The organism is Pseudomonas phoenicis, assembly GCF_047302395.1.
Taxonomy (GTDB): Bacteria; Pseudomonadota; Gammaproteobacteria; order Pseudomonadales; family Pseudomonadaceae; genus Aquipseudomonas.
Genome location: NZ_CP154852.1, coordinates 223800 through 336799 on the forward strand (window position 1 = coordinate 223800; position 113000 = coordinate 336799).

At 64.3% G+C, this 113000-nt stretch carries 106 protein-coding genes and 5 tRNA genes (2 of these 111 cut by a window edge); 20 read left to right on the plus strand and 91 right to left on the minus strand.

The annotated features are described in order from the left end of the window. From motD to AA0Z93_RS01310, 36 genes are all read right to left on the minus strand, one after another. Positions 1–236, minus strand: partial view of a flagellar motor protein MotD gene (gene motD, locus AA0Z93_RS01135; RefSeq protein WP_413046766.1) — the 5' end (the start) only. The gene continues 622 nt to the left of window position 1, outside the view; only the first 236 of its 858 coding nucleotides appear in the window; its start codon is at positions 234–236; the stop codon falls past the left edge of the window. A 2-nt stretch (positions 237–238) separates the two neighbouring features. Further along, complete coding sequence (locus AA0Z93_RS01140) at positions 239–979, minus strand: flagellar motor protein (protein WP_413046765.1); 741 nt, start codon at positions 977–979, stop codon at positions 239–241. Beyond that, positions 979–2130, minus strand: a complete 1152-nt coding sequence (locus AA0Z93_RS01145) for a protein-glutamate methylesterase/protein-glutamine glutaminase (protein WP_413046764.1) — start codon at positions 2128–2130, stop codon at positions 979–981. Before AA0Z93_RS01145 ends, AA0Z93_RS01140 begins: the two co-directional genes overlap by 1 nt. Positions 2131–2175: 45 nt before the next feature. Continuing rightward, entirely contained in the window at positions 2176–4521 is a 2346-nt protein-coding gene (locus AA0Z93_RS01150; RefSeq protein ID WP_413046763.1) for a chemotaxis protein CheA, read from the minus strand. Between the two features lie 12 nt (positions 4522–4533). Continuing rightward, the gene (locus AA0Z93_RS01155) at positions 4534–5322 is read right to left on the minus strand and encodes a protein phosphatase CheZ (protein WP_296264267.1); all 789 of its coding nucleotides are present in this window, start codon (positions 5320–5322) and stop codon (positions 4534–4536) included. Between the two features lie 16 nt (positions 5323–5338). Beyond that, entirely contained in the window at positions 5339–5713 is a 375-nt protein-coding gene (locus tag AA0Z93_RS01160; RefSeq protein WP_413046762.1) for a chemotaxis response regulator CheY, read from the minus strand. 204 nt (positions 5714–5917) lie between these two features. Beyond that, positions 5918–6658 (minus strand): RNA polymerase sigma factor FliA, encoded by a 741-nt coding sequence (gene fliA / locus AA0Z93_RS01165; protein WP_413046761.1) that lies wholly within the window; start codon positions 6656–6658, stop codon positions 5918–5920. After that, complete coding sequence (gene fleN, locus AA0Z93_RS01170; RefSeq protein ID WP_413048372.1) at positions 6655–7497, minus strand: flagellar synthesis regulator FleN; 843 nt, start codon at positions 7495–7497, stop codon at positions 6655–6657. The genes fliA and fleN overlap by 4 nt, the downstream gene beginning before the upstream one ends. A gap of 82 nt (positions 7498–7579) precedes the next feature. After that, complete coding sequence (flhF, locus tag AA0Z93_RS01175; RefSeq protein ID WP_413046760.1) at positions 7580–8887, minus strand: flagellar biosynthesis protein FlhF; 1308 nt, start codon at positions 8885–8887, stop codon at positions 7580–7582. 11 nt (positions 8888–8898) lie between these two features. Next, positions 8899–11028: a flagellar biosynthesis protein FlhA gene (gene flhA / locus AA0Z93_RS01180; RefSeq protein WP_314489431.1), complete on the minus strand. Its 2130-nt coding sequence runs from the start codon at positions 11026–11028 to the stop codon at positions 8899–8901. A gap of 375 nt (positions 11029–11403) precedes the next feature. Continuing rightward, on the minus strand, positions 11404–12546 hold the full coding sequence (gene flhB / locus AA0Z93_RS01185) for a flagellar biosynthesis protein FlhB (RefSeq protein ID WP_413046759.1): 1143 nt from the start codon (positions 12544–12546) through the stop codon (positions 11404–11406). Further along, positions 12546–13322 carry a flagellar biosynthetic protein FliR gene (gene fliR / locus AA0Z93_RS01190; RefSeq protein ID WP_413046758.1) on the minus strand — a complete coding sequence of 259 codons (777 nt, stop codon included), beginning with the start codon at positions 13320–13322 and terminating at the stop codon, positions 12546–12548. The genes flhB and fliR overlap by 1 nt, the downstream gene beginning before the upstream one ends. Before the next feature lie 7 nt (positions 13323–13329). Beyond that, positions 13330–13599: a flagellar biosynthesis protein FliQ gene (fliQ, locus tag AA0Z93_RS01195; protein WP_413046757.1), complete on the minus strand. Its 270-nt coding sequence runs from the start codon at positions 13597–13599 to the stop codon at positions 13330–13332. Between the two features lie 18 nt (positions 13600–13617). Then, entirely contained in the window at positions 13618–14373 is a 756-nt protein-coding gene (gene fliP, locus AA0Z93_RS01200; protein ID WP_413046756.1) for a flagellar type III secretion system pore protein FliP, read from the minus strand. Beyond that, complete coding sequence (gene fliO / locus AA0Z93_RS01205) at positions 14370–14885, minus strand: flagellar biosynthetic protein FliO (RefSeq protein ID WP_413046755.1); 516 nt, start codon at positions 14883–14885, stop codon at positions 14370–14372. The genes fliP and fliO overlap by 4 nt, the downstream gene beginning before the upstream one ends. Then, positions 14886–15344 carry a flagellar motor switch protein FliN gene (gene fliN / locus AA0Z93_RS01210; RefSeq protein ID WP_313731845.1) on the minus strand — a complete coding sequence of 153 codons (459 nt, stop codon included), beginning with the start codon at positions 15342–15344 and terminating at the stop codon, positions 14886–14888. It abuts the gene before it with no gap. Between the two features lie 48 nt (positions 15345–15392). Continuing rightward, on the minus strand, positions 15393–16361 hold the full coding sequence (gene fliM / locus AA0Z93_RS01215; protein ID WP_413046754.1) for a flagellar motor switch protein FliM: 969 nt from the start codon (positions 16359–16361) through the stop codon (positions 15393–15395). A 9-nt stretch (positions 16362–16370) separates the two neighbouring features. Continuing rightward, positions 16371–16871 carry a flagellar basal body-associated protein FliL gene (fliL, locus tag AA0Z93_RS01220; RefSeq protein ID WP_413046753.1) on the minus strand — a complete coding sequence of 167 codons (501 nt, stop codon included), beginning with the start codon at positions 16869–16871 and terminating at the stop codon, positions 16371–16373. An 85-nt stretch (positions 16872–16956) separates the two neighbouring features. Continuing rightward, positions 16957–18201, minus strand: a complete 1245-nt coding sequence (locus tag AA0Z93_RS01225; protein WP_413046752.1) for a flagellar hook-length control protein FliK — start codon at positions 18199–18201, stop codon at positions 16957–16959. Positions 18202–18268: 67 nt separating this feature from the next. Further along, positions 18269–18616 (minus strand): Hpt domain-containing protein, encoded by a 348-nt coding sequence (locus AA0Z93_RS01230; RefSeq protein ID WP_413046751.1) that lies wholly within the window; start codon positions 18614–18616, stop codon positions 18269–18271. Next, entirely contained in the window at positions 18613–18747 is a 135-nt protein-coding gene (locus AA0Z93_RS01235) for a hypothetical protein (RefSeq protein ID WP_413046750.1), read from the minus strand. The genes AA0Z93_RS01230 and AA0Z93_RS01235 overlap by 4 nt, the downstream gene beginning before the upstream one ends. Positions 18748–18839: 92 nt before the next feature. Continuing rightward, on the minus strand, positions 18840–19292 hold the full coding sequence (fliJ, locus tag AA0Z93_RS01240; RefSeq protein ID WP_413046749.1) for a flagellar export protein FliJ: 453 nt from the start codon (positions 19290–19292) through the stop codon (positions 18840–18842). A gap of 3 nt (positions 19293–19295) precedes the next feature. Next, positions 19296–20657 (minus strand): flagellar protein export ATPase FliI, encoded by a 1362-nt coding sequence (gene fliI, locus AA0Z93_RS01245; protein ID WP_413046748.1) that lies wholly within the window; start codon positions 20655–20657, stop codon positions 19296–19298. 177 nt (positions 20658–20834) lie between these two features. After that, a complete protein-coding gene (gene fliH / locus AA0Z93_RS01250) occupies positions 20835–21623 on the minus strand; it encodes a flagellar assembly protein FliH (protein ID WP_413046747.1) in 789 nt (262 codons plus the stop codon). Positions 21624–21994: 371 nt separating this feature from the next. Continuing rightward, a complete protein-coding gene (gene fliG, locus AA0Z93_RS01255; RefSeq protein ID WP_313741195.1) occupies positions 21995–23014 on the minus strand; it encodes a flagellar motor switch protein FliG in 1020 nt (339 codons plus the stop codon). Next, on the minus strand, positions 23007–24785 hold the full coding sequence (gene fliF / locus AA0Z93_RS01260; RefSeq protein WP_413046746.1) for a flagellar basal-body MS-ring/collar protein FliF: 1779 nt from the start codon (positions 24783–24785) through the stop codon (positions 23007–23009). Before fliF ends, fliG begins: the two co-directional genes overlap by 8 nt. An 11-nt stretch (positions 24786–24796) precedes the next feature. Next, entirely contained in the window at positions 24797–25123 is a 327-nt protein-coding gene (gene fliE, locus AA0Z93_RS01265) for a flagellar hook-basal body complex protein FliE (RefSeq protein ID WP_296264311.1), read from the minus strand. Between the two features lie 529 nt (positions 25124–25652). Continuing rightward, a complete protein-coding gene (locus tag AA0Z93_RS01270) occupies positions 25653–26582 on the minus strand; it encodes an IS110 family transposase (protein WP_413045967.1) in 930 nt (309 codons plus the stop codon). A 304-nt stretch (positions 26583–26886) separates the two neighbouring features. Next, the gene (locus AA0Z93_RS01275) at positions 26887–28248 is read right to left on the minus strand and encodes a sigma-54-dependent transcriptional regulator (protein ID WP_413046745.1); all 1362 of its coding nucleotides are present in this window, start codon (positions 28246–28248) and stop codon (positions 26887–26889) included. Beyond that, on the minus strand, positions 28245–29465 hold the full coding sequence (locus tag AA0Z93_RS01280) for a sensor histidine kinase (RefSeq protein WP_413046744.1): 1221 nt from the start codon (positions 29463–29465) through the stop codon (positions 28245–28247). Before AA0Z93_RS01280 ends, AA0Z93_RS01275 begins: the two co-directional genes overlap by 4 nt. 214 nt (positions 29466–29679) lie before the next feature. Further along, complete coding sequence (locus AA0Z93_RS01285; protein ID WP_413046743.1) at positions 29680–31155, minus strand: sigma-54 dependent transcriptional regulator; 1476 nt, start codon at positions 31153–31155, stop codon at positions 29680–29682. 166 nt (positions 31156–31321) lie between these two features. Continuing rightward, the gene (locus tag AA0Z93_RS01290) at positions 31322–31618 is read right to left on the minus strand and encodes a flagellar protein FliT (protein WP_413046742.1); all 297 of its coding nucleotides are present in this window, start codon (positions 31616–31618) and stop codon (positions 31322–31324) included. A gap of 18 nt (positions 31619–31636) precedes the next feature. Then, positions 31637–32038 (minus strand): flagellar export chaperone FliS, encoded by a 402-nt coding sequence (gene fliS / locus AA0Z93_RS01295; protein ID WP_413046741.1) that lies wholly within the window; start codon positions 32036–32038, stop codon positions 31637–31639. Positions 32039–32117: 79 nt separating this feature from the next. Next, complete coding sequence (gene fliD, locus AA0Z93_RS01300; RefSeq protein WP_413046740.1) at positions 32118–33506, minus strand: flagellar filament capping protein FliD; 1389 nt, start codon at positions 33504–33506, stop codon at positions 32118–32120. 84 nt (positions 33507–33590) lie between these two features. Then, complete coding sequence (locus tag AA0Z93_RS01305; RefSeq protein ID WP_413046739.1) at positions 33591–33953, minus strand: flagellar protein FlaG; 363 nt, start codon at positions 33951–33953, stop codon at positions 33591–33593. Between the two features lie 75 nt (positions 33954–34028). Further along, a complete protein-coding gene (locus AA0Z93_RS01310; protein ID WP_413046738.1) occupies positions 34029–35471 on the minus strand; it encodes a flagellin in 1443 nt (480 codons plus the stop codon). On the opposite strand from AA0Z93_RS01310, the gene AA0Z93_RS01315 reads away from it, so the two are divergent. Then, positions 35470–35658 (plus strand): hypothetical protein, encoded by a 189-nt coding sequence (locus tag AA0Z93_RS01315; RefSeq protein ID WP_413046737.1) that lies wholly within the window; start codon positions 35470–35472, stop codon positions 35656–35658. The genes AA0Z93_RS01310 and AA0Z93_RS01315 overlap by 2 nt on opposite strands. A gap of 279 nt (positions 35659–35937) precedes the next feature. On the opposite strand, the gene AA0Z93_RS01320 is transcribed toward AA0Z93_RS01315, so the two are convergent. The 13 genes from AA0Z93_RS01320 to flgB form a co-directional block, all read right to left on the minus strand. Further along, positions 35938–36879, minus strand: coding sequence for a ketoacyl-ACP synthase III (locus tag AA0Z93_RS01320; protein ID WP_413046736.1), 942 nt, complete (start codon positions 36877–36879; stop codon positions 35938–35940). Positions 36880–37422: 543 nt separating this feature from the next. Continuing rightward, positions 37423–38985, minus strand: coding sequence for a flagellar hook-associated protein 3 (locus AA0Z93_RS01325; protein WP_413046735.1), 1563 nt, complete (start codon positions 38983–38985; stop codon positions 37423–37425). 13 nt (positions 38986–38998) lie between these two features. Further along, positions 38999–41041 carry a flagellar hook-associated protein FlgK gene (flgK, locus tag AA0Z93_RS01330; protein WP_413046734.1) on the minus strand — a complete coding sequence of 681 codons (2043 nt, stop codon included), beginning with the start codon at positions 41039–41041 and terminating at the stop codon, positions 38999–39001. Between the two features lie 10 nt (positions 41042–41051). Then, on the minus strand, positions 41052–42269 hold the full coding sequence (gene flgJ, locus AA0Z93_RS01335) for a flagellar assembly peptidoglycan hydrolase FlgJ (protein ID WP_413046733.1): 1218 nt from the start codon (positions 42267–42269) through the stop codon (positions 41052–41054). Between the two features lie 10 nt (positions 42270–42279). Next, entirely contained in the window at positions 42280–43389 is a 1110-nt protein-coding gene (locus tag AA0Z93_RS01340; RefSeq protein WP_413046732.1) for a flagellar basal body P-ring protein FlgI, read from the minus strand. Positions 43390–43400: 11 nt separating this feature from the next. Continuing rightward, positions 43401–44096, minus strand: a complete 696-nt coding sequence (flgH, locus tag AA0Z93_RS01345; RefSeq protein WP_296264338.1) for a flagellar basal body L-ring protein FlgH — start codon at positions 44094–44096, stop codon at positions 43401–43403. Between the two features lie 44 nt (positions 44097–44140). Next, positions 44141–44926 (minus strand): flagellar basal-body rod protein FlgG, encoded by a 786-nt coding sequence (flgG, locus tag AA0Z93_RS01350; RefSeq protein WP_413046731.1) that lies wholly within the window; start codon positions 44924–44926, stop codon positions 44141–44143. A gap of 46 nt (positions 44927–44972) precedes the next feature. Continuing rightward, the gene (locus AA0Z93_RS01355) at positions 44973–45713 is read right to left on the minus strand and encodes a flagellar basal body rod protein FlgF (RefSeq protein ID WP_413046730.1); all 741 of its coding nucleotides are present in this window, start codon (positions 45711–45713) and stop codon (positions 44973–44975) included. Between the two features lie 334 nt (positions 45714–46047). Next, positions 46048–46239: a hypothetical protein gene (locus tag AA0Z93_RS01360; RefSeq protein ID WP_413046729.1), complete on the minus strand. Its 192-nt coding sequence runs from the start codon at positions 46237–46239 to the stop codon at positions 46048–46050. A 376-nt stretch (positions 46240–46615) separates the two neighbouring features. Beyond that, positions 46616–47935: a flagellar hook protein FlgE gene (flgE, locus tag AA0Z93_RS01365; RefSeq protein WP_413046728.1), complete on the minus strand. Its 1320-nt coding sequence runs from the start codon at positions 47933–47935 to the stop codon at positions 46616–46618. Between the two features lie 29 nt (positions 47936–47964). Further along, positions 47965–48660: a flagellar hook assembly protein FlgD gene (locus AA0Z93_RS01370; protein WP_413046727.1), complete on the minus strand. Its 696-nt coding sequence runs from the start codon at positions 48658–48660 to the stop codon at positions 47965–47967. A gap of 13 nt (positions 48661–48673) precedes the next feature. Further along, entirely contained in the window at positions 48674–49117 is a 444-nt protein-coding gene (gene flgC / locus AA0Z93_RS01375; protein WP_296264351.1) for a flagellar basal body rod protein FlgC, read from the minus strand. A 2-nt stretch (positions 49118–49119) separates the two neighbouring features. Further along, complete coding sequence (flgB, locus tag AA0Z93_RS01380) at positions 49120–49527, minus strand: flagellar basal body rod protein FlgB (RefSeq protein ID WP_413046726.1); 408 nt, start codon at positions 49525–49527, stop codon at positions 49120–49122. A gap of 76 nt (positions 49528–49603) precedes the next feature. Here flgB and AA0Z93_RS01385 point away from each other — a divergent pair, with 76 nt between their 5' ends. Beyond that, positions 49604–49756: a hypothetical protein gene (locus AA0Z93_RS01385; RefSeq protein ID WP_413046725.1), complete on the plus strand. Its 153-nt coding sequence runs from the start codon at positions 49604–49606 to the stop codon at positions 49754–49756. 67 nt (positions 49757–49823) lie between these two features. Here the strand turns inward: AA0Z93_RS01385 and cheR are convergent, their stop codons facing one another. Both cheR and AA0Z93_RS01395 read right to left on the minus strand, forming a co-directional pair. After that, positions 49824–50651 (minus strand): protein-glutamate O-methyltransferase CheR, encoded by an 828-nt coding sequence (cheR, locus tag AA0Z93_RS01390; RefSeq protein WP_413046723.1) that lies wholly within the window; start codon positions 50649–50651, stop codon positions 49824–49826. 53 nt (positions 50652–50704) lie between these two features. Then, on the minus strand, positions 50705–51634 hold the full coding sequence (locus AA0Z93_RS01395; RefSeq protein WP_413046722.1) for a chemotaxis protein CheV: 930 nt from the start codon (positions 51632–51634) through the stop codon (positions 50705–50707). A 65-nt stretch (positions 51635–51699) separates the two neighbouring features. Between AA0Z93_RS01395 and flgA the strand changes: the two genes are divergently transcribed. From flgA to AA0Z93_RS01415, 4 genes are all read left to right on the plus strand, one after another. Next, positions 51700–52452 (plus strand): flagellar basal body P-ring formation chaperone FlgA, encoded by a 753-nt coding sequence (flgA, locus tag AA0Z93_RS01400; protein WP_413046721.1) that lies wholly within the window; start codon positions 51700–51702, stop codon positions 52450–52452. Positions 52453–52651: 199 nt separating this feature from the next. After that, complete coding sequence (gene flgM / locus AA0Z93_RS01405) at positions 52652–52963, plus strand: flagellar biosynthesis anti-sigma factor FlgM (RefSeq protein WP_413046720.1); 312 nt, start codon at positions 52652–52654, stop codon at positions 52961–52963. 170 nt (positions 52964–53133) lie between these two features. Continuing rightward, a complete protein-coding gene (locus AA0Z93_RS01410) occupies positions 53134–53601 on the plus strand; it encodes a flagella synthesis protein FlgN (RefSeq protein ID WP_413046719.1) in 468 nt (155 codons plus the stop codon). A gap of 83 nt (positions 53602–53684) precedes the next feature. Beyond that, on the plus strand, positions 53685–54428 hold the full coding sequence (locus AA0Z93_RS01415) for a flagellar brake protein (RefSeq protein ID WP_413046718.1): 744 nt from the start codon (positions 53685–53687) through the stop codon (positions 54426–54428). A gap of 619 nt (positions 54429–55047) precedes the next feature. On the opposite strand, the gene AA0Z93_RS01420 is transcribed toward AA0Z93_RS01415, so the two are convergent. Both AA0Z93_RS01420 and bkdR read right to left on the minus strand, forming a co-directional pair. Further along, positions 55048–56394, minus strand: a complete 1347-nt coding sequence (locus AA0Z93_RS01420) for an MFS transporter (RefSeq protein ID WP_413046717.1) — start codon at positions 56392–56394, stop codon at positions 55048–55050. A gap of 357 nt (positions 56395–56751) precedes the next feature. Then, complete coding sequence (gene bkdR / locus AA0Z93_RS01425) at positions 56752–57237, minus strand: Bkd operon transcriptional regulator BkdR (RefSeq protein ID WP_413046716.1); 486 nt, start codon at positions 57235–57237, stop codon at positions 56752–56754. Positions 57238–57527: 290 nt separating this feature from the next. On the opposite strand from bkdR, the gene AA0Z93_RS01430 reads away from it, so the two are divergent. The 4 genes from AA0Z93_RS01430 to lpdA are packed head-to-tail and all read left to right on the plus strand — an operon-like array spanning position 57528 to position 62543. Then, positions 57528–58760, plus strand: a complete 1233-nt coding sequence (locus tag AA0Z93_RS01430) for a 3-methyl-2-oxobutanoate dehydrogenase (2-methylpropanoyl-transferring) subunit alpha (RefSeq protein ID WP_413046715.1) — start codon at positions 57528–57530, stop codon at positions 58758–58760. A gap of 22 nt (positions 58761–58782) precedes the next feature. Then, positions 58783–59820 carry an alpha-ketoacid dehydrogenase subunit beta gene (locus AA0Z93_RS01435; protein ID WP_413048371.1) on the plus strand — a complete coding sequence of 346 codons (1038 nt, stop codon included), beginning with the start codon at positions 58783–58785 and terminating at the stop codon, positions 59818–59820. Further along, positions 59821–61161 (plus strand): dihydrolipoamide acetyltransferase family protein, encoded by a 1341-nt coding sequence (locus AA0Z93_RS01440; protein ID WP_413046714.1) that lies wholly within the window; start codon positions 59821–59823, stop codon positions 61159–61161. Between the two features lie 2 nt (positions 61162–61163). Further along, the gene (gene lpdA, locus AA0Z93_RS01445; protein ID WP_413046713.1) at positions 61164–62543 is read left to right on the plus strand and encodes a dihydrolipoyl dehydrogenase; all 1380 of its coding nucleotides are present in this window, start codon (positions 61164–61166) and stop codon (positions 62541–62543) included. Positions 62544–62726: 183 nt separating this feature from the next. On the opposite strand, the gene AA0Z93_RS01450 is transcribed toward lpdA, so the two are convergent. Continuing rightward, positions 62727–63035, minus strand: a complete 309-nt coding sequence (locus AA0Z93_RS01450; RefSeq protein ID WP_296264376.1) for a DUF6555 family protein — start codon at positions 63033–63035, stop codon at positions 62727–62729. Positions 63036–63246: 211 nt separating this feature from the next. On the opposite strand from AA0Z93_RS01450, the gene AA0Z93_RS01455 reads away from it, so the two are divergent. Continuing rightward, complete coding sequence (locus AA0Z93_RS01455) at positions 63247–63951, plus strand: GNAT family N-acetyltransferase (protein ID WP_413046712.1); 705 nt, start codon at positions 63247–63249, stop codon at positions 63949–63951. 9 nt (positions 63952–63960) lie between these two features. Here the strand turns inward: AA0Z93_RS01455 and AA0Z93_RS01460 are convergent, their stop codons facing one another. Together AA0Z93_RS01460 and AA0Z93_RS01465 are read right to left on the minus strand one after the other, a co-directional pair. After that, entirely contained in the window at positions 63961–64965 is a 1005-nt protein-coding gene (locus AA0Z93_RS01460) for a bile acid:sodium symporter family protein (protein WP_413046711.1), read from the minus strand. 136 nt (positions 64966–65101) lie between these two features. After that, complete coding sequence (locus tag AA0Z93_RS01465) at positions 65102–66289, minus strand: MFS transporter (RefSeq protein ID WP_413046710.1); 1188 nt, start codon at positions 66287–66289, stop codon at positions 65102–65104. A gap of 195 nt (positions 66290–66484) precedes the next feature. On the opposite strand from AA0Z93_RS01465, the gene AA0Z93_RS01470 reads away from it, so the two are divergent. Next, positions 66485–67177, plus strand: coding sequence for a DUF421 domain-containing protein (locus tag AA0Z93_RS01470; protein ID WP_413046709.1), 693 nt, complete (start codon positions 66485–66487; stop codon positions 67175–67177). Between the two features lie 44 nt (positions 67178–67221). On the opposite strand, the gene AA0Z93_RS01475 is transcribed toward AA0Z93_RS01470, so the two are convergent. Then, positions 67222–67752, minus strand: coding sequence for a hypothetical protein (locus AA0Z93_RS01475; RefSeq protein ID WP_413046708.1), 531 nt, complete (start codon positions 67750–67752; stop codon positions 67222–67224). A gap of 347 nt (positions 67753–68099) precedes the next feature. On the opposite strand from AA0Z93_RS01475, the gene AA0Z93_RS01480 reads away from it, so the two are divergent. Beyond that, entirely contained in the window at positions 68100–69074 is a 975-nt protein-coding gene (locus AA0Z93_RS01480; RefSeq protein WP_413046707.1) for a LysR substrate-binding domain-containing protein, read from the plus strand. Between the two features lie 31 nt (positions 69075–69105). Here AA0Z93_RS01480 and AA0Z93_RS01485 read toward each other — a convergent pair whose 3' ends face one another. Further along, positions 69106–70341, minus strand: coding sequence for an aromatic ring-hydroxylating oxygenase subunit alpha (locus AA0Z93_RS01485; RefSeq protein WP_413046706.1), 1236 nt, complete (start codon positions 70339–70341; stop codon positions 69106–69108). 422 nt (positions 70342–70763) lie between these two features. On the opposite strand from AA0Z93_RS01485, the gene AA0Z93_RS01490 reads away from it, so the two are divergent. Continuing rightward, entirely contained in the window at positions 70764–71198 is a 435-nt protein-coding gene (locus AA0Z93_RS01490) for a DUF2846 domain-containing protein (protein WP_413046705.1), read from the plus strand. Between the two features lie 137 nt (positions 71199–71335). Here AA0Z93_RS01490 and AA0Z93_RS01495 read toward each other — a convergent pair. Both AA0Z93_RS01495 and phnN read right to left on the minus strand, forming a co-directional pair. Beyond that, a tRNA-Arg gene (locus AA0Z93_RS01495) sits at positions 71336–71412 on the minus strand. Positions 71413–71515: 103 nt separating this feature from the next. Further along, positions 71516–72124, minus strand: coding sequence for a phosphonate metabolism protein/1,5-bisphosphokinase (PRPP-forming) PhnN (phnN, locus tag AA0Z93_RS01500; RefSeq protein WP_413046704.1), 609 nt, complete (start codon positions 72122–72124; stop codon positions 71516–71518). 339 nt (positions 72125–72463) lie between these two features. Here phnN and AA0Z93_RS01505 point away from each other — a divergent pair, with 339 nt between their 5' ends. Continuing rightward, positions 72464–72790, plus strand: coding sequence for an Arc family DNA-binding protein (locus AA0Z93_RS01505; RefSeq protein ID WP_413046703.1), 327 nt, complete (start codon positions 72464–72466; stop codon positions 72788–72790). Positions 72791–73013: 223 nt separating this feature from the next. On the opposite strand, the gene mgtE is transcribed toward AA0Z93_RS01505, so the two are convergent. From mgtE to acs, 21 genes are all read right to left on the minus strand, one after another. Further along, positions 73014–74456 (minus strand): magnesium transporter, encoded by a 1443-nt coding sequence (gene mgtE, locus AA0Z93_RS01510; RefSeq protein ID WP_413046702.1) that lies wholly within the window; start codon positions 74454–74456, stop codon positions 73014–73016. A gap of 349 nt (positions 74457–74805) precedes the next feature. Continuing rightward, positions 74806–74882 (minus strand) — tRNA-Arg (locus tag AA0Z93_RS01515). Between the two features lie 71 nt (positions 74883–74953). Further along, positions 74954–75030 (minus strand) — tRNA-Arg (locus AA0Z93_RS01520). A gap of 71 nt (positions 75031–75101) precedes the next feature. Then, positions 75102–75178: transfer RNA gene (locus tag AA0Z93_RS01525), tRNA-Arg, on the minus strand. 107 nt (positions 75179–75285) lie between these two features. Next, positions 75286–75376: transfer RNA gene (locus AA0Z93_RS01530), tRNA-Ser, on the minus strand. A 72-nt stretch (positions 75377–75448) separates the two neighbouring features. Beyond that, positions 75449–75637: a carbon storage regulator CsrA gene (csrA, locus tag AA0Z93_RS01535; RefSeq protein ID WP_313741099.1), complete on the minus strand. Its 189-nt coding sequence runs from the start codon at positions 75635–75637 to the stop codon at positions 75449–75451. Between the two features lie 146 nt (positions 75638–75783). Continuing rightward, on the minus strand, positions 75784–77019 hold the full coding sequence (locus tag AA0Z93_RS01540; protein WP_413046701.1) for an aspartate kinase: 1236 nt from the start codon (positions 77017–77019) through the stop codon (positions 75784–75786). A 128-nt stretch (positions 77020–77147) separates the two neighbouring features. Continuing rightward, positions 77148–79772, minus strand: coding sequence for an alanine--tRNA ligase (alaS, locus tag AA0Z93_RS01545; protein WP_413046700.1), 2625 nt, complete (start codon positions 79770–79772; stop codon positions 77148–77150). A 319-nt stretch (positions 79773–80091) separates the two neighbouring features. Then, a complete protein-coding gene (gene astE, locus AA0Z93_RS01550; RefSeq protein WP_413046699.1) occupies positions 80092–81099 on the minus strand; it encodes a succinylglutamate desuccinylase in 1008 nt (335 codons plus the stop codon). A gap of 12 nt (positions 81100–81111) precedes the next feature. Further along, on the minus strand, positions 81112–81402 hold the full coding sequence (locus AA0Z93_RS01555; protein WP_296264411.1) for a topoisomerase II: 291 nt from the start codon (positions 81400–81402) through the stop codon (positions 81112–81114). A gap of 15 nt (positions 81403–81417) precedes the next feature. After that, positions 81418–82767 carry an N-succinylarginine dihydrolase gene (gene astB, locus AA0Z93_RS01560; protein WP_413046698.1) on the minus strand — a complete coding sequence of 450 codons (1350 nt, stop codon included), beginning with the start codon at positions 82765–82767 and terminating at the stop codon, positions 81418–81420. Between the two features lie 22 nt (positions 82768–82789). Beyond that, positions 82790–84253, minus strand: coding sequence for a succinylglutamate-semialdehyde dehydrogenase (gene astD / locus AA0Z93_RS01565; RefSeq protein ID WP_413046697.1), 1464 nt, complete (start codon positions 84251–84253; stop codon positions 82790–82792). Further along, positions 84250–85281, minus strand: coding sequence for an arginine N-succinyltransferase (gene astA / locus AA0Z93_RS01570; protein ID WP_413046696.1), 1032 nt, complete (start codon positions 85279–85281; stop codon positions 84250–84252). Before astA ends, astD begins: the two co-directional genes overlap by 4 nt. An 87-nt stretch (positions 85282–85368) precedes the next feature. Beyond that, positions 85369–86388 carry an arginine/ornithine succinyltransferase subunit alpha gene (gene aruF, locus AA0Z93_RS01575; protein ID WP_413046695.1) on the minus strand — a complete coding sequence of 340 codons (1020 nt, stop codon included), beginning with the start codon at positions 86386–86388 and terminating at the stop codon, positions 85369–85371. Between the two features lie 136 nt (positions 86389–86524). Then, positions 86525–87745, minus strand: a complete 1221-nt coding sequence (locus tag AA0Z93_RS01580) for an aspartate aminotransferase family protein (protein ID WP_413046694.1) — start codon at positions 87743–87745, stop codon at positions 86525–86527. Between the two features lie 413 nt (positions 87746–88158). Further along, a complete protein-coding gene (locus AA0Z93_RS01585) occupies positions 88159–89142 on the minus strand; it encodes a GlxA family transcriptional regulator (RefSeq protein ID WP_413046693.1) in 984 nt (327 codons plus the stop codon). 100 nt (positions 89143–89242) lie between these two features. Then, positions 89243–90007, minus strand: coding sequence for an ABC transporter ATP-binding protein (locus AA0Z93_RS01590; RefSeq protein WP_413046692.1), 765 nt, complete (start codon positions 90005–90007; stop codon positions 89243–89245). Between the two features lie 22 nt (positions 90008–90029). Further along, the gene (locus AA0Z93_RS01595) at positions 90030–90728 is read right to left on the minus strand and encodes an ABC transporter permease (RefSeq protein ID WP_413046691.1); all 699 of its coding nucleotides are present in this window, start codon (positions 90726–90728) and stop codon (positions 90030–90032) included. Then, positions 90725–91414, minus strand: a complete 690-nt coding sequence (locus AA0Z93_RS01600; protein WP_413046690.1) for an ABC transporter permease — start codon at positions 91412–91414, stop codon at positions 90725–90727. Before AA0Z93_RS01600 ends, AA0Z93_RS01595 begins: the two co-directional genes overlap by 4 nt. Positions 91415–91506: 92 nt before the next feature. After that, a complete protein-coding gene (locus AA0Z93_RS01605; RefSeq protein WP_413046689.1) occupies positions 91507–92292 on the minus strand; it encodes an ABC transporter substrate-binding protein in 786 nt (261 codons plus the stop codon). A gap of 687 nt (positions 92293–92979) precedes the next feature. After that, entirely contained in the window at positions 92980–94941 is a 1962-nt protein-coding gene (gene acs / locus AA0Z93_RS01610) for an acetate--CoA ligase (protein ID WP_413046688.1), read from the minus strand. Between the two features lie 439 nt (positions 94942–95380). Here acs and AA0Z93_RS01615 point away from each other — a divergent pair, with 439 nt between their 5' ends. Further along, positions 95381–95635: a DUF2790 domain-containing protein gene (locus AA0Z93_RS01615; protein WP_413046687.1), complete on the plus strand. Its 255-nt coding sequence runs from the start codon at positions 95381–95383 to the stop codon at positions 95633–95635. Between the two features lie 48 nt (positions 95636–95683). Here AA0Z93_RS01615 and AA0Z93_RS01620 read toward each other — a convergent pair whose 3' ends face one another. Continuing rightward, positions 95684–97237, minus strand: a complete 1554-nt coding sequence (locus AA0Z93_RS01620) for a sigma-54-dependent transcriptional regulator (protein ID WP_314490151.1) — start codon at positions 97235–97237, stop codon at positions 95684–95686. Between the two features lie 257 nt (positions 97238–97494). Between AA0Z93_RS01620 and phhA the strand changes: the two genes are divergently transcribed. The 4 genes from phhA (at position 97495) to AA0Z93_RS01640 (ending at position 101607) form a co-directional block, all read left to right on the plus strand. After that, on the plus strand, positions 97495–98280 hold the full coding sequence (gene phhA, locus AA0Z93_RS01625) for a phenylalanine 4-monooxygenase (protein WP_413046686.1): 786 nt from the start codon (positions 97495–97497) through the stop codon (positions 98278–98280). A gap of 40 nt (positions 98281–98320) precedes the next feature. Beyond that, entirely contained in the window at positions 98321–98677 is a 357-nt protein-coding gene (locus AA0Z93_RS01630; protein ID WP_296264439.1) for a 4a-hydroxytetrahydrobiopterin dehydratase, read from the plus strand. Between the two features lie 171 nt (positions 98678–98848). Continuing rightward, complete coding sequence (locus AA0Z93_RS01635; RefSeq protein WP_413046685.1) at positions 98849–98977, plus strand: hypothetical protein; 129 nt, start codon at positions 98849–98851, stop codon at positions 98975–98977. Between the two features lie 473 nt (positions 98978–99450). Next, positions 99451–101607 (plus strand): TonB-dependent siderophore receptor, encoded by a 2157-nt coding sequence (locus tag AA0Z93_RS01640; protein WP_413046684.1) that lies wholly within the window; start codon positions 99451–99453, stop codon positions 101605–101607. 100 nt (positions 101608–101707) lie between these two features. Here AA0Z93_RS01640 and AA0Z93_RS01645 read toward each other — a convergent pair whose 3' ends face one another. From AA0Z93_RS01645 to AA0Z93_RS01685, 9 genes are all read right to left on the minus strand, one after another. Further along, positions 101708–103198: an aldehyde dehydrogenase gene (locus AA0Z93_RS01645; RefSeq protein ID WP_413046683.1), complete on the minus strand. Its 1491-nt coding sequence runs from the start codon at positions 103196–103198 to the stop codon at positions 101708–101710. Positions 103199–103210: 12 nt separating this feature from the next. Further along, positions 103211–104104, minus strand: coding sequence for a dihydrodipicolinate synthase family protein (locus AA0Z93_RS01650; RefSeq protein ID WP_413046682.1), 894 nt, complete (start codon positions 104102–104104; stop codon positions 103211–103213). A gap of 75 nt (positions 104105–104179) precedes the next feature. Further along, positions 104180–105508 carry an MFS transporter gene (locus AA0Z93_RS01655; RefSeq protein ID WP_413046681.1) on the minus strand — a complete coding sequence of 443 codons (1329 nt, stop codon included), beginning with the start codon at positions 105506–105508 and terminating at the stop codon, positions 104180–104182. A gap of 141 nt (positions 105509–105649) precedes the next feature. Then, entirely contained in the window at positions 105650–106969 is a 1320-nt protein-coding gene (locus AA0Z93_RS01660; RefSeq protein ID WP_413048370.1) for an NAD(P)/FAD-dependent oxidoreductase, read from the minus strand. A gap of 60 nt (positions 106970–107029) precedes the next feature. Then, on the minus strand, positions 107030–107974 hold the full coding sequence (locus tag AA0Z93_RS01665) for a GlxA family transcriptional regulator (protein ID WP_413046680.1): 945 nt from the start codon (positions 107972–107974) through the stop codon (positions 107030–107032). A gap of 321 nt (positions 107975–108295) precedes the next feature. Then, positions 108296–109639: a dimethylsulfonioproprionate lyase DddP gene (dddP, locus tag AA0Z93_RS01670; protein WP_413046679.1), complete on the minus strand. Its 1344-nt coding sequence runs from the start codon at positions 109637–109639 to the stop codon at positions 108296–108298. A gap of 294 nt (positions 109640–109933) precedes the next feature. Beyond that, a complete protein-coding gene (gene proX / locus AA0Z93_RS01675; RefSeq protein WP_413046678.1) occupies positions 109934–110959 on the minus strand; it encodes a glycine betaine/L-proline ABC transporter substrate-binding protein ProX in 1026 nt (341 codons plus the stop codon). A gap of 51 nt (positions 110960–111010) precedes the next feature. Then, positions 111011–111970 (minus strand): glycine betaine/L-proline ABC transporter permease ProW, encoded by a 960-nt coding sequence (proW, locus tag AA0Z93_RS01680; RefSeq protein ID WP_413046677.1) that lies wholly within the window; start codon positions 111968–111970, stop codon positions 111011–111013. Between the two features lie 67 nt (positions 111971–112037). After that, positions 112038–113000, minus strand: the 3' portion of a protein-coding gene (locus AA0Z93_RS01685; protein WP_413046676.1) for a quaternary amine ABC transporter ATP-binding protein. 192 nt of this gene lie beyond the right edge of the window; only the last 963 of its 1155 coding nucleotides appear in the window; its start codon lies off the right edge, out of view — the gene reads right to left on this strand; the stop codon is at positions 112038–112040.

Below are 113000 nucleotides of genomic sequence, written 5' to 3' on the forward strand. Positions count from 1 at the left end.
GCCGGGCGCGTGCTGAGCGGCCGCTCTTCACCGATGGGGATCGGCCGCATGCTGCGCTCGGGCGCGTTGAACACGCCCAGCAGCGCCTCGGACACCACCTTGTACTTGCCCTCGTTGACCGAGGAAATCGAATACATCACCACGAAGAAGGCGAACAGCAAGGTGATGAAGTCGGCGTAGGACACCAGCCAACGTTCGTGGTTTTCGGGTTCTTCCACATGGCGACGACGACGCATGCCTACTCCATGAAGCCTTGCAGCTTCAGCTCGATCGAGCGTGGATTCTCCCCTTCGGCGATCGACAACAAGCCTTCGAGGAGCATTTCCCGGTAACGCGACTGGCGCAGCACCAGCGCTTTCAGCTTGTTGGCCACCGGCAGGAGAATCAGGTTGGCGCTGGCCACGCCGTAGATGGTGGCGACGAACGCCACGGCGATGCCGCTGCCCAGTTGCGCAGGGTCGGCCAGGTTGCCCATCACGTGGATCAGGCCCATCACCGCACCGATGATGCCGATGGTCGGCGCATAGCCGCCCATGCACTCGAACACCTTGGCCGCTTGCAGGTCACGGCTTTCCTGGGTGAGGAAATCCACCTCGAGAATGCTGCGCACCGACTCGGGCTCGGCGCCGTCGACCAGCAGTTGCAGGCCCTTGCGGGCATAAGGGTCAGGCTCCAGATCGGCCACGCCTTCCAGGCCGAGCAGGCCTTCCTTGCGCGCCGTCAGGCTCCAGTTCACCACCCGGTCGACCCCACCGGCCAGGTCGATGTGCGGGGGAAAGAGGATCCAGCGCAGGATCTGCAACGCCCGCTTGAATGACGACAACGGCGACTGCAACAGCGCCGCCGCCAGGGTACCGCCCAGCACTATGAGCGCGGCCGGGCCGTTGATCAACGCACCGGCATGGCCGCCTTCGAGGAAATTGCCGCCGACGATGGCGACGAAAGCCAGGATCAGGCCGATCAGGCTGAGCACATCCATCAGTGGCAGGCCTCGACCAGGTGCTTGCCGATCTCGTCAAGGCTGTACACCGCATCGGCCAGGTTGGCTTTGACGATGGCCATGGGCATGCCGTAGATCACGCAGCTGGCCTCGTCCTGCGCCCACACCGTGCTGCCGCACTGCTTGAGCAGGCGCGCGCCTTCGCGGCCGTCGGCGCCCATGCCGGTGAGCACCACCGAGAGCACCTTGTCGCCGTAGGACTTGGCCGCCGAGCCGAAGGTGATGTCCACGCAGGGTTTGTAGTTCAGGCGCTCGTCGCCGGGCAGGATTTTCACCGTGCCACGGGCATCGACCATCATCTGCTTGCCGCCAGGCGCGAGCAGCGCCAGGCCAGGGCGCAGGATGTCGCCGTCTTCGGCTTCCTTGACGCTGATGCGGCACAGCTTGTCGAGGCGCTCGGCGAACGCCTTGGTGAAGGCCGCCGGCATGTGCTGGATGAGCACGATGGGCGCCGGGAAATGCGCGGGCAGTTGCGTCAGCACCCGTTGCAGGGCAACCGGCCCGCCCGTGGAGGTGCCGATGGCGACCAGCTTGTAGGCCTTGCGCCGCGGCGCGGGCGAGCTGGCGGGCGCGGCGGCGCTGGGTGCCGCAGTGCGCGACGGCAGCGGACTGCGCGCGGGGGCCGGATGGGGCGCATGGCTGGCAGGCGTGCTGGCGCTGGGGGCATGCACGGGCGCAGGGTTCGCTGCAGCGGATGCGGGGCTTGGGCTGGCGTAGCTGCCGAAACGGCGGTTGCTGCGCGACAGCGTGTGGACTTTCTCGCACAGCATCTGCCGGACCTTGTCCGGATTGCGCGAAATGTCTTCGAAATTCTTCGGCAGGTAATCGACCGCGCCGGCGTCCAGCGCATCGAGGGTGACCCGAGCGCCTTCGTGGGTCAGCGAGGAGAACATCAACACCGGGGTCGGACAGCGCTGCATGATGTGCCGCACGGCGGTGATGCCGTCCATCATCGGCATCTCGTAGTCCATGGTAATGACATCGGGCTTGAGCGCCAGCGCCTGGTCGATGGCTTCCTTGCCATTGGTCGCGGTGCCGACGACCTTGATCGCCGGGTCGCCGGCGAGGATTTCAGAGACACGGCGGCGGAAGAAACCCGAATCATCCACCACCAGGACTTTGACTACCATAAACACTCCGTTAGACGGCGCCCCTTCGCAGGCGCGCCGACGCGATCAGATACGCCGCGCGGCGTAACGCTTGAGCATGCTCGGCACATCCAGAATCAGCGCGATGCGACCGTCACCGGTGATGGTCGCCCCCGACATGCCTGGGGTGCCTTGCAGCATCTTGCCCAGCGGCTTGATGACCACCTCTTCCTGGCCCACCAGCTGATCGACCACGAAGCCGATGCGCTGGGTGCCCACCGAGAGGATCACCACGTGGCCCTCCAACTGTTCCTCGTGGGCCTGGCCCTGCACCAGCCAGCGCTTGAGGTAGAACAGCGGCAAGGCCTTGTCGCGCACGATCACCACTTCCTGGCCGTCGACCACGTTGGTGCGCGACAGGTCGAGGTGGAAGATCTCGTTGACGTTGACCAGCGGGAAGGCGAAGGCCTGGTTGCCCAGCATCACCATCAGGGTCGGCATGATCGCCAGGGTCAGCGGCACCTTGATGATGATCTTCGAGCCCTGGCCCTTGACCGAATGGATGTTGATCGAGCCGTTGAGCTGGGAAATCTTGGTCTTGACCACGTCCATGCCCACGCCACGGCCGGAGACGTCGGAAATTTCCGTCTTGGTCGAGAAGCCGGGAGCGAAGATCAGGTTGTAGCAGTCCGACTCGCTCAGGCGGTCGGCGGCGTCCTTGTCCATCAGGCCCTTTTCCACGGCCTTGGCGCGCAGGACGGCCGGGTCCATGCCCTTGCCGTCGTCGGAGATCGACAAGAGGATATGGTCGCCCTCCTGCTCGGCCGACAGCACCACGCGCCCGGTGCGCGCCTTGCCCGAAGCTTCGCGCTCCTCGGGCATCTCGATGCCGTGGTCGACCGCGTTGCGCACCAAGTGCACCAGCGGATCGGCCAGGGCTTCGACCAGGTTCTTGTCCAGGTCGGTTTCTTCGCCGACCAGCTCCAGGTTGATGTCTTTCTTCAACTGCCGCGCCAGGTCGCGAACCAGGCGCGGGAAGCGGCCGAAGACCTTCTTGATCGGCTGCATGCGGGTTTTCATCACCGCGGTCTGCAGGTCGGCGGTGACCACGTCGAGGTTGGACACGGCCTTGGACATGGCCTCGTCGCCGCTGTTCAGGCCCAGGCGCACCAGACGGTTACGCACCAGCACCAGCTCGCCGACCATGTTCATGATCTCGTCCAGCCGCGCCGTATCGACACGCACGGTGGTCTCGGCTTCGCTGGCGTGCTTTTCCGCCGGTGGCGCGGCCGGCGCACGGGCCGGGGCCGCAGGTTTGGCGGCCGCTGGCGCCGGGGCCGGCTTGGCAACGGGCGCTGGCATGGCAGAGGGGGCGACCGTTGCGGCAGTGGCGGTGTCAGCCACAGGCGCGACGCGCTCGGCGGCGAACTTGCCCTTGCCGTGCAGCTCGTCGAGCAGCGCTTCGAATTCGTTTTCGGAAATGTGCTCGTCGTTGCCGGCAGGGGCCGCTGCGACCGGGGCTGCGGTTGGCGCGGCAGCGCCCGGCGCAGCGGCGCCCGGCGTGGTAGCGCCCGACGCAGCGGCGCCCGACGCTACGGCGCCCGACAGTGCATCAGCCGTGAAGCTGCCCTTGCCGTGCAACTGGTCGAGCAAGGCTTCGAACTCGTCGTCGGTGATCTCGTCGCTGGCCGCAGCCGGTGCCGGCGCTTCGGCCGGGGCTGGCGTGGCCTTGGCCGAGAACTGGCCTTTGCCGTGCAACTGGTCGAGCAGGGATTCGAACTCGGCGTCGGTGATGTCGTCGCTTTCGCCGCCGATCGGCTCGACCGGCATCGCTTCGACGCTGGCCGCGGCGGCTGGCGACTGCGCAGCGGCGGCAGCTTCGGCCTTGACCGCGTCGAGCGAGTCGAGCAAGCGCTCGAACTCGTCGTCGGTGATGTCGCCGGCGTCGGCGGCCGGCGGCGCTTCGGCCAACGCGGCTGGAGCTGGCGCAGCGGCGACCACGGCCGGCGCCTCAGGCTCGGGCGCGGCCTGTGTTTGGGCGCCGGCCGGCTCGGCCAGGCGCGCCAGCGCCGCCAGCAGCTCAGGCGTGGCCGGCGTCACCTCGGTACGTTCGCGCACCTGGCCGAACATGCCGTTGACCGCATCCAGCGCTTCCAGCACCACGTCCATCAGCTCGGCATCCACGCGGCGTTCGCCTTTGCGCAGGATGTCGAAGACGTTCTCGGCAATGTGGCAGCACTCAACCAGCTCATTGAGCTGGAGGAAGCCGGCGCCCCCTTTTACGGTATGAAACCCGCGAAAAATCGCATTGAGCAGGTCCGCGTCATCGGGTCGGCTTTCCAGCTCGACCAGCTGTTCGGACAACAGCTCGAGAATTTCGCCGGCCTCAACCAGGAAATCCTGGAGGATTTCTTCATCGGCGCCGAAGCTCATTGAACGTGCTCCTTAAAAACCAAGGCTGGATAGCAAATCGTCTACATCGTCCTGACCGGACACGACGTCCTCACGCTTATCGGCATGAATCTGCGGACCTTCACCTCGAGTCGGATGTTTTTCTTGGTCTTTTTCATCGCGCAGTTGCTGATGGTCATGTTCGATACCGGCGAAGCGGTCGACCTGACTGGCCATCAACACCAACTTGAGCAGATTGCTTTCGACTTCCGTCACCAGCGCAGTGACGCGCTTGATGACCTGGCCGGTCAGGTCCTGGTAGTCCTGGGCCAGCAAAATATCGTTCATGTGCCCGGCGACCTTGCGGTTGCCTTCGGCGCTACTCGTCAAGAAACCGTCGACGCGGCGCGCCAGGTCGCGGAACTCGGTGGCCGACACTTCGCGGCGCATGAAGCGCTGCCAGTCGCCGCTCAGGGCCGAAGCCTGCTCGGCCATGTCGTTGAGCACGGGCGTGCTTTCTTCGACCAGGTCCATGGTGCGGTTGGCGGCGTTCTCGGTCAGCTTGACCACATAGCCCAGCCGCTCGGTGGCGTCGGTGATCTGCGAGACTTCTTCGGCCTGCGGCATGCGCGGGTCGATCTGGAAACTGACGATGGCGCTGTGCAGTTCGCGGGTCAGCTTGCCGACCTCGTTGTACAGGCCCAGGTCGCGGGTCTGGTTGAGCTGGTGGATCAGTTGCACGGCATCGCCGAAACGGCCTCGTTCGAGGCTCTCGACCAGCTCGCGAGCATGCTTTTTCAGGGTGCCTTCGAACTCACCCAGAGAGGTATCGATAGATTCCATTGCGCCCCCTGGCGGCTTAGCCGTTCACGCGCTCGAAGATCTTTTCGATCTTTTCTTTCAGCACCTGGGCGGTGAAAGGCTTGACCACGTAACCGTTGACCCCCGCCTGGGCCGCTTCAATGATCTGGTCGCGCTTGGCTTCGGCGGTGACCATCAGCACCGGCATGCTCTTGAGCGTGTCGTGGGCACGGACCTTGCGCAGCAGGTCGATGCCGGACATGCCAGGCATGTTCCAGTCGGTGACGAGAAAGTCGTAATGGCCCTTTTCCAACATCGGCAACGCCGTGGTGCCGTCGTCGGCCTCGTCGGTGTTGGTGAAGCCCAGATCGCGCAGCAGGTTCTTGATGATTCGCCGCATCGTCGAGAAATCGTCAACGATGAGGATTTTCATGTCTTTGTTCAATTAGAGATCTCCAAGCAGTCTCATCACGCGCCCGGCGCCGAGCGCGTGCGTCATTCGTTCTTAAAGCGGCAAGGTGCACGCTTCGAGGAGCAAGCCGTGCGGCGTTGCCAGTTACGCGCTTTGTAACACCACCGCGATCCGCTCTGCTCTGACAGCGAGCAGCTTGCCGCTTGCAATTCGTAGCCGGCCGCCCTAACGGGCGCGCCATTCTCCCAGGCGACTGCGCAGGCGTGCCGCGCACTGGCTGTGCAACTGGCTGACCCGTGATTCGCTGACCCCCAGCACTTCGCCGATTTCCTTGAGGTTCAGCTCTTCGTCGTAGTACAGCGCCAGCACCAGACGCTCGCGTTCCGGCAGGTTGGCGATGGCGTCGGTCAAGGCCGCCTGGAAGCGTTCGTCCTCGAGCCCGCGGCCCGGTTCCGGCGAGCCGCTGGCGCCGTCTTCGTGCAGCCCTTCGTGCTCGCCGTCCTGCAACAGGTCGTCGAAACTGAACAGACGGCTGCCCAATGTATCGTTGAGGATGCCGTAATAGTCATCCAGCTCCATCTTAAGTTCGGCAGCGACTTCATGATCTTTAGCGTCGCGTCCGGTTCTCGCTTCCACGGCGCGCATCGCCTCGCTGACCATGCGTGTGTTGCGGTGCACCGAACGCGGTGCCCAGTCGCCCTTGCGCACTTCGTCGAGCATGGCGCCGCGGATGCGGATACCGGCGTAGGTCTCGAAGCTGGCGCCCTTGCTGGCGTCGTATTTGTTGGCCACTTCCAACAGGCCGATCATGCCGGCCTGGATCAGGTCTTCGACCTGCACGTTGGCCGGCAGGCGCGCCAGCAGGTGATAGGCGATGCGCTTGACCAGCGGCGCGTAACGCTCGATCAGCTCGTACTGCGCGTCTTTGGACGCCCGGCTGTACATCTTGAATCCGCTCGCACTCATAGCACCGGCCCTGCGCTGGTCGGCTGCACCAGGCGCTCTACGAAGAACTCCAAGTGGCCGCGAGGATTGGCTGGCAGCGGCCAGCTGTCGACCTTCTGCGCAATGGCCTTGAAGGCCAGGGCGCATTTGGAACGGGGGAAGGCTTCGTAGACCGCGCGCTGCTTCTGCACGGCCTTGCGCACCGATTCGTCGTAGGGCACGGCGCCGACGTACTGGAGCGCCACGTCGAGGAAGCGATCGGTGACCTTGGTCAGCTTGGCGAACAGGTTGCGCCCTTCCTGCGGGCTCTGCGCCATGTTGGCCAGCACGCGGAAGCGGTTCATGCCGTAGTCGCGGTTGAGCAGTTTGATCAGCGCGTAGGCGTCGGTGATCGAAGTGGGCTCGTCGCACACCACCAGCAGCACTTCCTGGGCGGCGCGCACGAAACTCACCACCGAGTCGCCGATGCCCGCGGCGGTGTCGATGACCAGCACGTCGAGGTTGTCGCCGATCTCGCTGAAGGCCTGGATCAAGCCGGCGTGCTGCGCAGGCTGCAGGTGCACCATGGTCTGCGTGCCGGACGCCGCCGGCACGATGCGTACGCCGCCCGGGCCTTGCAGCAGCACGTCGCGCAGCTCGCAGCGGCCTTCGATGACGTCGGCCAAGGTGCGCTTGGGCGTCAGCCCCAGCAGCACGTCGACGTTGGCCAGGCCCAGGTCGGCGTCGAGCAGCATGACTCTGCGCCCTAGCTCGGCGAGTGCCAAGGACAGGTTCACTGAAACGTTGGTCTTACCGACGCCGCCTTTGCCACCGGTCACGGCGATGACCTGTACGGGATGCATGCTACCCATGTCTGTTATTTACCTTGTCTCGCTTGGACCCATGCCACAGTGGAGGCCGACTGCCCGCCCCGCCCTGTAGGTACTTTTCGCAGCACATCTCTCAACCCACCCGCTTGCCTGGGTGGTGGTACAGATCAGCGAACATGTCGGCCATGGCCTCTTCGCTGGGTTCGTCCTGCATCTGCACGCTGACCGCGCGGCTCACCAACTGGTGCTTGCGCGGCAGGTGCAGGTCGTCAGGAATGCGCGGCCCATCGGTGAGATAGGCGATCGGCAATTCATGATCGATGGCCAGGCTGAGCACTTCGCCCAGGCTGGCCGTTTCATCGAGTTTGCTCAGGATGCAACCGGCCAGGCCACAGCGTTTGTAGCTGTGGTAGGCGGCCGACAGCACCTGTTTCTGGCTGGTGGTGGCCAGCACCAGATAATTCTTCGACGCGATACCGCGCCCGGCGAGCGTCTCCAACTGCATGCGCAGGGCCGGATCGCTGGCTTGCAGGCCGGCGGTGTCGATCAACACCACGCGCTTGCGCAGCAGCGGCTCCAGGGCCTGGGCCAGCGACTCGCCCGGATCGACGTAGGTCACCGGCACGTTGAGGATGCGGCCCAGGGTCTTGAGCTGTTCCTGGGCGCCGATGCGGAAACTGTCCATGCTCACCAGCGCCAGGCTGCCGGCGCCGTACTTGAGCACGTAGCGCGCGGCCAGCTTGGCCAGGGTGGTGGTCTTGCCCATGCCGGCGGGGCCAACCAGAGCGATCACCCCACCCTGCTCGATCGGCTCGACGTCGGGCACCTGGATGCGCCGCGCCAGGTGCGCCAGCACCATACGCCAGGCATGCCGAGGGTCTTCGATGTCGCCGGTCAGCTCCAGCAGGTCGCGGGCCAGGGCACCGCTCAGGCCGATGCGCTGCAGGCGGCGCCAGGCGTTGGCCTGCTGCGGCTTGCTGCCTTGCAACTGGTTCCAGGCCAGCGAGCCGAGCTGCACTTCGAGCAGTTCGCGCAGGCCCGAGAGCTCGGCGCGCATGGCGTCGAACAGCCGGGGGTCGACCGCCGCCGGGGCGGCAGGCGCAGCGCTGACCGGAGCGTGCGCATGGACATCGATCAGCGGCTCGGCGGCGGTCAACGACTGGCCGGCGAACAGCTGGCTGCCTTCGTCGCCCGTATGGCGGCTGGACAGCTCGGCCTGGGCGGTGACGATACGGGTCTGGGTCTTGCGCAGTTCTTCTTCGAGCTCGGCGTTGGGCACCCGCGGTGCCAGCACCGAAGGCTTGTAGTCGAGCGCGGCAGTCAGTTCCACGCCGCCGGCGATGCGCCGGTTGCCGATGATGGCGGCATCGGAGCCCAGCTCATCCCGGACCAGCTTCATGGCCTGTCGCATATCGGCGGCGAAAAAACGCTTAACTTGCATAACCCACTACCTCAGCCGTTGGGGCCCACAGTGGCAACGATGGTGACCTGCTTGTTGTCCGGTATTTCCTGGTACGCCAGCACGTGCAGGTTGGGCACTGCCAGGCGCCCGAAGCGCGAGAGCATCGCGCGGATCGGCCCGGCCACCAGCAGGATCGCCGGCTGGCCTTGCATTTCCTGACGCTGGGCCGCTTCGATCAAGGAGCGTTGCAACTTCTCGGCCATGCTGGGCTCGAGCAGTACACCGTCTTCCTGACCTTGTCCGGCCCGTTGCAGACTATTGAGCAAAATCTGTTCCAACCTTGGTTCCAGGGTGATCACGGGCAGCTCCGACTCAACGCCGACAATGCTTTGCACGATGGCGCGACACAATCCGACGCGCACGTTCGCCACCAGCGCGGCGGTATCTTGACTCCTACCCGCGTTGTTGGCGATCGACTCGGCGATGCTGCGGATATCACGCACCGGCACCTGCTCGCTAAGCAGTGCTTGCAGGACCTTAAGCAGCCCCGACAAGGAAATGACGCCCGGTACGAGTTCCTCCGCCAGCTTGGGCGAAGCCTTGGCCAGCACTTGCAACAACTGCTGCACTTCCTCATGACCGATCAGCTCGTGACAGTGCTTCTGCAGGATCTGGTTGAGGTGGGTAGCCACTACCGTACTGGCATCGACCACGGTATAGCCCAAAGATTGCGCCTGGGAGCGTTGGCCGACATCGATCCACACCGCTTCCAGGCCGAAGGCCGGGTCGCGTGCGGCAATGCCGTTGAGGGTGCCGAACACCTGACCGGGGTTGATCGCAAGCTCCCGGTCCGGGTAGATCTCGGCTTCGGCGAGGATGACCCCCATCAGTGTCAGGCGGTAGGCGCTGGGCTGCAGGTCGAGGTTGTCGCGGATGTGCACGGTGGGCATGAGGAAGCCCAAGTCCTGGGACAGCTTCTTGCGCACGCCCTTGATCCGCGCCAGCAGTTGGCCGCCCTGGTTGCGGTCCACCAACGGAATCAGCCGGTAGCCCACTTCCAGGCCGATCATGTCGATGGGGGTGACGTCGTCCCAACCCAGCTCCTTGGTTTCCTGGGCGCGCTGCGGCGAGGGCAGCAGGTCTTGCTGGCGCTGCACTTCGGCCAGCGCCACGGCTTCGGCCTGCTGCTTCTTGCGCCATACCAGGTAGGCACCGCCGCCGGCGAGCAGGCCCAGGCCGATGAAGGCCACATGCGGCATGCCCGGCACCAGGCCCATGACGATCATCAGCGCAGCCGATACGCCCAAGGCCTTGGGCGAATCGAACATCTGCCGGTTGATCAGCTTGCCCATGTCTTCGGAACTGGAAGCCCGGGTGACCATGATCGCGGCCGCGGTGGACAGCAGCAGTGATGGCAGCTGTGCCACCAAACCGTCACCGATGGTCAGCAGGGCGTAGACCTTGCCCGCCTCGCTGAACGGCATGCCGTGTTGCAGCATGCCGATGAGCATGCCGCCGATGAGGTTGATGAACAGGATCAGCAAGCCGGCGATGGCGTCGCCGCGCACGAACTTGCTGGCACCGTCCATGGAACCGTAGAACTCGGCTTCGCCGGCCACTTCGGCGCGGCGCAGTTTGGCCTGGTTCTGGTCGATCAGGCCGGCGTTGAGGTCGGCGTCGATGGCCATCTGCTTGCCGGGCATGGCGTCGAGGGTGAAGCGCGCGCTCACCTCGGAAATACGCCCGGCGCCTTTGGTCACCACCACGAAGTTGATGATCATGAGGATGGCGAACACCACGGCACCGACCACGTAGTTGCCGCCGATCACCACTTCACCGAAGGCCTGGATCACCTTACCGGCCGCGCCGTGCCCTTCCTGGCCGTGCAGCATCACCACCCGGGTGGAGGCCACGTTCAGCGCCAGGCGCAGGAGCGTGGCCACCAGCAGGATGGTGGGAAAGGCGGCGAAGTCCAGCGGCCGCAAGGCGTAGACGCAGACCAGCAGCACCACGATCGACAGCGCGATGTTGAAGGTGAAGAACACGTCGAGCAGGAACGGCGGGATCGGCAACATCATCATTGCCAGCATGACCAGCAACAACAGGGGCACACCAAGGCTTCCCCGACCGAGACCGGCGAGGTTGTTACGGGCATGACTGATCAGATGCGAGCGATCCACCGGGCGTCCTCTTGCAGCAAAACTTTGACGCCAATGCGGCGCTTGGCGGGTGCTTTGCAAGAAGCTGTCCAACTTGGATGGGTGGGTCTGCGGGAAGGGCTCCAAGGCAATGGCGAGCCACGCAGGCGTCAGTCTTTCGCCTGCCAGATCACAGTGGCTGGATTAGGCCGGCTTCGCCGGCCATCGCGACTGAAGTCCCTCCTACAGGAGTCGTAGACCCAGTGGCAGCCCCGACGCAGACAAAGTGTAGGAGCGGCCGGCGCATCGGTTCAGTGGCGATGGCCGGCGCAGCTGGCCCAGCCCAGCCACCACCCTCCATCTGAAGCTGCCGTCAATTACAGCGAACGCGGGACTATTCACGCTAACCCGCCCTCTTCACGCATCCCGCCGCAAATCCGCCGGAATCGGCAAATCCTTCTTCAACGGCTCCGGCGCCTTCCCCCGCCCATTACGGTACTGCCGGATCTGGAACACATACGCCAGCACCTGCGCCACCGCCAGATACAGCCCCGCCGGAATCTCCTGCTCGATTTCCGTGGAGTAATAGATCGCCCGCGCCAACGCCGCCGACTCCAGCACCTGCACCTGATGCTCGTTGCCGATCTCGCGAATCTTCAAGGCGATGAAGTCCGTACCCTTGGCCAGCAGCAACGGCGCACCCGCAGCCTTCTCCGGGTCGTACTTCAGTGCCACGGCATAGTGCGTGGGGTTGGTGATGATCACGTCGGCCTCGGGCACCGCCGCCATCATCCGGCGCTGCGAGACTTCGCGCTGCACCTGCCGAATGCGCTGCTTGACCTCCGGCTTACCTTCGCTGTCCTTGTATTCGTCGCGCACTTCCTGCTTGGTCATCTTCAGCTTCTTGTGCGCCTGGAACAGCTGGATCGGCACATCCACCGCAGCGATCAGCAGCAGGCCCGCCGCCATCCACACCGCGCTCCAGCCGACCACCTGCAAACTGTGCATGATCGCCTGGTCGAGCGGCTCGTTGGCGATGGCGAGCAGTGCCTGGCGGTCGTTGGCGAGCACCATCAACGCCACCACCAGAATCACGAGAAACTTGGCGATGGCCTTGATCAGCTCGGTCAGGGCGTTCATCGAGAACATGCGCTTTATCCCCGACAAGGGGTTCATGCGGCTGAACTTGGGTTGCAAGAGGCTGCCGGAAAACAGGAAACCGCCCAAGGCGATGGGGGCGACGAACGACACTGCGAACAGCAGCACCAGCACCGGCTGGGTCGCCCAGATGGCCATCTTGCCCGAGGTCAGCAGGTAGATGCCCATGGCCCGCTCGTCCACCAGCGCCTCGCGCGGCAGGCTGAAGTTCAGGCGCATCAGTTCCATGAGGGTCTGCGCCAGGTAGCCGCCGAACATCAGCAGGGCGATGGCGCCGCCCAGGGTCACGGCGACGGTGTTGAGTTCCTTGGAACGGGCGGTCTCGCCCTTCTCGCGCGCGTCGCGTTTTTTCTTCTCGGTGGGTTCTTCGGTCTTGTCCTGACCGCTCTCGCTTTCGGACATCAGCGCGCCCTCGCCAATTCACGCAGCCATATCAGGGTTTCGCTGGCCAGGTCCTGATAATGCGAGAGGATGTCGGCCAGGCTCACCCAGAAGATCACCATGCCCATGACCAGGGTCAGCGGGAACCCGATGGAGAAGATGTTCAACTGCGGCGCGGCGCGGGTCATCACGCCGAAGGCGATGTTGACCACCAGCAATGCGGCGATGGCCGGCAGGATCAGCAGCAGCCCCGCGCCCAGCACCCAGCTCATGCGCCCGGCCAGGGACCAGAACTGGTCGACGCGCAAGGCGCTGCCCACCGGCAAGGTGGTGAAGCTCTCGGTCAGCACCTCGAACACCACCAGATGGCCATTCATCAACAGGAACAGGATGCTCACCAGCATGGTCATGAACTGGCTGACCACGGTGACGTTGACGCCATTGGCCGGGTCGACCATCGAGGAGAAGGCCATGCCCATCTGTACCGCGACGATCTGTCCGGCGATCACGAAGGCCTGGAACAGCATCTGCAAGGCCAGGCCGAACAGCGCGCCGACGATCAACTGCTCGGCGCACAGCATCAGCCCTTGCAGACTCAGCGGGTTGACCTCCGGCAGCGGCGGCAGCCCCGGCACGATGACGAAGGTGATGGCCACCGCCACGTACAGGCGCACGCGCATCGGCAGCATGCGCGTGCCGATGATCGGCATGGTCATCAGCACGGCGCCCACGCGGAACAAGGGCAGCACGAAGGTGGCGACCCAGGTCGAGATCTGCGCGTCGGTCAGCTCCAGCATGGCCATGTCAGCCGATCAGCTGCGGGATGCTGGTGTACAGGGTGTTGATGTACTCCATGAACTTCTGCACCAGCCACGGACCGGCAACGATCAGGGTGATCAGCATCACCAGCAGGCGCGGCAGAAAGCTCAGGGTCTGTTCGTTGATCTGCGTGGCGGCCTGGAACATCGCCACCACCAGGCCCACCAGCAGGCTAGGCACCACCAGCACCGCCACCATCACGGTGGTCAGCCACAGCGCTTCGCGGAACAGGTCGACGGCCACTTCGGGTGTCATGGGGAACTCTCCTGGGCGCTAGACGCCGCCGAAACTGCTGGCCAAGGTGCCCATGATCAGCGACCAACCGTCGACCAGCACGAACAGCATGATCTTGAACGGTAGCGAGATGATCAGCGGAGACAGCATCATCATGCCCATGGCCATCAGCACACTGGCCACCACCAGGTCGATGACCAGGAACGGGATGAAGATCATGAAGCCGATCTGGAACGCGGTCTTCAACTCCGAGGTGACGAACGCCGGCACCAGGATGGTCAAGGGCGCCTGATCGGGCGTGGCGATGTCGGTGCGTTTGGACAGGCGCATGAACAGGTCCAGGTCGTTCTGACGGGTCTGCGCCAGCATGAAGTCCTTGATCGGCCCCTGGGCCTTGTCGATGGCCTGTTGCGCGTTCAACTGCTCGTTCAGGTACGGCTGGATGGCCGACTCGTTCACCCGGTCGAACACCGGCGCCATGATGAACAGCGTCAGGAACAGCGCCATGCCGGTGAGGATCTGGTTGGACGGCGTCTGTTGCAGGCCAAGGGCCTGACGCAGGATCGAAAACACGATGATGATGCGGGTGAAGCTGGTCATGAGGATGACGAACGCCGGAATGAAGCTCAGCGCCGTCATGATCAGCAGAATCTGCAGGCTGACCGAATATTCCTGCTGCCCGTCGGTGCCGTTCGACAGGGTGATGGCCGGGATCGACAACGGGTCGGCGGCCATTGCCAGGGGCGCGGCCAGCAGCAGCGCCAGGGTCAACAGCATGCGCATGGCGCCACTCATCGGGGCTTGTCCTTCTGGTCCTTGCCCATCAGCTCAAGCAAGCGCTGGGCGAATTCGGGCGTGGCCGGGCGGCTACCGGTGGGCGCGGCGACCGGCTCGGTGAGCACGTGCAGCGCCTTGATGTCGCCCGGGCTGTGGCCGAGCAGGATCTGTTCCTTGCCGACCTGCACCAGCAGCAGCCGGTCGCGTGGACCGATGGCGCGGCTGCCGAGCACTTCGATCACCTGGCCGTTGCCCGGCCCTACACCCTGCACCCGGCGCAGCAGCCAGGCGAGGAAGAAGATCAGCCCCACCACCAGCAGCAGCCCCAGCACCAGTTGCAGCACCTGGCCGCCGAGACCGGCCGGTGTGGAGCCGACCGCCGCCGCGGCAGCCGGCTCGGCGGCCAGGACGACCGTGCTGGCACCGAGCGCGGTCACGCTGGCGAGGACACGGAGCGTGGGTAGGCCCAGCCTCCACGGTTGGCCGACCCGCCCGGGCGCCGCAGCGGCGGGCTGACGCATGCGCTCCATTCAGCGCAGCTTCTTGATGCGTTCGCTGGGGCTGATCACGTCGGTCAGGCGGATGCCGAACTTTTCGTTGACCACCACCACTTCGCCATGGGCGATCAGCGTGCCGTTGACCAGCACGTCGAGCGGCTCGCCGGCCAGGCGGTCGAGCTCGATCACCGAGCCCTGGTTGAGTTGCAGCAGGTTGCGGATGTTGATTTCGGTGCTGCCCACTTCCATGGAAATGTTCACCGGGATGTCCAGGATCACGTCCAGGTTCGGCCCTTCCAGGCTGACGTTCTCGTTCGGCCTTGGCGAGCTGGCGAATTCCTCCATGGGCATGCGGCCCGGACCGCTGGACTGGCCGTTGAGCAGCGCATCGATGTCGGCCTGACCGGCGTCGCCGGTTTCTTCCAGGGCCGCGGCCCATTCGTCGGCCAGGGCCTGGTCTTCGGCAGAGGTGATTTCGTTTTCGTTCGCCATAGTGTCCTCGACAGACGTTGAATGCGGTGGAATGCGGGCGCGGCGCGGTCAGCGACGCCCGATCGGATCGATGATCTGCAAGGCCAGGTTGCCCTTGTGCGAGCCCAGCCGCGCCTTGAACGACGGCACGCCGCTGGCGCGCAGCACCAGGTGCTCGGGCAGCTCGACCGGGATCACGTCGCCGGGTTGCATGTGCAGGATGTCGCGCAGCTTCAACTGGCGCCGGGCGACAGTGGCGGTGAGCGGCACGGCGACGTCCAGCACGTCCTCGCGCAGGGCCTTGATCCAGCGCTCGTCCTGGTCGTCCAGGTCCGACTGGAAACCGGCGTCGAGCATCTCGCGCACCGGCTCGATCATCGAATACGGCATGGTCACGTGCAGGTCGCCACCGCCGCCGTCGAGTTCGATGTGGAAGGTCGACACCACCACAGCCTCGCTCGGCCCGACGATGTTGGCCATGGCCGGGTTGACCTCCGAGTTCATGTACTCGAAGTTGACCGGCATGATCGCCTGCCAGGCCTCCTTGAGGTCGATGAAGGCCTGGTCCAGCACCATGCGCACCACGCGCAGCTCGGTGGGGGTGAACTCACGGCCCTCGATCTTGGCGTGGCGGCCGTCGCCGCCGAAGAAGTTGTCCACCAGCTTGAACACCAGCTTGGCGTCGAGGATGAACAGCGCGGTACCGCGCAGGGGTTTGATCTTGACCAGGTTGAGGCTGGTGGGCACGTACAGCGAATGCACGTACTCGCCGAACTTCATCACCTGCACGCCACCCACCGCCACGTCGGCCGAGCGGCGCAACAGGTTGAACATGCTGATACGGGTGTAGCGGGCGAAGCGCTCGTTGATCATCTCCAGGGTCGGCATGCGCCCGCGCACGATCCGGTCCTGGCTGGTGAGGTCGTAGCTCTTGACGCCGCCGGGCTCGGCGGCGCTGTCGGTCTGCACCAGACCGTCGTCCACCCCGTGCAACAGGGCATCGATCTCGTCCTGGGAGAGCAGGTCCTGCACAGCCATCGGGCGCTCCTACTGCAATACGAAGTTGGTGAACAGCAATTGGTCGATGACCGGTTTGCCGACTTCTTTCTGCGCCACTTCCTGCACCACCGCGGTGGCCTTCTGGCGCAGCATTTCCTGACCCACGGAGCTGCTGGCCAGGGCGTCGAAGCCCTGACCGGAGAACATCATCACCAGGTTATTGCGGATCACCGGCATGTGCACCTTGAGTGCGTCCAGATCGGCCTGGTTGCGCGCTTGCAGGCTGATGCTGACCTGCATGTAGCGCTGGCGCCCGTTCTGATTGAAGTTGACCACGAAGGCGGGTGTGAGTGCCTCGTAGATGGCCTTGGGCTTGGCATTGCCGCCCTCGCCGGCCTCGACGGGTGCCGCCGGTTCGCTCTTGTGCATGATGAACCAGGTGGCGCCCACCGACAGGCCGATGGCCAGGAGCAGACCGACCGCCGCCAGGATGATGAGCTTGAGTTTGCCTTTTTTCGCCGGGTCTTTTTCTACGTCGCTCTTGGCCATGCCAATAATCCGTCATCCGTCAGGGGTTGCAGGGTAGATGACGGGGATTGAGCAAGGGTTATGCCAGGTTGCCCTCGCACGGCGATCAGGCGTAGTAGTCCACGGCGCTGTCGCCGATCACCACCTGCTGGGTCTGCACCTGGCCAGGTTCGACGCGCGCGCCGCCCTCGCCCGCCGCGGCGCGACGCGAGGCCACGCCCGACAAGCCATCGGCATTGGCCTGTCCTTGCTGCTGCTGTTGCTGCTGTTGCTGGCGCGAAAAGTCGGCGACGCTGACGTCGGGCTGCTGCAGGCCTTGCTGGGAGAACAGCTCGCGCAAGCGGTGCACTTGGCTGTCGAGGGCGTCGCGCACACCGACGTGGCCGCTGATGAAGGTGATCTGCGTGGCCTGATCGCTGGCGACGTTGACGCGGATGTCCAGGCGTCCGAGTTCGGCCGGTTCGAGTTGGATGTCGGCGGACTTGAGGTTCTGGCTGGACAGGTACATGACGCGGTTGACCAGGCCTTCGGTCCAGGCGTTCTGGTTCATCGACAAGGGCTGCTGCAGCGGATTGGGCGCGACGGCATTGGCGGTCTTGGGGGTAGCGGCCTGGGTCAGCGCAGCCAGGCGGTTGGCGAAATCGTCGACGCGCGTGTCGCTGCTGGCCGCTTTCAGGTCCTTCAACCCATCGTCGAGCAATGCGCCGAAGGCCTTGCCGCCCGCTGCGCCGCTCTGCTCGTCGCCCTCCAATGCCGCGACCTTCTCCGCCAACGGATTGACGGCCATACGGCCTTCGCTGATTTGCGCATCGGGGTCTTGGGCATGGGCGGAGGTGCCGCCCTGGGCCTTGGCATTCTGCTCCAGCGCCAAGCGCAAGGTGGGCATGCCGGCCAGGGGATCGGCCTCGGGGTCGAAGGCTTCGCCATCGCCCTCGCCATCACCGTTGGCGGCAGCCGCTTGCAGGATGGGCGCCACGACCTGGGCCTGGGCCTGGATCATCTGCGCGCCCGGTGCGGCGTCGGTGACTTGGCCCGCCACCAGGCTGGCGTCGCGCACGGTGCCGGCGTCCTGTTCGACGGTGTCGATGTCGGCAGGCGTGTCGGCCTTGGCCGGCAAGGTTTTGCCGTCTGCGGCAAGCGCCCCGCTGCCCGGGCCTTTGGCATCACTTACGTCGGGCGTGGATGGGGCGTCCTTGTCGGCCTTGGCCGGTGCGTTGCGCGACTGCCCGGCCAAGACCTTGTCGAAGCCGCCAGCGCCCGGCTGGCGCGGTTTGTCGGCCGTAGACGCGCCTACGTTCGGCGCGGACGGCGCGCGGCTGACTTGCAATAAAGGGTTGGGTGCGACAGGCATCGAGCGATCTCCGCGCCAAAGGGCTGAACAGCATGCAGCCGTTGCAGCAAAAGTCGCGCCAACTCGCTCAGGGTGCGATCAGCCGATCCTGTTCGCCGCGGTAGAACTGCTGCACTTCGCGGTATTCGAGGTCGATGCGGTTGATCAGGTCTTCGATGCCGAACAGCGGCGGCTGGCGCACGCGCTCTTCGAGTTGGCGGCACAGCTCGGCCAGGCCCACAGCGCCCATGTCGCTGCTGCTGCCTTTGAAACTGTGCGCGGCGAGCCCCAATTCGCTGGCGTCTTTGGCCTCGTGCAACTGGCTCAGGCGCCGCTCGGAGTCTTCCAGAAAGGTTTGCAGCAACTGCGGATAGCCGTCTTCCATGACGTCGCGCAGGTCGCTCAATACGGTGTAATCGATGTGCATGTCCATCACTTGCTCACTCCTTGATCAAGCTCGATTGCCTGGCTGGGCGCCGGTCGGTCGGCCAGCCGCTTGTGTTCCGCTTCATCCTTGACGTTGCGCCGCAGCCTTGCGTGGCGCACCTTGCCGAACCCGTCGAGCATCAAGGATCAGACGCTCGACACACCATTGGGTTCCGCGAGGTGGTCGAAGTGTAGCCCATCCCACTCCCGCGTCGAAGCCGTACGCCGTTCGCTCAAGGAAACGCGTGACGCGGTAGCCGTTGCGACAACTCGTCGAGCAGCTTCTGTTCGCGCTTGTCGTCGGCGCGGCGGGCCTCGTCGAGGTAGCGCTGCACCAGCTTGCGCAGCCCTTCCACCCGCGCATAGGCCTCCTGCCAGCCCTTGCGCGCGTTGTTCAGGTTGTTCTGATGCCAGGTCAGGCTCTGGCGCTGCTGGCCCATGGCGGTTTCCAGCTGCCCGAGAAAACGCTGGTAGTTGACCAGCCAGGCGCCGTCGACGCCTTGGCCGCCGCGGTTGAGCCATTGCTGCTGGTAATCGCCGCGAAATTGCTCCAGCTCGCTGAGCTTGGCCTGGGCGACGTTCACCTGCTGCTGGAACTGGCCCAGGCGCTGGGCGGCCTTGCGCTCGGCGTCCTCGGCCATTTCCACCACCGGCAGCAACCGCGCGGCACGGCTGGGCGCGCTCATGGCTTAGCCTCCATTGGTGGGGCTGGCGAACACCGCCGCCAGTTCCGCCCGGCCCTGGGCGAGGCTTACGTTTTCATCCAGGCCCTGGCGCAGGTACGACACCAGCTTGCCCTGCAAGGCAATGGCCATGTCGGTTTCCGGATCGCCGCCTGGCACGTAGGCGCCCACGCTGATCAGGTCGCGGCTCTGCGACAGGCGCGACCACAGCTGCTTGAATTTCTGCGCCTGGCGCAGGTGGTCGATGTCCACCACCTGTGGCATCACCCGGCTGATCGAGGCCTCGATGTCGATGGCCGGATAGTGCCCTTCTTCGGCCAAGCGCCGTGACAGCACGAAGTGGCCATCGAGCACGCCGCGCGCCGAGTCGGCGATCGGGTCCTGCTGGTCGTCGCCTTCGGATAGCACGGTATAGAACGCAGTGATCGATCCGCCGCCGGCCTCGCCGTTACCGGCACGCTCCACCAGCTTGGGCAGCTTGGCGAATACCGAAGGCGGATAGCCACGGGTCGCCGGCGGCTCGCCGATGGCCAGGGCGATCTCCCGCTGGGCCTGGGCGAAACGGGTCAGCGAGTCCATCAACAGCAGGACGTTCTTGCCCTTGTCGCGGAAGTACTCGGCGATGCGCGTGCAGTACATGGCCGCGCGCAGACGCATCAAGGGCGCGTCGTCCGCAGGCGAGGCCACCACCACCGAACGCTTGATGCCCTCCTCGCCGAGGATGTGCTCGATGAATTCCTTGACCTCGCGGCCCCGTTCGCCGATCAAGCCGACCACGATGATCTCGGCTTCGGTGAAGCGCGTCATCATGCCCAGCAACACCGACTTACCGACCCCGGTGCCGGCGAACAGGCCCAGACGCTGCCCCCGACCTACGGTGAGCAAGCCATTGATGCTGCGGATGCCCACGTCCAGCGGCTGGCTGATCGGCTCGCGGTTGAGCGGGTTGATGGTCGGGCCTTCCATCGGCACCCAGTCTTCGGCCTTCATCCCGCCCTTGCCGTCCAGGGCACGGCCGGCGCCGTCCAGCACCCGGCCGAGCATGCTCATGCCCATGGGCAGGCGGCCGCTGTCGTCCAGCGGCACCACCCGTGCGCCGGGCGCGATGCCGGCCACGCTGCCCACCGGCATGAGGAACACCTTGCTGCCGGAGAAACCCATGACTTCGGCTTCCACCTCGACGGCGTGGTAGCCGTCATCGTTGATCACCCGGCAGCGGCTGCCCACCGCCGCGCGCAGACCTTCGGCTTCCAGGGTCAAACCGACCATGCGCAGCAGCCGGCCTTCGGCCACCGGCTGGGCCGGCAAGGTAATGGCCTCGGCATAGCTGCCCAGGCGCTTGGCAAAGCTGGTGCGATCAAGGCGCATGGTCGGCCTCGTGCGGGATGTTCAGATGGAGGGACCGAGCTGCCGGTACCGGATGCGCGGCCTGTTCGTGGAACCGGTCGGATCTAAGGCGCATCGTCGGCCTCGCGCGGGATGCTCAGGTGGATGGACCCAGCTGCCGGTACCGGATGCGCGGCCTGTTCTTGGAGCCGGTCGAATTCAAGGCGCATGGTCGGCCTCACGCGGCTGGGTCAGGTCGATGGACAGGTCGGCCGGTGCTGGGTGCAGGGCTTGTTCGTGGAGCTGGTCGAACAACTGCGCCACGGCTTTTTCCAGGCGCGTTTCCATGCTCGCGTCGATGCGGCTATGGGCGGTTTCGATGCGGCAGCCACCGGGCAGCAGCGCTTCGTCCTCGAGCAGTTTCCAACGCTCTTCGTGGCGCTCGCGCAAGGCCTTGGCAGCCTCGAAGTCCTGGGGGTTGAGGTGGATGCGGATGTTGTCGGCACCCATCGGCAACAGCTTGAGCGCTTCGCGCAGCACCTGGGTGATCTGGCTGGAGTCGCTGCGCAGTTCGCGGCCGATCACCTGTCGGGCCATGTGGCCGACCAGGTGCACCAGGCTGCGCTCGATCTGCGTGTCCTGCTCGGCGATGGGGTCGAACAGGTGCTGCATCAGCTGTTCCAGGCTCGCCAGTTTGGCCGCCAGGGCCACGTCGGCTTCCTGGCGCACCTTGAGCTGGGCGCTGTGGAAGCCGTCCCGCTCGCCGGTGGCGAAGCCTTCGTTGTAGGCCTCCTGACGAATGGCTTCGAGTTCTTCGAGGGTGATCGGCTGGACGTCTTCGATGGGCACTTCGGCGATTTCGTCCGCGACGGCCTCAGGCACCGGCTCGGGTTCGGGCTCGGCGACGAAGCGCGGCGCAGGATCGAAGCTGGGCAGCGCCCACACGTCCACGCCCTGCAGGTCACGGGCGCGGATCAGATCGCTGGAGGGTTGCTCTTTGCTGGACATGCAATCGGACTCTCGAAACCAGGGTCAGGCGCTATTGCCTGAGGTGGATATGGCACTGCTCGTCAGCCGATGTGGCCTCTTGTAGGAGCGGGCGGCCGATGCTGCGGTTCATTTGCGCGAGGCCGTCTGGGGGCCAATCCACTTTTAAGGAACGGTATCGCAGGGATTAGGCCGGCTGCGCCGGCCATCGCGGCTCAAGCCGCTCCTACACACGCCTACAAACAGAGGCACGGACCTTCAGAAGACCGATATCTGTAGGAGCGGCTTTAGCCGCGATGGCCTGCGCAGCCGGCCCAATCGCCCAACGACCCAACCGCCTCAAGCATACTCGGACCGATCCCAAAACGCTCCGCTCACCGCCCACCCGCGGCTCAAATCATCTCCTCGCCACCCTTGCCGCCAAGCACGATCTCGCCGGCATCGGCCATGCGTCGGGCCACGGTGAGGATCTCCTTCTGCGCGCCTTCGACGTCGCTGACGCGCACCGGGCCTTTGGCCTCGAGGTCGTCGCGCAGCAGCTCCGACGCACGTTTGGACATGTTCTTGAAGACCTTGTCCTTGACCCGGTCGTCGGCGCCCTTGAGCGCCACCACCAACACGTCGGACGAGACTTCGCGCAACAGCGACTGGATACCCCGGTCGTCGACGTCGGCCAGGTTGTTGAAGACGAACATCAGGTCTTCGATCTGCTCGGACAAGTCGCCGTCGACCTCGCGGATCGAGTCCATCAACTGGCCTTCCACGGAGCTGTCGAGGAAGTTCATGATGTCGGCCGCACGCTTGATGCCGCCCAGGGTGGTGCGCGCTGCGTTGGAGTTGCCGGAGAACTGCTTCTCCAGGATCTGGTTCAATTCCTTGAGCGCCGCCGGTTGCACGGTGTTGAGCGACGACACGCGCAGGATGATGTCCAGGCGTACCTTGTGGTCGAAGTTGCTCAGCACTTCACCGGCCTGGTCGGGATCGAGGTAGGCGACCACGATGGCCTGGATCTGCGGGTGCTCGTAGCGGATCACGTCGGCCACGGCGCGCGGCTCCATCCACTTGAGGCTGTCCAGACCGCTGGTGTTGCCGCCGAGCAGGATGCGGTCGATCAGGCCGTTGGCTTTATCCTCGCCCAGGGCCTGGTTGAGCATCTTGCGGATGTAGCCGTCCGAGCCCACGCCCAGGCTGGTCTGGTCGCCAACCGTTTCGACGAACTCGCTCATCACCTGCTCGACCTGCTCGCGGTGGATGTTGCCCATCTGCGCCATGGCCACGCCCACCCGTTGCACTTCCTTGGGGCCCATGTGGCGCAGCACCTGGGCGGCGTCGGTCTCGCCCAGCGACAGCAGGAGGATGGCAGCCTTGTCGACACGGCTGAGTTTGGCGTTCACGGCGCGGTTATCACTCATCGGCGTTGATCCAGTCCTTGACGACCTGGGCTACACGGCCCGGGTCTTCGGCCACCAGGCCCTTGATTGCGTTGAGCTGCGCCTCGTAGCCCTCGGTGGGGCTGGGCAGCAGGATGCTTTGCGGGCCACCGAGGGTGACGCGGTCGTTGGCGAGCTCGCCATCCATCCCGATCATCCCGCCCAGCTCCGTGTCGCCTGCCACAGCGGCGTCCTTGCCGCCACGGGTGATGTTGTTCAGCACCGGACGCAGCACGCCGAACACCAGCACCAGGATGAACAGCACGCCCAGTGCCTGTTTGACGATGTCCCAGAACCAGGGCTGCGAGTAGAACGGAATATCGACCAGCACTTCGCCGCGGTCGGCGGAGAACGGCACGTTGACCACACTGACGCTGTCGCCGCGGCTGGCGTCGAAGCCTACCGCGTCCTGCACCAGGCGGGTGAAACGCGCCAGGTCTTCGCTGGTCCAGGGCGTGCGCGTGGCTTCGCCGCTGGCCGCGTCGACCTTGACCTGGTCGTCCACCACCACGGCGACCGACAGACGGGTCAGACGGCCCTGCTGCTGGCGGGTGTGGCTGATCGAACGGTCCAGCTCGAAGTTCTTGGTGCTCTGTTGACGCTTGTCGCTGGGGTACGGCGCGAGCATCGGCTGGCCGGTGGCCGGGTCCATGATCTGCTGGCCGTTGGCGTCGAGCAGCGGTTGGCCGGGCTGGATCGCCCCGGCCCCGGCCGCACCGGCCACGGCGTTCTGCGGCGCAGTGGCGGCGCCTGGCGGTTGGTTGCTCAACGCACCCGGCACGCCTTGCGGGCCTTGGCTGCTGGAACGCTGCTCCTCGACCGACTGCTCGCTGCGCAGCGCCGGTTGCTCGGGATTGAATTGCTCGGAGGTCGATTCGACCGCGCTGAAGTCCACGTCGGCCGAGACCTCGGCCTTGTAGCGGTCGTTGCCCAGCACCGGTTGCAGGATGTTCTGCACGCGCTGGGTGAGCAGGCTTTCCATGCGCCGGCTGTAGTCGTACTGCTTGCCGGCCATGGTCAGGGCGGTGTCCTGCAACTGCTCGGAGAGCAGGTTGCCTTTCTGGTCGACCACGGTGACCTGGGATTTGTCCAGCTCCGGCACGCTGGTCGCCACCAGATTGACGATGGCCATGACCTGACCGCTTTCCAGGGTGCGGCCTGGATACATTTCGACCAGCACCGACGCGCTGGGTTTGCGTTCGTCGCGCACGAACACCGAGCTTTTCGGGATCGCCAGATGCACGCGGGCAGCCTTGACGTTGTTCAGGCTCGATACGGTGCGCGCCAGCTCGCCTTCCAGGCCACGGCGATAGCGGGTGGCTTCCATGAACTGGCTGGTACCCAGGCCCTGGTCTTTGTCGAGCAGTTCGAAACCGACGTTGCCGTCGTTGGCGGTGACGCCTGCGGCGGCGAGCTTCAGGCGCGCGCGGGACAGGTCGTCGGCCTTGACCAGCAAGGCGCCGGAGTTGGGCTCGACGCGGTACTCGATGTCGGAGGCACCGAGGGTTTCGATGACCTGCTTGGTGTCCATCCCGGCCAGGCTGCCGTACAGCGGACGGTAGTCCGGCTGCTGCGACCAGAGCACCACGGCGAAGCCCACCGCCACGCTGGCGGCCAACCCGACCAACAGGCCGACCTGGCGCAGCGCGGGCATGCGCGAGATGTTTTCCAGGAAACCCAGCCCCGGCAGCGCCAGCTTGGACGCAGGCTTGGCACCGGTGGTGGCGGGTGGAGTGTCGACGGCATCGGCCACTTAGTCAGCCCTCAAACTGGCATCTGCATGATGTCCTGGTACGCCTGGACCAACTTGTTGCGTACCTGCGTGAGTGCCTGGAACGACACCGAGGCCTTTTGCGAGGCCACCATGACGTCGGTCAGGTCGACATTGCCCTTGCCGATTTCGAAGGCATTGGCCAGGGCATTGGATGACTGCTGGGTTTCATTGACCTTGCCGATCGCCTGGCCAAGCATGTCGGCGAACGAGTTCTGCCCCAGCTCCGGCGCGGCCACGGCTTTGGGCTGCGACATGGCGTCGGCCTGCATGGCGCGCATGTCGAGCATCAGACGGTTGAATTGAACACCTTGGGTCATGGACTTCTCTCTGCGGCGGCCGCATTTTTTTGACACTCATGCGGCGGGTACAGGAGGACTAGCAACAAGAATGCCAGGGTGTGGGATGGGCTGGTAAAGAACCGGAGCTGGTTGCTGTGCGTGGGCGTGGAGTTGTGGCAAGGCTGGCTTTTTCGTGGGGATGGGCTGGTCTCAAGAAGCACGTGGAAGCAGGGGTTCGTCCTTCTGATCAGCGATAACGGGCCATGTAGCAGCGCTGATCCAAATGATGGGCCGCCGCCCGGCGGATGGCGTAGTGGCCATTGGGCCGGCGGTGCCGGCCATCGCGGCTCAAGCCGCTCCTACAGGGGGCCGAGGCCGGGCTACAAGAACGCTGAAGCCGCTGCTACAGGGGGTACGAATAGGCTTTTACAGGGTAGACGAATCCGATTCTGCACTTGACGATAAGGTCCGCTGATACACCTGTAGGAGCCAACTGTCTTTCACCTGCCACCGATCAGCGGTCATGTTCCAGGCGTTTTCATCTTGAAAACGCCCTGAACAGGCGCCGTCACACAGGCTGATCTCGCCACGGCGTACCATCCCTGACCATTGCGTTGAGCCTCACCAACAAGACTCTCATGCACGCCACCAACGCTACCTTCTTTGCTTTGCCACGGTTACACAGTCGTTCATAGCGCGCTTTGAAGTCCGGGTTATGGCGCACCATCACCAGTACGCTCATGTACGCTGCCCGTCGTAATTTCGCCCTGCCGCCGTAAATGCTGCGCTTACCACTCTTGGTGCCACTGTCGTTGTTGTAAGGCGCAACTCCGACCAAGGCACCTACCTGTTTGCGGTTCAGATCGCCTAATTCGGGCAAGTAACAGAACAGGCTGGCAATCGTGACGGGACCTATCCCTTTGATCACTTTCAATTGCTCCAGCAGTTGAGCATTTATCTTTTGCGTCTGCTGAGCGATCTGTTTATTGCAGGACTTGATCAGCATCTGCAGCTGCACCTCAAGCGTCTTGTAGGTCTGCTGCACGAACGCCGAGTCGGCCTGTTTGATCCGGCGTCGATTGTCGTCGCGTTGCTGGACCAGGCTTTCGCGCTGATTGACCAGCTGGGTCAACTCCTCGCGGTCTGCGTCGGGCTGGCAGCAGGGCTCTTCGTCAAGGTTGGCAGCGAACCGTGCCAGGATACGAGCATCGATTTTGTCAGTCTTGGCGCGCTTGTTCATTGAAAGCGCATACGAGCGGGCACGTACAGGATTGACGCGCTGAACTTTGAAGCCAGCACCCGCCAGCAACCTCACCGCCAACTTCTCATAACCGCCTGTGGCTTCCACAAGCACGCGATGGACGTCGTGCGCTTTGAAGTAATCCATGGCACTCGCCAGCCCTTCAGGCGTGTTGGCTACAGAGAGATCATCGGCTTGGGGATGCAGGGCAATCTGCAACGTCGCTTTAGAAACATCGATTCCGGCATAGGCAGACATGAATAAATTCTCTAGGCTCAGAAGTGAGAGATCACTCTGGCTTAGCTCCCGCTTGTTGTTCGAGGTCGGACTCAGTCAACTGTTCGAGCTTAAGGCCAGAGTGAGAAGAGTGGGCGACAGCTTGGCTCCTACACGTGCTCCAGGGCACCCCGGCGGTACAGCTGCCGCTCACTCCTCTCACCTTCGAATTTAGCTGCTTTGAAGACACAAGCGGCTTGAGCCGCGATGGCCGGCAACGCCGGCCCACACGCAAACACGCCACAGCCCCTGCGAAACACTCATCACGGTCACCCAGCCGCCTCGATTACCCGCCGAGTTCGACGTCCATCCCTGCATCGCGCATCTGCGCCAGCTTGTAGCGCAACGTGCGCGGGCTGATGCCGAGCCGCTCGGCGGCCTCCTTACGTCGCCCGCGTTCGCTGCGCAGGGCGTCGAGGATCATCTGGAACTCATGACGGCGCAGATCGTCGCCCAGCACCGCCGGCTCGGCCGCCTGCCGCTCGACGCCCACGGGTGCAGCCGGTCGTGGCGCGTTACCCGTCGCAAGCCCCGTCAGACAGAAATCCGCCGCTTCGATCACCCCACCCTGCTGCAGGATCAACGCACGCTGCACGGCATTGTCCAGCTCGCGCACATTGCCGGGCCAATCATGCTCGCGCAGGCAGTCACGGGCTTGGGGCGACAGGCGAACCGCACCGAGGCGCAGTTTGCCGGCATGCCGGGCGAGCAAACGTTCGGCCAGCGGCAGAATGTCGTCGCGTCGCTCGCGCAAGGGTTGCCAGGCCAGAGGGAAGACCGACAAGCGATAGTAGAGGTCTTCGCGGAACGCGCCCGCCGCCACCTGTGCGGCCAGGTCGCGGTTGCTGGTGGCCAGCACGCGGATGTCGAGCGGGATCGGCTTGCGCCCGCCGACCCGCTCCACCTCGCGCTCCTGCAATACCCGCAGCAGTTTGGCCTGCAAGGTCAGAGGCATTTCGGAGATTTCGTCGAGCAGCAGGGTGCCGCCGTCGGCCTGTTCGAATTTGCCGGGCTGGGCGGCGATGGCCCCGGTGAAGGCGCCCTTCTCGTGGCCGAACAAGGTGGCTTCGAGCATGTTGTCGGGGATCGCCGCGCAGTTGATGGCCACGAACGGTCCTTCGGCGCGGGTCGACTGCTGATGGATGTAACGCGCCAGCACTTCTTTGCCAGTGCCCGATTCGCCGCAGATCATCACCGTCGAATCGCTGCGCGCAACCCGCGCCGCCAATGCCAGCAACTGCCGGCTGCTGGACTCGCAGGCCACCGGGCCATCGTCGGCCAGCAGGCGATGCGCTGCGTGACGCTCGACCAGGCTGAGCAAGGCGCGCGGCTCGAAGGGCTTGACCAGATAGTCCACCGCGCCCTGGCGCATGGCCTGCACGGCGCTTTCCACCGCAGCGTGGGCAGTCATCAACAACACCGGCAGTTGCGGCTGGCGTCGACGCAGCTCGCCCAGCAACTGATGGCCGTCCATCCCGGGCATGTTGACGTCGCTCACCACCAGGCTGAAGGCCTCTTCGCCCACGGCCTGCAAGGCGAGCTCCGCCGAACCCACGGCGCGCCAGGCGAAGCCGCCCAATTCCAGGGTGTCGGCCAAGGCTTGGCGCAGGTTGCGGTCGTCCTCGACCAGCAGCACCTTGTGCGTCATGCCATGCCCTCCCCTCCCGGCATACCCAACAGCGGCAGCGTGACCGTCACGCAGGTACCACGACCCACGCGCGAACGGATCCGCACCTGGCCCTGATGAGCGCGCACCACGGCATTGACCACGGCCAGGCCCAGGCCGGTGCCGTTGGTCTTGGTGGTGAGGAAAGGTTCGCCCAGACGCGCCAGCAAAGCGGCATCGATGCCGCCGCCGGCGTCGCTGATGCACAGCGCCACCTGCTGCCCACGGCGCATCAGGTGCACCTTCAGACGCGCCGGACCGTGGCTCGCTTGCAAGGCGTTGTTGATCAGGTTGAGCAAAGCGCCGACCAGGGTGTCGCGGTTGCACAGCACTTCGCCCAGACGGGTGTCGCACTGCCAGCGTACGGCATGGCCTTCGACATGGCTGTGGGCGGCCTGCTGCAACGCCTGGAACAGCGACTTGGGGGTCAGGCGATCGGTCAGCGGCAGCTCGCCGCGGGCGAACACCAGCATGTCGCGCACTTGATGTTCGAGCTCGTGCAGGCGCTCCTTGAGCTGACCGGCAAAGCGTTGCCGGGTGTCGTCAGGCAGGGTGTGCGCCGGGTCGGCGAGATGGCCGGCATAGAGCATGGCGGCCGACAGCGGCGTGCGGATCTGATGGGCCAGTGAGGCGACCATGCGCCCCAGGCTGGACAAGCGCTCGTGACGCGCCAATTGATCTTGCAGGCGTCGGGTTTCGCTCAGGTCGGTGAGCAGCAGCAACTGACCGGGCTCGGCACCCAACGAACGGGTGGCGATCGCCACTCGGCGGCCATCGCGCAGCGAGACTTCATGGCCATCGTCGTGGCGCGGCGCGAAACGCTGCACGATCAGCTCGCGCCACAGCTCACCCAACAGGGGCTGCCCCAGCAGTTCGACTGCGGCCGGGTTGGCTTCGACCACCACGCCGCGACCGTCGAGCGCCACCACACCGCCGGGCAACGCATCGAGCAGGTTTTGCAGGCGGCTGGCCAAGCGCTCTTTCTCGTCCAGTTCAGCCATGCGCTGGGCACTGACCACCGCCAACTCGCCTTTGAGCTCGCTGACCCGTGCCTCGAGCATGCCGTATGACTCATGCAGCTGGCTGGATACCTGGCCGAACAGCGCGAACGCCTGCTCCAGGCTTTCGCGGCTCTGCTGCTCGACAGGATTACGGCGTTGCGGATCGGGGGCTCGGGAGAGGGAGGCAACCTGAGGCATCGGACATTCTCGCGTGGCTGACCGTCATAAAAACGGCCTGTTGGCGAGGTTGTAGCAAGGGGCGTGCCGGTGTGGGACATGGGCAGGCGATAGTTGGTCAACTGCCGTGCGGCGTGAGTCGTACCCATGGAGCGCTGGCCTTGCCCTTCGGAACACACCAAGCAACTCGTTAAGGTGAGTATTGCGGCCCGATCCGCAATGCCCACCTTGGGATTCAATCTTCGGCGGCCTCTTCGCCGTCGCGGCGACTCATGCCGTATTTACGCATCTTCTCCACCAAGGTGGTGCGGCGGATGCGTAGCCGTTCCGCCGCGCGCGCCACGATGCCGTTGGCGTCGTCCAGCGCCTGCTGGATCAGGCCCTGTTCCAGGCCACCGAGGTAGTCCTTGAGGTCCAGACCCTCGGGCGGCAGCATGGCTTGGTTGGCGAAATTCGGCGTGTGTCCGTTGATCGCCACCCGCTCCTCCAGATCGCTGCGCAGGCTGTCGACCAATTGCTCGTCTTCGTCTTCGACATAGCGGAATTTCTTCGGCAGTTCGGCGACGCCGATCACACCATAGGGATGCATGATCGCCATGCGCTCCACCAGGTTGGCCAGCTCACGCACGTTGCCCGGCCAGCCATGCCGGCACAGTGACATGATCGCGGCCGAGTTGAAGCGGATCGAGCCGCGCTTCTCGTGCTCCATGCGCGAGATCAGCTCGTTCATCAACAAGGGGATGTCTTCGACGCGCTCGCGCAGCGGCGCCATCTCGATGGGGAAGACGTTGAGCCGGTAGTACAGGTCTTCGCGGAACGAACCCGCATCGATCATGGTTTCGAGGTTCTTGTGCGTGGCTGCGATGATGCGCACGTCGACGCTTTGGGTCTTGTTGCTGCCGACCCGCTCGAAGGTGCGCTCCTGCAACACGCGGAGCAACTTGACCTGCATCGGCAATGGCATGTCGCCGATCTCGTCGAGGAACAACGTGCCACCGTTGGCAAGCTCGAAACGCCCGGCGCGCGTGGTGATGGCTCCAGTGAAGGCGCCCTTCTCATGGCCGAACAGCTCGCTTTCCAACAGCTCGGCCGGGATGGCCCCACAGTTGACCGGTACGAACGGCGCGTCGCGGCGCTTGGAATGGTAATGCAGGTTGCGCGCCACCACTTCCTTGCCCGTTCCCGACTCGCCGAGAATCAGCACACTGGCATCGGTGTCGGCCACCTGCTGCATCATCTGCCGCACATGCTGGATCGCGCGGCTAGTGCCGACCAGGCTGCGGAACAGATTGGGCTCGCGCTGGCGACCGCGCTCGCGCGCCTGGTCGTACATCTCGCGATAGACCTGGGCACGGTGCAGGGAGTCGAGCAGTTGGCTGTAGCTGGGAGGCATCTGCAAGTTCGACAACACCCGGCGGCGCAGGTCGTCAGGGAACTCGGCGGAAGAAATTTCACCAAGAAGCAGGACGGGAAGGAACTCATCCCACCCTGCCACGGTCCTAAGCTGCCCAAGGACCGTGCCGGGCGACGCCACGGTACCCATGAGCACGCACAACACTTCGCGGCTCGACTGCAAAGACTCCACCGCCTGCTGCCAGTTCTGGCTCGAGCAAGGCAGGTTGTCTTCGCCCAGGAAATTCAGGACCACCGCCATGTCGCGGCGGCGGTCGCTGTCGTCATCGATCAGCAGAATCTTGGTTTCACGCCACATGCAATAGCAACTTCCCTAGTCATATCGGTGCCGGGGAGGCGAATTCGACGTCGCCCTGACGTACAGTCAGCATTGAGACGTCTGAAATTCGAAAACAGCCACTAGTAAAGTAAAAAACGTATAACCAGTCAAATTTATGGCGCCGGACAGGCGTTATCTATTTACCTCAGCTGAACAGATGGTAAACCTTTGCCGCTGATTTTGCCTGGTTGATCTGCGACATTTGCTCGGCGATGGCTTGGCGTTCGCCCATTGTGGCTTCCAGCAGATTGCGATAGACCACCAGCAGATCTTCCAACTTGGCCTTGACCTGGACCTCGTCCACCACGCTTGCCGTCAGCATGTCGTCGATGCAGACCCGACAGGCCTCGTCGAGCCTGCCAATGGCATCCCAATCGCGCTCGTCCAGGGCATCGAGCAAAGCGTCACGGGTTTCGTCGAATCGTTGGATGGCAGTGTTCACGACACGCTCCTCGCGGGCTTAGCCGGCTTGTGGCACGGGCGGGATCTGATCCCAGCCGCTCTTGACGGTAATCAGCAGCCGGGCGACTTCGTCGATCATGCCGGCATCGTTGGCGATGTTCGCCTGCATCAGGCGATTGGTCATGTATACGTAGAGGCTGGCGAGCTGTTCGATGCTTTCCGGATTCTCGCTCTTTTCGGCATCCAGGCCATCGCGCAAGCCAATGATGATGTCGATCGCCTTGCCGATCATCAGGCCTTTTTCCGCCACGTCGCCACGCGCCATCGCGCCCTTGGCCTGGGCCATGCGATCCAGCCCGCCTTCCATCAGCATCTGCACCAACCGATGGGGCGTGGCCTCGGAGATCTGTGCATGGGAATTGACCTTCTGGTATTGGCGAAGGGCTCTCATGGGGTTCATCGTGCAACCTCGTGACAGAAAAAAGATAACGGCTCGATGACAGTTATGTCGGCCGAGCCGTGGATAACTTAAGCGCCGATCAGCTGTCGCTGTTGGCTTTGTTCAGGGCGTTGAGCGTGGTCATCACGCTGTCGCTCTGCGCGCGCAACTGCGCCACCAGGGTGTCCATGGCGTTGTATTTGTCCTGCAGGCTCTTCTGCAGTGCGGTCATGCGATCGTCGAGGGTGGTCTGCTCGGTCTTGAGTTTGTTGAGGTTGTCGGTCAGCGTCTTGGTGCGCTCGGCGAAGGTGCCGGTGCTGGCCTTGGCGTAGCTTTCCGTGGCGTTCTGCATGCGCGCCAGCAAGCCGTCCTTGCCGGTGAAGATGCTCGAGAGGTCGGCGATGTTGGTGGCCGCCGCAGCGCTCCACTTCTTGTCGTCGAGGCTCAGCAGGCCACCGTCCTGGGACGTGGTGACGCCGAACTGGGCCAGGGACTTGAACGTGCCATTACCCGACAGCTGGCTTATCTCGTTGCGAATCGACGAGACCAGGCCGCGCATCGTGGCGTCACCGGTCAACGCGCCGGCGGTCGGTGTGCCGTCGGTGCCTGTAGTGACCTTGGTTTCGGCATTAATGGCCGTCATCAGGGCGTTGTAGGTATCGACGAAACCCTGCACACCGGACTTCAGCGTACTGGTGCTGGTGGTCAGCGAAAGAATGGTCGGCGAAAGCTCGCCACTGTCCGCATTTTTCGACGACACACCCGTCAAGGTGATGCTCAAGCCGCTGACGGCATCGGAGATCTCGTTGCTCTTGGACGTCATGCTGATGCCGTCGAGCATGTACTTGGCGTTGGCAGGCTTGTCGATCACGGTGTAGCCGGTGTCGATGCCTGAGTTGCCGCCCAGGGTGATGTCCGACCCCTCGCCCATCTTGGTCGAGGTCAACACCAGCCGCGAACCACTGGCATCGGTGAGCACGTTGGCGCTCAGGCCTTGAGTACCGAACTGACTGTTGATGCTGTCGCGTACCTGCTGCAAGGTGGCGCCGGCCGGCACACTCAGGTCGTAGTTCTTGCCGGACTGACTGATGGTCAACGTCGTGGCGGTGCCGGTCGTGTTGACCACCGAGCTGGCGCCCTTGGCATACACCGGTGTGGAAATCTTCGAGGCCTGGGCCAGGCTTTCCACCTTCAACGAGAAAGTGCCATTGGCCGCGCCGGCGCCCGCCTTGATGGTGGCGACCTTTTCGTCGCCCGACTTCACGGTCAGACCACTGAAGGCGTTGGTGGTGGACATGGTGTCCAGGGCCCCGCGGAAGGCATCGAGCGCCGCTTGGATTTTGCCGATGGACGACAACGTCGTGGTCGCCTTCAGCGTCTGAGTGTTGATCTGGGCTTGCTTGGGCGCCTTCTGCGCATTCACCAGCGACGTCACGATCGCTTGAGTGTCGATGTTGGAACCGATCCCGCTGACGGTTGAACCTGCCATCGTTGTCTCCCTGTATCTCAGTGGCTGCCAACGGCTTGACGATCACGCTCGGCAAACGGTTGCAGCAACAAGTTTCATGCCAACCTACACTTCATCCTTGAACAGCAGACTGTTGGCGTCGTTGAGGGTTTGCGCCAGTTTCAGCGCAGCCTCGGAAGGTATCTGACGAATCACCAGGCCCGAATCGGTGGCGATGACTTTCACCACCACCCGCCCGCTGTCCTCGTCGATGGAAAAATCCAAATTACGGTGGTTGTCACGCGCGAAGTCGCGGATTTCCCCGAGCGCTTTCTCCAGATCTTCACGGCTCGCCGGCTGGCTTGTAGCAGCAGGCGGCGTCACCGCATCCGGCGCCGTGGCCAGGCTGGCGGCATCGGCGGGCGCGACGGCGACCACCGGCGCTAGCGGCGGCGTGTAGACCTGGTTCACTTTCACACTCATGTCCATGGGTGAAACTCCTCACGTCAGAACGGCAAAAGGGCACGTAGAACGCGCCCTTTCGTTGCTAGCCTGCCAGCGCGATTACTGAAGCAGTTTCAGTACCGAGGACGGCAGCTGGTTGGCCTGGGACAGGATCGCGGTGGAAGCCTGTTGCAGGGTCTGCTGCTTGGTCAGCTCGGCGGTTTCGGCCGCGAAGTCCACGTCCTGCACGGTCGAACGGGCAGCGGTGGAGTTCTTCTGGATGTTCTGCAGGTTGTCTACAGTGGTGCTCAAGCGGTTCTGAGTAGCACCCAGACCGGAACGTACGCTGTCGATCGAGCCGATGGCCTTGTCGATCACCGCCAGGGCATTCTGAGCGTTGGTGGCATCGGTGACGTCGGTTTGCGAAATGCTGGTCTTGGTCGAAGTCGCGGAAGTACCCGCAGCCGAGAACACACCCGTGACACCAGCGCCGCTCAGCGAGTAGCCTTTGGCCGAATCCAGATTGACCGCACCGGTGACGGTCAAGGCAGTGGCATCCAGCGCAGCAGCTGTGCCGTAGTCACCCGAACCGTCTTTGGCAGCGACCTGGATACCTGCAACGGCGCCGGCGTCGGCAGCGCTGAACTTGAGGTTTTCACCGGTATCGGACTTGACCGACAGCGTGCCCTTGGTTTCGTCGTAGTTGACGCTGATGCCCAGTTTGGCAGCGTTGGATTTCAGCTGGTCGGCCAGACCGGCGGTGTCCTTGACGCCGACGAACTTGACGGTCTGACCACCGACTTCCAGCTCGAAGTTGGCAGAATCCGGCGTAGCGGCGGCGATGGCAGCGGAGTCCACCGAGAACTTCACTTCGGTGCTGGCGGTCGCGGTCAGGCCGCCAACAGCGCCACTCAGAGTCTTGGCGATCTGCTTGGCCGAGGCGCCAGCGTCAATGGTCACGTCAGCGCTCTGACCGTTACCGGTCACGGTTACCGCACCGCCGGCTACGCCGGCAGCGGTTGGGGTGATACCGACGCTCTTGACCTGCTGCGAGCCGATGCTCTTGGCCGACACGTTGTCCAAGGACAGGTTGATGGTTTCGTTGGCGTTGGCGCCGACCTGGATGGCCTTGGTGCCATACGAGCCGTCGAGCAGCTTCTGGCCACCGAAGGTGGTGGTGTCGGAAATACGGTTCAGTTCCGCGGTCAGAGCCTGGTATTCGTCGTTGTTCGACTTACGGTCGTCGGCGCTGAGCGAGCCGGTGGACGAGGACAGTGCCAGGGTACGCATCTTCTGCAGGATGTCGGTCGAAGCCTGCATCGCGCCTTCAGCGGTCTGAGCGATGGAGATACCGTCGTTGGCGTTCTTCACTGCCTGGCCCAAGCCGTTGATCTGGCTGGTCAGACGGTTGGAGATTTGCAGGCCGGCCGCATCATCCTTGGCGCTGTTGATCCGCAGGCCGGACGACAGACGCTGCATCGAAGTCGTCTGGGCGTTGCTGGCCTTGGTCAGGTTGCTCTGAGTGGTGATCGAAGCAATGTTGGTGTTAACGGTTAAAGCCATGACGAAATCCTCGTTGGATGAGTTACTGCGGCTTCCGGCCTTGGCAACCGCCGGGTGTGGCCTAGAGAACCTTCGTAATGGTTATCGTCGGGAGTGGCCCTGGCTTGAGGGCGATTTGCAAAAAAAATTGCCATTACACGGCAATCTTTTTGCAAATCAAGGATTTATCGCCCGGCAGCGGCGATGAACGGGCATGAAAAAAGCGCCATGGCAAAGCCTGCTGGCGCTTTTCCAGGACCCGTCAATCAGCCTCGCTGGAAGATCCTCGGGCCAAGCATCGAGTGTCGGCAGCGGCAATGAGCAGGCAGAAAAGCGCCGGAGCAACGTCTACCCGCGCTTTTCATGACCCATCAATCAGCTTCCCAGGTAGATCCCCGGGCCAGGGATTCAGTATCGGCAGCAGCAATGATCAGGCAGAAAAAAGCGCCGGAGCGAAGCCTGCCGGCGCTTTTGCATGATGCGTCGATCAGCTTCGCTGAAGGATCGCCGAGCCCCACGACAGGCCGACGCCGAAGCCGCTGATCGCCACGCGGCGCCAGGTGCCGCCCAACATGTGCTTTTCCAGCAGCAGCGGAATGCTCGAAGACACCGTGTTGCCGGTTTCCAGCATGTCCTTGACGAATTTCTCCGGATGCTTGTGCTCCAACTCCTCCTCGAAACGCCGCGCTACGGCATCGACGATGGCGGCGCTGCCCTGGTGGATGCAGAAAGCGTCGATGTCGGACGACTGCAGGTCGCTCGCCTCGAGCAGCTCGCGCAGGTGCGCGGGCACCTTGAGCAAGGCGAAGTTGAATACCTGGCGGCCGTTCATGAAGAAGGTGCCGTCGCTGACCTTCAAGTGCGCCGCACCGGCGCCGTCGGTGCCGAAGCGCGCCTGGCCGAGTTGCCAGTCGGCGCCCTCGCCCATCCAGGTGGCGGTGGCGGCGTCGCCGAACAGCATGGTGGTGTTGCGGTCTTCGGGGTCGACGATCTTCGAATAGGGGTCTGCGGTGATCAGCAAGCCGTTCTTCAGCCCGGCCGCTTCCATGAAGCCTTTGATCGCATACAGGCCGTAGACGTAGCCCGAACAGCCGAGCGACACGTCGAAGGCAGCCACCGAAGTGCTCAGGCCCAGCTTGTCCTGGACGATGGCCGAAGTATGCGGCAGGCCCTCTTCGTCACCGTTCTGGGTGACCACGATGAGCGCATCGATCGACTGCGGGTCGAGGCTGGGGTTGTTGACGAACAGGGCACGGGCCGCTTCGACGGCGAGGTCCGAGGTTTCCTGCGTGGCCTCTTTGCGCGGCAGGAAGGCCGAGCCGATCTTGCCGAGGATGAAATCTTCGTTCTTTTCGAAACGCGCACCTTGGGCGTAGTTGTCCACGCCCTGGGCCGGCACGTAGCTGGCGATGCTTTTAATGCCAATCATTCTGGCTTCCCAATCAAAACAGCCAAAGTCCGCCGCTCATCGGATGAGGGCGCCATGAGGAGGGGTCAGGCGTGTGAGGACACGACGCGCACGCACTCGTTGCCTGTATGCCGAGAGATAAAAGGCAACAGAATGCGACAACCACCAATAGGATACAGGGAAGATGCAGGTTTTGACTCATTGGTCACATGCACAGCGCCGAATGTATGAACGGCCCAAGCCACAACGGCCCGCACAGCGCATCTCTGTAGGAGCGGCTTTAGCCGCGATGGCCCGCACAGCGGGCCTGAGGGCGTGTAGATGCTTTGCCTGAAATGACCAAGGGGGCCTGGATTGGGGCCGCTTTGCGGCCCATCGCGACTAAAGTCGCTCCTACAGGGATTGAGCTGCGCTTCGCAGTGGAGTGGGGTCCACAATTCGAGACGCAGCTCAGCTGCTGTGGGAGCGGCCGGTTCGGCGTTCCGACTAGCCGCGATGGCCCGCACAGCGGGCCCGATGGCGTGTGACTGCTCTGCCTTGTACCGAAACGATGAAAACGCCAACTCAGAGCTTGTTGAACAAACTCAACTGCGAGACCCGCGAGAAGGCCAGCTGCGAGGCCTCCAGCATGGCCTGCTGCAGGGTCAGGGTGATGACCGCCTGGGACATGTCGGTATTGCCGATGGCGCTCTGCGTGGTGGTGTTGGCCAGGCCCAGGCTGGTGTTTTCCTGGCGCTGGATCTCCAGCGAATTGCCGCGCGCGCCGATCGAGCCACGGGTGATGTCGATGCGCTCGCGGCCGCTGGCCAGGTTGGCCACGGCCGAGGCCACGGCGTTGCGCAGGTCGACGTTGGCGTTCTTGTCGTCGATGGGCGCGTCGAGCACTGCACGCAGCTTGGCCAGGGTTTGCAGCGGGTTCTGCGTCTGGTGGGTGTTGGCGCTCACGGTGAACTGGTCGCCGGCCTTGGGCGTGTCGCTGAGCTGGTAGGTCACGCCCGCCACGGTGAAGGCACCGCCGGTCACGGTGCCTTTGGCGATCGGCTGGGCGCCGTCGGTCATCGGCTGCGCGTACAGCGCGTATTCGCTGTCGCTGGTGAACCTGATCGCCGCACCGCCGCTGGGAAAGGTGCTGTGGTAGTCGGCCGCGTTGCTGATGGTGCTGCTGGTGATCTGCGCCGTCGAGGCGTTGCCGGCACCGCGGGTGGCGGTGAGGGTGTCGGGACGGATCTCCAGACGGAAAGCGTGCCCCGCCACGGCGGTGTCGGCATTCTCGCCTTCGCTCAGGGCCACGTCGATGCGGAACTCCACGCCACGCAGCGTGACTACGTTGCCACCCTCGGTGTCGGCGTCGAACTTGCCGTTGGTCGTGGTTTCGGCGGTGATGTCCTTGCCACTGGCATCGGTGATGGTGAACTCGGTGGAGCTTTTGAAGTTCAGCGAGTATGGCTGGCCGGAAGCGAAGCGGCTGTTGTAGGTCGGCGTCGAGGTCATCAGGCCCTGGGACAGCGAGACCTTGCCATCGTTGGTCGCCGGCGCGGTCAGGGTCGACTGCGTGCGTTCCTTGTTGGTCGCCTGGTCGAAGACGCTGAAGCCCGAATCGTTGGTGGCCAGGCTCAAGGTGTCGGACACCTGCAAGCTCAACTGGGTCTGGTCGCCCTGGAAGCTGTAGGTGCCGTCGGCGTTGCGCACATAGGGCTGGGTGGTGCTCTTGGCACCGCCGAACATGTAGTTGCCGTTGGCGTCGCGCGAATTGAGCAGGCCGAACACGTTGGCTTCGATTTCCTTGAGTTCGCTGCTGATGGAGGTACGGTCGGCATCGGTCAGGCCCGCGCCACCGGCGCGCACCGCCAGGTCGCTGGCGCGCTGCAGGGCCTCGGTGATGGTCGACAGCACGCTCTCTTCCTGCAACAGCGCGTTGTTCACGGTGGACATGTTGCTGTTGTACTGGCCCAGCAGCGCCTGCTGCTGTTGCAGCACCAGCAAACGCGCGGCGCCCACCGGATCGTCGCCGGCGCTTTGGATACGCACGCCCGAGTCGACCTGTTCGCGGGTCTTGTTCAGGTCGGAAAAGTTCTTCGTATAGCTGCTGGCACTGGCGTCGTAGAACTGAGCGGTGGAAATGCGCATGGTCAGCTCTCCCTTAGAGTGCGTTGATCAAGGTCTGGAAGGTTTCCTGCGCCGCCTTGATGATCTGCGACGACGCCGTGTAGTAATGCTGGAACTTCACCAGGTTGGCCGCCTCGTCGTCGAGGTTGACCCCGGACACCGAGCTGCGGCTTTCCTTGGCCGACTTGAGCACGGCATCGGTGGCGGTGCCGTCGATCTTGGCCTGGCTGGCCTTGGCGCCGACCTGCTCCACCAGAGAAGCATAGGCCGAAGTGAAACTGATGCCACCGCCCGAGCCCGTGGCCACGGTCGCCTTGGTCTGCAACGCCAGCAATTGGCTGGCATTGCGGTTGTCGGACTTGCCGTCGGTGTTGAACGACAGGGTGAAACTGTCGTTGACGTTGGGGCTGCCGCCGATGCTGGTGTCGAGGCTGAAGCTGCGCGGCTGGCCGTTGCCATCGAGGATCGGCGTGCCATTGGCGTCGCGCATCGGCACGGCGATGGTGAGCTTGTTGTCCTGCCCGGGCACGATGCTGCCGGTGCCGATGGACGTGCCCTTGGCGTCGAACACCGTATAGCTCTGAGCGCCGCCGCTGGCCGCCTGGAACACCACCCGTACCGGCATCGAGGTGCGCATGGCGTCGCGCGCCACCGCCGTGTCGCTGCCGCCGTAGATGTCCAGGCGCTCGGTCAGGGTCGGCTGGGTGATGGTCCCGGTGCCGCCGTTGCCGCCACTGGCCGCTGCGGTGACGGGCGCTGCGAACGCCAGCTTGTTGGCGTCCTGGGTCACGGTCCCTATATCGGCGGCGGCCGTGCGCGTGGGGATCACCTTGAAGCTGTCGCCGGCGGCCAATGCGCCGCCCTTGAGCGCCAGGCTGAAACCGTCGATCACTGGCGCCGGGTCGGCGTTGAGGTCGAAACTGCCCATCTCGGTGCCGTCGGAACGGCGCACGCTGTACTGCGAACCGCTGGTGAACTTGACCTCGTAGTCGTACGTGCTCAATGCACCGCTGTTGCGGATGGTCACGTCGAGGTTGCCCGACCCCGCGCTGTTGCCCGACGACGCCAGGCTACGCTGGGCAACGGCCGTAGCGCTGTTGATGCTGGTGAACAGATCGGCGCCGAACTGGCCGTTGATGTCCAGGCCCTGGCCCAGCTGCGAGTTGATGCTGTCGGCCACCACCAGGGCGACGCGGCCGAGGTCGTTCATGGCCGGGGTCAGCACTTCGTTGCGGTAGCGCAACAGGCCGCCGATCTGCCCGCCGGTGGCCACCGAGGTCACGTCGGAGCTGAAGTTGGCGTACTCGATCTTCAGGCTCGCCTGGCTTTTGTCCGCCACACCCGGCTCCACCGACAAGGGATTGGCGTGGATGCCGGTGACCAGCGCCTGACCGGTGCCGAGCGACACGTCGAAGTTGCCGTCACGCTCCTGCACCGTGACGCCGACCAGTTCGTTGAGCTGGCGTACCGCTTCGCTGCGCGCGTCGAGCAGGCTGTTGGGCGAGGTGCCCGCCGCCGACAGCTGCACGATCTGCCGGTTGTAATCGGCGATGTTGGTGGTGAGCTTGTTGACCTGCCCGGCGAGCGTTTGCAGCTGCGAGTTGATCTGCGCGTTCTGCTGGTTCATCTGCCCGGCCACGGCGTTGAAGCGGTTGCTCAGGGTCTGCGCCTGGGTCAGCAGCAGTTGCCGCGACGCCACGTCCGAGGGCGAGGCGGCCGCCGTCTGCAGCGACGAGAAGAAGGCAGTGAGCACCGAGCTGATGCCGGTGTCGCGGTCGGCCAGCAGCTTGTCCATGCCGGTGATCTGGTCCTGGAACGCAGTCGCGTCGGCCTGCAGCGAGGTCGCCGACTGCAACTGGTTGTCCAGGTACGCGCTGTAGATGCGGCGCACTTCCGACAAGGTGGTGCCGGTGCCGAGAAAGCCCACGCCGATGTTCTGCGAGGGGCTGGCGGTCTGGATCGTCTGCTGGCGCGAGTAGCCCGAGGTCGCAGCGTTGGCGATGTTGTTCGAGGTGACCGACAACGCCGCCTGGCTGGCACTCAGGCCACTCAGGCCGATCGAGATCAGATTCGTCATGCGTCAATCCTTATAGAGTCGTTGCAGAGCCGGCCATGGCGTACTGGGAAGTGGGTTGCAGCTGTCGGGCGATGCTGATGATCTTGCGGGCATAGTCCGGATCGGTGGCATAGCCGGCCTTTTGCAGCTCTCGGGCGAACTGATCCGGTTTATCGGCAGAGGCCACGGCATCTTTATAGCGGCTGTTGTCCTGCAACAGGCTGACCAGGTCGTGGAAGCTGTCTTCATAGGAGTCGTACGAGCGGAACGCCGCGCGTTCCTTGACGAATTTGCCCTCGCGGAACTCGCTGGTGATGGCGCTGGCCTCGCCGCCCTGCCACTTGCCGGTGGCCTTGATGCCGAACAGGTTGTGGCTGCTGCTGCCATCGGGGTTGCGCATCACCGACTTGCCCCAGCCGGTTTCCAGCGCGGCCTGGGCCACCAGATAGCGCGGGTCGATGCCGATGCGCTTGGCGGCTTTTTCGGCCATCGGCAGCATGGTGCTGACGAACTCGTCGCTGCCCGAGAAGGCTTTTTGCGGCGCCAATGGCGGCTGGGCCACGGCGCGGCCGAGGATCTGCGTGGCGGCGCTCGCGGTGGCGCCGATGGCAGTGGCGGACTGGACTTTCGACCGGTCCAGCTTGACCAGCGCGGGGTTGGCGGTGGCCAGCGTCGTATCGCTCGAGGAGGTGCCACCGGCTGCAGCAGCGCTGGCCGAAGCGCCACTCGCCGACGGCACGATGCCGGCCAGCAGACGGTCGGTCAGCTTGCCGGGCAGCGCCAGGCGCCGGGCATTGAGCATGGCGACGTCGTTGCGCGAGCTGGTGGCACCGCCCTCGCCCGCCGCCATTGCCGCCACCCGCGCGCCCCACAGGGCCGGCGCATGGGCGCTGGCGGCGCTGGCGGCCGAAGCGGCGCTGGCCTTCTTCTGCGACAACTGGCGCACCAGCACGTCCTGCAAACCGATGCCGCCGCCTTCGCGCGCCATGCTCACCGCCATCTGCTGGTCGTACATGTCCTGATACTGCTTGACCGTCTCGGTGTTCATCGGGTTGTCGTCGGCCATGACGTTGCTCGCCTTGCGCGAGGCCTTGAGCATTTCGCTGATGAACAGCGACTCGAACTCCTTGGCCACCTTGCGCACGTTGGCGTCGCTGTCGCGATCGCCATGCTTGAGCGAGCTGAGGCGGTTGAGGTCGGTGTACGCGCCACTGTCGGGAGTGGTCGATACCAGGCTCTTGGGCGTCATGGTCGGGGCCTCAGATCACGATCAGGTCGGCCTGCAACGCGCCGGCCTGCTTCAGGGCTTCGAGGATCGCCATCAGGTCGCCGGGGGCCGCGCCCACCTGGTTCACCGCACGCACGATCTCATCCAGGGTGGTGCCTGGGCCGAACTTGAACATCGGCTTAGCTTCCTGTTCGGCACTCACTCGCGAGCGCGGCACGACGGCGGTCTGGCCGTTGGAGAAGGCGCCCGGCTGGCTGACCACCGGGTCTTCGGTGATGGTCACGGTCAGGCTGCCGTGGGTCACCGCCGCCGGCGAGACCTTGACGTTCTGGCCGATGACGATGGTGCCGGTACGCGAGTTGATGATGACCTTGGCCACTGCCTGGCCCGGATCGATCTCCAGGTTTTCCAGGATCGACAGGTAGTCGACGCGCTGGCTCGGGTCCATGGGCGCGGTGACCTGCACCGAGCCGCCGTCCAGGGCCTGGGCCACACCCGGGCCGAGCAGCTCGTTGACCTTGTCGACGATGTGCTTGGCGGTGGTGAAGTCCGGCCGATTGAGGTTCAACGTCAGGCTGTTGCCCTGGTTGAAACCGCTCGGCACGGTGCGCTCGACCGAAGCGCCGCCCGGAATGCGTCCGGCCGACGGCACGTTGACGGTGATGCGCGAGCCGTCGCGGCCTTCGGCGTCGAAACCGCCCACCACCAGGTTGCCCTGGGCGATGGCGTAGACGTTGCCGTCGATGCCTTTGAGCGGCGTCATCAACAGGCTGCCGCCGCGCAGGCTCTTGGAGTTGCCGATGGACGACACGGTGATGTCGACCACCTGCCCCGGCTTGGCGAACGGCGGCAGGTCGGCGTGCACCGACACCGCGGCGACGTTCTTCAACTGCACGTTGCCCGACCCCGGCGGCACCTTGATGCCGAACTGGGCCAGCATGTTGTTGAAGGTCTGCAGGGTGAACGGGGTCTGGGTGGTCTGGTCACCCGTGCCGTTCAAGCCCACGACCAGGCCGTAGCCGATCAGCTGGTTGCTGCGCACGCCGGAAATGCTGGCGATGTCCTTCAGGCGCTCGGCCTGCGCGGCGAACGCACAGCACAGCAGAAGGGTCGCGGCGAGCAGCTGCCTTGGGTTGAGCATGGTCATCGTTCTCAGAAGGGCCAGAGCGGGCTGAGGAAGAAGCGGTCCAGCCATCCCGGCTGGCTGGCGTCGGCGAAGGAGCCGGTGCCCGAATAGGTGATGCGCGCATCGGCGACCCGCGTCGACGGCACGGTGTTGTCGGTGGCGATGTCGTCGGCGCGGATCAGCCCGGCGATGCGCACCAGCTCGTCACCGGTGTTGAGCGTCAGCCATTTCTCGCCGCGCACCGAGATGATGCCGTTGGGCAGCACGTCGGCCACGGTCACCGTCACCGAACCGGTCAGGGTGTTGCCCTGGTTGGCCTTGCTGTCGCCCTTGGTGGTGCGGTCGCCGTTGTAGCCGGCGTTGAGCGACAGGTCACCGCCGCCGAACGGGTTGTTGGTGGTGCCCGAGCCGCCGAACAGCGAGGTCAGGCCGAGGTTGGCCTTGCTGTTCTTGGTCAGCTGGGAACCGGCGTTCTTGCTGGCCGAGGTGCGCTCGTTGAGGGTGATGGTGATGATGTCGCCCACGCGAAACGCTTTGCGGTCGGTGTAGAGGTTCTGCTCGAACCCGGCCTGATAGATCGAGCCGTTGTTGGCTGCGGCCGGCAACGGGGTGCGCGGCAGCACCGGCGCGTAGTAAGGATCGTTGGGCTTGGCCGCAGGCGCCACGCACCCGGACAGCAGGACCACGCCCCCCAGGGCGAACACGGACAACAGACGACTCATGACGCTTACCTCACGGTGGATCGGGCGCGGGAACGGATCGGTGATCAAAGCTGCTGGGTGACGAACGAGAGCATCTGGTCGGCGGTGGAGATGACCTTGGAGTTCATCTCGTAGGCGCGCTGGGTGGTGATCATGTTGACCAGCTCTTCCACGGTGCTGACGTTGGAGTTTTCCAGGGTCATCTGCTGGGTGGTGCCCAGACCGTTGAGGCCCGGCGTACCCACCTGCGGTGCGCCGCTGGCGGCGGTTTCGAGATACAGGTTGCTGCCGATGGCCTGCAGGCCGGCCGGGTTGATGAAGTCGGCGGTCTGGATGTTGCCGATCACCTGGGCTGCGGGGTTGCCGGCGGTGGTGATCGACACGGTGCCGTCCTGACCCACGGTGAAGGTCTGCGCGTCGTTGGGCACGACGATCGCAGGCTCCAGGGCGAAGCCGCTGGCGGTGACGATCTGGCCGTCGGAGTTCAGGTGGAAGGTGCCGTCACGGGTGTACGACACGGTACCGTCGGGCTGCAACACCTGGAAGAAGCCGCGACCGTTGACCGCCATGTCCAGCGGGTTCTCGGTGGTTTGCAGGCTGCCGGCGGTGAAGCTCTTCTGCGTACCGACCACGCGCACACCGGTACCGACCTGCAAGCCCGAGGGCAGCTCGCTGTCCTGGGTCGATTGCGCGCCGGGCTGGCGTTTGACCTGGTAGAGCAAGTCCTGGAATTCGGCGCGGTCGCGCTTGAAGCCGGTGGTGGACACGTTGGCCAGGTTGTTCGATACCACGGCCAGGTTGGTGTCTTGGGCAGACAGACCGGTCTTGGCGACCCACAGTGCTGGAAGCATCTCGTTCTCCTCGTGTGCCGGATTTTCGGCACCCGTTCAGGTGTTATCAGCCTATTTGCAAAACACGCGCCATGGCTTCATCGCCTTCTTTGGCCGTGTTCATCATCTTGATGTGCAGCTCGAACTGTCGGGACAGCGCCAGCACCGAAGTCATCTCTTCGACGGCATTGACGTTGCTCGCCTCGAGAAAGCCCGACACCACCTTGACGTTGACGTCGGCCTCGGCCGCCTGCCCGCTGCTGGTGTGGATCAGGCCGTCGGTGCCCTTGACCATGCCTTTGGTGTCGGGGTTGACCAGCTTCAGGCGGTCGACCACGGCCATCACGCGCGGGTCTTCGCCCAGGCCGCGGATGCTGATGGTGCCGTCCTCGCCGACTTCGATCTTCTGTTCGGGCGGCACCGCGATCGGCCCGCCATTGCCCATCACCGCCATACCGTTGCCGGCGCGCAGCACGCCCAAGGCATCGACGTTGAGGCTGCCGGTGCGCACATAGGCTTCGCTGCCGTCCGGCGCCTGAACGGCCATGAAACCGGGACCGGAGACGCTGACGTCCAGGTCACGGCCAGTCTCGATCATGGCCCCGGCGCTGAAGTCGGTGGCCGGGCGCTCGGTCATGGCGTAGGCACGCGACGGAAAGCTGTCGCCGAACACCGGCATCGACCGCGCCTGCTCCAGATCGCGCTGGAAACCGGTGGTGGAAATGTTCGCCAGGTTGTTGGCGTGGGCCTGTTGCGCCAGGGCGTTCTGGCTGGCACCGGTCATGGCCACGTAAAGCATCTTGTCCACGGGGAATCCTCTGTGCGCGTAGCGAAACGTTATCGCCTCGTGCAAGCCTTAGCAATTATCGAACCATGTTTGCCAAGGGCCGTGTTTACAGGGGTTTGACGGGGATGGCTGAGCGATGGCGTCAGTTTGTCGGCAAAGGTTTGCCGGAAGGGAATTGCCGGGAGGGGCGGTTGTCTGGCACCGAGCGGTGGGGGTCAGGTATGGGGGGGCCGGGTCATGGCGCTGGAGGCATGAGGTTCATGGCTCAGTGTCTATGGCTCGGTGCTTACAGTGTGCCGACAGATGCTTTGTACCTTGGGGCTCCGCCGCCGCCTGCCATGCAACGATCGCAACGCTACTGCGCGCGGCAACCCGCATTGTTGAACGGGCCGGCGTGCCAGATCCAACCGTCGCCGGGTTTGTGCTGGCTGCACATGTAGCGGCCGGTGAGTTTGCTTTGCCAGAGGGAGAACGGCGCGGGGGCGGCCTGTACCCAGGTGTGGGCCAGGAGCAGGAGGAGCGCGGTAAGCGTCAGACGTTTGGACATGGTGTGGAGCTCAGGTTGGTGTCTGTCTGAGGGAGGCGTTATTGGCAGCTACCAGGGCTGCGCCCTGGATCGCGGCTGAAGCCGCTCCCACACGGGTGCGATTTGCTGAAGCCGCTCCCACACGGGTGCGGTTTACTACAGAGGCGACTTCGTTGCCGAAGCGGCTTACTGTGGGAGCGGCTTACTGTCTGTGGGAGCGGCTTACTGTAGGAGCGGCTTCAGCCGCGATGGCCGGCACCGCCGGCCTGATCCAGCCCCCGCGATCCACCAGGAAAGCGTGTCGCCCGGACGAGCCGGGACGACGCGTGCGGCCCCGCAATCAGGCCACGCGCCTCACCCACCCATCAGGCCGCGCGCCTCACCCCTCACCCACCCATCAGGTCATCTGGATAATCGTCTGCAAGACGGTGCTTTCGGTCGAGATCGTCTTGGCGTTGGCCTGGTAGTTGCTCTGCGCCTTGATCAGGTTGACCAGTTCACCGGTCAAGTCGACGTTGGAGTCTTCCAGCGAGCCGCCGGCGATCTTGCCGAAGGTGCCGGTGTCCGGCTCGCCGACCACCGCCACGCCCGAATTGTACGACTCGCGCCATGCCGTGCCGCCGACGGGGGTCAGCCCCTGCATGTTGGCGAAGGTGGCGACAGCGACCTGGCCGATGACCTTGTCGCGACCGTTGGTGAAGTTGGCGAACAGGTTGCCGCTCTGATCCACCGTCAAGCCGGTCAGCTCACCAGTGGAGTAGCCATCCTGGTCCTTGGCGGTGGTCGCCGAGGCCGCGTTGTACTGGGTGGTGGCGAGCATGTCCAGGCCGACGCCGCCGTCATTGGCGACGGCACCGTTGCTGGCCCAGGCGCCGGCAGCGTTCTTCGCGGCCGGTACCCAGTTGTCCATCTTGAACGTCTTGTCGGTGGCGATGCTCATGCCGCCCGCGACCGCACCTGCGGTCATCGAAGCGGTGTCGAGCGAGCCGTCGGACTTGAACGGCAGGGTGTTGACCAGCGGCGTGGTGTTGGTCGGGTCGGCCGGGTTGCGGCCGTTGACCGTGGTGTACATGGTCCAGGCATTGTTGGCCGTGTCGCGCACGAAGTACTGGTTCAACTGGTGCAGGTTGCCCTGGCTGTCGTACAGGTCGGTGTTGAACGTGTAGTTGTAGGTCTTGACGTCGGATGGGTCGAACGGCGTGAGCGCGGGCGCGGCTTGCGTGGAATTGAGGTTCAGGGTTTCGCTGACTTTCGACGTGGCACGCGGAGCGAGGTTACCGGTGTCGATCTTCAGGTCGGTCAGCGCACCACGCACGATCTGGCCGTTGGCATCGACCGGGTAGCCCTGCAGGGTCGCGCCGGAGGCGTTGACCACCTTGCCTTCCTTGTCGCTGTAGAAAGCGCCGGCACGGGTATAGATGCGCGAACCGTTGTCGCTCATGGCGAAGAAGCCGTCACCGTCGATGGCCAGGTCCAGGCTCTTGCCGGTACCGACGATGTTGCCGGTGGTGAACTGCTGCGACACCGCATCGGTGCGCACGCCGCTGCCGACCTGGGTACGGCCGCTGGTGCCACGTACGGAAGAAGCGTACTGGTCGGCGAACTCGGCACGCGAGGCCTTGAAGCCGGTGGTGGCGGAGTTGGCGATGTTGTTACCGGTGACGTTGAGGGCCTTGTTGGCCGCGTACAGCCCGCTCAGTCCAATATTGAAAGACATTTACTCACTCCTGCCGACGGGGTCGGCCCTCAGATTCCGATCATTTGTACTTTCGACAGGGCAACGCTGCCCATCCCTGCCAGGTTCAACATCATTTCGCTGCCGTTCACACCCGTGGTGACGCTGTTGACCTTGGCCGGCAAGTTGGTGGTCATGGCCGTGGCCGTGCCCTTGATGTCGGCGGTGGCCTTGAAGCTGTACACACCCGACGCCACGGCCTGGCCGGCATCGTCCAGACCGTCCCAGGTGAAGTCGGCCAGGCCGCTGGCCTTGCTGCCCAGGTCGATGCTGCGTACCACATCGCCCTTGTCGTTGTAGACGTCGACCTTCACCGAGGTGCTGGAGCCGGTGACGTTGACCGAGCCGGTCAGCGACTGGCCGGCCTCGACGCTGGCCTTGTCGGTCTGCACCACCACGTTGCGCCCCACCAAAGAGGAGGCCTGCAAAGCGGTGGACGACTGGAAGCCCTGGAGAATGCTGTTCACGGAGCTGTTGAGCGTCTGCATGCCCTCCAGGCTGCTGAACTGCGCCAGCTGCGCCACGAACTCGCCGTTCTCCTGCGGATCGAGCGGGTTCTGGTTCTGCATCTGCGTGGCCAGCAGCTTGAGGAACGCGTCCTTGCCCAGCGCGCTGCCGGCAGCGCCGGTGCTGCTGTTGGTGCTGTCGGTGCTCTTTTGCAGCGATGTCAGGTAAGCCGAGCCGGTAGCGGCGGTCGTGGTTGTCATGTCGATATCCCGATTACTGACCCAGCGTCAGCACTTTCTGCATCATGGTCTTGGCCGTGTTCATCAACTCGGCGTTGGTTTGGAACGAGCGGCTGGCCGAAATCATGTCGGCCATCTCCTGCACCACGTTGACGTTGGGGTAGTAGACGTAGCCGTCCTTGTTCGCCGCCGGGTGGTTGGGCTCGTAGCGGGCCTGCAACTCGCTCTGGTCTTCGACAATGCCGCTGACCTGCACGCCCTGCCCGGCCTGGCCCTGGTCTTCGAACAAGGATTGCCCGGCGCCGCTTTGCGCCTGCTCGAAGGTGGTGGCGAACACCGGATGGCGCGCGCGGTAGGTCTGGTCGATGCTCGAGGATACGGTTTCGGCGTTGGCGATGTTCGAAGCCACGGTGTTGAGGCGCGTGTTCTGCGCGCTCATGCCGCTACCGGCGATGTTGAAGACGTTGGCAAGGGACATGGTCACTCTCCGCGCAGGGCCGACACCAGCCCTTTGAATTTGTTGTTGAGCAGGGTGAAGCTGGCCTGGAAGTCGAGGGCGTTCTGCGCGTAGTTGGATTGCTCGACCTGAGCGTCGACGGTGTTCTGGTCGATCGACGGCTGGGTCGGAATCCGGTATTTGAGCGAATCGTCGGCGCTGGCCAGGCCTTCGGCCTCAATGTGGCGGCCGTTGGTGCGGTTCAGGGCAATGCCGCCGCTGTTCTGCTTGTTGGCCTCGGCCGCCAGCACCGAGGAGAAGTCCAGGTCGCGCGCCTTGTAGTTGGGGGTGTCGGCGTTGGTGATGTTGTTGGCCAGCACCTCGGCGCGCTGGGCACGGAAATTCATCGCCTGCTGGTGGATGCCGAGCGCTTTGTCGAAGTTGATGCTCATGTCTGGAACCTGCGCGGGTTGACCGAAGATCGTTTGAGGCTGAGATAGCAAGGGTTGTGCCAGATCGGCAAAAGCCTTGAAGCACCTGGGTTCGATGCCAGAAGCGGGCAAACCGCTGGAAGTGAAAGCGGCAAAGCGCTGCCGGCTTGGCGGCAAACAGCGGCAAATCGGGGAGGATCGCAGCGGGAAAATCAATTTTTTGACGGGCGCCGATGCGCCGGCGTGCTGACGGTTAAATGCGCACAAACGCAAAGGCCAGCGTACGGGACGCTGGCCTTGGGGTCATGAAGCGTAGGCTACTTGGCCTGGTAGATGATGCCTGGGCTGCACTGCACCATCTGGTAATGGTCCGGCAGGCCGTTGAGCGCTTCCGAAGCGCCGAGGAACAGATAGCCGCCCGGCTTCAAGGTGCTGTGGATACGCATGAGGATGTCCTTCTTCACCTGGGCGGAGAAGTAGATCAGCACGTTGCGGCAGAACACCACGTCGAACTTGCCCAGCGCCGCATAGCTGTCGAGCAAGTTGAACGAGCGGAACTCCACACGGCTGCGGATCGCCGGCTTGACCGCATAGCGCCCTGCCCCCTTGCTGTCGAAATAGCGCTGCAAACGCTCGGGCGACAAACCGCGGGCGATCGCCAGGCTGTCGTACTCGCCGGTGCGACAGTTGTTGAGCATCAGGCTGGAGAGGTCGGTGGCGACGATCTGCGCGCCCATCTTCAACTGGCCGAGGTTGCTGCGCTCGAACTCATCGAGGGTCATCGACAGCGAGTACGGCTCCTGCCCCGACGAACAGGCCGCCGACCAGATGCGCAGGCGTTGGCCGGGATTGTTCTTGATGAACTCGGGGATGACCCGGTTCTTCATCACCTCGAAGGGATAGGTGTCGCGAAACCACAGGGTTTCGTTGGTGGTCATGGCGTCGACCACCTGCTCGCGCAAGCCGCTGCGCGGTTGGGTCTGGATGCGTTGCACCAACTCGCTGAGCGACTTGATGCCCTGCTGCTCCATCAGTTTGTTGAGGCGGCTGGAGACCAGGTATTGCTTGTTGTCGCCCAACAAGATGCCACAGGCTTTTTCCAGGAAAACCCTGAATTGCTCGAAATCGGTAGTAGCCGTAGACACTGTCGCCGCCTCATTCTCAATCTTTGACGCCGGGGGCCAGGCCCCCAGCCGTTTCAGTGCGTCGCCTTGATCCGGTCGACGACCCGCTGGGCGAGGTCGTCGGGCCTGAACTTGGCGAGGAAATCGTCCGCACCGACCTTCTTCACCATCGCCTGGTTGAACACGCCGGATAGCGAAGTATGCAGGACGATGTGCAGTTTTTGCATGCGCGGATCGCTGCGGATGGCGGCGGTCAGCGTATAGCCGTCCATTTCCGGCATTTCGATGTCGGAGATCATCATCAGGAATTCCTCTTCCGGATGCTTGCCCTCGTCGAGCATCTTGTGCAGGTAGTCCAGCGCCTGGCGGCCGTCGTTGAGCGCGATCACTTCCACGCCCACCGTCTGCAGGCAGCGGCTGACCTGCTTGCGCGCCACCGACGAATCGTCGACGGTGAGCACCCGCAGCATCACGGCCTTGTCCTGCACGTCGGCGTCGATCACGCCTTCCGACACCGCTTCGGACGTCGGCGCCACTTCGGCCAGCACCTTTTCCACGTCGATGATCTCGACCATCTTGTTGTCCACCCGGGTCACGGCGGTCAGGTAATGGTCGCGACCGGTACCGCGGGGTGGCGGATGGATCTCTTCCCAGTTCATGTTGACGATGCGTTCCACCGAATGCACGAGGAAGCCCTGGGTCTTGGTGTTGTACTCGGTGATGATCACGAAGCTGTTGCACAGCTCTTCTTGCAGACCCGGCAGGCCCGTGGCCATCGACAGGTCAAGGATGGGGATGGTGGCGCCGCGGATGTTGGCAACGCCACGCACCACCGGATGCGATTTGGGCAACAGCGTCAAAGGCGGGCATTGCAGCACCTCGCGCACCTTGAACACGTTGATCCCGTAAAGCTGTGCGCCGTTGAGGCGAAACAGCAGCAGCTCGAGACGATTCTGCCCAACCAGCTGCGTACGCTGGTTGACCGAATCCATTACACCCGCCATGCCCGACTCCTTCACACCTGATGCCCTGATACCAAGTCGGCACGGGCTTTGCTTTTTTGAGCGTCATGCCTATGAAAACGACAAATTTCCGACGACTGACGCAACTGCTGAGCACCTTGCTGGCGGCTCTGTGCCTGTGGGCACCCGGCGCCAGGGTGCTGGCGCAGGCGTTTACCTCGCCTGAACAACTTATCGGCGTGACGCAGGGTTTTCTTGAGTTCAAGGTCGAGGATTATCTTGCGACCACGCAAACCCCCGGACGCTACGAGGTCGCGGTGAACCCGCTCGACCCGCGCTTGCGCATGCCCGAATGCAGCCAGGCGTTGGACGCGTCGCTGGAAAGCCCGGCAACCCCCATGGGTCGCGTCACCGTGCGCGTGAGCTGCGCCGGCAGTGGCCCATGGACGGTGTTCGTGCCGGCCACGGTCAAGCTGTTCCGCGACGTGGTGGTGATGGTACGCCCGCTCAAGCGCGAAAGCGTTGTAGGCGAAGGTGACGTCGCCTTGCGCGAGCGCGATGTCGGCGGCCTCGGCCAGGGCTTCATCACCGAGCTGGACCAGGTGGTGGGCATGAAACTGCTGCGGCCCACCGTGCTCGACCAGGTATTGACGCCGCAGCATCTGGAACAGGCCGAGCTGATCCGCAAAGGCGACCACGTGGTGATCATCGCACGCAGCGGCACCTTGAGCGTGCGCATGCCAGGCGAAGCCTTGAGCAAGGGCGGCCTGGCCGAACAGATCCGCGTGCGCAACCTCAATTCCAAACGGGTGATCAAGGCGCGGGTGACGGCGCCGGGGCAGGTCGAAGTGGCGATGTGAGTGGCGGCGTGAAGGCGCTATCGGACCGATGGGGACGAGGTCGAGGCCAATAGGCTGGCGCTGGCCTGGGGCCTTTCTTAAACTGTGCGGCACCGCACACCGTGGGTCCGCCGATGGGCGGCCGTGCACGGGTGCCTAAAGTTTTTCCAGGGGTGGCCGAAAACAAGGCAAGCGTCCATATCCCCAGAGGTTTTCGATCATGGTCATTGATTTCAATCGTTTGAACAATCCGCCGGCCGTGGCCGGTGGAACCCGCAGTAGCGCCGCCACCGGCCCTGCCGAAAAACCAGCGGTCGCCGGCCAGGCCAAGACCAGCAGCGCCAGCGGCGAAGCGGTCCATCTCAGCCAGGAGGCGCAGCAGTTGAAGACCATTACCGACAAGCTGCGCGACCAGCCCGTCGTGGACAGCGCGCGGGTAGCGCAGCTCAAGCAGTCCATCGCCGATGGCAGCTACCAGGTCGATGCGGGCCGTGTCGCCAGCAAAATGCTCGATCTCGAGAACCAGCGTTGAGTCCACTCCGCTGACTCGAAGGGCACGGCCTGTGCTTCACTTGGCCTGAGCTGCGTTCGACGGCTTGGGCATGCGGCGACGCGAACGCATCACCGGCACAAGCAGAGCCGACGGTGCCGCACGCGCATGCAGCAGATTCGAGCGAGACCGATTTCATACAGGGCCCAGCCATGCACGACACCACCATGCTGCACCTCATCGAAGACGACATCGCCCCCGCCCAGGAACTGCTCGAACTGTTGCGGGGCGAGGCCGTAGCCTTGCATGGGCGCGACATGGCCGTGCTGGAGACGATCCTGGCACGCAAGCAGTCGCTGATCGTGCTGCTCGAACAGCATGGCCGCCGTCGCACGCAACTGCTCGCCGAGCTGGGTCTGTCGGCCGATCGCCAGGGCGTACAAGCGTTGGCCGCACAATCGGCCCAAGGCGAAGCGATGCTGCAACGTCTGGATCTGCTCGGCGAACTGCTCGATGCCTGCCAGGAGGTCAACCAGACCAATGGCCGGATCATCCAGGTGCAGCAGCACATCACCAGCAATCAAGTGCGCATCCTCATGGGCGGCGACTCGCCTTCCCTGTACGACAGCCGCGGCGGTACCTCGCCCATGGCCCGACGCCGGCCGCTCAGCCAGGTGTGATCAGCCCTCTATCAAGCTGCCCTCCATACTGGCAAAATGCCGCGACCTGGATGTGACGCTTTTTGCCTGGAGATTGTTAACCCGTGTTCAATGACGCCGATGCTCCACAGCCGCCCAAAGTGCTGGCCACCCCTTTGGAGATCAACGCCAACCTGCGCCAACTGCTCGATAGCCACGACCCGCTGATCATCACCTTTCCGGAGCGCGACCAGCGCTTCCAGAGCTATGTGGTGCACGTCGACAAGGACAGCGATGTGCTGGCGCTCGACGAGTTGATGCCCCGCGACGGCGAGCGCTACATCGAGAACGGCGAGCCGTTCCGCGTCGAGGGCTTCCATGACGGCGTGCGTGTGGCCTGGGAGTGCAACCACCCTCTGACCATCACCGAGATCGACGGCCACCGTTGCTACCGTGGGCCCCTGCCTAGCGAAATCACCTACCACCAGCGCCGCAACGCCTTCCGCGCCGCGTTGAAGCTGTCGCAGCTGGTGGATGTCGTGCTCGATGGCAGGCACCTGCGTGGCGAAGGACCGCTGCGCGGCAAGCTGCTGGACATTTCCGCCACCGGCTGCAAGCTGCGCTTCGAGGGCGATGTGGAAAGCCGTCTGCAGCTCGGTCAGGTGTACGAGCGCATGAAAGCCGGCGCTCCGCTGGGCTTGAGCGAGACGATGGTGGAACTGCGCCATCTGCATTTCGAAGAGCGCATCAACACCACCTTTGCCGGCGTGCGCTTCCACAACCTCAGCGGCCAGGGCCAGCGCCGGGTGGAGAGTTTCGTGTACCAACTGCAGCGCGAGGCGCGGCGGTTCGACAAAGACGACTACTGAGTCCGGTTCGCAGAGGGCGCTGCCTGGACAGGCGCAGCGCCGCCTCCCCTGTTGGGGCGGCCGGTTCGGCGCTCCGATCAGTCGCGATGGCCGGCAACGCTGTCCCAAGGCTGAAATTGCGGTATTGCCAGTGTCAGGTTCCGCCTTCAATTAGCGCGGCTTCGCCGCCCATCGCGGCTTAAGCCGCTCCAACAGAGAACGCGTGCTCTCGGCAATGCATTCACCTGTCGGAGCGACTCCAGTCGCGGTGACCAGCAACGCCACCTTCACGTTGGAGCGACTCCAGTCGCGATGGCCGGCAACGCCACCTTCACTGTAGGAGCGACTTCAGTCGCGATGGCCGGCAACGCCGGCCCAATGGCGCTGACCCAAATTACCCAAGATTGATGCGGTGCCTAGGTTGGAGCCGCAACGGGCGGTAACGCTGCCCCGGGTCAGACGCCATGCTCTGTCTGTCGATGGGTATGGTGGTCATTGGGCCGGCGGTGCCGGCCATCGCGGCTCAAGCCGCTCCCACAGATCAGTGCACTCCTGGGGCGTACGCGCACCTTGAAGCGAGCCGCCGACTCACCCGTGCCCCAGGCTCAGTCGTTCCCTGCAAGCCTCTTTATCTCTCCCTTCAGGGTTTACCAGCGACTTCTTCCTCCACGCCCTGCGCTTCCTGCGCCTGCTCTGCAACCTCTTCCTCCTCGGTATCCTCCGCCGCCACCGGCGCCTGCATCACATCCTGCACCGTCTGTTCGTCGACCCGCGGGTCGAGCGCCGCCGACAGCGGCGAACTGGTGGCCGGCATCGCCACGTGGCTGAGCGGCGCATCTTCGACCTGATGCAACCCGGTGACCGCTTGCGGCCGAATGCGCCACACTAGCACCAGAGCGAAGAAGGCGAAGAAGGCATAGAGCATCTGCGTCCCGAACAGCTTGATCAGCACGCCTGCGGCCAACGGCCCGATGCTGGCGCCGACGCCGTAGGTCACCAGCAACATGGCCGTCAGCGACACGCGGCGTTCGCTTTCCACATGGTCGTTGGAGAACGCGACCGCCAGTGGATACAAGCCGAACTGCAGCAACGAGATCAAGAAACCCATGCCGAAGAGGATCTCCAGCGGCACCGCCGGGAAGATCGCCAAGGGCAACGCCGCCACCGCCAGGCCCACCGCCACGCTGCGGATCAGCACGGCGCGGTCGTAGCGGTCGGACAGCCAGCCCAGCGGCCATTGCACCACCAGCCCGGCGAAGATGCAGCAACCCATGAACAGACCGATTTGCTCGGTGCTCAGGCCCTGGCTGCTGGCGTACAACGGCGCCAGGCCGTAGAACGCACCGACGATCAGCCCGGCGCCGAGCACGGTCGACAACGACTGCGGCACACGTTTGATGAAGAACAGCGGATCCATCGGCGCCGGGCGCAAGGGCGCCGGGTGGATGCGCCGGGTCATGGCCACCGGCACCAGGCACAGGGCGAAGCACATGGCGACCAGCATCAGCAGCTCCAGGCCCAGTTGCGGGTGCACCACCAGAATCAGCTGGCCGAGCACCAGGCCCAGGTAGGAAGCGATCATGTAGCAACTGAACACCGCGCCGCGCTGCTTGGCGTCGGCCTGTTCGTTGAGCCAGCTCTCCAGCACCATGTACTGGCACATCATGCCAAGGCCCACCACTACCCGCAGCCCGACCCAGGCCGGCAGCCAGTCGGTCAGGCCATGGCCGAGCACGGCGGCGCCGACGATACCGGCACAAGTAGCGTAGGCACGGATGTGGCCGACCCGGGCGATGAGCCGGTGGCCCACCTTGCCGCCCAGGGCCAGGCCGAAATAGTTGGCCGCCATCAGCGCACCGGCCCACAGGCTGTCTGCCTGGTCGGCCGCCAGGCGCAGCGCCAGATAGGTGCTGAGCAGGCCCGAGCCGATCAACATCATCAGCGCGGCGAAGTACAACGAGCGGAAAGACTTCCAGATATGGCGCATACGTCCCGGGCGGGCTCCCTGGTCAGGTGGAGTACAGCTGGCAAGCTTAAACCCGCTTTCCCACTCCGCCCCAGGAAAAGGTGCCAAGGCGGCGCGGCGAGTCAAGATGTTGTCGTAGTCGGGCCGGTCGGGCCCGCAGTGCGCCTGCACCAGCCGGATGCGGGGCATGAAGCGCTCGGCAAGCGGGGCTGGGCAGCGGCACAGCGTTCGATGAACAGCGGAGCCGACAGTTCCCGGGAAGCCAGGGCAAGTCGAGAGCAAGCAGGACATTCGTTTCGGTAGCAGCTCCAGGAGCGGGCCTGAGCGAACCCGGTCCCATAGCTGCCGGTCAGGATGGCGCCTCCTTGGCCTCCCCCCTCACTCGCGCAAGGTCAGCCCATTGGCCGGCAGCGGCAGCGCGGTTTTATAGCGCACCTGCTTCAGGGCGAAGCTGGAGCGGATGTTCGCCACCCCCGGCAGCCGCGTCAGATAGTCGAGAAAGCGCTCCAGGGCCTGGATGCTCGGCAGCAGCACGCGCAGCAGGTAGTCCGGATCGCCGGTCATCAGGTAGCACTCCATCACTTCGGCGCGTTCGGCGATGGCGTCCTCGAAGCCGTGCAGCGACTGTTCCACCTGCTTTTCCAGGCTCACGTGGATGAACACGTTGACGTCCAGCCCGAGCACTTGCGGTGACAGCAAGGTCACCTGCCGACGGATCACCCCCGATTCCTCCATGGCCCGTACCCGGTTGAAACAGGGCGTGGGCGAGAGGTTCACCGAACGGGCCAGATCGGCGTTGGTGATGCGGGCGTCTTCCTGGAGGCTGTTGAGAATGCCGATATCGGTGCGATCGAGTTTGCGCATGAGACAAATTCACCGGTTTTTTATGGTTGTGCAGAATCTTTATCTCCGCCGTCGCTGAAAGGCAACGAACATCAGAGAAATATTCTCCGGCCAGCCTTCTACCCTATTAGCAAGACGGATCGGCCCGCCAAACCGTAATCCTGTTCGTTCAGTTGTGGGAGCGACTTCAGTCGCGCTGGGCTGCAACGCAGCCCCAACCAGCTCGACCGAACAGCACCACGCCAGGACTGCGCCCCTTCGCCCCCGCTTTTCAGCTCACAACAACAATGACCCGAGCGAGCGTAACCCGCATGAACGACTACGCCCCCCTGCGCCTGCACGTGCCCGAGCCCACCGGCCGGCCGGGCTGCCAGACCGATTTCTCCTATCTGCACCTGAGCGATGCTGGCCAGGTGCGCAAGCCGCCCATCGACGTCGAAGCCGCCGACACCGCCGACCTGTGTACGGGCCTGGTGCGCGTGCTCGACGGCCAGGGCAACGCCGTCGGCCCCTGGGCCGAGGACATCGACCCGCAGGTGTTGCGCCGCGGCATGCGGGCGATGCTCAAGACGCGCCTGTTCGACAGCCGCATGGTGGTCGCCCAACGGCAGAAGAAGATGTCGTTCTACATGCAGAGCCTGGGCGAGGAAGCCATCGGCAGCGCCCAGGCCCTGGCGCTCGACCGCAGCGACATGTGCTTTCCCACCTACCGCCAGCAGAGCATCCTCATGGCCCGCGAGGTGTCGCTGGTGGAGATGATCTGCCAACTGCTGTCCAACGAGCGCGACCCGCTCAAGGGCCGCCAGTTGCCCATCATGTATTCGGTGCGCGAAGCCGGCTTCTTCACCATCAGCGGCAACCTCGCCACGCAATTCGTCCAGGCCGTGGGCTGGGCCATGGCCTCGGCGATCAAGGGCGACACCAAGATCGCTTCGGCCTGGATCGGCGACGGCGCCACCGCCGAGTCGGACTTCCACAACGCTCTGACCTTCGCCCACGTCTACCGCGCGCCGGTGATCCTCAACGTGGTCAACAACCAATGGGCGATTTCCACCTTCCAGGCCATCGCCGGTGGCGAAGCCAGCACCTTCGCCGGGCGTGGCGTGGGCTGCGGCATCGCCTCGCTGCGCGTCGACGGCAACGATTTCATCGCGGTCTACGCCGCTTCACGCTGGGCCGCCGAGCGCGCCCGGCGCGGCCTGGGGCCGAGCCTGATCGAATGGGTGACCTACCGCGCCGGCCCGCACTCGACTTCGGACGATCCGTCCAAGTACCGCCCTGCCGACGACTGGAGCCATTTCCCCTTGGGCGACCCGATCGCCCGGCTCAAGCAGCACCTGATCGCCAGCGGCCACTGGAGCGAAGAGGAACATGCCGCCGTCAGTGCCGAGCTGGAAGCCGAGATCCTCGCCGCACAGAAACAGGCCGAGCAGCACGGCACCCTCGCCAACGGCCACATCCCCAGTGCCGCCTCGATGTTCGAGGACGTGTACAAGGACATGCCCGATCACCTGCGCCGTCAGCGCCAGCAACTGGGGGTCTGAGATGAACGACCAGACAAGCGTCATGCACACCGACACCGCACAAGCGACCGCCACCATGACCATGATCCAGGCCCTGCGCTCGGCGATGGACGTCATGCTCGGGCGCAACGACGACGTGGTCATCTACGGCCAGGACGTCGGCTATTTCGGCGGCGTGTTCCGCTGCACCGAAGGCCTGCAACGCAAGTACGGCACCTCGCGGGTGTTCGACGCGCCCATTTCCGAATGTGGCATCGTCGGTACCGCCGTGGGCATGGGCGCCTATGGCCTGCGCCCGGTGGTGGAAATCCAGTTCGCCGACTACGTGTACCCGGCCTACGACCAGATCGTGTCGGAGATGGCCCGCCTGCGCTATCGCTCGGCCGGCGAGTTCATCTCGCCGTTGACCCTGCGCATGCCCTGCGGCGGTGGCATCTACGGCGGCCAGACCCATAGCCAGAGCCCGGAAGCGACCTTCACCCAGGTCTGCGGCCTGCGCACGGTGATGCCGTCCAACCCCTACGACGCCAAGGGCCTGCTGATCGCCTCGATCGAGTGCGACGACCCGGTGATCTTTCTCGAACCCAAGCGCCTGTACAACGGGCCCTTCGACGGCCACCACGACCGCCCGGTGACGCCCTGGTCGCAACATCCGCAAAGCGCGGTGCCCGAAGGCTATTACCGAGTGCCGCTGGACAAGGCGGTGATCACCCGGCCGGGCAACGACGTCACCGTGCTGACCTATGGCACCACGGTGTACGTGGCCCAGGTGGCCGCCGAGGAAACCGGCGTCGACGCCGAAGTGATCGACCTGCGCAGCCTGTGGCCGCTGGACCTGGACACCATCGTCGCCTCGGTGAAGAAGACCGGGCGCTGTGTGGTGGTGCACGAAGCCACGCGCACCTGTGGCTTCGGCGCCGAGCTGATCGCCCTCGTGCAGGAGCACTGCTTCCATCACCTGGAGGCGCCCATCGAGCGCGTCACCGGTTGGGACACCCCTTACCCGCACGCCCAGGAATGGGCCTATTTCCCCGGTCCGTCCCGGGTGGGCGCGGCATTGAAACAGGTCATGGAGGTCTGAATGGGCACGCACGTCATCAAGATGCCGGACATCGGCGAGGGCATCGCCCAGGTCGAGCTGGTCGAGTGGTTCGTCAAGGTCGGCGATGTGATCGGCGAAGACCAGGTGGTGGCCGACGTCATGACCGACAAGGCCACAGTGGAAATTCCGTCGCCGGTCAGCGGTACCGTGCTTGCCCTGGGTGGGCAGCCGGGTGAAGTCATGGCCGTGGGCAGTGAGCTGATTCGCATCGAGGTCGAGGGTAACGGCAACCATACCGAAGCGGCGGCGCAGGCCGCCAGGCCGGCGGCAGGCGATACCCCACAACGGCCCGAGCCGACGGTGCCCGAAGCCAAGGCAGCGCCCACCCCTGCGTCGGCGGCACCTGCCGATACCGATTCGCTACGGCCTGCCAAAGCCGATGCCACGGCCGTTGCCCATTCAGCCTCTGCCCACCGGCCTGCCGCGCCTGTAGTGCCGCGCCAGCCCGGCGACAAACCCCTGGCCTCCCCTGCGGTGCGCAAGCGCGCGCTGGATGCCGGTATCGAACTGCGTTATGTGCACGGCAGCGGCCCGGCCGGGCGCATCCTGCACGAAGACCTCGACGCCTTCCTCCAGGCACCGCAACGCAGCGAGCCGGCGTCGGCCGGCCAGGCCACACGCACCGACAGCGAGCAGATCCCGGTCATCGGCCTGCGCCGCAAGATCGCCCAGCGCATGCAGGACGCCAAGCGCCGCGTGGCCCATTTCAGCTATATCGAAGAGGTCGACGTCACCCAGCTCGAAGCCCTGCGCCAGCAACTCAATCGTCAGCATGGCGAACAGCGCGGCAAGCTGACCCTGCTGCCGTTCCTGGTGCGCGCCTTGGTGGTGGCGCTGCGCGACTTCCCGCAGATCAACGCCACCTACGACGACGAAGCGCAACTGATCACCCGCCATGGCGCCGTGCACGTGGGCATCGCCACCCAGGGCGACAACGGCCTGATGGTGCCGGTGCTGCGCCATGCCGAAGCCGCAGGGCTATGGCACAACGCCCGCGAGATCACCCGCCTGGCCCAGGCCGCGCGCGGCAACAAAGCCACGCGTGAAGAGCTGTCGGGTTCGACCATCACCTTGACCAGCCTCGGGGCGCTGGGCGGCATCGCCAGTACGCCGGTGGTCAACACCCCCGAAGTGGCCATCGTCGGCGTCAACCGCATGGTCGAGCGGCCGGTGGTGGTCGAGGGTCAGATCGTGGTGCGCAAGATGATGAACCTGTCCAGTTCGTTCGACCATCGCGTGGTCGACGGCATGGACGCCGCCTTGTTCATCCAGGCCGTGCGCGGCCTGCTCGAACAACCCGCCTGCCTGTTCGTGGAGTGAGCATGCCCGAGACTTTGAACACCACACTGCTGATCCTCGGCGGCGGCCCCGGTGGCTACATCGCCGCCATCCGCGCCGGGCAACTGGGCATTCCTACGGTGCTGGTCGAGGGCCAGGCCCTGGGCGGCACCTGCCTGAACGTAGGCTGCATCCCATCCAAGGCGCTGATCCATGTGGCCGAACAGTTCCACCAGGCCGGCAAGCGCGCCACCGACGCCAGCCTGGGCATCAGCACCAGCGCACCGCGCCTGGACATCGGCCGCAGCGTGGCGTGGAAGGATGGCATCGTCGACCGTCTCACCACGGGCGTGGCCGGCCTGCTGAAAAAGCATCGGGTCACGGTGGTGCACGGCTGGGCGCAGATCTTCGACGGCAAGACCGTACAGGTCGGCGAGCAACGCATCCGCTGCGAACACCTGTTGCTGGCCACCGGTTCCACCAGTGTCGAATTGCCGATGCTGCCGCTGGGCGGTGCGGTGGTGTCCTCCACCGAGGCGTTGTCGCCGCAGACACTGCCTCAGCACCTGGTGGTGGTCGGCGGCGGCTATATCGGGCTGGAGCTGGGCATCGCCTACCGCAAGCTCGGCGCGCGGGTCAGCGTGGTGGAAGCGCGCGAGCGCGTGCTGCCCAGCTACGACGCCGAGCTGACCGCGCCGGTGCTGGAGGCCATGAAGGCGCTGGGCATCGAGCTCTACCTGGGTCACCGTGTCGAAGGCCACGATGACGAAGGCCTGCACGTGCGCACGCCCGAAGGCGAGACGTTGTGCCTGGGCTGCGACCGGGTGCTGGTGGCGGCCGGTCGGCGCCCGCGCAGCGCGGGCTTCAATCTGGAGGCGTTGCAACTGACCATGGACGGCGCGGCGGTCAAGGTCGACGAGCGCTGCCAGACCAGCATGCGCAACGTCTGGGCCATCGGCGACCTCACGGGCGAGCCGATGCTGGCGCACCGGGCCATGGCCCAGGGCGAGATGGTCGCAGAATTGGTCGCCGGCCACGCCCGGCGCTTCCACCCGGCTGCCATTGCGGCGGTATGTTTCACCGACCCGGAACTGGTGGTCGCCGGCCTCACCCCCGAGCAGGCCCGTGAGCAAGGCCTCGATTGCCTGGTGGCGCAGTTCCCCTTCGCCGCCAACGGACGGGCCATGACCCTGGAAAGCCGCAGCGGCTTCGTGCGCGTGGTGGCGCGCCGCGACAACCATTTGATCCTGGGCTGGCAGGCAGTGGGTGTGGGGGTTTCCGAGCTGTCCACGGCCTTTGCCCAGTCGTTGGAAATGGGCGCGTGCCTGGAGGATGTGGCGGGCACCATCCATGCCCACCCGACGCTGGGCGAGGCGGTGCAGGAAGCGGCGTTGAAGGCGCTGGGGCGAGCGCTGCATATCTAGCGGCGTGTTCGGCACGGGCGCATCGCTCGGCATGGACAAGCCCTGCATGCGGTGTTGGTACGGGTTTGGGAGTTTTGGAGGTGCCAGCGCTGTGCGAACAAAACGTCAGCGACTACCGGAACTGCTCCCTACACAACGACGAAGGCCATCTGCGCGCTTACCCGGAGATGGCCTTCGTACCCTTCACGCGCCCGTCGTACAGCGCTGCGACGCGGAATCACCCATGCCCTTGAGGTCGATCGGCGGCGCGACGAATTCCGGGCCCTGCCCGGCCAGACGCCACTTCACCTCGGTGATGCCGTAACGCTCGGCCATGGGCCGGCTGACCCGCTTGATCTGGTGCTGACCGAACCGGGGAATGATCCCCACTCCTGCATCACAACTGGCCCAATGCCAAGCTTGGGCATTGTCCATGCGCTCCAGACGGATGATGAACGTGCGCGGCTGCGCGTGAAGCGCATACTCGATTACATAAAGCTGCTGACCTGCCATTTCGGCCTCCCAAATCGTCACATGGTTATGGGAGCGGTGGGCTGCGGGAAAGATTCATTCCAATTGGCGGCTGTTTGCACAGCGTCTGCCATGCGCCATCCAGCCCGCATCGATGCAGGCGATTGGTGCCCCGCAAACACGGGGCAATGGCTCTTCCACCCGGCCATCGACGCGCTACAGTGCAAGCACCCTCAGTGCAGGAATTTCCACCATGACCCGCCTCAACGAGTACGCCCAACCCATCGGCCCGGCGATTGCCGACTGCTCTCCACGCCCGCGCCCGACCGCCGTCACCCTGGTCGGCCGCCATTGCCGTCTGCAGCCGCTCGATGCTGCGCTGCACGCCGCCGACCTGTACGCCGCCTATGCCGCCGCCAGCGACGCGCGGCATTGGACGTATCTGCCCGTCGGCCCTTTCGACACCCTGGCGCAGTACCAGGCCCATGCCGAAGCCGCCGCGCGCAGCAGCGACCCGCTGCACTTCGCAGTGATCGACCTGGCCAGCGGCAAGGCGGTGGGCACCCTGGCGCTGATGCGCATCGATCCGGCCAATGGGGTGATCGAGGTGGGGCACGTGATTTTTTCGCCGGCGCTGCAACAATCGGCGCTGTCGACCGAAGCGCAGTTCCTGCTGATGGCCTATGCCTTCGACACACTCGGCTACCGGCGTTACGAATGGAAGTGCGACGACCTCAACCTGCCGTCGCGGCGGGCGGCCGAGCGGCTGGGGTTCGTCTACGAGGGTACGTTCCGTCAGGCGGTGCTGTACAAAAGTCGCAGCCGCGACACGGCCTGGTACGCGATCATCGACAGCCAATGGCCGGCACTCAAGGCGGCGTTCGGCGCCTGGCTGGCGCCGAGCAACTTCGACGAACAGGGTCGCCAGCGTCAGCCGTTGAGCGCGTTCAAAGGCTGAGGGCGATCCTCACTCGGCGGCCTTGGCCGCCTCGGCCGTCGCCAGTGGCGCTTCCGGGCGACGGGCATAGCGTTGCGCCAAGGCGGCGCAGACCATCAGCTGAATCTGATGGAACAGCATCAGCGGCAGGATCAGCAGGCCGATGGTGCTGCCGGCGAACAGCACCTGGGCCATCGGCACACCCGTGGCGAGGCTTTTCTTGGAACCGCAAAACAGGATGGTGATACGGTCCTCGACGCTGAAGCCCAATACCCGACCGAGCAGCGCCGTCACGCCCAGCGAAAGCGCCAGCAGCACGCAGCAGCCCAGCACCAGCCAGCCGAGCAGCAGCGGTGGCACTTGCTGCCAGAGGCCGCCGATCACCGCCGCGCTGAAGGCCGAATACACCACCAGCAGGATCGAGCCTTGGTCGACCACCTTCAGCCAGTTGCGGTTGCGCCCTACCCACCCGCCGATCCAGCGCCGCGCGATCTGCCCGGCCACGAAGGGCACCAGCAGTTGCAGGCTGATCTTGCGGATCGCCTCGAGCGTCGAGCCGCTGTCGCCGTGCACCCCCATCAGCAAAGTGACCAGCAGCGGAGTGATGAAGATGCCGATCAGGCTCGACGCCGCCGCGCTGCAGATCGCCGCCGGCACGTTGCCGCGGGCCAGCGAAGTGAAGGCGATGGCCGACTGCACCGTGGCCGGCAACGTGCACAGGTAGAGAAAGCCCATGTACAGATCCTTGCCCACCAGCGGCAGCAGCAGCGGGCGCAGCGCCAGACCGAGCAAGGGGAACAGCACGAAGGTGCAGACGAACACCAGCCCATGCAGACGCCAGTGCCCGGCCCCGGCCAGAATCGCCTCGCGCGACAGCTTGGCGCCATGCAGGAAGAACAGCAGACCGATGGCGATGTTGGTGATCCAGTCGAAGGCCACCGCCACCTGACCTGCGGCCGGCAACAGGGTCGCGGTCAGCACCACGGCGACCAGCATGAGGGTGAAGTTGTCGGGCAGGAAACGCGAGCGGGCCATGGAAGGACATCCTGTTGTTGACGGAATTACCTGCGTGCGAGCGCCAGCGCGGCGGCCCGAACGCAGGAGCGGACGATACACGTACAGCCATGGCCGGTGAAAGTAACCGAATGTCTGCGCACGGCCCGGCCTGAGGCTAGACGCAGGGTTTGGCCAGGGTCACCGGCGCACGCGCGAGCCAAGGACGCACCACGCTCAGCAGGCCAACCGCCGCCATGGCCGCACCCACCCACAACGGCGCACGCAGGCCGAAACCGGCGTCGATGGATTCGCCGCCCGCCCAACTGCCCAACGCCAGGCCGGCGGTGATCACCGAGGTGTGCAGGGCATTGACCAGCGCGCCGGGCTCGGCCGCCTTCATCACCCGTGCCACCATCGCCGGGTTCAGCGCCACGCCGGTCAGGCCGATGGCCAGGAAGCAGGTCAGGTTCAGCCACACCACTTGCCCGGCCATGGCAAAGCCGGCCATCGCCGCCACCAACAGTACCAGCCCCCAGCCCAAGGCGGCGAAGGTGTGCCGGTCGGCGACGCGCCCCACGATCATGTTGCCGAGCAGGTTGGCCACGCCATACAGCGCCAGCAGCGGCGCCACGTGGCTGGGCAGTACGCCGACCTCTTCGATCAGGATCGGCGTGATGTAGCTGAAGCCGGCGAAGGTCGCGCCGATGATCAGACCGCTGGTGAGGTAGGCGCCCCACAGGCTCGGGTTGCTCAATGCCGCCCACTGCCGGGACAGCGGCGGTTGCCGGTCGGCAGGGTCCTGTTTCAGGCAGGTCGCCACCAGCAGCGTGCACAGCAGCGACAGCAGCACGATCGCCCAGGCGCTGGCGCGCCAGCCGAAGCTGTGCTCGACCAGATTGATCATCGGCACGCCGGCCACTGGCGACATCATCAACCCCGCCAGCACGATGGCGATCGCCCGCCCGCGCTGCGCAGCAGGCACCAGGCCGGCGCAAAGGGTCATGCACAGGCCCAGACAGGCCGAACTGGTGACGCCCATCAACACACGCGCCAGCAGCAGCACCGAATAGTCGGTGGCCACCGCCCCCAAGGCCCCGGCCAGTACGTACACCGCCAACAGCCCCAGCAGCGCACGCTTGTTGCTGACGCCACGGGCGATCAGCAGCATGGTCACCGGCGGGCCGCCCAGGGCCATGCCCAAGGCGTAGAAGGCGATCAGATTGCCGACCTGGGCCAGGCTCACGGAAAATTCCGCGGCCAAGGCCGGCATGATGCCGGCGACCATGAATTCGGCGGTGACCAGGGAGAAGATCGTCAACCCCAGTAGGTAGACGGCAGCGGGGATCGAAGCACGGTCGGTCATGGTGGTCTCGAGCAAAAAACGGGGGCGATACCCTAGGCAGGTTTGACCTGTTGGTCAAATCTTGTGGGATGAAAGGTGCCGTGCAAGGGGGTGAGCGCCTTGCTGCCGCAGGCTCCAAGGCGCGTCGGCCCATGAACTCGCCGCACGCCAGGCGGTCAATCGAGCACTCAACGGCCAGGCCCAAGGAAGACCTTCATGATCGCCTTCGACACACAGAGAATGCTGATGGGCGAGTTGCCGCTGACGTTCCTGTGGGAAGTGTCGGGCCGCGTACTGGTCGCCTTCCTGGCCGTGTTCGGCTTTCTCAAGTTCAGCGGCCGTCGTGGCATCAAGCAACTGTCGCGCTTCGAGCTGGTGGTCATCCTCACGCTGGGCTCGGCCGCCGGCGACGTCACGTTCTATGAAGATGTGCCCATCCTGCCCGTGCTGTTGGTGTTCGTGACGCTGCTGTTGCTGTACCGCGGCACGATCTACGCCATGAAACGCAGCAAGCGGTGCGAGGCATGGATCGACGGGTTGCCCATCACCGTGGTCAAGGACGGCATGTACGAAATCCACTCGTTGCGCAACCTGAACATTTCTTCGAACGAGCTGTTCATGGAACTGCGCCAGCAAGGCGTCGAGCACCTGGGCCAGGTTCGGTTGGGGCTGCTGGAGACCGACGGCGACTTGAGCCTGTATTTCTATGACCTGGAGGATACGCGGGCGGGTCTGTCGGTCCTGCCGGACGAGCATCGCGCCGAATACGTATCGCCTCCGGTGGCTGGCCTGTACAGCTGCGTGAGCTGTGGCTTCGGGGTGTATCACGAGCCGCAGGAGAAGATCGTCTGCGAGCGTTGCGGGCATCACGTCTGGTCACCGGCGCTGGATACGCCGCGCAACCGGTAAGCCGCAGACACGGCTATGCGGCCATGGAGCTGGGTGCAAGCCCCTCACCAGCCCAGTTTGTCCGCGAACAACGGGCGATAGCCGGTGGCGATCTGCGCCGGTACCTGTTGGATATAGTCGCGCGCATGGGCCTGGGTATTCGCTTCGAGGTCGTTGAGGTAGGTGATGGCCTGCACTGCCGTGGGAATACGGCTCTCGATGTTCAGGTAGCGCGGCGGCAGCGCGGTCCAGATCACCGCATCTAGACCCTGGCGCAATGCCCAGCGATTGAGACCGTCGACACCGTCGTCCTGGTGCACCAGCAAGGTGCCCACACCATCATGGCGACCGGCAGGTATGGCCTCGCGTTTCGCCAATTGCGCACATGCTTCTTCGAGCGACGACGTCGCCAACCGGGCCCACAACACATCGACGCAGGTGGCGCCTAGGCAGATGGCGGTGGACAGCTCGCCCCCATCGGCTACCCGGCAGAACTCCACAGGCACCGCAGGTCCGTCGGCATGCCATTGGCCGGCGAGTTGCAAGTCGCCAGGCTTCCAGATCAACGAGCCCCATGCCAGACAACCGATCTTCATCGTAATCACCTCTCTCCGACCCTCTGGCGATCAGTCTCGAAGGGGACTCGAGGCTGACGGGTCGCTTATGTGTTCTTCGTCTATACGTAGAACTTGGAGGTTGGCTCGGGCGGAGACGTTCCATGCACAGAAGCACGGGACATTTCGCATCTCCACGCCTCACTCACTTGCGGCAGCGTGCACCAGGCCCGAGTCAGCTCGCCCGAAGCGGCCCGATCCGAAGCAACCGCGCTGTAGCCCGAATCAGGAAAAACTGTTAACACTCATTGCCAAAACGGGCGAAGGCGCTTCAGTACCGCCCCTGCTGCAAACGCCGGCAGCCAACCCACCTGCGGATGAGTCTTTTCATGAAGCACCTCGAGCCCGTCAAAGGCTACCGACGCATCATTCCCTCGATGACGGCGTTGCTGCAGTTCGAAGCGGTTGCGCGATTACGCAGTTTCACCCTGGCCGGCGACGAACTCGGCGTTTCCCAGGCTGCGGTCAGCAAGCAGATCAAAGCGCTGGAAGACACGCTTGGCTTGCAGCTGTTTCAACGCGCCCATCGCCGCATCCACCTGACCGAAGCCGGCGAGACGCTGTTCGCCATCGTTTCCGGGTCGTTGCAGAACATCGCCAGCGGCTTCGATCAGCTGATGGAAGGCCACGAGCGCGAAGATGTGGTGCTCGCCTCCACCGCACCCGTGTCGCAACTGCGCATCATGCCGCGCCTGGGCCAGTTGGCCGACGTCCTGCCGCACGTGCGGTTGCGCCTGGCCACGCAGATGTTCACGGGAGATCTGAAAACGCCCAATTACGATATGGAGATTCGCTTCGGCCATGGTCACTGGGCCGATGGCCAGTCGATCGCCTTGTTCGAGGAAGAGGTGTTTCCGGTGTGCTCACGCGCCTGGTTGGCACGCAACCCGCTCCCTACCGACTTGGCGGAGCTGGCAGGGGCGGGCTTGCTGGAATCCGACTCGACCTCCGAGGGTTGGCTGACCTGGTCGGGTTGGTTCAAGGAACTGGGCGCCACAGTAGGCAAGCTGAACATCAACTTGCGTTGCACGCTGTACACCGATGTGATCAATGCAGCAGTGGGCGGCTACGGCGTCGCCCTGGGCTGGGGGCGGTTGGTGGATCACCTGATTGAAAGCGGCGAGTTGGTGCGGCTCGAGCCTTCGCTGGTCAAACCCCGTCAGTCCTACTACCTGGTCATTCCCAGAGGCCGGGACGTCACGCCCACCGTGACAGCCATCGTGCAGTGGTTGCAAGGCCATGCGATCGCTCGGTCGCTGCCGAGCGGCATGGGCATGCATGACCTCGCTGCCTCGGCCCGATGAGGTCAGCGACGCCCTTGGGCCACTGCGGCATTCAACTCACCGACTTGAACGCCGGCCTCCCGGAGAGACGGTCCAGCATCGTCGCGCAATACCAATCGTCGAATTGGCACACACCGTTTTCGGCGTTTTCGGAGAACGGTCCTGGTTCGTACGCAGGTGACGACACACCCGCCTGAGTGCCCTCGACCAGGCGGCGATCCTGATCGTTGGTGGCCAGCCAGACTTTGGTCAGGCGATCCAGATCGTAGTCCACACCTTCCACTGCCGAGGCAGGCACCAGCCATTTGGTGGTGACCAGCGTTTCCCCGGGACCGATGGGCAACACCCGGAAACTCAAGGCGTGGTCGCCCAGGAAGTGATTCCAGGTAGAGGGATAGTTGAAGTACAACAGCGCACCGATGTCCGCTTCTGCGCTTGCGTCCAGGCGGCCGGCGACCGCGGGTTTGCCGTCCATGGTGTAGCTCACCGCCCCTGCTGACAGCGGAATGCGCGTCATGCGGAAACGCCCGTGCGGGTCCATGTTCAGGCGGCTGGGCATGCCGGCGGCTTCGCAACGGTCCCAGTGCGCCACCAGCTGCGGATCGTCCTCGCCGCCCACCCCCGCCACCGACAGGTTTTCGACGAAGGAATTGAGCAGTTCCGGATGCGTGCCGTCGCAGTGGTAGCACTCGCGGTTGTTTTCGAACACCAGCTTCCAGTTGCCCTTCTCGATCAAGTTCGATTCGAACGCCACTTTGCAGTCGTCGAGCCGGTGCGCAGCGATGAACGGGGTCACAGCGGCGCGGAAACTCGAAAAATCCGACGCCTTTTCGGCCACGCAGACATAGATGTACGTCTCTACGATCTGCAGGTGGACCGATTTCAATGCGTAGTTGGCGCGATCGAATTCACTGCCCATATTGCCCGCGTAGAGAAGATTGCCGTCAAGTTCGAACGTCCACTTGTGATAGGGGCAGACCAGCTTGGCCACCTTACCGCTGGCGTGCTCGCAGACTTTCGCCCCGCGATGGCGGCAGGCATTGTGGAACGCCCGCACCTCGCCGTCCTTGCCACGCACCACGGCCACCGGATAGTCGCCGATCTGCAAGGTGAAGTACTGGCCGGCCTTGGGGATTTCGAAGGTGTGCCCGGCGAAGATCCAGTCCTTGTGCCAGATCTGCTCGAGGTCCAGGCGGTAGACGTCGGGGTCGAAATAAAGCGCGCGGGGCAAGACGTGGCGGGGTTTGCGTTGTTGGATCAGGGCTGTGACGGGGTCGATGCTGTTCATTATTATCCTCCGGACAGTCGGGCCATTGCGGGCCGCTACCGATGACGTGGGGGGTTATTGTTGTTTTATGCGCACCTTTTGGGGTCGTATGGCGTTCGAAGTGCGTAGGTCAACGCATTCAGGATCGGTAACACACGAAGCCAGTGCTGCATGCCGCTCGATATGTAAGCTGTGCAACTTCGGCATGGTTTCAAACAGCTTGCGATTGGTGACACGGATATCTAGCCATACATCACAACTCAGTGCTGATAGAAAAAGTCCGCGCCGCATGAGTCAAAGTTATGGGAAAAAATTGTATAACCGGCCCGGTTGACGAGAGGCTGCGCATGGCTCGGGAATGAGGGTGATTGGCAGATGCTTACGGGCAAGGTATAAACCTCGGCCAGCATCACTTTGCCACCATCTACAGATAGGACATCGCAATGAAAAAGGTAGCGGGCATGTTTGCCCTGGTCGGCGCCCTTCATGGTTGCGCTTCGGTGCCCATGGGCGACCCGGTAGCCGACAGTGAAATGAAGCGCTTCGCCAGCGTGCCTGACATGTCGAGGATCTACATCTACCGCAACGAGACGCTGGGCGCAGCCATCAAGATGAATGTTATGGTCGACGGTCGCGTGATCGGCGCCACTGCAGCGCACACCTATCTAGTCGCGGATGTACCGGCCGGCGCCCATACGATCGGGTCTGACGCCGAGAACCTGACCATGCTGAAGATCGACACCCAGCCGGGCAAGAACGTCTATGTCTGGCAAGAAGTGAAGATGGGCTTTGGCTACGCCCGCAGCATGCTTCATGTGGTGCCCGAGGCGCAGGGCAAGAAAGGCGTTCTCGAAACCAAGCTGGCAGGTTCTTTGTAAGGCGCCAGATTTTCACTGCGTAGCCCTATTACGCCTGCCATTTGAAGGGATATTGGACGTGGTTTTTGCATCGTCCAAGCAGCAGCACATGAACATTTTGGCAGGCAGCGCTACAGCGTTGGGAGGCGTGGATAAGATGGCGTCCCAGGCAGGATTTGAACCTGCAACCTTCCCCTTAGGAGGGGGATGCTCTATCCAATTGAGCTACTGAGACCCTGGTGCCGTCGGCAGACGCCAGCGGCAAGGAAGGCGTGCATGTTAACCAGCGTTCGGCCGTTTGTCATGTAGGAATCAGGCTGCTCGAGTGCAAGCTTTGATTACACGTGCTGTGAGGGGCGGCCCGCTGTGATGACGCCCTCTTCCTCCAGTACAGCCAACAGTGCACCGACCGCCGTCTCGAGCGCGCCTGAATTGTCCAGATGCCGCACATCCTTGGGCAGGGAACCGCTCAGTAGAGCATTGCGCGCCAGCCGTTGCTCCACCTCTTCGGGTCGCTCCCGACCTCGACCGAGCAAGCGCTCGCGCAACACCCCGGGCGCAACGTCGAGGCAGATGGCGAGCAGATCCGGGTACAGCGCGCGCGCTTGTTGCAGATGGCCACGCGAGCCATTGACCAAGACCGAATTGCCAGCCGCCAGCCAATCGTCCACTTCGCGCGGGATGCCATAGCACAAGCCATTGGCCTGCCAGTGCAGGGCAAACTCGCCCTGTGCCCGCATGTGCTGGAACGTCTGCGCAGACACACCCAACGCTTCCTCTCCTATCGACTCCGGGGAACGGGTAATGGTACGCCGGACGATCCTTACGCCCTGCGCTTCCAGCGCGGGCCGGGCCGCTTGCAACAGCGAATCCTTGCCCGCCCCCGACGGGCCTACCAGTAGGATGAGCCGACCCCGGTCATTTGACGAAGCGTTCACACAGGTCATGGCAGGCTCCTCGACTATTGAGCGCACGGCGTGCTCAGGGGACTCAGGTCTCTGACCCCTGTTACTCGAGCTTGGGCTCATTCTTTTCAGATGAAAATGCGTGACAGGCCTTTCACTTTTCAAACCAGTACACATTTCTGATAATCGGTGCTGGCAAAAAGCCTGCACCCAGCTCACTATTTGTCACAGATTTGACGCCAAGGAACCGACGACCCTCAGGCAATATACGGTCCTTGTCACCGCAGCGGTTGAACATTTTGCCTCGATTACGGTCGTACCTTCACCGTGCGGGCCATCTGCGAACCGCTCCCCCTGAACCAGAAGAACCGGTTAATTTATATGCGCCCATTGAAACAGGCTATCTACTCGAGCCGCACCGCTGACAAATTCGTCGTCCGCTTGCCAGACGGCATGCGTGAGCGTATCGCCGAAGTGTCGCGCAACCATCACCGCAGTATGAATTCCGAAATCATCGCTCGCCTCGAACAGACCTTGATTCAGGAAGGTGCTCTGGGTGATGAACTGAGTATGCGCATGGACAGCCCTGAGCTGACCCTGCATGAGCGCGAGCTGCTACAACGTTTTCGCCAGCTCTCCCACCGCCAGCAGAACGCGCTGGTGTCACTGATCGCACACGACGCTGAAATGGCTGCCGACGCTTCCTGATCGCTGCCGCTCAGCATTGAGCCAGCTCACGCTAGTCAGTTAGGCCGAAACACTATTGATTGGGGCTGCTTTGCAGCCCATCGCGGCTGAAGCCGCTCCAACAGAATAGGTGTGATCCTGTTGGAGCAGCTTCAGCCGCGATGGGCCGCTGAGCGGCCCTAATTGCTTAACAGGCGCATCTCCACGCTTACGCTGGCATTTTCAATGCGCTGGATGCGCGCATTCAAAGCAGGAACAGCGTAGCCAATCCAAGGAAGATGAAGAAACCGCCACTGTCCGTGACGGCAGTGATCATCACGCTGGCACCCATGGCTGGGTCTCTGCCCATGCGCATCAAAGTCATGGGGATCAGCACCCCCATCAATGCCGCGAGCAGCAGGTTGAGGGTCATGGCGCCGGTCATCACCACGCCCAGCGACCAACTGCCGTACAGCCAATAGGCGACTGCGCCAATCACCCCACCCCATACCAGACCATTGATCAAGGCGACCGCCAACTCCTTGCGCATCAATCGCACAGTATTGCCGGGGCTTACCTGATCAAGCGCCATCGCGCGCACGATCATGGTGATGGTCTGGTTGCCCGAGTTGCCCCCAATGCCGGCCACAATAGGCATGAGCGCCGCCAGGGCGACCAGTTTCTCGATGGAGCCTTCGAACAGGCCGATCACCCGCGACGCCAGAAATGCCGTGATCAGGTTGATCGCCAGCCATGCCCAGCGGTTGCGCAGTGAGCGCCAGACCGATGCGAAGATGTCTTCCTCTTCGCGCAAACCGGCCATGTTGAGCACTTCGGATTCGCTTTCCTCACGAATCAGGTCGACCATTTCGTCGATGGTCAGACGGCCGATCAGGCGATCGCTCTTGTCCACCACCGGCGCCGAAACCAGGTCGTACCGCTCGAAGGCCTGGGCGGCGTCGTAGCCATCTTCCTCGGGACGGAAGCTGACGGGGTCGGTCGCCATGACCTCCGCCACCTGCTTCTCCGGGTCGTTGACCAACAGGCGCTTGATCGGCAACACGCCCTTGAGGATGCCGCCGTTGTCGACCACGAACAACTTGTCAGTGTGGTTGGGCAGTTCCTTGAGGCGGCGCAGGTAGCGCAACACCACTTCCAGGCTGACGTCTTCGCGGATGGTGACCATCTCGAAGTCCATCAGCGCGCCGATCTGCTCCTCGTCGTAGCTCAGCGCGGAGCGCACGCGCTCGCGTTGCTGGGCGTCGAGGGTTTCCATCAGCTCGTGGACGACGTCGCGGGGCAGCTCCGGCGCCAGGTCGGCCAGTTCGTCGGCGTCCATCTCCTTGGCGGCGGCCAGCAGTTCGTGGTCGTCCATGTCGGCGATGAGCGTTTCACGGACAGCGTCGGAGACTTCGAGGAGGATGTCGCCGTCGCGGTCCGAACGCACCAGTTGCCAGACCGAAAGACGGTCTTCCAGCGGCAAGGCTTCGAGGATGTAGGCGGTGTCGGCGGGGTGCAGGTCATCGAGTTTGCGTTGCAGCTCGACGAGGTTCTGCCGGTGGACGAGGTTTTCCACCAGGTCGTGGTGCTGACCTTCCTGGCGATGGGTCAGGTCTTCGACGACACGCTGACGCTGCAGCAGCTCGATTACCTGGGCCAGACGGTCCTGCAGGCTGTCTTGGCTCTTCTTTACTTCGATTTCGGTCATAGGCGAACTCCACTCCCAGCAGCGGAGCACGCCGGGGGAATCAATCGGTCAGTTCAGGCTTGAACAAGCGTAGGGATAAGTAACTACTGGGTAAGTCCATGGTGGTATTCCACAAGCCCCGGCGGGGCTGACGGGCGCAATCATACACTGCCCAAGCGGTTGGTTCGCTTAAATTTTTGTCCAGGGTGAACGTTGTCGCGATGAGTCTATGACAACAGCCGCAGCGTTATGTGCGGCCTAGGGTGCCGGGCCTGGCAGGCCTGGTGCAGGAGAGGATGGAAACAGATTTCCATGATTGCGCGAATCGCAGACAGCAAAAAGCCCGCTTGAAAAGCGGGCTTCTTAGATATGGCGGACCCAAGAGGATTCGAACCTCTGACCGCTCGGTTCGTAGCCGAGTACTCTATCCAGCTGAGCTATGGGTCCGGGATGGTAGTTTTAGACCAGATTACCACTGGCTGCTGAAGTTGCCTTGATATGCAAAGCCACTTCAAAAGTGGCGGACCCAAGAGGATTCGAACCTCTGACCGCTCGGTTCGTAGCCGAGTACTCTATCCAGCTGAGCTATGGGTCCGTGACGGTAGTTTTAGACCAGATTACCACTGGCTGATGAAGCTGCCTTGATGTACAAAGCCACTTCAAAAGTGGCGGACCCAAGAGGATTCGAACCTCTGACCGCTCGGTTCGTAGCCGAGTACTCTATCCAGCTGAGCTATGGGTCCGTGTTTTGCAGCGCATTATAGGTCGATTGAAACGTTTGCCAAGCTATTTTTCGTTTAATTTCAACGACTTAACTACTTGGGCGATAACAACCTATATCGCGAAATAATGGCGGTGAGGGGGGGATTCGAACCCCCGATACCCTTGTGAGGTATACTCCCTTAGCAGGGGAGCGCCTTCGGCCACTCGGCCACCTCACCGCAACACGGGGCGTATATTAACCAGACCCCTCCCCGTTTGCAAACCTTTTTTTGAAAAAAACTCGATAAAAATTAAAGGGTTGGTTCGTCGTCCTTCTCTTTCTTGATCCGCAGGTAGATTTCTTCGCGGTGAACGGCCACTTCCTTAGGGGCGCTGACACCAATGCGCACCTGATTGCCTTTGACGCCCAGAACCGTGACGGTGATTTCACCGTCGCCAATGATCAGGCTCTCGGCGCACCGACGAGTCAGAATCAACATAACTTACTCCTCAAACAATTCATCAGGGATAACAGTCTAGTGGTGGGGCCATCGACCCCAAGCGATCGCATGCGCAAGGACAGGCACGTGCGCGATCGCCAGAAACGCGAAAGGGCGCGGCAAGCCGCGCCCTTCCCTACAGCGTGTTACTCGCCCTGGCGCGCGGGCGCGTCGAGCTCGAACGCGGTGTGCAACGCACGTACGGCCAGCTCCAGGTACTTCTCTTCGAGCACCACCGAAACCTTGATCTCGGAGGTGGAGATCATCTGGATGTTGATGCTCTCCTTGGCCAGCGCTTCGAACATACGGCTGGCAACGCCCGCGTGGGAGCGCATGCCGACGCCTACGATGGACACCTTGGCGATCTTGATGTCACCGATGACTTCACGCGCACCGATCTCGCGGGCCGTGTTCTGCAGCACCGACAGCGCCTGATCGTACTCGTTGCGGTGCACGGTGAAGGTGAAATCGGTGGTGTTATCGTGCGCCACGTTCTGCACGATCATGTCTACTTCAATGTTCGAAGCGCTGATCGGGCCGAGGATCTTGAACGCCACGCCCGGGGTGTCCGGAACGCCGCGAATGGTCAGCTTGGCCTCATCGCGGTTGAAAGCGATACCGGAAATGATCGGCTGTTCCATGGATTCCTCTTCGTCAATGGTGATGAGGGTACCCGGACCCTCCTTGAAGCTGTGCAGCACGCGCAGCGGGACGTTGTACTTGCCGGCGAACTCCACCGAACGGATCTGCAGCACCTTGGAGCCGAGGCTGGCCATTTCCAGCATCTCCTCGAAGGTGATCTTCTCAAGACGCTGGGCTTGCGGCACCACGCGCGGATCGGTGGTATAGACGCCGTCCACGTCGGTGTAGATCTGGCACTCCTCGGCCTTGAGCGCCGCTGCCAGGGCCACGCCCGTGGTATCCGAGCCGCCGCGGCCGAGGGTGGTGATGTTGCCGTGCTCGTCCACGCCCTGGAAGCCGGCGACCACGACGACGCGACCGGCCTGCAGGTCGGCGCGGATCTTCTGGTCGTCGATCTGCAGGATGCGCGCCTTGTTGTGCGCGCTGTCGGTGAGGATGCGCACCTGGTTGCCGGTGTAAGACACCGCCGGCACACCGCGCTCGAGCAGCGCCATCACCAGCAGGGCGATGGTGACCTGCTCGCCGGTGGAGACGATCACGTCCAACTCGCGCGGATCGGGCTTGTCGCTGATTTGCTTGGCCAGCTCGATCAGGCGATTGGTTTCGCCGCTCATGGCCGACAGCACGACCACCAGATCATCGCCTGCCTCGCGGAATTTCTTGACCTTGTCGGCAACCTGCTGGATCCGCTCGATGGAACCGACAGAGGTGCCGCCAAATTTCTGTACGATCAACGCCATTTCAAAGGTGCCTCAGCCCCGAGGGGCCCCAGTAAACAATCCATCCTGCCGGCGAGCGGAGCGCCGCCCGAGCCGCCTCCCCGAGCGGACAGGCAGACCGGGCTCAGCGTTTCACCGCCCGCGGCATCTCAAAGTCCCTGCTCGGCGAACGGCACGGCCAGGGCCAGGGCCTTGTCCAGCGCGGCGACATCGACGCCACCACCCTGAGCCATGTCCGGACGACCGCCGCCTTTGCCGCCTACCGCCGCGGCGGCTTGCTTCATCAGGTCGCCAGCCTTGAGTTGGCTGGAGAGGTCCTTGGTCACGCCGGCTACCAGCACGACCCGGCCTTCATGCTCGCTGCCCAGCAGGATCACTGCGTGGCCGAGCTTGTTCTTCAACTGGTCGACCAGCGCCAGCAGCGCCTTGCCATCCTGCCCATCCAGGCGGGCGGCGAGCACCTTGGCGCCTTTGACCTCAACGGCCGCGCTGGAGAGATCGTCCCCTGCGGCGCTGGCGGCCTTGGCCTGCAACTGCTCCAGTTGTTTTTCCAGCTGACGGTTGCGCTCGAGCACCGCCGCCAGCTTGTCGATGAGGTTGTCGCGGTTGCCCTTGACCAGCTGGGCCACTTCCTTGACCTGCTCTTCGGCAGCGTTCAGGTAGGCCAGGGCCGCAGCGCCGGTGACCGCTTCGATACGGCGCACGCCCGAAGCCACGCCGCCCTCGCTGACGATCTTGAACAGGCTGATGTCACCGGTGCGCTTGGCATGGATGCCACCGCACAGTTCCACCGAGAAATCGCCGCCCATGCTCAGCACGCGCACGGTCTCGCCGTACTTCTCGCCGAACAGCGCCATGGCGCCTTTGCGTTTGGCGGTCTCGATGTCGGTTTCTTCGGTGAGAATCTCGGTGTTGCGGCGGATCTCGCGGTTGACGATGTCTTCCAGCGCCTTGATCTGCTCCGGCTTGACCGCTTCGAAGTGGCTGAAGTCGAAACGCAGGCGCTGGCTGTCGACCAAGGAGCCCTTCTGCTGCACGTGCTCGCCGAGCACCTGGCGCAACGCTTCGTGCAGCAGGTGGGTGGCGGAGTGGTTCAGCGAGGTGGCCTGTTGCACCTGGGCTTCGACCCGCGCCTGGACCTGGGCGCCGCGCTCCAGCGCGCCGCTGGTCATTACGCCGTGGTGCAGGAAGGCGCCGCCGGTCTTGGTGGTGTCTTGCACTTCGAAACGCGCCCCGTCGACTTCGATCACGCCGACGTCGCCGATCTGCCCGCCGGACTCGCCGTAGAACGGCGTGCGGTCGAGGATGACCACACCCTCGTGCCCTTCGGCCAGGTGCTCGACCGCCAGACCGTCGCGGTACAGGGCCACGACCTGGGCCTCGCCTTCGGTGGCGGCATAGCCGAGAAACTCGGTGGGCGTGTCGACCTTGACCAGGCTGTTGTAGTCCATGCCGAAGGCGCTGGCGGAACGGGCGCGCTCGCGCTGGGCGTTCATTTCCCGCTCGAAGCCGGCTTCGTCGATGGTCAACTCGCGCTCGCGGGCGATGTCGGCGGTCAGGTCCATGGGGAAACCGTAGGTGTCGTACAGCTTGAACACCACGTCGCCCGGCACGACCTTGCCGTCGAGCTGCGCCAGGTCCTGCTCGAGAATGCGCAGGCCTTGCTCCAGGGTCTTGGCGAACTGCTCTTCCTCGGCCTTGAGCACGCGCTCGATGTGCGCCTGCTGGCTCTTGAGCTCTGGGAAAGCCTCGCCCATCTCGGCCACCAGGGCCGCGACGATCTGGTAGAAGAAGCTGCCCTTGGCGCCCAGCTTGTTGCCGTGACGGCAGGCGCGGCGCACGATGCGGCGCAGCACGTAGCCGCGGCCTTCGTTGGACGGCAGCACGCCATCAGCGATGAGGAAGCCGCAGGAGCGGATGTGGTCGGCCACCACCTTGAGCGAAGCCTGGGCCTGGTTGTCGCAGCCGATGGCCTTGGCCGAAGCGTCGAGCAGGCTCTGGAACAGGTCGATCTCGTAGTTCGAGTGCACGTGCTGCAGCACGGCGCTGATCCGCTCCAGGCCCATGCCGGTGTCCACCGACGGCGCCGGCAGCGGGTGCAGCACGCCGTCGGCGGTGCGGTTGAACTGCATGAAGACGTTGTTCCAGATCTCGATGTAGCGGTCGCCGTCTTCCTCCGGCGAGCCGGGTGGGCCGCCCCAGATGTCGGCGCCGTGGTCGTAGAAGATCTCGGTGCACGGACCGCACGGGCCGGTGTCGCCCATGGTCCAGAAGTTGTCGGAGGCGTAGGGCGCGCCCTTGTTGTCACCGATGCGCACCATGCGTTCGGCCGGCACGCCGACTTCCTTGGTCCAGATGTCGTAGGCTTCGTCGTCGGTGGCGTAGACGGTGACCCAGAGCTTGTCCTTGGGCAGGTTCAGCCACTGCGGCGAGGTCAGGAAGGTCCAGGCGAAGGTGATGGCGTCGCGCTTGAAATAGTCACCGAAGCTGAAGTTGCCGAGCATCTCGAAGAAGGTGTGGTGGCGCGCGGTGTAGCCGACGTTCTCCAGGTCGTTGTGCTTGCCGCCGGCACGCACGCATTTCTGACTGCTGACTGCACGGGTGTAGGCGCGCTTTTCCTGGCCGAGGAAGCAATCCTTGAACTGGTTCATGCCGGCGTTGGTGAACAGCAAGGTGGGGTCATTGCCCGGGATCAACGAGCTGGAGGCAACTCGGGTGTGGCCCTGCTCTTCGAAGAAGCGAAGGAAGGCTTCACGGATTTCTGCGCTTTTCATAGGTTCTTCCACGGAAACGGCGGCCCACTTGGGGGCAAACGCGTCGACGAAACGACGGCAAAGGGCCGCATTATATCGGTCCTGCAAGCTCGGTGCAGTGTGTTTTATGCGTTAGGAAGCGTCGCAGACACGGCTTTCGAAGTGGATGCGGACAAAAACGACTGGCCCGGATGCTAAATGCAGCTTCTCGCCACTGGCAAGCCCGTTGACGACACAGCTTGTGGGAAAAGAGGTCGACAGGCCCGTTAAAAGGTTTTCATCCAGCCGCTGCGGCGGCCCGCTTCGCCGCACACAGCGGCCAAGGCCGCACGATGGCACGCTATTCGAGCTCGTTCCCCGCCTCAGGCACGATGAGCAAGCCGGCGCGCAGGCCGTTCTTCACATGGGGGTTGGGAAAGATGATGCGCGCGCCCTGCTCCTCCACCACCCAGCGTGTCTGCGCCAGGTCTTCGGCCAGCAGATAGCCGGGCTCCAGCTCGGCGAAGTTCGCGATGTCGTCGGGCAGGTGCAGGCGGAAATGCTCGCTGTGCTTGATGATCTCGCGGGCCACGCCGAACAGCTGCAAGCCTTGTAGTTCAGCGTCCAGCGACGGCTCGCTGCCCTCTATGAGCTGCCACAGCCGCTGGCGCAAGCGGTCGAGGTTGACCAGGCCGTTATGCCCGAACGGCCTGGCCTTGCCCAGTTCCAGGGTGAAGGCTTCGGCGTCGAGCCGCTCGTAGGTGAAGGCGCTGAACGTGGTCGACGGCTTGCGCTGCAACAGCACCGCCTCCACGCCGGCGGCGTGTAGCCGGGCCAGTTGGCGGCGAGAGTGCCGTCGGCCCTCTTTGAACGGGTACAGGGCGAATTGCTCGATCTTCGAACCGCGGATGGCCGTGTGCAGGTCGTAGTGCAGCCGGGTGCGCCCCGGCAGGCTGAAGAACACCCGGGCGAACTGCTCGAGCTCCGCTGCGCGCAAGGCTTCGGCGCCGCTGGCGGCGGCATGCCGACCGTTGAACAGACGGTTGATGTCCTGCTCCAGGTAGCGCTCGCCCCGACGGATCGCCGGCGGATTGCCGAACAGGAACAGCACGCGGGCGCGCGGTGTGAGGGTAGCGCCGGCGATGCCGGCGATCAGCGCGTCGAGCAGTTCGATGGGGGCGGTTTCGTTGCCATGGATGCCTGCCGACAGCAGTAGGTCCAAGCCATTGTCCAAGGCTTGGGGAGGACGCACTTCGAGCGCGCCTTCGCCGAGCCAACGCAGGCGCACGCCCTCGACGGTCACTTGGGTCTTGTCGGCCGGCTCACGCCCGGCCAAGGTCAGTTCAAGCAGTTTGCCGAGCGAGAGCATGGCGCGCGTCCTTTAGTGGTGATGGCCGCAGTCGGGGCCGTGCACGTGGTCGTCGTCTTCGTCGAGTTCGGCCGCTTCCATTTCCAGTTGCAGGCTGACCAGGTTGGTGGCCATCGGCCGCAGCAGCAGGTTGGCGTACTCGCTGTCGCCCTCGGCGACGTCGACACCGATCAGCAGCTGGCCGCGGCCGTCCTGCTGAATCCACACTTCCTTGCCTTGCCAGAGCACGGCAAAGCGAGTGCAGGAGGTTTGCAGTTGGGTGCCGTCGTCATCTTCCAGCAACAGGCTCAAGGCTTCGGACATTACAGGTTCTCTCTTTCAGGGTTGGCGTTGGAACGGATAGACCGCGCCCAACTTTAGAATCCGGGTCAGCTCGTCGAGGGCGGTGCGCGACTCGTCGAGCAGTTGCGGGTCGGCAAGGTCCGCGTCGGTCAGGCGATCACGATAATGCCGCTCGACCCATTGCAACAACGTGGCATGCAGCGCGTCGTCAAGGATGACCCCAGGGTTCACCGCCGCCAGCTCGGCCGTGTTCAGCGCCACGCGCAGCCGTAGACAGGCCGGGCCACCGCCGTTCTGCATGCTCTGCTTGAGGTCGAAGGCCTTGACCTCGCGCACCGGTCCGCCTTGGGTGGTCAGGCCTTGCAGGTAGCTCCACACGCGCGGGTGGTTGCGGCATTCCTCGGGCACCACCAGCAGCATCGAGCCGTCGGCGCGGCTGAGCAACTGGCTGTTGAACAGGTAGGAGCGCACCGCATCCTCGACCGACACCAGCGCGCGCGGCACGCCGATGGCCTGCAAGCGCCCGCCCTTGGCGGCGAGCTTGGTTTGCAGCTCGGCCAGCACGGCGTCGCTGTCGAGGAAAGCGTCCTGGTGATGGAACAGCACCTCACCATTGCCCACCGCGATCACATCGTTGTGGAACACGCCCTGGTCGATCACCGCCGGGTTCTGCTGCGCGAACACCACGCCATCGGCGCTCAGGCCGTGCAGCCGGGCCACGGCCTGGGAGGCTTCGAGGGTCTGCCGCGCCGGGAACCTGGTCGGCACCGGCAAACGGTTGTCGAAGGCGCTGCGGCCATACACGAAGAACTCCACTCCGGCTGCGCCATGCTCGCGGCACAGACGTGTGTGGTTGGCCGCGCCCTCGTCGCCGAACTGCATCACCGCCGGCAGTGCCGGATGGTGGGCGAAATGGCGAGGGTCGGCGAACATGGCCTGCAACACGCGGCTGGTGGTGGGGTGCTCGATGCTGCGGTGGTATTTGCAGTTGAGGTTGGCGGCAGTGAAGTGCACGCGGCCATCGGCGGTGTCGGCGCTGGGGCTGACGGTCGCGGCATTGGCCACCCACATGCTCGAGGCCGAGCAACTGGCGACCAGCAAGGGCATGGCCTCACGGGCGGCCTGGCGAATCACCTCGGCGTCGCTGCCGGTGAAGCCCAGGCGGCGCAGACCGGCCACGTCCGGCCGCTCCTGCGGCGCCAGCACGCCTTGCCGGAAGCCCAGGTCGACCAGGGCCTTCATCTTCGCCAAGCCCTGACGCGCCGCCTCGCGCGGATTCGAACCCTGCTGGCTGTTGTTCTGCGAGGCGACGTTGCCGTACGACAGCCCGCCATAGTTGTGGGTCGGGCCGACCAACCCGTCGAAATTGACTTCGAAGGCGTTCATGACAAAGCTCCAGGTCGATGGCTCATAGGCTGACGCCCGGCGTCAGGATGCTCGGCAGGGCCAGGCTGGCGGTCTCCAGGGAGGCCACCGGGTAGGCGCAGTAATCGGCCGCGTAGTAGGCGCTGGCGCGGTGGTTGCCACTGGCGCCCACCCCACCGAACGGCGCACTGCTGGCGGCGCCGGTCAGCGGCTTGTTCCAGTTGACGATGCCGGCGCGGCTGTGCAGCCAGAACTGCTCGTAACGCGCCTGGGAGTCGGACAGCAACCCCGCGGCCAGGCCATAGCGGGTGGCGTTGGCCTGGGCCATGGCCTGCTCGAAATCGTCGTAGCGCAGCACTTGCAGCAGAGGCCCGAACAACTCCTGGTCGGGCGCAGCGGGCAAGGCCGTGACGTCGACGATGCCCGGCGTGAGCAAGGCGGCGCCCGGCTGCGGCTGGGTCATGCTCAGCAACGACACGCCGCCGCTGGCCAGCAGCTGCGCCTGCGCCGCCAGCAGCGCCTCGGCTGCGCCCAGGGAAATCACTGCGCCCATGAACGGCGCAGGTTGCGCGTCGAAGCGATCGACCCGCAACGCGCGGCTGACCTGCACCAGGCGCGCCAGCAGGCCATCGCCCCACGCCCCGCGGGGCACCAGCAGACGCCGCGCACAGGTGCAGCGCTGGCCGGCGGAAAGAAAGGCCGACTGCACGATGGTGTAGACCGCCGCATCGACATCGGCCACTTCGTCCACCACGAGCGGATTGTTGCCGCCCATTTCCAGCGCCAGAATCTTCTCCGGGCGCCCGGCGAACTGCTGGTGCAGCGCCGTACCGGTGCCGCTGGAACCGGTGAACAGCAAGCCGTCGATGCCTTCGTTGGCGGCCAGCGCGACACCGGTGTCGCGCGCGCCTTGCAACAGGTTGAGCACACCAGCGGGCAAGCCGGCGGCGATCCAGCAGCGCAGCGTCAGCTCGGCCACCTTGGGCGTCTGCTCGCTGGGCTTGAACACCACGCAGTTGCCGGCCAGCAGCGCCGGCACGATATGCCCGTTGGGCAAGTGGCCGGGGAAGTTGTACGGCCCGAACACCGCCAGCACGCCATGGGGCTTGTGCCGCAAGGCGGCAGTCGCGTCGCCCAGCGGACCGCTTTTCTCCCCGGTGCGCTCCTGGTAGCTCTGCAGCGAAATGGCGACCTTGTTGATCATGCTGGTGACTTCGGTGGCGGCTTCCCACAAGGGTTTGCCAGTCTCCTCACCGATGCAACGGGCCAGGGCGTCGGCATTGGCCTTGAGCTGCGCGGCGAAGGCTTGCAGTACCTCGATGCGTGCTGCCAGGCCCTGTCCGGCCCAGCCGGCGAAAGCGCGTCGCGCTGCCTGCACCGCCGCCTCGACCTGCTCGGCCGTGGCCGCCTGGCCTTGCCACAACGTCGCCTGGGTCACCGGGTCGAGCGACTGCAGCGGCGCGCCCTGCCCGGCCTGCCACTGCCCATCGATATAGTGCGTGCTCATGGGCGCACCTCCCGCGCGGCCGACAGCGGCACCGCACGCACGCTGTCGCCCGCGCCCAGGCGCAGGCGCTTGGCGGTCGGCGGATCGACCACCAGGGTGCCCGCGGCTAGGCGCGCAGGCGCGGCGGTGATACGGCAGTCTTCGCGCTGGCGGTTGTGGATCAGGTAAGGCGTAGCGTCGTCGCCGGGCGTGCCGACCGCCAGCACCAGTGTCTGGCTGTCGCGCACGGCGCGGATGCGCGCGGTTTCGCACTCGACCGCAGGCCCGGCATCGAAGATGTCGACATAGCCCTGATAGGTGAAGCCTTCGCGTTCGAGCATCGCCAGGGCCGGCTCGGTGTCTTCGTGCACCCGGCCGATCACCGCGCGCGCCGCTTCCGAGAGAAAACAGGTGTACAGCGGGAATTTGGGCATCAGCTCGGCGATGAAGGCGCGGTTGCCTACCCCGGTCAGGTAATCGGCCTGGCTGAACTCCATCTTGAAGAAGTGCCGGCCCAGGCTCTCCCAGAACGGCGAGCGCCCGGTCGCATCGGACATGCCGCGCATCTCGGCGATCACCTTCCTGCCGAACAGCTCGGCGAACTCGGCGATGAACAGCAAGCGCGCCTTGGACAGCAGGCCGCCGCCCAGACCGTTGCGCTGGTCGGCGCGCAGGAACAGCGAGCACAGTTCGGCGTTGCCGGTGAGGTCGTTGGCCAGGAACAGGGTCGGGATTTCGCGGTAGATCTCCAGCTCTTGCGAGGCGCTGACCGTCAGGCCCACGCGGTAGTTGTACCAGGGCCGGCGCAGGCCCACGGCGCCGGCGATGGCGGAAATGCCGACGACCACCCCATCGTCGTTTTCCAGCACGAACAGGTAGTCGGTATCGCCGCGCTCGGCCTCGCCGCGAAAGCTCTTCTCGGCCCAGGTCACCCGCTGCGCCAGTCGCTCTTCGTTGGCCGGCAAGGTGGTCAGGCCGATGTTGCCGGTGCTGCGGGCCAGCTCGATCAGCGCAGGTAAGTCGCTGCTGCGTACGGGACGGACGATCATGCTTTCTCCTTGGGCGGTGGCCTGTGCCTGCCGCGAAACTCACTGTGTGCGGGTCGCGCCCGGCACCTGACAATCGAACGGCGGGGCTTAGACGGCGACCAAGCGCACGTTGTCGTCCTCGCCCACACCCAAGGCATCGGCGGCTTCCAAGCTCAGCGCCACCGGCTGGCCCGGCGCCCAGTCCAGCTCCAGCACCACTGCGCGGAAATCCTGCAACTGGCCATTGCACACCAGGTAGGCACGCGTACCGGGCGGTGCCGTGGGCGCGATGGTCACCGCCTCGACCCGGCTCTGGGCGATCGAACGGATGCCCGAGGTGCGCGCATGCAAGGTCGGGCCGCCGTCGAAGATGTCGATGTAATGCTCGGTCTCGAAGCCTTCGCGCATGAGGATGTCGAAGGTGATCTGCGCCCGCGGGTGCACCTGGCCCATGGCTTCCTGGGCACGGTCGGGCAGCAGTGGCACGTAGATCGGGTAGTTGGGCATCAGCTCGGCGAGGAAGGTGCGGCTCTTGAGGCCGCACAGGCGCTCGGCCTCGGCGTAGTTGATGGCGAAGAAGTTGCGGCCGATCGAGTCCCAGAACGGCGAGTCGCCCTGCTCGTCGCTGTGGCCGACGATTTCGGTCACCACCGATTCGGCGAAGCGTTCGGGGTGCGAGGCCATGAACAGCAGGCGACCGCGCGAATTGAGTTCGGCCCAGGCGCTGCCACTGAGTTCGGGCTGCACGTAGAAGCTGCTGAGCAGGCTGTTGCCGGTCAGGTCATGGCACAGCGACAGCACGTGGATCTTGTTGTGGATCTTAAGCTCGCGCGAGGCATGCACGAAGGTTTCGTTGCGAAAGCTGTAGAACGGCTCGGAGTACCCCGCCGAGGCGACGATGGCCGAGCAGCCGGCCAACTGGCCGGTGCTGCTGTCTTCGAGCACGAAGAAATAACGCTCCTCGCCATTGAAGCTGACTTCGGCAGCGAACGAGGCTTGCGAAGCGGCGATCTTGTCGCCCAGCCGCCCGGCATCGTCGGGCAACGAGGTGACACCGATGGGGCTGTCGGCAGCCATGCGCTGCACTTCGTTCAGATCAGCCATCTGCGCGGGGCGCATTACCAGCATGGTGTCACTCCTTCGAGGGCAACGTGCCGCTCGCGGCGGCACGGGAAAAAACGGCCGCGCCGCCCTGGAGGCGCACGCAGCCGCTGGATCGATCGGGGTCACGCAGGCGTTGCTTGGCGCGACCGGGTATGACGGGTCAGACCTGGGTCAGGCGTGCCACGGCACGCTCGAAACGGTCCAGGCCTTCGTCGATGTCGGCGTGCTCGATCACCAGGCTCGGAGCGAAGCGCACCACGTCGGGACCGGCTTGCAGGACCATCACGCCGTCTCGCTCGGCGGCATCGAGCACGGCCTTGGCTTTGCCGGCCCAGGCTTCGCTCAGCACACAGCCGATCAGCAGGCCCACGCCGCGCACCTTGCTGAACAGGCCGTACTGCTCGCCGATAAGCTCCAGGCGCGCTTTGAAACGCGCATGCCGCTCGCGGATGCCGGCCAGGGTCTCAGGCGTGTTGACCACGTCGAGCACCGCGCAGGCCACTGCGCAACCGAGCGGATTGCCGCCGTAGGTGGTGCCATGGGTACCGGGGGCGAAATGGCTGGCCAGCTCGCTGGTGGTGAGCATGGCGCCGATGGGGAAGCCGCCGCCCAGGCTCTTGGCGCTGGTGAGGATGTCGGGGGTGACGCCGAAATGCTGGTAGGCATACAGCGAGCCGCTGCGGCCGACACCGGTCTGCACTTCGTCGAAGACCAGCAGGGCATTGTGCTGGTCGCACAGGGCACGGGCGCCTTCGAGGTAGGCCTGGTCGGCCGGCACCACGCCGCTTTCGCCCTGGATCGGTTCGATCACCACGGCGCAGGTCTTGTCGGAAATCTGCGCCTTGAGCGCGTCCAGGTCGTTGTAGGCGACGTGGCTGATGCCGGTGATCTTCGGACCGAAACCGTCGGAGTACTTGGGCTGGCCACCGACGCTGACGGTGAACAGGGTGCGGCCGTGGAAGCTGTTCACGGTGGCGATGATCTCGTGCTTCTCGGGGCCGAAACGGTCATGGGCCACACGGCGGGCCAGCTTGAACGCCGCTTCGTTGGCCTCGGCGCCGGAGTTGCAGAAGAACGCGCGGTCGGCGAAGGTCGCTTCGACCAGTTTGTGCGCCAGGCGCAGCGCCGGTTCGTTGGTGAAGACGTTGGACACGTGCCAGAGCTGGTTGGCCTGTTCGGTCAAGGCCTTGACCAGCACCGGGTGGCAGTGCCCCAGGGCATTGACCGCGATGCCGCCAGCGAAGTCGATCAGCTCGCGACCGGACTGGTCCCACACACGCGAGCCCAGGCCTCGCACCGGAATGAACGCCGCCGGCGCGTAGTTGGGGACCATCACCTGGTCGAAATCGGCACGTTGCACCGGAGCTTGCTCAACGGACATCGGAGTCTCCTGGGGAGGAACGCTTGCCGGGGGCGACGAGCGTCTGGGGATTGTAAGGACTGGGCGTCGGCCGGCCTTGCGGCCAGGCGACAACTTGTTACAGCGCCTCACCGGAGTAGGCCCGGGCTGTCGGCGATGCGACACGAACGGTCACATTTGCGCAGTGTAACGGCCTGTTGCGGTTCCGTGAACGGTCTTGTGGGAGTGGTTGGCGTGGTGTGTCGATTGCGGCGATCGCCAGTAGTGCTGGCCCAATGGCTACGGCATTTTCCTGGCAGAGGATGAGCGGCGCTTGTAATGGGGCGGCGGTGCCGGCCCAGTGAAACCACCACAGATCCGACATGGGCCCATCGCCCGCATCAGAACCGTCGCCCAAGCGATCGCGACCGTTCGGAGCACCGAACCGGCCGCGCCTACAAACCTTTCTCCACCGGCGCCGAGCTGAGTTCGAAGGGGCTGTTGTTGCGCCGCTGATTACGGTCTTCGCGCGGGGTCGCGCCGAAGAAGTTGCGGTAGGCGCTGGAGAAATGCGGGCCGGACGAGAACCCGCACGACAAGCCGATCTGAATGATCGACTTGCTGGTCTGCATGAGCATCTGCCGCGCCTTGTTCAAGCGCAATTCGAGGTAGTACTGGCTCGGCACGCGGCTCAGGTACTGCTTGAAGATGCGTTCGAGCTGGCGCCGCGACACACACACGTGCTGAGCGATCTCGTCGGTGGTCAGCGGCTCTTCGATGTTGGCCTCCATCAGCAGCACCGCCTGGGTCAGCTTGGGATGGCTGGAACCCAGGCGATTCTGCAACGGAATGCGCTGCCGCTCGCCGCCCTCGCGGATGCGTTCGACCACCAGTTCTTCGGACACCGCGCCGGCCAGCTCGGCGCCATGGTCGCGCGCCAGCATCGCCAGCAGCAGGTCGATCACGGCCATGCCGCCACAGGCGGTCAGGCGGTCGCGGTCCCAGTCGAACAGGTGGCTGGTGGCGATCGCCTTGGGGAAGCGCTCGGCGAAATCGTCCTGCCAGCGCCAGTGCACCGCCGCGCGGTAACCGTCGAGCAGGCCCAGCATGGCCAGCGGATACACGCCCGCCGACAGCCCGCCCAGCGTGCAACCGGCGCGAGCCAGTTGCTTGAGCGCGCTGGACACCGCAGCGGTGATGGCCTGGGGCGGCTCATCGGCCAGCAGGAACAGCTTGTCGCACCCCTCCAGGCGCGCGCCCCACGGCTCGCCGGGCAGGCGCCAGGCTTGCTCGGGCGTCGCCTCGGCCTGCACGAACGTCAATTCGTAGCTCACCTCCGGATGCACCCGCTGGGCGACCTGCAACACCTCCTCGGCCAGGGCCAAGGTCAGCGGCCGGGTGCTGGGCCAGATGAGAAAACCGATACGCTGGGTGGTCATAGGGTGCGGTCCGAAACCTGAAGTCGGTCGAGTCTGAGGCGCCAAGGGTAGCCCAAAGGCGCTGCGCAGGATGCCCTATTCTGGTGCAAATCCGTAGCCCTTACTTCAAGCTGCCGGAAAGGAACTGCTTGAGCCGTTCCGACTGCGGATTGGCCAGCACTTCGCGCGGATGACCGGCCTCCTCCACCAGGCCCTTGTGCAGGAACAGCAGTTGGTTGGACACCTCACGGGCAAAGCCCATTTCATGCGTCACCACGACCATGGTGCGACCTTCCTGGGCCAGGCCTTGCATCACCTTGAGCACATCGCCCACCAACTCCGGATCGAGCGCCGAAGTGGGCTCGTCGAACAGCATCACTTCGGGCTCCACCGCCAGGGCTCGGGCGATGGCCACGCGCTGCTGCTCGCCACCGGACATGTGCCCGGGGAAGGCGTCCTTGCGGTGCGAGACGCCGACCTTGTTCAGGTAGTACTCGGCTTTCTCCAGCGCTTGCTTCTTGTTCACGCCCAGCACGTGCACCGGCGCCTCGATGACGTTCTCCAGCGCGGTCATGTGCGCCCACAGGTTGAAGTGCTGGAACACCATCGACAGGCGCGAACGCAGGCGTTGCAGCTGCTTGGCATCGGCGGCGCGCAGTGCGCCGTCCTTGCCCGGTACCAGCTTGAGCGCTTCGTCGTTGAGCAGGATCTGCCCGGCGTGGGGTTGCTCGAGCAGGTTGATGCAACGCAGGAAGGTGGATTTGCCCGAACCACTGGAGCCGATGATGCTGATCACATCGCCAGCCTTGGCGGCCAGGGACACGCCTTTGAGCACTTCATGGCTGCCGTAGCGCTTGTGCAGGTCTTGGACTTGAAGTTTGTACATGCTGTCGGTTCTCACAGAGCGTTCAGTGCTTGCGCGGCGCCAGGTAGCTGAGCCAGCGGCGCTCGGCCAGCTTGAACAGGCGTACCAGGATGAAGGTCAGGCACAGGTAGAACACCCCCGCCGTGATGTAGGCCTCGAAAGGCAGGTAGTACTGGGCATTGACGGTGCGCGCCGCGCCGGTGATGTCGATCAGGGTGACGATCGACGCCAGGCTGGTGGTCTGCAGCATCATGATCACTTCGTTGCTGTACTGCGGCAGCGCCCGGCGCAGCGCCGAGGGCAAGAGGATGCGGCGGTACATCTTCAGGGTCGACATGCCCATGGCCTTGGCCGCCTCGATCTCGCCATGGGGCGTGGCCTTGAGGCTGCCGGCGATGATCTCGGCGGTGTAGGCGCTGGTGTTGATGGCGAACGCCAGGCAGGCGCAGAAGGTCGCGCTCGACAGCCAGGGCCAGAACAGGCTTTCGCGCACCGCTTCGAACTGCGCCAGCCCGTAGTAGATCAGGAACAGCTGCACCAGCATCGGCGTGCCACGGATCACGTAGGTGTAGAGCCAGGCGACGAAGTTGACCGCAGGCTGTTTGGAACAGCGCATCAGGCCCAGCGGAATCGCCGCCAGCAGACCGAAGAACAGCGAGATCGCCAGCAATTGCAAGGTGGTCAGCAGGCCATCGAGGTACAGCGGCAGCGCCTGCCCGATGACCGAGTAGTTGAAGATCATAGTTCCACCACTTTGACGCCCACCGAGTAGCGCCGTTCGAGGTACTTGAGCGCCAGCAGCGAGACACTGGTCAGCACCAGGTACATCGCCGCCACCGCGAGGAAGAAGGTGAAGGGTTCGCGGGTGGCGTCGGCCGCCTGCTTGGCCTTGAACATCATGTCTTGCAGACCGACCACGGAAATCAGCGCGGTGGCCTTGGTCAGCACCAGCCAGTTGTTGGTGAACCCCGGAATCGCCAGGCGGATCATCTGCGGCACCATGATGCGGAAGAACACCTGGCGGTTGCTCATGCCATAGGCCACGCCCGCTTCGGCCTGACCCTTGGGAATGCCGAGAAACGCACCACGGAAGGTTTCCGACAGGTAGGCACCGAAAATGAAGCCCAGGGTGCCGATACCGGCGGCCATGGGGTTGAGGTCGATGTAGTCGTCATACCCTACCAGCGGCGCGACCCGGTTGATGATGTCCTGACCGCCATAGAAGATCAGCAGGATCAGCACCAGGTCGGGGATACCGCGGACCACCGTGGCGTACAGGTCGCCGAGCCAGGCCAGCCAGCGCACCGGCGACAGGCGCAACGCCACGCCGATCAAGCCGAGCACGATGGCCAGGGCCATCGACGACAGGGCCAGCTGCAACGTCAGCCAGGCACCGTCGAGGATGACCGCCCCGTAGCCTTTCAACATGTTTGGAATTCCTCACGGCTTAGAAAAGAAAAATGGTGCAAACCACAGACCTTCTGCTGTTTGCACCATTGCACGGGCGACGCCCTTTTTGATTACTGGGCGTCTGGACCGTAGATGTCGAAGTTGAAGTACTTGTCCTGGATCTTCTTGTACTCGCCGTTGGCGCGGATGGCGTCGATGGCGGCATTGATGCGCTCGCGGTTGGCGTCGTCGCCCTTGCGTACGGCGATACCGACACCATCGCCGAAGTATTTCACGTCGGTGAAGGACGGACCGACGAAGGCGTAGCCCTTGCCGGCGTCGGTTTTCAGGAAGCCGTCTTCGAGCAGGGTGGCATCGGCCACGGTGCCGTCGAGGCGACCGGCGCCGATGTCCAGGTAGATTTCGTTCTGGGTGCCGTAGGGCACGATGGTGGCCCCTTTGGGCGCCAGCACTTCCTTGGCGAAGCGGTCGTGGATCGAGCCGCGCTGCACGCCGATCTTCTTGCCCTTGAGCTCGGCCAGGCTGTCGCTGACGGTGGTGCCCTCTTTCATGGCCAGGCGGGCCGGGGTCAGGTAGTAGCGTTTGGTGAAATCGACCGATTGCTTACGATCGTCGGTGATGGACATGGACGACAGGATCGCGTCGATCTTGCGCACCTTGAGCGCTGGGATCAGGCCGTCGAACTCTTGCTCGACCCAGGTGCATTTGGCCTTCATCTGCGCGCACAGGGCGTTGCCGATGTCGTAGTCGAAGCCGGCGATGCTGCCATCGGGCTGCTTGAAGGCGAACGGTGGGTAAGCCGCTTCGATGCCGATCTTCAACGGTTTCTCGTCGGCGTGCGCTACCAGGGACATCATGGACAGCGCCAAGGCGCCGAACAGGGCAAGTTTCTTCATCAAGTAACTCCATCGGTACGAGGCAATGCACGACAGCCCAGGACGACTGGGCATGCCAATGAGTACAGCGCGAGCCACGGGCATCGACCAAAGTCGCAGACCACGAGCGATCAGGGGGCATTTTAACGACAGAGCGAGAGACGATGTTGCGTTCAGGCGACAACTACGTACAGATGCGCTCAAAATAGCAGCAGCTGCAGTTGACAGGGGAAGCCAAATATGCTCGAAAACCCATGTAGGAGCGGCTTCAGCCGCGATGACCGGCAACGCCGGCCCAATGCCCGTCACGCCAAACGACAAGAGTCATGCAGCGCCTGAATCAGGGCTGCTTCGCAGCCCATCGCGGCTGAACCGGTGCGCCGGCCGGCCGCTCCTACAGTGCCTGCCGGCCGTGCATCCATCGGCTAGCAATAAGCGGACCTATTATTCGCAAAGCCAGGTAATACGGCAAGTCTAGCGGGGTGTGTTTACCTGCCAAACCTATCGCTGCTCCATGGAGGTGCCGCGTCTGTTTCGCGATGCCTCGCACGGGCACGGGGGCAGGCTCGGCGTGCGAACGGCGGTGTCCGCCGAAGTAACGCCACGCAAAGAAAACCCCGCCAGACATCGGCGGGGTTCAGCAGAGCGCCGACAGCCGACGCCAAACGGATCAGACGCCGGCCAGGCCCACAGACCTGGGCATGTCGATCAGGCGCTGGCCCGGCCCATCGACTTGTGCGTGTCGATCAGGTGCTGCACCACGCCCGGATCGGCCAGGGTGGAAATGTCGCCCAGCGCGTCGTATTCGCCCGTGGCGATCTTGCGCAGGATGCGCCGCATGATCTTGCCCGAGCGGGTTTTCGGCAGGCCCGGCGCCCACTGGATGACATCCGGCGAGGCGATCGGGCCGATCTCCTTGCGTACCCAGTTCTTCAGTTCCAGGCGCAGTTGCTCGCTCGGCTCTTCGCCTGCATTGAGGGTGACGTAGACGTAGATACCCTGCCCTTTGATGTCGTGCGGCACACCGACCACCGCAGCCTCGGCCACTTTGCTGTGGGCGACCATGGCGCTTTCGATCTCGGCGGTGCCCATGCGGTGGCCGGAGACGTTGAGCACATCGTCGACGCGACCGGTGATCCAGTAGTAGCCGTCTTCGTCGCGCCGTGCACCGTCGCCGGTGAAGTACATGCCGCGGAAGGTCTTGAAATAGGTGTCGACGAAACGGTCATGGTCGCCATACAGCGAGCGCGACTGGCCCGGCCAGGAGTCGAGGATCACCAGGTTGCCCTCGGCGGCGCCTTCGATGAGGTTGCCGAGGTTGTCCACCAGCGCCGGCACCACCCCGAAGAACGGTTTGGTCGCCGAGCCCGGCTTGAGCGCGGTGGCGCCCGGCAGAGGGCTGATGAGGATGCCGCCGGTCTCGGTCTGCCACCAGGTGTCGACGATCGGGCAGCGCTCCTTGCCAACGGCCTTGTGGTACCAGTTCCAGGCCTCCGGGTTGATCGGCTCACCCACCGAGCCCAGCAAGCGCAGGCTGGAGCCGTCGGCGCCGGCCACGGCGGCCTCGCCTTCGGCCATCATGGCGCGGATGGCGGTGGGCGCGGTGTAGAGGATGTTGACCTTGTGCTTGTCGACGATCTTCGACACGCGGGTGATGTCCGGGTAGTTCGGCACGCCTTCGAACAGCAGCGTGGTGGCGCCGTTGGCCAGCGGGCCGTAGACGATGTAGCTGTGGCCGGTGATCCAACCCACGTCGGCGGTGCACCAGTACACCTCGCCCGGCTTGTAGTCGAAGACCTTCTCATGGGTCAGCGCAGCGTAGACCAGGTAGCCCCCGGTGGTGTGCTGCACGCCCTTGGGTTTGCCGGTGGAGCCGGAGGTGTAAAGGATGAACAGGGTTTCCTCGGCACCCATCTCCTTGGGCAGGCACTGGCTGGAGGCCACTTTCATCAGGTCTTCGTACCAGATGTCGCGGTGCTGGTGCCAGGCGATGTCGCCGCCGGTGCGCTTGCAGACGATGATCTTCTGTACGGTCGAGGTTTCCGGGTTGGTCAGGGCCAGGTCGACGTTGGCCTTGAGCGGCGTACGACGGCCGCCGCGCACGCCCTCGTCGGCAGTGATCACCACTTTCGAGCGGCAGTCGATGATGCGCCCGGCCAAGGCTTCGGGCGAGAAGCCGCCGAACACCACCGAATGGATCGCGCCGATACGGGCGCAGGCCAGCATGGCCACCACTGCTTCGGGGATCATCGGCATGTAGATGGTCACCACGTCACCGCGGTGCACGTCCTGGCCGCGTAGGGCGTTGGCGAACTTGCAGACGTCTTCGTGCAGCTCGCGGTAGGTGATGTTGCGGTGGTCGGCGGGGTCGTCGCCTTCCCAGATGATCGCGACCTGGTCGCCGCGCGCTTCGAGATGGCGGTCCAGGCAGTTGTAGGAAACGTTCAGAGTGCCGTCGGCGAACCATTTGATGTCGACATGGTGGTCGTCGAAGGAGGTCTGCTTGACCTTGGTGAAGGGCTTGATCCAGTCGAGGCGCTGGGCCTGCTCACGCCAGAAACCCTCCGGGTTGATCACCGACTGCTGGTACATGGCCTTGTAGGTGGCCTCGTCGGTCAGGGTGGTGGCCGCTACGTCGGGGCGAACGGGATACAGTGAAGCCGCACTCATCTCTGATACCTCGGTTTAATAGTTGTTTTTGTATGGAACCGTTGTAACCGTACCAGAACGGACGCGGCCATTCGACGATGGTAGTAGCGCCGCCGGCCCATCCTGCCGAGCGGCGATCTGAAGTGCTGGGCGTTGTATCGCTGCGCCCGACTGCCAGGGACGTGGTAATGGGCAAGCCATCTGGCCCGCGCATTCTTGTAAAAAGACGAACACTCTTTATCACGATTCGCGCTGTTTCCGCCCCCGCCCCGCGCCTAGACTTTCTCTCGCCAGCAATGGCATCGAGATTGACACCAGCGACAGCCCCCACGAAGGCCGTGTCGATTGCGAGAAACTTCCAGCCACCCTGCCCGACGCAGCGTTACGACGCTGCGCGAGCCCCTGCGACTTGCAACTTCCAACTGTGCAACTTGCTATCCACTTGATAGGTAATCCGAACATGAAATATCTATTGGCAATGCTTCTGTGCAGCGCCACTGGCGTAGCCATGGCCGACGATACGGACGCCCCTGCGCCAGCCCCGGTCGAAGCCTACAGCTACGCCCAACACCTGGACATCGCCCACGTGCTGTCGGTCAGCGAAGTACCCAACGTGTGCGCCGTGGTCCCGGCACGCATGACCTACGAAGACTCCCAGGGCCAGCGGCACGTGCTCGAATACCGCGTCATGGGCAACGGTTGTTCCAACGGCTGACCACCCGCGCCAAGCCTGTACATGAGGCCGCCTGGCGGCCTTTCGGGCTCAGCCTTTGTTCAAACCATGGTCACGCAACTTGTTGGCGATGGTGGTGTGGGAAACACCCAGACGCTTGCCCAATGCACGGCTACTGCCATGTTCGGCCGATAAGTTCTGCAACACCGCCTTTTCGAACCTGCCGATGATATCGGCCAAACTCCCTTCCAGTGAAAACTCGCCCAATGGTTGTCGCGCGCCATAATCGGGCAAGCGTATATGTTCGGCTTTTACCGTGCCGCCTTCACATAATGAAACGGCCTGGAACATGACGTTCTCAAGTTGCCGTACATTACCCGGCCACTGGTAATGGGCCAACTTGTCCATGGCCGCTGGAACGACCTTGGGCAACGCGCAACCGATCTGCCGACTGGCCTGATCGAGAAAATGTTCGACCAGCCCCGGCAACCCGTCCAGGCACTCGCGCAGCGGCGGTATGTGCAACGACAGCACGTTGAGGCGGTGGTACAGGTCCTGGCGGAACTCGCCGCGCGCGCACAGCTCGGACAGGTCCACTTGCGTGGCGCAGATCACCCTGACGTCGAGGTATACCTCGTCGTCGCTGCCGACCCGGCGAAAGCAGCCGTCTTGCAGGAAGCGCAGCAGCTTGACCTGCAAGCGTGCGCTCATTTCGTCCACCCCATCGAGAAACAGCGTGCCGCCTGCGGTCAGCTCCAGCAGACCGAGCTTGCCCTCGGCGCGCGCGCCTTCGAACGCGCCCGGGCCATAGCCGAACAGTTCGGTCTCGGCCATGGACTCGGGCAGACCGGCGCAGTTGAGCGCCATCAGCGGCGAGGCTCCGCGCGGGCTGGCCAGGTGGCAGGCACGGGCCAGCAGTTCCTTGCCGGTGCCGGTCTCGCCCTCGATCAGCAGCGGTGCGTCCAACGGCGCCATGCGCCGCGCCTCGCGCACCACGGCGGCCATCGATTTCGAACTCTGGAAGATGCTGTCGAAGCCGCGCAGCTCCTGCTTGCGCACGCTATAGATGCGCTCGCCGATGCGGTCGGCGCGGTGCAAGGTCAGCACCGCGCCGGCCAGGGCTTCGCTGTCGTCGTGCTCCGATTGCAGCGGCGCGATGTCGGCCAGGAACACATCGCCTTTGACCTGTACGCGCAGGCCGTTGATGCGCGATTTGTTCGAACGCACCAGCTCCGGCAGATCGAAATCGTCCATGTAGCGCGACAGCGGCAGGCCCGGCACTTCGTCGACGCGTACGCCGAGCAGCTGCGCGGCGCTGCGGTTGGCCGCGACGATGCAGCCGGCCATGTCGATCGACAGCACTGGAAACTCCAAGGCGCCGAGCAGCGCATTGAGCTCCATGTGCCGGCGCTCGCTCGGCATCAAGCCGACGCGCTTGACCCCGAAGACCCCGCCGATGGCCTCGAACTTGGGCCGCAGGGCCTGGAACTGCAGGTTCATCAGGTTCGGGCAATGCAGGTAGATGGCGTTGCCGTGGTCGCCGCCGACTTCGCCGCGCAGCACGTTGATGCCGTATTCGACCAGCAGGTTGAGGATGTCCCGCAGGATGCCGATGCGGTTCTGACAGTGCACTTTGATACGCATGTTCGCTCTCGCGGCGCCGAAAAACCAAGCGCAGACGCCAAATAGTTGTAAAGAAAACCTGACAAAAACGACGATGCACGCCGCTTCAAGTCGGTGATTTTCCAATGCGAGGCTGGATTTGTAAAACCTGCGTTACGAAAATCGCCTTGCGCTCGGCCATGTCGACTTCTGCACCCCACCCTTTGCCGCTTGCCGTGCGCTACAACTGCATCCATGTGCAGTCCACAACAATAAAAAGCCCTCAGCAGGAGAGCGCCATGAAACAGACGCATTACGTGGCCCGCGAGCCCGACGCCCAGGGGTTCATCCACTACCCGCAAGAAGAACACGCGGTGTGGAACACCCTCATCACGCGGCAAATGAAGGTGATCGAAGGGCGCGCCTGCGATGCCTTCTTCGACGGCCTGGAGCAACTGGCCTTGCCCACCGAGCGCATCCCCCAGCTCGGCGAAGTCAACCGGGTGCTCGACGCCACCACCGGCTGGCAGGTGGCAAGGGTGCCGGCCCTGATCCCCTTCCAGACCTTTTTCGAGCTGCTGGCCAGCAAGCGTTTTCCGGTCGCCACCTTCATCCGCACGCCCGAAGAGCTCGACTACCTGCAAGAGCCGGACATCTTCCATGAGATCTTTGGCCACTGCCCGCTGCTGACCAATCCCTGGTTCGCCGAATTCACCCACGCCTACGGCAAGTTGGGCCTGGCGGCGAGCAAAGAACAGCGGGTCTACCTGGCGCGGCTGTACTGGATGACCATCGAATTCGGTCTGCTGGACACGCCCCAAGGCACGCGCGTGTACGGCGGCGGCATTCTGTCTTCGCCCAAGGAAACCCTGTATGCGCTGTCGGGCGAGCCCGAGCATCAGCCGTTCGACCCGATCGAGGCGATGCGCACGCCCTACCGCATCGATATCCTGCAGCCGGTGTACTTCAAGCTGCCGAGCCTCAAGCGCCTGTTCGACCTGGCCCATGAGGACGTCATGGGCATGGTCGCGCAGGCGACCCAACTGGGCCTGCACCCGCCTAAATTCGCACCCAAGGCCGCCTGAACGTTTTTGTCGCCCCCCTTCGATTCGAGGACACGTTTTCATGACCACGTTGAACCAGAACCACTGCGTCGCCTGCAGCGCCGACGCCCCCAAAGTCAGCGACGACGAGCTGGCCGAACTGATCCGTGAGATTCCCGACTGGAACGTCGAGGTACGCGATGGGCACATGGAGCTGGAGCGGGTGTTCCTGTTCAAGAACTTCAAGCATGCCTTGGCCTTCACCAATGCCGTGGGTGAGATCGCCGAAGCCGAAGGCCATCACCCGGGCCTGTTGACCGAGTGGGGCAAAGTGACGGTGACCTGGTGGAGCCATTCGATCAAAGGGCTGCACCGCAACGACTTCATCATGTGCGCGCGCACCGATCAGGTGGCGCAGGGGGCCGAGGGGCGCAAATAGGCCCGTGCCGTGCGCCCACGGCGAATGCATCGACATGCCGAGCCGTCGCTGCTACCTGATCCGGGGCGATTTCCTACGAACTGTCATACCCAGTCCTGTATCCTGCGCGAGCTGCGGTGTGCTTGGGGCATGCTGCGGCGTCCGTTCACCCCACTTGCGAGGACACTCGAGATGCATGAAATCCCGAACTTCCCCTTCCCAAGCCTGAACCCCGAAGAACCGACCGTTACCGTCCATGCCGAACCGACGCCCGCCGTCGAGCAGGACGACGACGAACGCTCCAGCGCCGACCAGGACTGACCGCGCACCTGCCCGCAGTGTGAAAACGGCTGAGCTGGATGCAGCGGCCTTTCGGCACGTTTTCACACCGTCCTGCGTCGATCCGCCTGGCCCATGCTTTCATCTGGCTGGTGCGCCAGCCGGCCCTGTCGCCCTGAAGGCCCATTGGACGGGCACTCACCGCACGCGTCCTCCCGACACCCCACGCCGAATTTCCCTGCGTCTGGTTCGTCATTACCTCTGATTGCACTGGAATGCCCATGCCCGCCCACAACTGGTAGGCTGTCGCGCGCAAAAAAGGCGCAATGCCCCAATGCCAGTCAGTTGAGCAATCGAGGCCGCTCAGCGAGCCATCGCGGCGCTCCGGTCAGCTGCGATGGGCTGCAAAGCAGCCCCAGTGAACACCCCTTCGACCTCATCGAGTTGCATTGCGCTATGCCCTGCCCGAACCCATCCCTGCCGCGTCGACTTCGCGACCGCCCTTAGGAGCCTGCATGCCTTCGCCCCACCCTCGCCTGCCGTTGAGCCTGTTGGCCTTGAGCATGGCCCTGCCCGCCAGCGGACTGGCCGAAGAACGTGTGCTGCTGGCCCCCGTGGAAGTGTCCGACGTGGCCTGGCAAGCGGGCTACCAGGCCAGCGAAGCACAGATCACCGGCCCCCATGCCGCGCCGCTGCTGGACACGCCGGCCTCGGTCAGCGTGTTCACCCAAGCCCTGCTGCAAGACCGCCAGGTGCGCCAGCTCAGCGAAGTGCTGCACAGCGATGCCTCGGTCGGCGAGAGCTACGCGCCCATCGGCTATTACGAGAACTTCAACGTGCGCGGCTTCACCCTCAATGCCGCCAACAGCTACCGTCTCAACGGCCAGACGCTTGCCGGCGAGCAGAACGTCGCTCTGGAAAACAAACAGCAGGTCGAGTTGCTCAAGGGGCTGTCCGGCCTGTACAGCGGCGTGTCCGCACCCGGCGGGTTGATCAACTACGTCAGCAAGCGCCCGGAGGACGTGCGCAGCGTCACCGTGTCGAGCAACGAACAGGGCGAGCGTTACCTGGCCACGGACCTGGGCGGCTGGTTCGGCAGCGAGCGGCAGTTCGGCCTGCGCGCCAACCTGGCCCACGAGGACATCCGCAGCTACGTCGACCATGCCGACGGCCAGCGCGACTTCGCCTCGCTGGCGTTCGACTGGAACATCGGCCCCGACGCCACCTTGCAGCTGGACGCCGAATACCAGCAGCGTGAGCAGCGTTCGGTGCCGGGCTATCAGTTGCTCGGCGGCAGCGCCCTGCCCCACGGCGTCGATCCGAGCGATCGCCTGGCTTACCAGGACTGGGCCAAGCCGGTCAAAAGCGATGCGCTGAACCTGGGCGGACGCTTCGAGTACCGCTTCGACGACGCCTGGACCGGTACCCTGAGCGCCTCGCGCAGCGAAGTGGTGATCGACGACTACAGCGCCTTCGCCTGGGGTTGCTATGGCGCGGCGAGCTGCGCCGAGCAAGCGCTGCCCAACCACTTCAGCCCCGAAGGCGACTACGACATCTACGATTTCCGCAGCCCCGACGACACGCGCCGCGTGGTCGAGGCGCAGGCCACTCTCAATGGCCGCTTCAAGGCATTGGGCATGGACCACAACCTGACCCTGGGCACCAGCGCCCAGCGACGCACCCTCGACCAGCGGCCCACCTACAATGAATTCGTCGGCAGCGGCAACATCGGCCAAGACGCGCCGTTCTGGCCCGCTTCCACTATGGCGCTGCAAGACAGCGAGCGACGTCTGGACAGCCGCCAGTACGGCGTATTCTTCAATGACACGCTGAGTTTCGACGAACACTGGCAAACCGTGCTCGGCGCACGCGGGGTGCGCCTCGACGAGCGCACCTGGGACGAAAGCGGCGCTGCGGGCCGGCACACCCAGCGCTACGAACTGTTGCCCAACGCCGCCGTGTTGTACAAGCCGGCACCCGACACCACCTTCTATGTCAGCTATGGCAAAGGCCTCTCCGCAGGGGGGACGGCACCGTGGTTCGCCAGCAATGCCTCGCAAATCCTCGCCCCCACCCTTTCGCACCAGTACGAGATCGGCGCCAAGCAGGACTGGCGTGGCATGAGCTTCACCGCCGCGTTGTTCCAACTGCGCCAGGCCTACCAATACAGCCGCCCGGACGGCGACGGCCGGTTCACCTACGTGCAGCAGGGCCAGCAGAAGAACACCGGCCTGGAACTGGGCGCCAACGGCCAGGCCACTTCGCGCTTGCAACTCCAGGCCAGCGTCGCTGCCATCCGCGCACGGGTCAGCGGCAGCGGCAGTGCCGAGTACGAAGGCCATCAGGCGTTGAACGTACCCAACCTGCGCGCGGCGCTGTACGCCGACTACAGCTTGCCGGTGCCGGGCCTGGCTTTGCTGGGCGGTGCACGCTATAGCGCCAGCAAGTATGCGGATCGTCTGGGCGAGGTGTCGGTGGGCGGGTATACGGTCTTCGATGTGGGCAGCCGCTACAGCACGCGCATCGGCGGCTACGACACCGTGCTGCGCCTGACCGTCGACAACCTGTTCGACAAGCGCTATTGGCGCGATGTGGGGGATTATCTGGGCGACGACTACCTGTTCCAAGGCGCGCCGCGTACGGCACGGGTTTCGGCGTCGGTGAGTTTCTGACAAGCGCCCATGCGCAGAAAAAACGCGGCCCCCGCTTTGCGTGGAAGCGGGGGCCGCGAGCGGGTGCCTGACCCGTCAGAGTCGCACCGGTAGTGCTTGGTTACGACGCATTGATCCAGATGGTCTTGAGCTCCGTGTACTGGTCATGCGCCCAGATCGACTTGTCGCGCCCGCCGAAGCCCGACTCTTTATAGCCGCCGAACGGCGTGCTCACGTCGCCCTCGCCGAAGCAGTTCACCGTCACCACGCCGGCGCGGATCTCGCGCGACAGGCGCAGCGCGTTGCGCAGGCTGCCGGTATAGGCCGAGGCCGCCAGGCCGTAGACCGTGTCGTTGGCCAGCTCGATGGCTTCGTCGATGGTTTCGAAGCTGGTCACGCTCAACACCGGCCCGAAGATTTCCTCGACGAACAGTTTGCTGTCGCGGGTCACGCCATCGACGATGGTCGGCTGCACGCGCAGGCCCTCTTCGGTCTGCCCGCCCTGCACCACGTTAAGCTTGTGCTCGGCGGCGTAGTCCAGGTACGACTTGACCTTCTCGAAGTGCGACTTGCTGACCATCGCACCGAGGCGGTTGTCCGGGTCCAGCGGGTCGCCCAGCTTCCAGTCCTTCAAGTGCTCGCCCATCAGGCGCAGCAGCTCGTCCTTCACGTCCTTGTGCACGATCAGCCGCGAAGAAGCCGAGCAGTTCTCGCCCATGTTCCAGAATGCGCCGGCGGTGACGAATTCGGCGACTTCGTTGAGGTCTTCGCAGTCGTTCATCACCACCGCAGGGTTCTTGCCCCCCAGCTCCAGGACGATGCGCTTGAGGTTCGACTCGGCCGCATATTTGAGGAACAGGCGCCCGGTGTCGGTGGAGCCGGTGAAGCTCACCATCGGGATGTCCATGTGCCGGCCGATGGCCTCGCCCACTTCGCGACCACCGCCGGGCACCAGGTTGAACACGCCCGGCGGAATGCCGGCTTCATGGGCCAGTTCGACCACGCGTAGCGCGCTCAAGGTGGTTTCCTTGGCCGGTTTGACCACGATCGAGCAACCGGCGGCCAGCGACGGGGCGATCTTCCAGGCCAGCATCAGCAGCGGGAAGTTCCACGGCAGGACCAGGCCGACCACGCCGATGGCTTCGCGCACGACCATGGTCACGGCGGCGTTGCCGGTGGGCGCGGTGGCGTCGTAGATCTTGTCGATCAGCTCGGCGTGCCAGCGAATCGTGTGGATGGTTTCCGGCACGTCGACGTTCTGGCACTCGCTGACCGGCTTGCCGCTGTCCAGCGCTTCGAGCACGGCCAGTTCGTGGGCGTGGTCTTCGAGCAACTGGGCGAACTTCTGCAACACGTGCTTGCGGTCGTTGGGCTGCATCTTCGACCAGGTGCCGGCCTCGAACACGCGTTTGGCCGCGGCCACGGCGAGGTCGACGTCCTGCACGTCGCAGGCGGCGATTTCGGCCAGCTGCTGGCCGGTGGCCGGATTGGTGGTGACGAAGGTGCGGCCGGAGACGGCATCGCGGAATTCACCGTCGATGAACGCCTGGGTGCGCAGTTGCAGGTCGGCGGCGATGGCCGCGTATTGATCCTTGCTGAGCAATTCGGTCATGTTCGAGCCTCCTTATTTGATGGCGGCGATGGTGGCTTTCAGTTCGCCGACCACGCCCTTGAGGGTCTCTTTCTCGGCGTCGTCGAGGTCGTACAGCGGCTTGCGCAGGCCACCGGTCTTCAGGCCGTTGAGGGCCACGCCGTGCTTGATCGACTGGACGAACTTGCCACCTTCGAGGAAGTCCATCAGCGGCATCATGGCGGCCATGATCTTGCGGCCCTTGTCGAAGTCCTTCTCGATCACGCAGGCCTCGTACAGCGCCACATGCTCGCGCGGAATGAAGTTGGAGCCGGCGCAGACCCAGCTCTTGGCGCCCCAGGCGAAGAATTCCAGGGCCTGGTCGTCCCAGCCGCAGGACAGTTGGATGTGCGGGCGGTGGATGGCCAAGCGGTGCAGCTGCGCCATGTCACCGGAGCTTTCCTTGATCGCGACGATGTTCTTCACATCGCTCACGGCGTCGAAGAATTCCTCGCCCATGCTCACGCTCATGCGGCCGGGGTAGTTGTAGAGCATGATCGGCAGATCGGCGGCGGCGTCGACCGCTTTGACGTGCAGGGCGATTTCCTGCTGGGTCGGCAGCGCGTACGGCGGGGTGCCGACCAGCAGCGCGTCGGCTTTGATTTCGCGAGCGTGTTCGGCGAAGGCCACCGCGTCTTCGGTGCGGATGCCGCCCGTACCGACGATCAGCGGCAGGCGGCCGTTGAGCACGTCCTTGGCCTGGGCGGCCAGGTCGATGCGCTCTTGCAGGGTGTGGGCGTAGTACTCGCCCGTGGAACCGCCGATGATCACGCCATGGATCTTCGACTCGACCAGGTACTCGAGCACCTCGGCGAAGGCCGCCTTGTCGATGGCGCCGTCAGCGGTCAGTGGGGTGATGGCCGGGGTATAGATGCCTTCGAATTTCACGATGGATTCTCCAGGGGTGTGTTCAATGCAATGAAGGTCGCGGCACACCGATGCCGCGACCCGGGGTGGTTGTCGTCAGGCCAGCGAGGCGGCCTGTTGCAGGTTCATCGAGCGGGTTTCCGGGGCCAGGAAGAACGAGAACGCCAGGCCTACGAAGGTCACCGCCGCCGCGGCATACATGGTTGCGCCGATGCCATAGGTGTCCAGGGCCATGGGCACCAGCCAGGTGCCGACCGCCGCGCCGATGCGCGACATCGAAGTGCCGACGCCTACGGCGCCCGCGCGGATTTCCGTGGGGAACAGTTCGTTGGGGTAGACCAGTTGCAGCACTTGGGCGCCGCCGATGAACAGCGCGTAGGCACCGAACAACGCCAGGATGAGCATTTCCGAACCGCTGCTGAAAGCGCCCAGGCCCAGCAGCGCCAGCCCCGACCAGAAAAAGCTGTGCAGTAGTGTGGTGCGCCGCCCGAGGGTGTTGAGCAGGCGCGTGGCGACGATGCAGCCGACCACGAACAGGCAGGTGATGGCCACCGAGCCGATCGACGCCCAGTCGCCCTTGAGGTTGAGCGCGCCCAGCACCTTGGGGGCGAAGGCATACACGGCGAACACGGGGATCACCGAGCAGGTCCAGAACATGGTCACGAACAGCATGCGTTTGCCATAGCCCGAGTGCAGCAGGCTGAGGAACGACAGCGTGCGGGTCTTAGGCTCTTCGGGCAGGTTGCGCAGGGAAAAGTCCTTGCCGTACACCTGCTGGATCACCTGCTCGGCCTCGGCGTCGCGACCCTTGCTGAGCAGCCAGCGCGGCGACTCCGGGGTGCCCATGCGCAACACGAACAGCACGGCGCCCACCACGGCGGCACTGGCCAGCACCAGGCGCCATGCGTCATCGCCACCGAATTTGAGCAGCGCTTCGCCCACCATGTAGGCCACGGCGGCCCCCGCGAACCACAGCACGGTCAGCGTCGCCAGGCGCGGGCCGCGGTTCTTCTTGGGCAGGAACTCGACCAGCAGCGAAGTCGCCACCGGATACTCGATGCCCACCGCGATGCCGATGACCAGGCGCAGGAGGAACAGCGCCAGGGCCGACTCGACCCAGAACTGCGCCACCGAAGACAGAATGAACAGGATCGGACCGACGAAGAACACGCGCTTGCGGCCGAAACGGTCGGTCAACCAACCGCCGACGAAGCCGCCGAAGAAGATACCTATCAGCGCCGAAGCGGCGATCATGCCCTGCCAGAAGTTGCTCAGGCCCAACCCGACCGCCATCTGCGCCATGGCCACGCCGATGATGCTCAGCACGTAACCGTCGACGAACGAGCCACCGCCCGAGCGCGCCGTCAGCAGTTGGTGGAAGCGGTTGATGGGTACGTCTTCAATCGATACGTTCAAGCTTGTCATTCTTATACCTGAAGTTGCTTTTTGAATGTGTGTGGTACAAGGCCTGGCACGTCAGGCCGCAGGGCTCGTAGGCCTCTTGCCGTTGCGGCCGGCCCGCATGGACCGGCCTGCAAAGGTCGTGGCCATGGCCGCGCTCGACGCTCAGCCTTCCAGGCCGGCGCGGTACTGGCCCCACTTGAGGTTGAGGTTCACGCCCACACCCACCAGTGGGCGTGGCGGGTTGGCGCTGGGGCCTGCGGCGCGCAGGACGAAATCGATCAAGTCCGATTGCTGCCCCGCCAGCCAATCGGCCATCAACTTGCCGGTGGCGGTGCCACGGGTGACGCCCAGCCCGTTGCAGCACAGCGCGCCGTACACGTTGCGCCGCAACTCGCCGAAGAAGCCCTGGTGGTTGCGCGACATCGCCAGCGCACCGCCCCAGGTGTATTCGAACGGCAGCCCGGCCAGCATCGGGAAGCGTCGTTCGAAGGCGTCGCGGTGGCGCGGGCCGAAGCGATCCAGGTACTTCTGCTTGGCACGGCCGTCAGGGTTGAAGCTGAAGCTGTTGCGAATCAGGATGCGGTTGTCCGGGGTACGGCGCACGGTGGTGCCGAACGGGTCGGCGGGGATCACGCCCCAGTACGGCGCGCCGCCGAGGCGGGCCTGCTCGGCCTCGTCCAGCGGGCGGGTCAGGCTGGCGTAGGTGAACACCGGCAGCATGCGGCCCTTGAGGAAACCGAAGCTCATGCCGAAGGCATTGTTGGTCAGGATGACTTTGTCGGCCGTGATCGAACCGCCGGCGTGCTTGAGGACGGTCTTGTCGCCGTACTCGACGTCGGTGATGGCCGTATTCTCGTACAGCGTGACGTTGGCCGGCAGGCAGTCGGCCAGGCCCTTGACCAGCGCCGACGGCTGGATCAGCGACGTGCCGGGGGTGAACAGCGCCTGGCGATAGAAGCGTGTGCCGATCTTGCCGGCCAGCGCCTCGGCACCGAGCATTTCGTAGGGCTGGTCGAGCTTGTCCAGGCCGCGCCGATAGGCGTCGAGCACGGCGATGCCGCGCGGCTCGACCGCCGCCTGGTACTTGCCGCAATGCTTCATCTGGCAGTCGATGTCGAACTGCTCGACCAGTGCCTTGAGGTAGCTCTGGCCGGTGACGTTCAGGCGCATCACGGTTTTCGCCGTGGCGATGTCGCCGATGTAGTCTTCGGCGCCGATGTCATGGGGCAGGTCGATGGCGAAACCTGCGTTGCGGCCGGAGGTGCCATAGCCCACCTCCTGGGCGTCGAGCAGCACGATCGAATCGCTGGGGAAATGCTCGGCCAATTGGCGTGCCGCGGCCAGGCCCGTGTAGCCCGCACCGACGATGACCCAACGGGCGTGGCCATGCCCGGCATGGGCCGGTTTGACCACACGGCCTTTGCTCAATTGATACCAACCGCAGGTGCCGTCATCGGCAGGCAAACAGGAGACTTTCACTATTGTTATGTCCTATCTAGATCGATTCGTCTTGAACCGCGCGAACGGCGCTGGGCGCCTCGTTCAAACCGCGCTGTTGTTCCAGCCATCCTGGCGACGTTCTTGCGAGGGCGGATGTCCGAACAACGCCCGGTAATTCCTGCTGAAGTGGCTGGGCGAGACGAAACCGCAGGCCAGCGCGACATCGACGACACGATGCCCGGAGTGCTGCAATAAACGCCGCGCCTCGGTAATACGAACTTCGAAGTAATATTTCTGCGGGGTCGTACCCAGTTGTTCTTTGAACAGGCGTTGAATCTGCCGGGTGGACAATCCCACGCACTGCGCAAGTTGCCGCAACTCGAGCGGTTCCTCGACGTTGCTTTCCATCAACTTGAGCACTTCGCGGGTGGCGCGGCACAACGGCTTGTTGCCCAGGCTGGCGCGCCGACGAAAACGGCAAGCGTCGTAATCGAGGGTGTCCACCACCGCGCCCGACAAGGCGGCGCCCTGGGCCTGGCCCAACCACTTGAGCATCATCTGCAAAGCGCCGAGGGGCGTGGCGGCGGTGTAGCGGTCGCGGTCGACCACCACCGGCTCCAGGCTGACCCGCGCACGCGGCACGCGTTCGGCCAGGGCGGTGCGTTGTTCGGGGTGGATGGCGCAGCCGTAGCCATCGAGCAGGCCCGCCTCGCCCAGGTGCCAGGCCCCGTTGCACAACCCGCCCAGGGTAATGGGCAGGGCGCCGAGCTTGTGCAGCAGCGCGCTCACGCCCTTGGGCAGGCTGCGCGGCGTACGCAGGCCGCCACAGACGACCATCAGGTCGAGCCCGCGCAGGCGCACCTCGGTCAGCGGCATGCTCGGGCGGATGGGAATGGCCAGGTCGCTGGTGACCTCGGCGTCGTTGACGCTGAAGGTATGCACGCGGACACTGCCGGCGGCGATGGAGTTGGCGGTGGAGAGCACTTCCAGCGCCTGCGAAAAACACGTAAGGGAAAAGTTGTCCAACAACAGAAAACCAACTTGCACGGCCGTCTGCGCAGGTACCGAATGGGGGATGTATTTTAAATTCCGCGCAGCCAAGGGCGCGCAGAATACGCGTGAATTATTATTGATCATGCTGCCACCACCGGTTTGGCGACGCGCCGTGTTACTTGACGTCGACACCTGCTTTTATTGTAACGGCGCCCTGAGCGCCGCGACCGACTTACTTAGCAATCTAAAGTTTCGTCGGCGTGCGGTCCAACAACATTTAAAAGCGCGTTTGGATAACATGCGGTTATCCGTCATCGGCCGCTGGCATGGCGCAAATGCCGTGCGCAGGCATTGCCACGACGTCTTGGCAGCACCTCATTGCAGGAAACTGCTTTCGAACGGATAGCGGGTCAGCACTTCACAGCCGTTTTCCGTGACCAGCAATTGCTCTTCGAGCTTGATGCCGTCGCGCCCGCCGACCTCTCCCACATAAGCCTCGACGCACAGCGCCATGCCGGCTTGCAGCTCACCGTCGTAGCCATGGCTGGCGATGTCTTCCGGGTAGCGGACGCAGGGGTACTCGTCGCACAGGCCCACGCCGTGGAAGATCACGCCATAGCGCTGCGCCCGACAGGATTCGGGCAGTCGATGCGCACGTGCGGTCAGTTCGGCAAAGCTCACACCGGGTCTGACCAACCCCAGGTTGTGCTGCAGGTGTTCGTGGGCGATGCGGTACAGCCGCTTCTGCTCGGCGCTCGGCGCCAGGCCGCCACAGATCCAACTGCGCGACATGTCCACGCACATGCCGTAGGCGCCGATCAGGTCGGTGTCGAACGACAGCAGGTCGCCGTCATCGATGACCCGCGGCCCCGACTCCTGGAACCAGGGATTGGTGCGCGGCCCGGAACTGAGCAGGCGGGTTTCGATCCACTCGCCGCCACGCCGGATGTTTTCGGCATGCAACACCGACCAGACATCGTTTTCGGTCATGCCTGCGCGCAGGGTGCGCTGCATCACCGCCACCGACGCCTCGCAGGCGGCGATGGCGCAACGCATGGCCTTGATCTCGTCCGGCCCCTTGATGGCACGGGCGAACTCCATCACCGCCTGGCCGTCGGCCAGGGCGACGCCCAGGGCATCCATGGCGCGCACGCCGGCCAGCTCCATGCGGTCCACGGCAAGCCGCCGGTTCGCGCCGCCATGGGTGCGCAACACGTCGTCCACCTGGGCGCAGAAACGCCGGGCATGCTCGTCGCTGCGCGAGCCGGTTTCGAAATAGAAGAACGAAGCGCCGCTGCGCAGTTCGCTCACCAGCGGCAGGTGGGCGCTCAGGTGGTCGCAGCCATGGAAATCCCATAGCACCACATGCCCTGACGCGGCCACGAAGCAAGCCCGCGCCGGATTGTGCGTGGTCCACAGCTGCATGTTGGTGGTGTCGGTGGCATAGCGGATGTTGAGCGGATCGAACAGCAGCACGCCGGCAAGATCGCGGGCGACCAGTTGCTGCTTGATGCGCTCCAGGCGATGGCTGCGCATCGTGGCCAGGTGGGGCGGTTCGAGGCCGAGCTGTCGCCATTCTTCGAAGGCCAGGGCCGTGGGGCCGATCTCGGTGCGGTCGTTGCACGCCGGCGTGCCGTCGGGCTTGAGCGCGGTATGCCCAGGTTTGCTGGGATCGATGCGGGGCGGGGGCGTGAATCGGGGTGCGGTCGGAGAGGTCATGGGTACTGTCCCATCGAGGCTGGAACTGTGGTCAGGGATGCCGCGGTCTAGGCTTTGTACGAAAAGTGCCTGCGCGACGATCATGCTGCGTTGAAAACAGGCCGGAAGGCCGGCCCCGTCGGAATGCTCATTTGCAACCAGCAAACTCCGCTTCCTCGCCTGTTTTTGCGGGGCCGCCATCGGCCTTGCCTGATCGCCGCTCGGCGACTTTTCGTACAAAGCCTAGGGGATGGGCACGCCGACGGCGGGCAAGACGGCATTGCCGCCCTGCCCGCCTCCATCATTCGCGCCGACTCAGTTGCTCGCCTTGGCTGCGGTGCGCGACTCGTCGAGCCAGGTGTCGAACTGCTGGCGGTGCGCCGCGATCCAGTCCTTGGCGTGCTTCTCGATGTCGGCCGGTTTCTTCTCGCCTGCCTGCATCTTCAGGTTCTGCGCACTCTCGTCGGCGGTGCTGATCTGCATGACCGAGAGGAACTTGAGGGCTGCGGGGTTTTCTTCGGCGAATTCCTTGTTGAGCACGGCCTTGACCTGGTCGACGGCGAAACCGAGGTTCTTGCCCTGGTACATCGTGTCGACGTCGTTGTTGCCGTCCGGAAGGTCGGTTTTCGGCACTTCCAACCACACCACGTCCTTGCCCTCGACCAGCACCGTGGCGATCCATTGCGGCACCCAGGTGAAGTAGAGGATCGGCTTGCCTTCCTTGTAGCGGGTGATGGTGTCGGCCATCAGCGCGAAGTAGGAGCCTTGGTTGACCTTGACGCTGTTCTGCAGGCCGTAGGCCTTCATGTGGTGGTCGATGATCAGCTCGCAGCCCCAGCCCGGGTTGCAGCCGGTCATGTCGGCCTTGCCGTCGCCATCGGTGTCGAACAGCTTGGCGATTTCCGGCTTCTTCAGGTCGTTGAGGTTGGTGATGTGGTAGGCGTCGGCGGTCTTCTTGTCGATCAGGTAGCCCTGCAACACGCCCGGCATGATCGAACCGGTCTTGACCATGGCGCTGTCGCCACCGGCCTGCTGGTAGAACTTGTCGTGCAGCTTGTCCCACAGGTGCACGGTGAAGTCGGCATCGCCGTTGGCCAGGGCCATCATCATCACGCCGTATTCGGTTTCCTTGGGCTCCTGAACGCGATAGCCCAGTTCGCGCAGACCCTCCATGGCGATCTCGCCGCGGAAGCGCTCTTCGGCGATCGAAGGGAAGATCGGCGTCACCTTGACGCCTTCACCGGGTTGCTGCGGCGAAGCCTGGCTGCACAGGGCGGTGGCGGCCAGGGACACGGCGGCCACGCATTTCAGGACACTGCGGGAGAACAGAGGTTGGAACATGGTCACGTACCTTATTGTGGAGGGTGGCGTTCGACGGCATGTAGCAGGGTCTCAATGCACCGCTGGGTTGCGCGGCGCGGGGGCTTGCGAAAGACGGGTCACGCGCAGGAACAGCCCGACGGGGCCGGTGTGGTACCAGCGGCGGCTGAGGTCGGCCGCCGAGCGGGCGCCCATGGCCTGGGTCAGGCGATCGAGGAAGATGGCCAGCAGCACCAGCCCCACCCCGCCCACGGTGGCCAGGCCCATGTCCAGACGACCGATGCCGCGCAGCACCATCTGGCCCAGGCCGCCGACCGAGATCATCGAGGCGATCACCACCATCGACAGCGACAGCATCAGCGTCTGGTTGAGGCCGGCCATGATGGTCGGGGTGGCCAGCGGCAGTTGCACACGCATCAGCATCTGCCGGGGGGTGCAGCCGAAGGCGCGGGCGGCTTCGATCTTGTCTTCCGGCACCTGGCGGATGCCGAGGTTGGTCAGGCGCACCAGCGGCGGCAGGGCGAAGACGATGGTCACCAGCACCCCCGGGACGTTGCCGATGCCGAACAGCATCACCACCGGCACCAGGTAGACGAAGGCCGGCAGGGTCTGCATGGCGTCGAGCACCGGGCGCAGGACCTGCTCCAGGCGCGGGTGGCGGGCGCTGAGGATGCCCAGCGGAATGCCGATCAGGGCGCAGAAGAACACCGAGGTCAACACCAGCGACAGGGTGGTCATGGCATCGGCCCAGACACCGATCATGCCGAGCAGGGTCAGGGTGACGAAGCACAGCAGCGCCATGCGCTTGCCGGCCAGTTGCCAGCCGAGCAGCGTGCACAAGAGAATGCCGATGGTCGGCGGAATGCTGTGCAGCATCAGGTCGATGCCGTTGAGCACCTGGTCGATGGGCCAGCGAATGGCACGGAACACTTCGCGGAAATGGCTGACCAGGAAGTTGAGGGTGGTTTGCACCCAATCGCCCAGGGGAATGGTGAAGGCCTGGAACGGGTCAAGCAGGCTGAACTCGGACATGGGAATTGCCTCTTCTCAGCGTCGCGGCCTGGCTGAGGCCTGCGCGCGACGGTCGCCGCCGGTGGGATCAGTGACGGCTCAGGGTCTGTAACAGCTGGTTCTTCGACAGCGTGCCTTTGAACGCGCCATCACGGTCCAGCACCGGCACCGGGTACGGCAGGTGGGCTGCGATGTCGAGCACCTCGTGCAGGGGCGTGTCGAGGTACACCGGTTGCTGCTCGTGCAGGTTCAGGTAGGCCTGCTGCCCTGCCCCGGCGCGATCGACCACCCCGACCAAGCGGTCGTGCTCGCCCAGTACGTAGCCATAGTCGATGCCGTCGGCCAATTGCGGCAGCTTGCCGTTGGCGCGACAGGTGATCTGCGGCTCCAGCCGTGCGACGTCACCGGCCTTGAGCACCCGCGAACTGTCGAAGCCCTTGAAGAAGGTGCGCACGTAGTCGTTGGCCGGCTGGCTGATGAGCTCCTGCGGCGTGCCGATCTGCACCACGCGCCCGCCTTCCATGATGGCGATGCGATGACCGATGCGGATCGCTTCCTCGATGTCGTGGGAAATGAAGATGATGGTGCGCTTCTGCTCGGCCTGCAGACGGATCAGCTCGCCCTGCATTTCGCTGCGGATCAACGGGTCGAGGGCCGAGAAGGCTTCGTCCATGAGCAGGATCGAGGGATCGTTGGCCAAGGCGCGCGCCAGGCCCACCCGCTGCTGCATGCCGCCGGACAATTGGTGCGGGAAACAGTGGTCCTGCCCGGCCAAACCCACCTGGGCCAGCGCCTCGCGCGCCCGGCGGTGCCGTTCGGCTTCGCTGACGCCGGAGATCTCCAGACCGAACGCGGTGTTTTCCAGCACGCTCATGTGCGGCATCAGGGCGAAGGACTGGAACACCATGCCCATCTCCTTGCGGCGCACGTCCAGCAACGCTTTGTCCGAAAGGCCGGTGATTTCCTGGCCATTGAGAAAGATGCTGCCGGACGTGGGTTCGATCAGGCGATTGAACAACCGCACCATGGTCGATTTGCCGGAGCCGGACAG

Coding starts and splice junctions, on each gene's coding strand:
- AA0Z93_RS01140 (WP_413046765.1), bottom strand. CDS start 979: ATGGATGTGCTCAGCCTGATCGGCCTGATCCTGGCTTTCGTCGCCATC.
- AA0Z93_RS01145 (WP_413046764.1), bottom strand. CDS start 2,130: ATGGTAGTCAAAGTCCTGGTGGTGGATGATTCGGGTTTCTTCCGCCGC.
- AA0Z93_RS01150 (WP_413046763.1), bottom strand. CDS start 4,521: ATGAGCTTCGGCGCCGATGAAGAAATCCTCCAGGATTTCCTGGTTGAG.
- AA0Z93_RS01155 (WP_296264267.1), bottom strand. CDS start 5,322: ATGGAATCTATCGATACCTCTCTGGGTGAGTTCGAAGGCACCCTGAAA.
- AA0Z93_RS01160 (WP_413046762.1), bottom strand. CDS start 5,713: ATGAAAATCCTCATCGTTGACGATTTCTCGACGATGCGGCGAATCATC.
- fliA (WP_413046761.1), bottom strand. CDS start 6,658: ATGAGTGCGAGCGGATTCAAGATGTACAGCCGGGCGTCCAAAGACGCG.
- flhF (WP_413046760.1), bottom strand. CDS start 8,887: ATGCAAGTTAAGCGTTTTTTCGCCGCCGATATGCGACAGGCCATGAAG.
- flhB (WP_413046759.1), bottom strand. CDS start 12,546: ATGTCCGAAAGCGAGAGCGGTCAGGACAAGACCGAAGAACCCACCGAG.
- fliR (WP_413046758.1), bottom strand. CDS start 13,322: ATGCTGGAGCTGACCGACGCGCAGATCTCGACCTGGGTCGCCACCTTC.
- fliQ (WP_413046757.1), bottom strand. CDS start 13,599: ATGACACCCGAAGTGGCCGTCGACCTGTTCCGCGAAGCGCTGTGGCTG.
- fliP (WP_413046756.1), bottom strand. CDS start 14,373: ATGAGTGGCGCCATGCGCATGCTGTTGACCCTGGCGCTGCTGCTGGCC.
- fliO (WP_413046755.1), bottom strand. CDS start 14,885: ATGGAGCGCATGCGTCAGCCCGCCGCTGCGGCGCCCGGGCGGGTCGGC.
- fliN (WP_313731845.1), bottom strand. CDS start 15,344: ATGGCGAACGAAAACGAAATCACCTCTGCCGAAGACCAGGCCCTGGCC.
- fliM (WP_413046754.1), bottom strand. CDS start 16,361: ATGGCTGTGCAGGACCTGCTCTCCCAGGACGAGATCGATGCCCTGTTG.
- fliL (WP_413046753.1), bottom strand. CDS start 16,871: ATGGCCAAGAGCGACGTAGAAAAAGACCCGGCGAAAAAAGGCAAACTC.
- AA0Z93_RS01225 (WP_413046752.1), bottom strand. CDS start 18,201: ATGCCTGTCGCACCCAACCCTTTATTGCAAGTCAGCCGCGCGCCGTCC.
- AA0Z93_RS01235 (WP_413046750.1), bottom strand. CDS start 18,747: ATGCTCGACGGGTTCGGCAAGGTGCGCCACGCAAGGCTGCGGCGCAAC.
- fliJ (WP_413046749.1), bottom strand. CDS start 19,292: ATGAGCGCGCCCAGCCGTGCCGCGCGGTTGCTGCCGGTGGTGGAAATG.
- fliI (WP_413046748.1), bottom strand. CDS start 20,657: ATGCGCCTTGATCGCACCAGCTTTGCCAAGCGCCTGGGCAGCTATGCC.
- fliH (WP_413046747.1), bottom strand. CDS start 21,623: ATGTCCAGCAAAGAGCAACCCTCCAGCGATCTGATCCGCGCCCGTGAC.
- fliG (WP_313741195.1), bottom strand. CDS start 23,014: ATGAGTGATAACCGCGCCGTGAACGCCAAACTCAGCCGTGTCGACAAG.
- fliE (WP_296264311.1), bottom strand. CDS start 25,123: ATGACCCAAGGTGTTCAATTCAACCGTCTGATGCTCGACATGCGCGCC.
- AA0Z93_RS01270 (WP_413045967.1), bottom strand. CDS start 26,582: ATGTCTGCCTATGCCGGAATCGATGTTTCTAAAGCGACGTTGCAGATT.
- AA0Z93_RS01275 (WP_413046745.1), bottom strand. CDS start 28,248: ATGACGCACAAGGTGCTGCTGGTCGAGGACGACCGCAACCTGCGCCAA.
- AA0Z93_RS01280 (WP_413046744.1), bottom strand. CDS start 29,465: ATGCCTCAGGTTGCCTCCCTCTCCCGAGCCCCCGATCCGCAACGCCGT.
- AA0Z93_RS01285 (WP_413046743.1), bottom strand. CDS start 31,155: ATGTGGCGTGAAACCAAGATTCTGCTGATCGATGACGACAGCGACCGC.
- fliS (WP_413046741.1), bottom strand. CDS start 32,038: ATGAACCCCATGAGAGCCCTTCGCCAATACCAGAAGGTCAATTCCCAT.
- fliD (WP_413046740.1), bottom strand. CDS start 33,506: ATGGCAGGTTCAACCGTCAGCGGGATCGGTTCCAACATCGACACTCAA.
- AA0Z93_RS01305 (WP_413046739.1), bottom strand. CDS start 33,953: ATGGACATGAGTGTGAAAGTGAACCAGGTCTACACGCCGCCGCTAGCG.
- AA0Z93_RS01315 (WP_413046737.1), top strand. CDS start 35,470: ATGACGAAATCCTCGTTGGATGAGTTACTGCGGCTTCCGGCCTTGGCA.
- AA0Z93_RS01310 (WP_413046738.1), bottom strand. CDS start 35,471: ATGGCTTTAACCGTTAACACCAACATTGCTTCGATCACCACTCAGAGC.
- AA0Z93_RS01320 (WP_413046736.1), bottom strand. CDS start 36,879: ATGATTGGCATTAAAAGCATCGCCAGCTACGTGCCGGCCCAGGGCGTG.
- AA0Z93_RS01325 (WP_413046735.1), bottom strand. CDS start 38,985: ATGCGCATTTCCACCGCTCAGTTCTACGACGCCAGTGCCAGCAGCTAT.
- flgK (WP_413046734.1), bottom strand. CDS start 41,041: ATGACGAATCTGATCTCGATCGGCCTGAGTGGCCTGAGTGCCAGCCAG.
- flgJ (WP_413046733.1), bottom strand. CDS start 42,269: ATGACGCCCAAGAGCCTGGTATCGACCACTCCCGACAGTGGCGCGTAC.
- AA0Z93_RS01340 (WP_413046732.1), bottom strand. CDS start 43,389: ATGCTCAACCCAAGGCAGCTGCTCGCCGCGACCCTTCTGCTGTGCTGT.
- flgH (WP_296264338.1), bottom strand. CDS start 44,096: ATGAGTCGTCTGTTGTCCGTGTTCGCCCTGGGGGGCGTGGTCCTGCTG.
- flgG (WP_413046731.1), bottom strand. CDS start 44,926: ATGCTTCCAGCACTGTGGGTCGCCAAGACCGGTCTGTCTGCCCAAGAC.
- AA0Z93_RS01360 (WP_413046729.1), bottom strand. CDS start 46,239: ATGTCCAAACGTCTGACGCTTACCGCGCTCCTCCTGCTCCTGGCCCAC.
- flgE (WP_413046728.1), bottom strand. CDS start 47,935: ATGTCTTTCAATATTGGACTGAGCGGGCTGTACGCGGCCAACAAGGCC.
- AA0Z93_RS01370 (WP_413046727.1), bottom strand. CDS start 48,660: ATGACAACCACGACCGCCGCTACCGGCTCGGCTTACCTGACATCGCTG.
- flgC (WP_296264351.1), bottom strand. CDS start 49,117: ATGTCCCTTGCCAACGTCTTCAACATCGCCGGTAGCGGCATGAGCGCG.
- flgB (WP_413046726.1), bottom strand. CDS start 49,527: ATGAGCATCAACTTCGACAAAGCGCTCGGCATCCACCAGCAGGCGATG.
- AA0Z93_RS01395 (WP_413046722.1), bottom strand. CDS start 51,634: ATGGCGGGTGTAATGGATTCGGTCAACCAGCGTACGCAGCTGGTTGGG.
- flgA (WP_413046721.1), top strand. CDS start 51,700: ATGCCTATGAAAACGACAAATTTCCGACGACTGACGCAACTGCTGAGC.
- flgM (WP_413046720.1), top strand. CDS start 52,652: ATGGTCATTGATTTCAATCGTTTGAACAATCCGCCGGCCGTGGCCGGT.
- AA0Z93_RS01410 (WP_413046719.1), top strand. CDS start 53,134: ATGCACGACACCACCATGCTGCACCTCATCGAAGACGACATCGCCCCC.
- AA0Z93_RS01420 (WP_413046717.1), bottom strand. CDS start 56,394: ATGCGCCATATCTGGAAGTCTTTCCGCTCGTTGTACTTCGCCGCGCTG.
- bkdR (WP_413046716.1), bottom strand. CDS start 57,237: ATGCGCAAACTCGATCGCACCGATATCGGCATTCTCAACAGCCTCCAG.
- AA0Z93_RS01430 (WP_413046715.1), top strand. CDS start 57,528: ATGAACGACTACGCCCCCCTGCGCCTGCACGTGCCCGAGCCCACCGGC.
- AA0Z93_RS01435 (WP_413048371.1), top strand. CDS start 58,783: ATGCACACCGACACCGCACAAGCGACCGCCACCATGACCATGATCCAG.
- AA0Z93_RS01440 (WP_413046714.1), top strand. CDS start 59,821: ATGGGCACGCACGTCATCAAGATGCCGGACATCGGCGAGGGCATCGCC.
- lpdA (WP_413046713.1), top strand. CDS start 61,164: ATGCCCGAGACTTTGAACACCACACTGCTGATCCTCGGCGGCGGCCCC.
- AA0Z93_RS01450 (WP_296264376.1), bottom strand. CDS start 63,035: ATGGCAGGTCAGCAGCTTTATGTAATCGAGTATGCGCTTCACGCGCAG.
- AA0Z93_RS01455 (WP_413046712.1), top strand. CDS start 63,247: ATGACCCGCCTCAACGAGTACGCCCAACCCATCGGCCCGGCGATTGCC.
- AA0Z93_RS01460 (WP_413046711.1), bottom strand. CDS start 64,965: ATGGCCCGCTCGCGTTTCCTGCCCGACAACTTCACCCTCATGCTGGTC.
- AA0Z93_RS01465 (WP_413046710.1), bottom strand. CDS start 66,289: ATGACCGACCGTGCTTCGATCCCCGCTGCCGTCTACCTACTGGGGTTG.
- AA0Z93_RS01470 (WP_413046709.1), top strand. CDS start 66,485: ATGATCGCCTTCGACACACAGAGAATGCTGATGGGCGAGTTGCCGCTG.
- AA0Z93_RS01475 (WP_413046708.1), bottom strand. CDS start 67,752: ATGAAGATCGGTTGTCTGGCATGGGGCTCGTTGATCTGGAAGCCTGGC.
- AA0Z93_RS01480 (WP_413046707.1), top strand. CDS start 68,100: ATGAAGCACCTCGAGCCCGTCAAAGGCTACCGACGCATCATTCCCTCG.
- AA0Z93_RS01485 (WP_413046706.1), bottom strand. CDS start 70,341: ATGAACAGCATCGACCCCGTCACAGCCCTGATCCAACAACGCAAACCC.
- AA0Z93_RS01490 (WP_413046705.1), top strand. CDS start 70,764: ATGAAAAAGGTAGCGGGCATGTTTGCCCTGGTCGGCGCCCTTCATGGT.
- phnN (WP_413046704.1), bottom strand. CDS start 72,124: ATGACCTGTGTGAACGCTTCGTCAAATGACCGGGGTCGGCTCATCCTA.
- AA0Z93_RS01505 (WP_413046703.1), top strand. CDS start 72,464: ATGCGCCCATTGAAACAGGCTATCTACTCGAGCCGCACCGCTGACAAA.
- mgtE (WP_413046702.1), bottom strand. CDS start 74,456: ATGACCGAAATCGAAGTAAAGAAGAGCCAAGACAGCCTGCAGGACCGT.
- csrA (WP_313741099.1), bottom strand. CDS start 75,637: ATGTTGATTCTGACTCGTCGGTGCGCCGAGAGCCTGATCATTGGCGAC.
- AA0Z93_RS01540 (WP_413046701.1), bottom strand. CDS start 77,019: ATGGCGTTGATCGTACAGAAATTTGGCGGCACCTCTGTCGGTTCCATC.
- alaS (WP_413046700.1), bottom strand. CDS start 79,772: ATGAAAAGCGCAGAAATCCGTGAAGCCTTCCTTCGCTTCTTCGAAGAG.
- astE (WP_413046699.1), bottom strand. CDS start 81,099: ATGCTCTCGCTCGGCAAACTGCTTGAACTGACCTTGGCCGGGCGTGAG.
- AA0Z93_RS01555 (WP_296264411.1), bottom strand. CDS start 81,402: ATGTCCGAAGCCTTGAGCCTGTTGCTGGAAGATGACGACGGCACCCAA.
- astB (WP_413046698.1), bottom strand. CDS start 82,767: ATGAACGCCTTCGAAGTCAATTTCGACGGGTTGGTCGGCCCGACCCAC.
- astD (WP_413046697.1), bottom strand. CDS start 84,253: ATGAGCACGCACTATATCGATGGGCAGTGGCAGGCCGGGCAGGGCGCG.
- astA (WP_413046696.1), bottom strand. CDS start 85,281: ATGATCGTCCGTCCCGTACGCAGCAGCGACTTACCTGCGCTGATCGAG.
- aruF (WP_413046695.1), bottom strand. CDS start 86,388: ATGCTGGTAATGCGCCCCGCGCAGATGGCTGATCTGAACGAAGTGCAG.
- AA0Z93_RS01580 (WP_413046694.1), bottom strand. CDS start 87,745: ATGTCCGTTGAGCAAGCTCCGGTGCAACGTGCCGATTTCGACCAGGTG.
- AA0Z93_RS01585 (WP_413046693.1), bottom strand. CDS start 89,142: ATGACCACCCAGCGTATCGGTTTTCTCATCTGGCCCAGCACCCGGCCG.
- AA0Z93_RS01590 (WP_413046692.1), bottom strand. CDS start 90,007: ATGTACAAACTTCAAGTCCAAGACCTGCACAAGCGCTACGGCAGCCAT.
- AA0Z93_RS01595 (WP_413046691.1), bottom strand. CDS start 90,728: ATGATCTTCAACTACTCGGTCATCGGGCAGGCGCTGCCGCTGTACCTC.
- AA0Z93_RS01600 (WP_413046690.1), bottom strand. CDS start 91,414: ATGTTGAAAGGCTACGGGGCGGTCATCCTCGACGGTGCCTGGCTGACG.
- AA0Z93_RS01605 (WP_413046689.1), bottom strand. CDS start 92,292: ATGAAGAAACTTGCCCTGTTCGGCGCCTTGGCGCTGTCCATGATGTCC.
- acs (WP_413046688.1), bottom strand. CDS start 94,941: ATGAGTGCGGCTTCACTGTATCCCGTTCGCCCCGACGTAGCGGCCACC.
- AA0Z93_RS01615 (WP_413046687.1), top strand. CDS start 95,381: ATGAAATATCTATTGGCAATGCTTCTGTGCAGCGCCACTGGCGTAGCC.
- AA0Z93_RS01620 (WP_314490151.1), bottom strand. CDS start 97,237: ATGCGTATCAAAGTGCACTGTCAGAACCGCATCGGCATCCTGCGGGAC.
- phhA (WP_413046686.1), top strand. CDS start 97,495: ATGAAACAGACGCATTACGTGGCCCGCGAGCCCGACGCCCAGGGGTTC.
- AA0Z93_RS01630 (WP_296264439.1), top strand. CDS start 98,321: ATGACCACGTTGAACCAGAACCACTGCGTCGCCTGCAGCGCCGACGCC.
- AA0Z93_RS01635 (WP_413046685.1), top strand. CDS start 98,849: ATGCATGAAATCCCGAACTTCCCCTTCCCAAGCCTGAACCCCGAAGAA.
- AA0Z93_RS01640 (WP_413046684.1), top strand. CDS start 99,451: ATGCCTTCGCCCCACCCTCGCCTGCCGTTGAGCCTGTTGGCCTTGAGC.
- AA0Z93_RS01645 (WP_413046683.1), bottom strand. CDS start 103,198: ATGACCGAATTGCTCAGCAAGGATCAATACGCGGCCATCGCCGCCGAC.
- AA0Z93_RS01655 (WP_413046681.1), bottom strand. CDS start 105,508: ATGACAAGCTTGAACGTATCGATTGAAGACGTACCCATCAACCGCTTC.
- dddP (WP_413046679.1), bottom strand. CDS start 109,639: ATGACCTCTCCGACCGCACCCCGATTCACGCCCCCGCCCCGCATCGAT.
- proX (WP_413046678.1), bottom strand. CDS start 110,959: ATGTTCCAACCTCTGTTCTCCCGCAGTGTCCTGAAATGCGTGGCCGCC.
- proW (WP_413046677.1), bottom strand. CDS start 111,970: ATGTCCGAGTTCAGCCTGCTTGACCCGTTCCAGGCCTTCACCATTCCC.